Here is a 115343-nt window from a genome sequence, read left to right as displayed (position 1 = left end):
TGGGTGATGGCCGTTGCTGAACGTTTTGCGCTGCCAACGCCTGCGGCTGACGCATGGCCAGGCCTGATTCGCGAAGCGGTGCGCTATACCGGTGACCAGGAAACGCTCCCCCTTTGCCCGCTCTGGATCGGCAAACAGCTGCGTGAAGTGGGCACGATCAGCGGTAACGGTGCGTTCACCGGAGAGCAGCTCACCCAGATGCTGGCACAGCGAGAGTGGCGAGAAGGCTATCTTGCTGACCGTATGCAGGATGAAATTCTGCTGGACCAAATCCTGGTGGAAACCGAAGGCGAACGCGTCGGGCAGATCAACGCTCTGTCGGTGATTGAATTCCCTGGCCATCCGCGCGCGTTCGGGGAGCCGTCCCGTATCAGCTGCGTTGTGCACATTGGCGATGGCGAATTTACAGATATCGAACGCAAAGCCGAGCTGGGCGGAAACATTCACGCGAAAGGCATGATGATCATGCAGGCGTTTTTGATGTCTGAACTGCAGCTTGAGCAACAGATCCCCTTCTCCGCCTCGCTGACGTTTGAGCAGTCCTACAGCGAAGTGGATGGCGATAGCGCCTCTATGGCTGAACTGTGTGCCTTAATCAGCGCCCTGGCGGAAGTGCCCATCAATCAGAACATCGCGATCACCGGTTCGGTGGATCAATTTGGCCGTGCGCAGCCTGTGGGTGGCCTCAACGAAAAAATTGAAGGCTTCTTCTCTATTTGTCAGCAGCGCGGTTTAAACGGCAAGCAGGGTGTGATTATTCCGGCTCCCAACGCACGCCATTTAAGCCTCAGCCAGGAAATTCTGGATGCGGTTGAACAAGAGCAGTTCGCTATCTGGGCCATCGAAGGGATTGAGGATGCACTACCCTTACTGACAAACCTGGTATGGGATGGCGAAGGGCAAACCACCCTGATGCAGACTATCCAGGAGCGCATTGCTCAGGCAACACAGCAGGATGCTCGTCACCGTTATCCATGGCCGTTACGCTGGCTGGGCTGGTTTAGTTCGAACTGATCGGACTTGTTCAGCGTACACGTGTTAGCTATCCTGCGTCCTTCACTAAAATAAGGCTTACTGAGAACATGGTAGATAAACGCGAATCCTATACAAAAGAAGATCTTCTTGCCTCTGGTCGCGGTGAACTGTTTGGCGCGAAAGGCCCACAGTTACCGGCCCCGAACATGCTGATGATGGACCGTGTCGTGAAAATGACCGAAACCGGCGGCAACTTCGATAAGGGTTACGTAGAAGCAGAACTCGATATCAACCCGGACCTGTGGTTCTTCGGCTGCCACTTTATTGGCGATCCGGTAATGCCTGGCTGTCTGGGTCTGGATGCCATGTGGCAGCTGGTTGGCTTCTATCTGGGCTGGCTGGGTGGTGAAGGTAAAGGCCGCGCGCTGGGCGTAGGCGAAGTAAAATTCACCGGCCAGGTTCTGCCTACGGCGAAGAAAGTGACCTATCGTATTCACTTCAAGCGCATCGTTAACCGCCGCCTGATTATGGGCCTGGCAGATGGCGAAGTGCTGGTAGACGGTCGTCTGATCTATAGCGCAAGCGACCTGAAGGTTGGCCTGTTCCAGGACACGTCCGCGTTCTGATCGTGCTTTCGCACCTCCAGAAAGGCGAAACCTCCGCATTGCGGAGGTTTCTTTTTTGAAAGAGACGTTATCAGGCTATGAGTGCCCTGTCGCCGATGGCTTCTCGCCAGCCTCCAAGCCATTGTGACCTTTGATTTATCGTCTGATAAGGACACATTTCTTTAGAACGTCCAGCGATGCCGGCCTGATAACCACGTTGATGAGCCCGTTCCAGGCGATCTCGTTTCTGTCTCTTCATGCCTCGTTTCCCTCATTCTTTTGTCTGGTGGAAAGAAAACAGTGTCTGCACTATCTGCACAGGCACAGATAACGAATACCCCGAATTAGTCGCATCGTCAATGTTCAAAATTCATACGGGTGTCATATTTGTGAGCTAGCTGGAAGTTCATTTGTACAAAAATTGTGACGTGGCACAAGTAACAACCTGAGTTGAAAACGAAAAAAAACCGCAATCAGCGACAGACCGATTGCGGTTTCTGATGATGAATTTTACTTATGGCATCCGGGAAATCTCTCTCGCGATACTGGCCGACTCCTGCGCCCATCCCTGAGCCAGGACTTTCACCATTTCGTCATAGCCATCTTTCTGCTGCTTCAGCTCCAGATGGAAAGGACGCTTAATCAGCTGCCCCTGATGGTTCAGCAACCACTCCCCGCTGATGACCACCGCACCGTCATAACGGCCGTGGAAGCCCGTTACGGTGACGTTCAGCGTATCCTGATCGTTACCCAGCGGCTGCGATGCGACTACCCACCCCGGAAGCTGGCTGCCCAGATTGGCCACCAGCGTGTTGCGCAGCTGCTGATCCAGCGGGCTGGCCCACAGGTTGTTGGTTGCAATCACGTATTTCACGTCGCTGGTCTGATAGACCACGCCGTTTCCTGCCAGATAATCCGGCACGGCGACCTGCTCAACCCACAGCTGGCGGTTTCCCTGACTGGCCGTGCTTTGCCCACCGCTGTGGGTTGCCACAGGCAGCTGATAATAGCTTTTATTATCTCCCCCTGAACTGCATGCCGTTAACAGCAGAGCGCCAACCATCAATAGCCATTTTTTCATTCTTTTGCCCTCTTCGGCTCAGGATCCTTTTTATCTTTCGCTTCGAACACCAGCGCATTGCTCTTCTCGTTGAGCGTTTTCAGCACCGGCTGCAGTTCACGCAGGACCTGATCAAGACGCTGCATATCTGCCACCATCTTGTTATAGGCCGCTGATCCCGGCTGGAAGCCCTGCATACTGCGGTTCAGCTCACGCAGCGTTTTCTGCATGTCCTGCGGCAGCTGCTGCATGCTCTGGCTCGCCGTAATCTTGTTGATGTTATCCAGCGTGGTTTGCAGACGGCGCATCGTTGCCTGGCTTTCGCTCAGCGAGTTTGTTGCCGCTTCAATCATCGGATTCAGTGGCAGATTGTTGATCTTATCCAGCGTCTCCATCAGACGCTGCTGGATCTGCGCCAGACCGCTGCTCACCGTTGGGATGATCTTGTAGCCACCGAATTCACGGATACCGGTAATCGGCGGTGCTTTCGGGTAGAAGTCCATATCCACATACAGCGCACCGGTGACCAGGTTGCCGGTTTTCAGCGACCCGCGCAGACCGCGTTCCATCAGCTGGGTGATATGAGTCGCGATATCCTGATTTTCACCAATCTGATTAAGCAGACGCTCTGGTTCAATGCGGATCAGTACCGGAATGCGGTAATCATCATCCAGCACCTGCTGAAGGCCCGGAACGAAGAACGGCACTTGCCCAACCGTACCGAGACGAATGCCGCGGAACTCAACAGGCGCCCCCGGCTGCAGGCCGCGAACGGAGTCTTTAAAGAACATCAGGAAGTCAACGTGATCGGTATAGAGCGCATCCTGAATGCTTTTTTGATCGTCAAAGAGACGGAAAGCGGTGTTCTCTGCGACCGGCTGCCCTAAATCCAGGCCCTCCGGCACGTCAAAGCTCACGCCGCCACCAAACAGCGTGGTCAGCGAACCCATTTCAACGCGCATGCCTGCCGAAGTCAGATCTACCGCGATCCCGCTGTCTTTCCAGAAGCGGACGTTGCTGGTGACCAGGCGATCGTTTGGCGCATTAATGAAGAGCTGATAGCTGATCGCGCGTTTCTGTGGATCAAACGTGCTTTTCTCAACCGACCCGACGCGGTAGCCGCGGAACAGAACCGGGTCGCCCGCCGTGAGCTGACCCGCTTTTTTACTGTCGAGGATCACGCGGATGCCCTTGGCATCAGGCGGTGCAAGCGGCGGTGAATCCAGAAGCTGGTACTGGGCCGGCTGGTTACCCTTAGCGCCCGGCTGCAGCTCAATGTAGGCACCCGAGAGCAGCGTCCCCAGGCCGCTGATCCCTTCACGCCCCACCTGCGGCTTAACGACCCAGAAAACGGAATCGCCGTGCAGCAGTTTTTCCATGCCGGCATTCAGGCGCGCCTTAATCTCCACATGGGTTAAATCGTCGGTCAGGGTTGCGCTTTCCACCACGCCCACATCCACGCTACGGCTTTTGATGGTCGTTTTACCGCCCTCAATCCCCTCGGCATTGGTGGTTATCAGCGTCACTTCCGGCCCCTGATGGCTGTAATGATAAAACAGGATCCAGGCACCGATCAGCGCAGTCACGATGGGAAAAATCCACACCGGAGACCAGTTTTTGACCTTCTGCACTTTCGCCTCTCCACTCTTATTTTCCATGCTCTTACTCTTCCTCATGGCTTGATTCAGGCTCACGATCCCACGATAAACGAGGGTCGAAGGTCATGGCCGCAAACATGGTCATGATCACGACCAGTGCAAACATTAAAGCCCCCATCGCAGGATAAATACTCATCAAACCGCCCATCCGCACCAGCGCAGAGAGAACGGCGATGACAAACACGTCAATCATTGACCAGCGTCCGACAAACTCGACCACTTCATAAATCAGGTGCATGCGTTCGCTGTCGCGTTTCCCATGACCTTTCGCATCCCAACAGAGCCAGGCGATGGCGATCATTTTTAAGGTGGGCACCATAATACTGGCGATAAAGATGACGCCAGCGACCGGATAGGAACCTTCACCCCAGAGCAGTATCACCCCGGCCAGGATCGTCGAGGGCATTTTGTCGCCGAGCAAATCGGTGATCATGATTGGCAGAATATTGGCTGGCAGATACAGCATGACGGACGTGACCAGCAGCGCCATCGTCCACTGCAGGCTATTTTTACGGCGCACGTGCCCTTTCGTTTCGCAGCGCGGACAAACGTCGAGATCGGCGGGCAGCACGGCGGTGCAGCACGGGCACGAGCGAAGCCCCTGGCGAATGCCGGGCACGCCGACCTTCACCGTCTGCGCAAGCGTCGGTGCCGGGGCGATATCATCCCACGCCCAGCGTCTGTCCACGCACTGGAAAGCGCGCAGCTGCAGGACGCAGTACAGACACCAGGGAATAAAGCTGCTGCCAATCCCCACGTCGCCGTACGCCATCAGCTTCACGAAACTGACCAGGATCCCCGCCAGAAAGATCTCGGCCATCCCCCAGCTTTTGAGCTGAAACAGAATACGCGCAAGTCGGATTTTCAGCGGTGCCGGCATCCTGACGCGGTTCACCAGCAAAAGGATGACGACCAGGCAAAAAGCCGGGACTATCTGGACAAACAGGAGAAAGAAGGTCCCCAGGCTGGCGTAATCTTCCGAGAACATCACGCCCGGGATTTCAAGCAGATCCACCTGACTGGTGATCCCCCCCACCTTCATATAGATGAAGGGGAAGAGATTAGAGAGCAGCAGCATGAACAGTGCTGCCAGCGCGTAAGCAGTAGGACGCTGCCGCGGCGCGTCCCACTCGGTTGTCAACGTCGCGCCACAGCGTGGACACAAGGCTTTATGTCCGTGACCAAGCTCTGGCAACGCCACGAGCATATCGCATTGCGAGCATAAAATATGCCTGTCGGCATGGTGCTGGTCACACATATGTTATCCCTGTTTATGCGCCGTTTTTCAGAGACTCAAGGTACTCCCAGCGCTCAAAGGCATCTTCCAGGGCTTTTTCAGCCGCGGACATTTCAGCCAATACTTTCTGAGTATAGTCATGCGATTGGGTAAAGAATGACGCATCAGCAACCTGTTTTTGCAGATCCTCAAGCGCAGCCTCCAGCTCTTCAAGACGCTGCGGTAGCCCCTCCAGTTCGCGCTGCAGGTTATAGCTTAGTTTAGCCGAGGTTTTCTTGACAGTTTCTGCTTTTGTTACAGCAGGTTCAGAACTTATTTTGGACTTTGACTGCTTCGTCGCCAGCGACTGTGCCTGCTGCCCTTTTGCATCGTGATAACCGCCGACATATTGACCAATTCGCCCTTCACCTTCGAAGATCCAGCACTCGGTCACGGTGTTGTCAACGAACTGACGATCGTGGCTGACCAGCATCACGGTGCCCTGATAACCGTCAATCAGCTCTTCCAGCAGTTCCAGCGTTTCGACATCCAGATCGTTGGTCGGTTCATCGAGGATCAGCAGGTTGCTTGGCTTCAGGAACAGGCGCGCCAGCAGAAGACGGTTGCGCTCACCGCCTGACAGCGCGCGCACCGGCGTCATGGCGCGCTTCGGATGGAACAGAAAGTCCTGCAGGTAGCCCAGCACGTGGCGCGGCTTGCCGTTCACCATCACTTCCTGCTTGCCTTCGGCGAGGTTGTCCATCACCGTACGGTCCGGATCCAGCTCCGCGCGGTGCTGGTCGAAGTAGGCGACCTCCAGCTTGGTCCCGCAGTGAATGCGGCCGCTGTCGGCCTGCAGCTGGCCGAGCATCAGTTTCAGCAGCGTGGTTTTACCGCAGCCGTTCGGGCCAATCAGGGCGATTTTGTCGCCGCGCTGAACCTGTGCCGAGAAGTCTTTCACCAGCACTTTACCGTCAACCTGATAGTTAACGTTTTCCATTTCAAAGACAATCTTGCCGGAACGGGACGCCTCTTCCACCTGCATTTTGGCGCTGCCCATCACTTCACGGCGTTCGCTGCGCTCGCGACGCATCGCCTTCAGGGCGCGCACGCGCCCTTCGTTACGGGTACGGCGGGCTTTGATGCCCTGGCGGATCCAGACTTCTTCCTGCGCCAGCTTGCGGTCAAACTCCGCATTCTGCAGCTCTTCCACGCGCAGGTTTTCTTCTTTCTCCAGCAGATAGGTGTCGTAATCGCCAGGATAGGTCACCAGCTTGCCGCGGTCGAGATCGACAATACGCGTCGCCATATTGCGAATAAACGAACGGTCGTGCGAGATAAAGATGATGGTGCCGCTGAAGGTTTTCAGGAAGCCTTCCAGCCAGTCGATCGCCTCGATATCCAGGTGGTTCGTCGGTTCGTCCAGCAGCAGCACCTTCGGCCCGCTGACCAGCGCACGACCCAGGGCCGCTTTACGCAGCCAGCCGCCGGAGAGCGCCGACAGCTCCATGTCGGGTTCCAGCCCGAGCTGCGCCAGCACTTCATTAATGCGGTTTTCAAGCTGCCACAGACCGTGGTGATCGAGCATCTCCTGCACTTTTGCCAGCTCGTTGAGGTTTTTGTCGCTCGGATCGGTCATCACCAGATGCGAAATCTCGTGATAGCGCTTCAGGTATTCAGCCTGCTCGGAGATCCCTTCCGCCACGAAATCGTACACGCTGCCGGTCACGTGACGCGGTGGATCCTGCTGCAGGCGGGAGACAATCAGATCCTGCTCGTAAACAATGCGCCCGTCATCCAGGCCCTGTTCGCGGTTAAGGATTTTCATCAGCGTGGATTTACCCGCGCCGTTACGGCCCACCAGACAGACGCGCTCGTTATCTTCGATGTGCAGCTCTGCATTGTCGAGAAGCGGTGAGTCGCTGAAAGAGAGCCACGCGCCGTGCATACTAATTAAAGACATTTATTTTTCCTTTCAGACCGCGGTAATCAACCAGCAGTTATGGATTTGACGGTTACGGGCAAAGTCCTGAGACAGCGTTTTTTGGCTGATTTCTTGTGCTTTCAGTCCCAGGGCTGCTAAGCCGTCATGATCCATACGGAAGCCGCGTTTGTTGTTCGAGAACATAATGGTGCCGCCTTTACGCAGCAGGCGCTTCAGGTCGGTCATCAGGCGCAGGTGATCGCGTTGAACGTCAAAGCTATCTTCCATACGCTTGGAGTTGGAGAAGGTCGGCGGATCGATAAAGATCAGGTCGAACTGCTCGTCGGTGTCGCGCAGCCAGCCCAGCACGTCAGCCTGCATCAGGCGATGCTGACGCCCGGTTAAGCCGTTAAGACGCAGGTTGCGCTCCGCCCACTCCAGATAGGTGCGGGACATGTCCACCGTGGTGGTGCTGCGCGCGCCGCCCAGACCCGCATGCACGCTGGCGCTGCCGGTATAGGAGAAGAGATTCAGGAAGTCCTTGCCCTTGCTCATCTGGCCCAGCATGCGGCGGGCGATACGGTGGTCGAGGAACAGGCCGGTATCCAGATAGTCGGTCAGGTTGACCCACAGGCGGGCGTTATATTCGCCCACTTCGATAAAGTCGCCCTTCTCGCCCATCTTCTGGTACTGATTTTTGCCTTTCTGACGTTCACGGGTTTTCAGCACCAGCTTGTTTGGCGCAATACCCAGCACGGCGATGGTGGCGGCAATAACGTCCAGCATGCGCTGACGCGCTTTTTGCGCATCAATGGTTTTCGGCGGCGCATATTCCTGAATCACCACCCAGTCCGCGTAGCGGTCAACCGCCACGTTGTACTCCGGCAGGTCGGCATCATACAGGCGGTAGCATTCAATGCCCTCCTGCTTCGCCCACTTCTCAAATTTCTTCAGGTTCTTGCGCAGACGGTTAGCGTAATCTTCCGCCACGCCGGACGGCTTGCTGTCGGCCGCCTTCTCCGCCAGATGGTAGTTTTTCTGCACGCAGTCCAGCGGGCCGTTTTTCGCCTTAAACTGGCGGTCGGCACGCAGCTGCAGGCAGCTCAGCAGTTCCGGCGAGGCGCTGAACAGAGACAGGTTCCAGCCGCCGAAGTGGTCCTTCATGTTGCGGCCCAGCAGGCTGTGCAGGGCAATCAGCGCCGGTTCGCTGTCGAGACGTTCGCCGTATGGCGGGTTGCTGATCACGGTACCGTACGGGCCTTTTGGCAGCGGGTTGGTCAGGTTTGCCACGTCTTTTACTTCGAAGGTGACCAGCTCGCCAATACCGGCACGGCGGGCGTTGCTGCGCGCGCGCTCAATGACGCGAGGGTCGCTATCGGAGCCGTAGAAGTGGGAGGTGTACTCCGCCAGACCTTTACGCGCGCGGGTCTGCGCATCGTCTTTGACCTCTTTCCAGAGTGCTTCATCGTGCTGCGCCCAGCCTTTGAAGCCCCAGTGACCGCGATGCAGCCCCGGCGCGCGGTCGGTGGCCAGCATGGCCGCTTCAATCAGCAGGGTACCGGAACCGCACATCGGGTCGAGCAGCGGCGTGCCCGGCTGCCAGCCGGAGCGCATCACAATGGCGGCCGCCAGGGTCTCTTTGATGGGTGCCATGCCGGTACGATCGCGGTAGCCGCGCAGGTGCAGGCCCGCGCCGCTCAGATCGAGAGAGATACTCGCCGTGTCGCCGTTCAGCCAGACGTTAATACGCAGATCCGGGTTTTCACGATCGACGTTTGGACGTTCCTTATTTTTACGCGTAAAGCAGTCCACAATGGCGTCTTTTACGCGCAGGGCACCGTACTGGCTGTTGCGGATCTCGTCGTTCACGCCGTTGAAATGCACCGCAAAGGTGGCATTCGGGGTGAAGATCTCTGTCCAGTCGATCATCTGTACGCCGGTGTAGAGGTCAAGGTCGCTATAAACCTTGCACTCCTTCATCGGCAGCATGATGCGCGACGCCAGGCGGCTCCACATCAGGCTCTGGTAAATAAGCCGCGTGTCGCCCTCAAAATGGACACCACCCTGAACCACCTGACACTCTTGTGCGCCCAGGTTTTCCAGTTCAGTTTTTAACAGCTCTTCCAGCCCACGGGCCGTACTGGCAAACAGAGAATTCATATCGTCACTTTTACTCTTAGAAAATTGTCGCGCATTATAGCTAATATGGCGTGTATGTCATAAAGTTGAAGGCTTATTTTCATTCGAGGGAGTGTGCAGTGGCGACGTTATCCAGGCTTTTTATTCATCCGGTGAAATCCATGCGCGGCATCGGCGTCTCTCACGCGCTGGCCGACATGAGCGGATTCGCCTTCGATCGAATTTTTATGGTCACCGAGCCTGACGGTACGTTTATTACCGCACGCCAGTTCCCTCAGATGGTTCGCTTTACCCCTTCCCCGCTTCACGACGGTTTGCACCTTACCGCGCCGGACGGTTCCAGCGCGGTGATTCGCTTTGCTGATTTTGCGCCCGTCGATGCGCCAACGGAAGTGTGGGGGAACCACTTTACCGCGCGCATCGCCCCGGATGAAATTAACCGCTGGTTAAGCGGCTTCTTCTCCCGCGACGTGCAGCTGCGGTGGGTTGGACCTGAACTGACGCGTCGCGTGAAGCGACACGACGCCGTTCCCCTCTCCTTCGCCGATGGCTTCCCGTTCCTGCTGACGAACGAAGCCTCGCTGCGTGATTTACAAGGCCGCTGCAAAGCCAGCGTTCAAATGGAGCAGTTCCGTCCGAACCTGGTGGTGACGGGTGCCGAGGCCTGGGAAGAAGATACCTGGAAAGTGATCCGCATTGGCAGCGTCATTTTTGACGTGGTGAAGCCCTGCAGCCGCTGCATTTTCACCACGGTGAGCCCGGAGAAAGGCCAGAAGCATCCTTCCGGCGAACCGTTGAAAACCCTGCAATCATTCCGCACCGCGCAGGATAATGGCGATGTCGATTTCGGCCAGAACCTGATCCCACGCTCCAGCGGCGCGATCCGCGTCGGCGATGAGGTCGAAATTCTTGCTCGTGGGCCAGCGAGAGTGTACGGCTCGGGTCAGGAGGATGAGCTTGTCGACGTTGAGACGAACGTCGCCTCTGCGGTAGATATTCACTGGCAGGGCAACGTCATCCGGGGTAACAACCAGCAGGTACTGCTTGAGCAGCTGGAACAAGCGGGGATCCGCATACCCTATTCCTGCCGCGCGGGCATTTGCGGATGCTGTCGTATCAGACTGGTGGATGGCGAAGTGAGTGCGTTGAAAAAGTCGGCAATTGGAAATGACGGCACAATTCTGTGCTGTAGCTGCGTCCCGAAAACGTCCGTACAGCTGGAAGCTTAAACCGCCTGCTCGAGGCTGAAGGCATCCACGCGAAGCTGGGGCTTCAGCCTGTCGTTCATGACCTTAATGGCATCCCCGAGCTGCATCGTCCGCCCGGCAATCGTCACGCCAGGCTGGGCCAGCAGGCAGAGCGCGGCATTATCGCCTGGCTCCACCACCAGCAGGCTCACCTCTTCTGCGGTATCGCTCAGGTTGACGCTGGCCGCATCGCCCGTTGCCGGGGTCCAGTTCATGCCGTGCGGCAGGAAATGCCAGCTCTTTGGCATTTGCGGCTTCAGGAAACGGATAGCCACCAGCGCATTTAATACCAGCTCGGCGCGCTGCTCTTTCGAGAGCATCAGATCGCGACATTTTTCCTCAAAGGAGAAATAAAGCGCAGCGTCATCAACGCAAAAGCCTGACGGGGAAAAAGCGTCCGGGGTTAACATTCGGCGGGCAAAACGAGAGCGAAACAACATGCCATTGGCTAAGTCGAGCATCATTCGGTCATGCTCGTCGCAAAAATACCAGCGCCAGTTATCGTCAGGTTTAATTCGCATGTTTCTCTCCCGTCCCCGAAACGTCCTGTACTAAAAATGTCCTGTTTGCCGCTTCGTTTATAACATCATTAATAAAAGCCTATAATGTCTAAATAAGCAACAGTGACGGAATATAAAACAACCAGGGCTGGAAATAAAGCCCCGGTTGTCTGATTACGAGAAAAGATTAGATATGCGTAACGATTTCTTTAATCAGCGGCGGTCCTTTAAAAATAAAGCCGGAATAGATTTGCACCAGTGACGCACCCGCCGCCATCTTCTCACGCGCAGCAATCACGGAGTCAATGCCGCCGACGCCAATAATCGGCAGGCGGCCATTTAATTCCGCAGACAGGGCGCGAATAATTTCGGTGCTTTTTAATTGCACCGGACGGCCACTTAACCCACCCGCTTCGTCACAGTTTTTCATTCCCTGCACGAGGGAACGATCGAGTGTGGTATTGGTCGCAATTACACCATCAATATTATGGCGAACCAAACTGTCGGCAACCTGGATCAATTCTTCGGCAGAAAGATCCGGGGCGATCTTAACCGCGACCGGAACATATTTGTGGTGGATCGCCTGGAGTTCATTTTGCTTATTTTTAATGGCACTCAGAAGATCGTCCAGCGCTTCACCATATTGTAAGGATCGCAGGCCCGGGGTATTGGGTGAGGAAATATTCACCGCAATATAACCGGCATAGGCGTAGACTTTTTCCATACAAATCAGATAGTCATCTTTACCCTGCTCGACCGGCGTGTCTTTATTTTTGCCGATATTGATGCCCAGTATTCCGTCAAAGTGGGCTTTTTTTACGTTCTCGACCAGGTGATCAACACCGTGGTTGTTGAAGCCCATGCGGTTGATCAGCCCTTCGGCTTCCACCAGTCGGAACAGGCGCGGTTTGTCATTTCCCGGCTGCGGGCGCGGGGTGACGGTACCGATTTCAATGGAGCCAAAGCCCATCGCGCCGAGGGCATCAATGCACTCGCCATTTTTGTCCAGACCGGCCGCCAGACCCAGCGGATTTTTAAAAGTCAGCCCCATGCACTGCACAGGTTTTACCGGCACATGCTGGCGCACCAGCGCGGCCAGAGGCGTGCCGGTAATACGACGTAATTGCTGGAATGTAAATTCATGAGCGCGCTCAGGGTCGAGCTGGAAAAGGGCTTTACGAACGAAGGGGTAGTACATGAACTCTCCTGGATTCCCGGTGTGCAAACCGGGAGGGGATTATGGGCGATCCCATCGCGAAAGGGAATTGACCTGCGGCAAAAAACCCGCGTAAAACGCAATCGTTTACCTCCCCGTCTATTTCTTATGCACTTTTTCGCATTTTAATTGCAGATAAATCATTTAGTGGAATAAACGCGCGGTGTCACACTCCTTAAAATTGTTATGAATGTTAGATAAAAGCAAACAATTAGTTATAAGGAGGAAGTATGCGCGTCATTACCCTGGCCGGAAGTCCACGATTCCCGTCGCGCTCCAGCGCCCTGCTGGAATATGCCCGTGAAAAACTGAATGCTCTGGATGTGGAAGTGTGCCACTGGAACCTGCATAACTTCGAACCTGAAGATTTGCTCTACGCCCGTTTCGACAGCCCCGCGCTGAAAACCCTCATTGAGCAACTTAACGGCGCGGACGGCCTGATCGTAGCAACGCCCATCTATAAGGCCTCCTTTTCCGGGGCACTGAAAACCCTGCTCGATCTGCTTCCGGAACGTGCGCTGGACGGCAAGGTGGTGCTGCCGCTGGCAACGGGCGGTACGGTTGCCCATTTACTGGCCGTGGATTATGCCCTGAAGCCGGTGCTGAACGCGTTGAAAGCGCAGGAGATCCTCCACGGCGTTTTCGCCGATGACTCGCAGGTCATCGACTATCAACACAAACCCCACTTTACGCCTAACCTGCAAACCCGCCTCGATAACGCTCTGGAAACGTTCTGGCATGCCCTGCATCGCCGGGATATCCAGGCCCCGGCGTTTAGTCAGCCTCAAGGAGTCGCACATGTTTAAAACGTTAACCCGCATCGGACTGGCCGGTTTGATGGCATTTACCTCGCTGGCCCATGCCGTAGAAACGGCTCCGGAAAGCTTACGTATCGGCTATCAGAAAGGCAGCGTCAGCATGGTGCTGGCAAAAAGCCACCAGCTTCTGGAAAAACGCTTCCCGGACACCAAATTCTCCTGGGTGGAGTTCCCTGCCGGCCCGCAGATGCTGGAGGCCCTGAACGTGGGCAGTATCGATCTCGGCAGCACGGGCGATATCCCACCTATATTCGCCCAGGCCGCGGGAGCGGACCTCGTCTACGTTGGCGTTGAGCCGCCTAAGCCTAAGGCCGAAGTCATTCTGGTGCCTGAAAACAGCGACATTAAAAGCGTCGCCGATCTTAAAGGCCATAAGGTCGCTTTCCAGAAAGGTTCCAGCTCGCACAACCTTTTGCTGCGCGCTCTGCAAGAAGCCGGACTCAAGTTCACCGACATTCAGCCCGTCTACCTGACTCCCGCTGACGCGCGCGCCGCGTTCCAGCAGAAGAACGTTGATGCCTGGGCCATCTGGGACCCGTACTACTCCGCCGCATTGCTGCAGGGTGGCGTTCGCGTGCTGAAAGACGGTACCACGCTGAAGCAGACCGGCTCGTTCTATCTGGCCGCGCGCCCTTATGCGGAAAAGAACGGCGCATTTATTCAGGGCGTGCTGGATACCTTTACCCAGGCCGATGCCCTGACTCAGAGCCAGCGTCAGGAGAGCATTGCCCTGCTGGCGAAAACCATGGGCTTACCTGAGCCGGTGATCGCGAGCTATCTCAACCACCGTCCGCCGACCACCATTACGCCGGTGGACGCACACGTCGCCGCACTTCAGCAACAAACGGCTGACCTCTTCTATCAAAACCGCCTGGTTCCAAAACAGGTCACTATTCGCGAACGCATCTGGCAACCCGCAGGCAAAGAAGGAGCTAAATCATGAGTCTGAATCTTTTCTGGTTTTTACCCACCCACGGTGATGGACACTATCTTGGTACAGAAGAGGGTTCACGCCCGGTTGACCATGGCTACCTGCAGCAGATTGCACAGGCGGCGGACCGAATCGGTTTCACCGGGGTGCTGATCCCAACCGGAAGATCATGTGAAGATGCCTGGCTGGTCGCCGCGTCGATGATCCCGGTCACCCAGCGTCTGAAGTTCCTTGTCGCGTTACGCCCGAGCGTCGTCTCCCCTACCGTGGCGGCACGTCAGGCGGCCACGCTGGACAGGCTGTCCAACGGCCGCGCCCTGTTTAACCTGGTGACGGGCAGCGATCCGCAGGAGCTGGCGGGCGACGGCGTGTTCCTCGACCATACCGAACGCTATGAGGCCTCCGCCGAGTTCACCCGCGTCTGGCGACGCCTGCTGGAAGGGGAAACCGTCACCTTTGAAGGCAAGCATATTCACGTTCGCGACGCGAAGCTCTACTTCCCGCCGGTGCAGCAGCCGCGCCCGCCGCTCTATTTTGGCGGGTCGTCGGATGTAGCCCAGGATCTGGCGGCGGAGCAGGTCGACCTCTATCTGACCTGGGGCGAACCGCCTGAGCTGGTGAAAGAAAAAATTGCTCAGGTCCGCGCCAAAGCGGCCGCCCATGGCCGCAAGGTGCGCTTCGGTATCCGCCTGCACGTGATTGTGCGCGAAACCAATGAAGAAGCCTGGCAGGCCGCTGACCGCCTGATTTCCCATCTGGACGACGAGACCATCGCAAAGGCGCAGGCCGCGTTTGCCAAAACCGACTCCGTCGGGCAGCACCGGATGGCGTCCCTGCACAACGGCAAGCGCGAGAATCTGGAGATCAGCCCGAACCTGTGGGCGGGCGTCGGCCTGGTGCGCGGCGGTGCGGGTACGGCGCTGGTCGGCGACGGCCCGACCGTGGCCGCGCGCATCAATGAATACGCCGAACTGGGTATCGACAGCTTTATTCTCTCCGGTTATCCGCACCTGGAAGAGGCGTACAAGGTCGGCGAGCTGTTGTTCCCGCATCTTGATGTCGCCATTCCGGAGGTTCCGCAGCCGCAGCCGCTCCAGCTGCAGGGCGAAGCCGTGGCAAACGAATTTATTCCACGCAAAGCCGCACAGAGCTAAGGAGGGACCATGTCTGCCACCTCACAAAAATGGCTGCTGCGCGCCGCGCCGTGGTTTTTACCCGTCGGCATTGTGGCGTTCTGGCAGCTCGCATCGTCCACCGGCTGGCTGTCGAGCCGCATTCTGCCCTCTCCGGAGGGCGTTGTAGAAGCGTTCTGGTCGCTGAGCGTCAGCGGAGAGCTGTGGCAGCATCTGGCGATCAGCTCCTGGCGCGCCGCGATCGGGTTTTCCATCGGCGGCAGTATCGGGCTGGTTCTGGGTCTGGTGAGCGGCCTTTCACGCTGGGGCGAGCGGCTGCTGGATACCTCCATCCAGATGCTGCGCAACGTGCCGCATCTGGCGCTGATCCCGCTGGTCATTCTGTGGTTTGGGATTGATGAGAGCGCCAAGATCTTCCTCGTGGCGCTGGGCACGCTGTTCCCGATTTACATCAACACCTGGCACGGCATCCGTAATATCGATCGTGGTCTGGTGGAGATGGCGCGCAGCTACGGCTTATCGGGTTTTTCCCTCTTTGTTCACGTGATTCTGCCGGGCGCCCTGCCCTCCATTATGGTCGGGGTGCGTTTCGCGCTCGGCCTGATGTGGCTGACGCTGATTGTGGCGGAAACCATCTCAGCCAACTCCGGGATTGGTTATCTGGCAATGAACGCCCGCGAATTCCTGCAAACGGACGTGGTGGTAGTTGCCATCATTCTGTATGCCCTGCTCGGCAAACTCGCCGACGTCAGCGCACAGTGGCTGGAGCGCAGCTGGCTGCGCTGGAATCCGGCCTATACCCTTCAGGAGGCTAAAGCATGAATACTGCACGACTGAATCAGGGGACCCCGTTACTGCTGAACGGTGTCACCAAACGTTACGGCGATAACACCATTCTTAACGGGCTGGATCTGCATATTCCCGCCGGACAGTTTGTGGCCGTAGTCGGGCGCAGCGGCGGCGGTAAGAGTACGCTGCTACGGCTGCTGGCCGGACTGGAAGCCCCCAACGGCGGCGACATTCTGGCAGGAACGACGCCGCTTTCGAATATTCAGGGCGATACCCGCATGATGTTCCAGGATGCGCGCCTGCTGCCGTGGAAATCGGTTATCGACAATGTCGGGCTCGGTCTTAAGGGTAACTGGCGGGATGAAGCCCGCCAGGCGCTGGCCGCCGTTGGGCTGGAAAATCGCGCCGATGAATGGCCTGCCACACTCTCGGGTGGGCAGAAGCAGCGCGTGGCGCTGGCGCGGGCGTTGATTCACCGTCCGGGCCTGCTCTTGCTCGATGAACCACTGGGCGCGCTCGACGCCCTGACGCGAATCGAAATGCAGGATTTGATTGGTTCCCTCTGGCAGACGCACGGCTTTACGGTACTGCTGGTGACGCATGACGTGAGTGAAGCCGTCGCAATGGCCGACCGGGTGCTGTTAATAGAGGAAGGAAAAATCGGTCTGGATCTGACGGTGGATCTTCCACGGCCTCGTCGCGTGGGCTCGGCAAGACTGGCGGAGCTGGAGGCAGAAGTGCTGGATCGGGTGATGAAACGCGGGGGCACGGAGTTACAGCGAGCTAAGGCTAATGCCTGATGCCCTCACCCCCGGCCCTCTCCCACAGGGAGAGGGAGGGTAAACTTTTATTACGCTAACGCTTTAGCAATCTTCTCGTACAGATCGCCAGACAGGTTTTCCAGCCCTTTCAGTTGCTCAAGCGCGGCACGCATCTTCGCCTGACGCTTCTCATCGTAGCGTTTCAGACGGATTAGCGGCTCTATCAGACGCGACGCCACCTGCGGGTTACGGCTGTTCAGCTCGGTCAGCATTTCCACCATGAACTGATAACCGCTGCCGTCTTCGGCGTGGAACGCGGCGGGGTTGCTGCTGGCAAACGCGCCAATCAGCGAGCGTACGCGGTTTGGGTTGCTCAGGGTAAAGGAACGATGCTTCAGCAGGCTGCGCACCTTGCTGAGCGCATCGGCCGCCGGGCTGGTCGCCTGCAGGATGAACCACTTATCCATTACCAGACCATCCTGATGCCACTTGTCGTCATACTCCTGCATCAGCGCATCGCGGCACGGCAGTTCGGCGGCAACGCTTGCGCCCAGCGCGGCCAGCGCGTCGGTCATGTTATCCGCCTCGTGATACTGCTTGCTCACCAGGGTGTTCGCCAGCTCGGTTTCACCAAACGCCAGATAGCGCAGGCAGGTGTTACGCAGAGAACGTTTACCAATGTCCGCGTGCTCAACGCGATAAGCGTCAAGCTTGTTGGCGTTATAAATGGCAAGGAACTCGTCAGCCAGTTCAGCAGCCAGCGTACGGGTCAGCGCTTCACGCACCGCCACGATCGCGATCGGATCGATAATCTCGAACAACTCCGCGATTTCCGTTGCTGACGGCAGGGTCAGAATTTCAGCGGCCAGCGCCGGGTCAATCTTCTCATCCAGCAGGATCGCGCGGAACGCGTCAGCCACGTGAACAGGCAGCGACAGCGGTTGACCCTGCTGGTGGCGGTTTACGTTGATCTTGATGTAGGTCGCCAGCAGGCTTTGCGCCGCATCCCAGCGGGAGAAGTCGTTGCGGGCGTGACGCATCAGGAACGTCAGCTGCTGATCGCTCCACTTGTACTCCAGCTTCACCGGCGCGGAGAATTCACACAGCAGCGCAGGCACCGGCTGGAAGTAGACGTTATCGAAGATAAAGGTCTGCTCGGCCTGGGTCACGTTCAGCACGTGGTGTACCGGGTGGCCGCCCTTCTGCAATGGAATGACTTTGCCCTCGTTATCGTACAGCTCAATGCTGAACGGAATATGCAGCGGGTATTTCTCTTCCTGCTCTGCCGTCGGCGGCGTGCGCTGGCTGATGGTCAGGGTGTACTGCTCGGTTTCTGGATTGTAATCGTCTTTGACGGTAACAATCGGCGTACCGGCCTGGCTGTACCAGCGGCGGAAGTGGGAAAGATCGACATTAGAAGCATCTTCCATTGCCTGCACAAAATCGTCGCAGGTGGCCGCGCTGCCGTCATGACGCTCGAAGTAGAGCTGCATCCCTTTCTGGAAGTTCTCTTCACCCAGCAGGGTGTGGATCATGCGGATAATTTCAGCGCCTTTCTCATACACCGTCAGGGTGTAGAAGTTGTTCATTTCGATGACTTTATCCGGACGGATCGGGTGCGCCATTGGGCTGGCATCTTCCGCAAACTGCAGGCCGCGCATGGTACGCACATTATTGATGCGGTTCACCGCGCGTGACCCCAGATCTGAGCTGAACTCCTGGTCACGGAAGACGGTCAGGCCCTCTTTCAGGCTCAGCTGGAACCAGTCGCGGCAGGTGACGCGGTTACCGGTCCAGTTGTGGAAATATTCGTGGCCGATGACGCGTTCGATATCGAGATAATCTTTATCGGTGGCGGTATCGGTGCGCGCCAGCACGTATTTGGAGTTAAAGACGTTCAGGCCTTTGTTCTCCATTGCGCCCATATTGAAGAAATCAACGGCAACGATCATATAGATGTCGAGGTCATATTCGAGGCCAAAGCGCTCTTCGTCCCACTTCATGGAGTTGATGAGCGAGGTCATCGCCCACGGCGCGCGGTCCAGGTTACCACGGTCAACATACAGCTCCAGCGCCACTTCGCGGCCTGAGCGCGTTATGAAGGTATCGCGCAGCACGTCGAAGTCCCCCGCCACCAGCGCAAACAGGTAGCACGGTTTCGGGAACGGATCCTGCCACTGAACCCAGTGACGGCCATTCTCCAGCTCGCCTTCGCCTACGCGGTTGCCGTTGGAAAGCAGGAAGGGATACAGGGTTTTATCGGCGATGATTTTGGTGGTGAAGCGCGCGAGGACGTCCGGGCGGTCGAGATACCAGGTAATGTGGCGGAACCCTTCCGCTTCACACTGGGTACACAGCGCCACGCCTGACTGGTAAAGCCCTTCCAGCGCGGTGTTGGCGGCCGGGCTGATTTCATTCACGATGCGCAGCGTAAACTGTTCCGGCAGGTTGTCGATGACCAGCTGGTTGTTTTCTTCTTTATAGTCTGACCAGGCTTCATCATTAATATGCAGGGAGACCAGCGTCAGGTCTTCGCCATCCAGACGCAGCGGCACAGCAGTTGCGCTGTGGCGCGTCACCTGACTCACCGCCGTGACAACGGTTTTAGTGGCATCCAGGTCAAAAGTCAGATCGATTTCGCTAATCAGATAATCCGGCGCACGGTAGTCGTGGCGGTATTTGGCTTGTGGCTGTTGTGTCATAGAAAACCTTATGCATCGTTTGTCGAGTAACGTTTCAATATATTCCTGTTGCGCAAAACGCGCTATGCAGAATGTTCATCTTTTCAGGGTCAACACCTTTTTTTGCTACATTTGTATAACACGGGGCACAAAATGCCCTCGACCATAAAACGCGCTTATGTTGTGATCGGGGTTCAATAAATCACTAAACAAGGTATACTCCGGAGTTGTTTATTGTACTAAACGCTCCTGTGAGAGGATGCTACTGCGCACCTATGACTCAATTCGCTTCTCCAGTTCTGCATACGTTGCTGGATACCGACGCGTATAAACTGCACATGCAGCAAGCCGTTTTCCACCATTACTATGACGTTCATGTCGCGGCGGAATTCCGCTGCCGTGGCGACGACTTGCTCGGTATCTACGCAGACGCCATTCGTGAACAGGTCAATGCTATGCAGCATCTGACGCTGCAGGACGAGGAATATCAGTGGCTTTCTGGCCTGCCTTTCTTCAAAGCCGACTACCTGAACTGGCTGCGCGACTTCCGCTATAAGCCGGAGCAGGTCACCGTGGTTAACGATAACGGCAAGCTGGATATTCGCCTTGCAGGTCCGTGGCGGGAAGTGATCATGTGGGAAGTGCCGCTTCTGGCGGTAATCAGTGAACTGGCTCACCGCTACCGTTCCCCGGAAACGGGCGTAGCGCAGGCGGTGGCCTCGCTGGAAAAGAAACTCGCTGACTTCTCCACGCTGACCGCAGGGCTGGACATGTCCCGCTTCCGCCTGATGGACTTTGGCACCCGCCGCCGTTTTTCGCGCGACGTACAGGAGGCCATCGTTAAACGTCTGCAGCAGGAGCCGTGGTTCGTGGGCACCAGTAACTACGATCTGGCCCGTCGCCTCAATCTGACGCCAATGGGTACCCAGGCGCACGAGTGGTTCCAGGCGCATCAGCAAATTAGCCCTGACCTCGCCAACAGCCAGCGGGCAGCGCTGGCCGCATGGCTTGAGGAGTACCCGAGTCAACTCGGAATTGCCCTCACGGACTGTATTACGATGGATGCCTTCCTGCGCGACTTTGGACCTGAATTTGCGGAGCGTTATCAGGGGTTGCGCCACGATTCCGGAGATCCGGTTGAGTGGGGTGAGAAGGCGATTGCCCATTACGAGAAACTGGGCATTGACCCGATGAGCAAGGTGCTGGTCTTCTCCGATAATCTCGATCTGGCGAAAGCCGTCGAACTCTATCGCCATTTCAACGCCAGAGTGAACCTGAGCTTCGGGATCGGTACCCGGTTAACCTGCGACATTCCTCAGGTAAAACCTCTGAATATCGTGATAAAGCTGGTGGAATGTAACGGCAAACCGGTGGCGAAACTCTCCGACAGCCCGGGCAAAACCATCTGCCATGACAAGGCGTTTGTCCGCGCGTTGCGCAAAGCCTTCGATCTTCCCCAGATCAAAAAAGCCAGTTAAGCGCTTAAGGGAGCCTTCATGGCTCCCCTCTTCTTATTTATTTCTCAATTCTTCCCTTTTGACCGCGAAATTTACTTGTCTGATAGCGGATGGCAGGTAACATAGATATCCCCCCATAAGGGTGGACAAGTGTTTATTTTTTCCGACTATTAACAGAGAGAATATTATGAGCGTTGTGCCTGTAGCCGACGTACTCCAGGGCCGTGTCGCCGTTGACTCAGAAGTCACCGTGCGCGGATGGGTGCGTACCCGCCGAGATTCTAAAGCTGGCATCTCCTTCCTTGCCGTCTATGACGGTTCCTGCTTTGATCCTGTACAGGCCGTCATTAATAATTCTCTGCCCAATTACAATGATGACGTTCTGCACCTGACGACGGGCTGTTCCGTTATTGTCACCGGCGTGGTCGTGGCATCCCCGGGCCAGGGTCAGAGTTTCGAAATTCAGGCTTCTGCCATTGAAGTCACCGGCTGGGTTGAAGATCCGGATACCTATCCGATGGCGGCTAAACGTCACAGCATTGAGTATCTGCGTGAAGTGGCGCACCTTCGTCCACGTACCAACCTGATTGGTGCGGTTGCTCGCGTACGTCATACGCTGGCGCAGGCGCTGCATCGTTTCTTCGATGAGCAGGGTTATTTCTGGGTGTCTACCCCGCTGATCACCGCGTCCGATACGGAAGGCGCCGGTGAGATGTTCCGCGTCTCAACGCTGGATCTCGAAAACCTGCCGCGCACCCCGGAAGGTAAAGTGGACTATGACAAAGACTTCTTTGGTAAAGAGGCCTTCCTGACCGTATCCGGTCAGCTCAACGGCGAAACGTACGCCTGCGCGCTGTCTAAAATCTACACCTTTGGCCCTACCTTCCGTGCCGAAAACTCCAACACCAGCCGTCACCTGGCGGAATTCTGGATGCTGGAGCCTGAAGTGGCGTTCGCCAACCTGGACGATGTCGCGGGTCTGGCGGAAGCGATGCTGAAATATGTCTTCAAAGCGGTGCTGGAAGAGCGTCCGGACGACATGAAATTCTTCGCCGAGCGCGTAGACAGCGACGCGGTAGCCCGTCTGGAGCGCTTCGTCTCTGCCGATTTTGCGCAGGTGGACTACACCGACGCGGTGGCGATCCTCGAGAAATGCGGTGAGAAGTTCGAGAACCCGGTTTACTGGGGCGTAGACCTGGCGTCTGAGCACGAGCGCTATCTGGCCGAGAAGCATTTCAAAGCGCCGGTTGTCGTTAAAAACTACCCGAAAGACATTAAGGCCTTCTATATGCGCCTTAACGAAGACGGTAAAACCGTGGCAGCGATGGACGTCCTGGCGCCGGGCATCGGTGAAATCATCGGTGGCTCTCAGCGTGAAGAGCGTCTGGACGTGCTGGACGCGCGTATGGAAGAGATGGGTCTTAACCCTGCGGACTACAGCTGGTACCGCGATCTGCGTCGTTACGGTACCGTACCGCACGCCGGTTTTGGTCTGGGCTTTGAGCGTCTGATTGCCTACGTGACCGGTGTGCAGAACGTTCGTGACGTGATTCCGTTCCCACGTACGCCACGTAATGCCAGCTTCTAATCGGTAAAAGACTAAAATGGCCAGCCTGTGCTGGCCATTATTTTATTCTGCATTGTCAGTTTTCGTCAGCGTAAAGTCAGCATCTTCAAACCTTCACCCCGTCACAACCACTACCTGTTACGTTTTGTTTCCGCGAAATATCCAGCCACAAAAAATAAACCCCATTCTTATTGCGCTTATCACATCCTCAAGCAATAGCACAAATTTCAACCAATTTTACAGCCATCCAGAAGGCTTTTCGGCGTCATAAGAAAAAACGAGTCGTTTATCGTCTGTTTATATGAATTGCCTTTATCCAAATTAATCATAAGGAATTCATATATATAGGATAGATACTGTCGCTTAATTCACCAGGGCGTTCTGAAGTTTGAGGTGGTTCACAAAGTTCCCAAAAATACACATTTAGTTACATATATTTTCTTTTGGTTACTCAATCTTGAGAATTGTAGCACTTTCAGGCTAGCGAAACGCTTCGGCGAATGGAAAGATGCCTGTCAGATACATAAAGACACCAAACTCTCATCAATAGTTCCGGAAATATTTATTGACAGAATTTATTGACGGCAGTGGCGAGTGTCATAAAAAAACCAATGAGGGTAATAAATAATGATGAAGCGCAATATTCTGGCAGTGGTAATCCCTGCCCTGCTGGTAGCCGGTGCAGCCAACGCTGCAGAAATCTATAACAAAGACTCTAATAAACTGGATCTTTACGGGAAAGCGGTTGGTCTGCATTACTTCTCTGACTATGCTGGCAACGATGGCGACCAGACTTACGCTCGTCTGGGCTTCAAAGGCGAAACGAAAATCAACGACCAGCTGACCGGTTATGGCCAGTGGGAATACAACTTCCAGGGTAACAACTCCGAAGGCGCCGATGCTCAGAGCGGTAATAAAACCCGTCTGGCGTTCGCAGGTCTGAAATTCGGTGATGCAGGCTCCTTCGACTACGGTCGTAACTATGGCCTGGTGTATGATGCAATCGGCATCACCGATATGCTGCCAGAATGGGGTGGCGACACTGGCAAGAGCGATAACTTCTTCTCCAGCCGTAATGGTGGTCTGGCGACTTACCGTAACAGCGGCTTCTTCGGCCTGGTTGACGGTCTGAACTTTGGCGTTCAGTACCTGGGCAAAAATGACCGTGATGATGCAGTACGTTCTAACGGTGACGGTTGGGCAACCTCAGTTAGCTATGATTTCGAAGGCTTTGGCATTGTGGGTGCATACGGCGCAGCTGACCGTACCAACAGCCAGCAAAAGCTGGTCTGGGGTAAAGGCGATAAAGCTGAGCAGTGGGCAACTGGCCTGAAGTATGACGCAAACAACATTTACCTGGCAGCGCTGTACGGCGAAATGCACAACGCCGCGCGTTTGAGCAGCAGCGGTTTCGCTAACAAATCTCAGGACTTCTCTGTTGTCGCTCAGTATCAGTTCGACTTCGGTCTGCGTCCATCCATCGCTTACTACAAATCTAAAGCGAAAGACGTAGAAGGCATTGGTGATGAAGATTTCATCAACTACATCGAAGTTGGCGCGACTTACTACTTCAACAAAAACATGTCCACCTATGTTGACTACCAGATCAACCAGCTGAAAGATGACAACAAACTGGGCATCAACAACGATGACACTGTAGCACTGGGTCTCGTCTACCAGTTCTAATCAGTACACCACTTTGTTATATGCTTAATGAACAGGGCTTCGGCCCTGTTTTTTTATGCCTGACAGAAAATAATGGCGACTTTTGAAAAGCCGCACGCTTTTCGTCGCAAACGGTTGGCATTTTGTAAATCTACCGTTAACCTGATAGCGGATTTCACTTCTGTAATCACAATGGAACTTCGTCATGTTTGAGAACATTACCGCCGCTCCTGCCGACCCGATTCTGGGCCTGGCCGATCTGTTTCGTGCCGACGACCGCCCTGGCAAAATCAACCTGGGTATTGGTGTATATAAAGATGAAACCGGCAAAACTCCGGTACTGACCAGCGTTAAGAAAGCTGAGCAGTATCTGCTGGAAAACGAAACCACCAAAAACTACCTCGGTATTGATGGTATCCCTGAATTTGGTCGCTGCACCCAGGAGCTGCTGTTCGGTAAAGGCAGTGCAATTGTGAGTGACAAACGTGCCCGTACGGCACAGACCCCGGGCGGTACCGGCGCGCTGCGCGTGGCGGCGGATTTCCTTGCGAAAAACACCTCTGTGAAGCGTGTCTGGGTAAGCAATCCAAGCTGGCCGAACCACAAGAGCGTATTTAATTCTGCGGGTCTGGAAGTGCGTGAATACGCCTACTACGACGCAGCAAACCACTCTCTGGACTTTGACGGCCTGCTGGCAAGCCTGAGCGAAGCGCAGGCGGGTGACGTGGTGCTGTTCCACGGCTGCTGCCACAACCCAACCGGTATCGATCCAACGCTTGAGCAGTGGGAACACCTGGCGAAGCTGTCCGTAGAAAAAGGCTGGCTGCCGCTGTTTGACTTTGCCTACCAGGGCTTCGCCCGTGGCCTGGAAGAAGATGCCGAAGGCCTGCGCGCGTTCGCCGCCGTGCATCAGGAGCTGATTGTCGCTAGCTCGTACTCCAAGAACTTTGGTCTGTACAATGAGCGCGTGGGTGCCTGTACGCTGGTTGCGGCTAACGATGAGACCGTCGATCGCGCGTTCAGCCAGATGAAGTCCGTTATCCGCGCTAACTACTCTAACCCGCCGGCACACGGTGCATCTGTCGTTGCGACTATCCTGAGCAACGATGCGCTGCGCGCCATCTGGGAACAAGAGCTGAACGATATGCGCCAGCGTATTCAGCGCATGCGCCTGCTGTTTGTGAACACCCTGGCGGAGAAAGGCGCGGACCGCGACTTCAGCTTTATCATCAAACAGAACGGCATGTTCTCGTTCAGCGGCCTGACCAAAGAGCAGGTTCTGCGTCTGCGTGAAGAGTTCGGCGTGTACGCCGTAGCGTCTGGCCGCGTGAACGTTGCAGGCATGACGCCTGACAACATGGCGCCGCTGTGCGAAGCGATTGTCGCCGTACTGTAATTTGCGCCCATAAAAAAGCCTGCATGATGCAGGCTTTTTTTATGCGGGTTACCAGACAGGCATTTCATCCTGAAGGAACGGATTATGGAGCCGTTCATAGCCCAGCGTCGACATCGGACCGTGCCCAGGGATAAACGTCACATCATCACCCAGCGGCAATAACTTCTGTTTAATCGACTGAATCAGCTGCCCGTGATCGCCGCGCGGAAAATCGCTGCGTCCTACGCCACCTTTGAAAATCACATCGCCGGAAATCAGCAGACGAGACTGGTCATCAAAGAAGACGATATGGCCTGGCGTATGCCCAGGACAATGCAACACCTGTAAAGTCACATTCCCTATGCTAACGCGCTCTCCTTCGTTCAGCCAGCGATCGGGCGTCAGGGGCTGACACTCATCCAGGCCAAACATGCGGCTTTGGGCGGGTAACCCCTGTAGCCAGAACTCATCTTCTTTTTCCGGACCGACAATCGGCACGCCGTAGTGTTCAGCCAGTTCAGCCGCTGCGCCCACATGGTCGAGGTGACCATGCGTCAGTAAAATCTGCATAAGCGTCACGCCGCTGTCGGCGACTTCCTGCTTGATCTTCTCAGCGTCACCGCCGGGATCGACAAGCGCGGCCAGTTTAGTCTGTTCGCACCAGATGAGTGAACAATTCTGGGAGAACGCGGTAACCGGAATAATACGATAGTTCATACTGCTCCTGTGTTTCGTTATTACCAGTGCCGAACCGGACCGGTATCAATATGCACAAAGTTGCTGCTGGGGTAATATCCTACACCACCTGCGCGCATAGATAACGCAGCTTTGCGAATATTGGCTAACGAAACGCCCTCAATATGGAAATCCATTGCCTGTCCCTTCGTGTGATAGCTTTTTTTCGCTACCCCGCGACTGTGGGCGCGCAGTTCATTATTGGTATCAACTGAGCGATAACCAGAAATAAGCTGCACCGGCTTGCTGGTGCCCAGCAGGCCCTGAAGGCGGTAAAGCTGATCAAACAGTCCTGGATCGATGGCTTTTATTTTATTCGCGCGGAAATCACGGAAAAAATGGTTTAGTCTTGCTAATTCATCCTGAATATAGCCTCTGCCATCGAAGAACTCCGCTTTTAGCGACTCACCGGTATGAAGATTGTTGAGCGTTAAAACTCGCGGACGAGGTGTCGAGAGGGTGGCAAATGCTGGCGTCGGCAAGATGGCCGCTGCGCCAAGCGCAACACCACCTAACGCCAGCAGTTTGCGGCGATTAGCGTCAAATTTGTCCATGATAATCAGGTCTACAGGTAAAAGAAATCGTAATATGCATAGCGCACGAAGGGCACCTTAACTGGCAAAACCGGGTACGTCAAGGCGCCCAACCCCAGTGAATACGCGGCTTGCAGCGATTTAGCCCCTTATTCACCCTAACTTACGACAATCATTTTTCCCGAACTGCTTCATTTACCTGATTAATTGTTCCGCTTTTGGCAAAATTTGTGCGCCGGATCGCGCGGTGAGATCATAATTGTAAATATCTGTACGGTACTGAGTCCGCCCGTCTTCGCCCACAAACGCCGTCAGATAGTAAAGATTGACCGGAATATTGTGCCGAATATTAACGTAACGCGTATCCCCTTGTTTCAGGGCATCCGAAATGCGCGTATCGTTCCAGCCCGCATCCTGCAGCAGCATATTGGCCAGCTCCGAGGCTTTGTTCACACGCACGCAGCCAGAACTCAGCGCGCGCGTATCTTTCTGGAACAGGTTGTGGTTCGGCGTATCGTGCAGATAGATAGCGTCTGAACTCGGCATATTGAATTTGTAACGCCCTAAAGAGTTATGCGCCCCGGGTGCCTGCTGGAAACGGAACGGCAGATTAGAAGCCGTGATTGTCGACCAGTCGACCATATAAGGATCGATAGCCTCTTTACTGTTCCATCCACGCATCACCGTATAGCCATGGCGTTCCAGATAACCCGGATCGTTCCAGACCTTCGGCAGAATGTCTTTACGCGCCAGCGTCGGCGGCACGTTCCACGGCGGGTTAACGACTACGTTATTGAGCGCGCTGCTCATCATCGGTGTTTTGCGATCCGGACGCCCGACAATCACGCGCGACGCCAGTTTTTCGCTACCGTCCTGGTAATAGACCAGGGAATACGCCGGAATGTTAACCATAATGCCGGTAGAAAGGATTCCCGGCAGCAGGCGCAAACGCTGGATATTGAGCGCCAGCACCCCTGCCCGCTGCGCAGGCGATACGTTCAGCCAGTCTCGCGTCGTCTGGCCAATGACGCCATCGGCTCCCAGTCCCTGAGCGGCCTGGAATTGCTTCACTGCCGCAACCAGCTCGCGATCGTATGCTGCGGGTTTATTGCTGACGGCAATCGCTTTTTTCTCTTTCACGGGCGCTGACGGGCTGACCGCCGCGTTTTGCGGATCGTCGCCTGGCAGGGCGATATGTGGCCCGCCTTCAAGAAGACCCGAGCGCGTCAGGATCTCGCGCAGAGCAGGCACATCGCTGCTCCACTGCCCCGGACGCAGCGTCGCGGCGCCGCGCATCTGCGGCCATGGGCGCGAGTCGCCCACCAGCGCGAGGAGCGACTGGTGAAGCGTGGCGTATTGTGGATGCGCCGGTGCGAGGCTGGCAATAAAGCGCGGCAGTTCGCCATTATCGAGGGCTAACTGCCACTGGTTAATCACCGACAGCGCTGGCGTCGCGAGCTTGTACGGCTTATCGCTGTACAGCCAGCGGTTGCCATTGACCGGAATACCCGCCACGAACTGCAGGTAACCCATCATGGCATCGGAAAGCACCACATCTCTAGCCTGCCCTGTTACGGCAGGATCGGTTAACAGCTCAACCCACTTTGTAAACTGCGGCTGAAACCCTGCAATTGCGACCTCCGCCAGCTGTTGCTGAAAGGCACGCACTGCATCGCGGTTTTCCCACATCGGTTTCATATCGCGGGCGGCATAAAGCAGCGTGAGCTGATTGAGATAGACAGGCGTGTAGCCTGACGGCAGCCCCGACTGCAGCTGCTGGCTGAGCGATTCGGCGTCGATGCCTTCCGGCAGCGGCTTAATACCGGCCATTATCGCCGTCGCCGGAGATTGCTCCAGCGGCTGGGACAACGACGTAGGCTGCGCGCCCGTCGTTGCCGAGCTGTCAGTCGGCACAATTTCAGGCTCATCGGCCTGGGCGGTTAACAGTGGAGCAAACATCACTGCCAGACATAAACTTAGCGCCGACAGCTGACGACCACATTTTTTCTTAAGCAACATCCCTTGCCCCCTGTTTTCACGACATGCCCATCACGTTGGGGCTTTCTTTCATTATAGGTAGACGGCTAAGCTGTTGCCTTACCTTATGTAAAGAAGTTTAAAGATAACGCAGCCCTAAGCACAAGTTAAGTTTAAAAAAAAAAGCGGCGCCAGAGCGCCGCTTCGGGTCAGAAGACACTTCAGGAAGCGTCCGCCGTGGTTTCCGGCAGTGACTCCGGCGGCTGCGGCGCAAAGCCGCGCAGCCCGACAACGTGAACGTGCTCGCTGTTCTGGAACACTTTACGCACCAGCTTGTAGGTTGTCCCTTTTTCAGGGCTAATGTTCTCCGGTGCGGCAATGATGAGCTGCATATCGAGACGTTCGCAAAGCTCAAACAGCGTGGCAATGGAGCGCGCATCAAGACGCGCCGCCTCATCCAGGAACAGCAGTCGGCATGGGGAGATGTCTTTGCCGCGCAGGCGGCGCGCTTCGTCTTCCCAGCTCTGTACCACCATCACCAGAATCGACATCCCGGTACCGATCGCTTCACCGGTAGAGAGCGCCCCGGATTCCGCGCGCAGCCAGCCGTCGGAGCCACGGTTTACCTCTACCTCCATTTCCAGGTAGTTACGGTAATCCAGCAGCTCTTCCCCGATGGTTTGCGGCGTACGCTGTCCCATATCAATCTGCGGATTCAGGCGCTGATACAGCTTCGCCAGCGCTTCGGAGAAGGTCAGACGGTTGCTGTTGAACAGATCCTGGTGCTGCTCGTGCTGCTCAGACAGCACTTCCAGCAGCGTCGCGTGGGCTTCACGCACGTTGACGTTGAGGCGTACGCTGTTCACCTGTCCAAACGACACGCTCTGCAGACCCTGGTTCAGCTGGCGAATGCGGTTCTGCTCGCGCTGAATGGTTTTGCGGATGATATTCGCCACGCTGCGGGAGCTGATCGCCAGCTTCTGCTCGCGAGAGGTCAGCTCTTCCGTCAGACGCCCCAGCTCGATTTCCATCTGCTCAATGGCTTCGACCGGATCGTCGGTACGGATAATGTCCTGACGAATACGCTCGCGCAGGTGCTGGTAAACCGCCACGAAGAACTGGATTTTACGTTCAGGGCGTTTCGGATCTTCTGACATACGCAGGACATCGCGCAGGTGTTCGTTATCCGCCACCGCCAGACGCAGCGCACCCAGCGCCTTATCCGACATGGAACGCAGCTCATCGGCAGAGAGATACGCCAGCTCGCGACGGTGCAGACGACGCTCAACGTTATTGTCTTTCACCATGCGCATTACCGCGCACCAGCCTGCCTTGGCGGTCACGACCTGCTCGCGCATTTCATGGTAGTCGCGCTCCAGCTTGCGCAGGCGACGGGTCAGGTTATCCATTTCTGCTTCGCAGAAGGTGAGCGCTTTTTCCAGCTGATTGCGACGCGCGCGGTTGTTGCTGAGCTGAGCATGCAGCTCGTCACGACGAATGCGCGCGCGCTCTTCCGCCCCGCTGTCGGCACGGACGCCGATGTCCTGAAGCTCTTTCTGCAGGTCGTTTAACAGCTCTTTCTTGGTATCGAAGGAGCTTTTCAGCGAGGCCAGCACCTGGTTGTACTGGTTCAACTGAGCGGAGTGGCTGCGCATCGCTTCGCGGGCGCGGGTACGCTCCGCTTCCGCCTGCTCAAGGCGCTGACGCAGCTTTTCATTCAGATCGCTGTTACCGCTCAGCATTTCCGCCGAATCGGAGTAGCCGAAATGGGCGCGACGCTGCACCACTTCCGTCAGGGCAAACGCCTGCTGACGCGCTTCGCGCTGCACCTGCTGTGACCAGGCATAATCTTCTTTTAACTGCTCGAACTGTTCCGGGTCGCTCTGCAGGACAGAGACAACCGGCTCCAGCTTCGCCAGCTGATTGCCGTGCTGCTGCACGAAGCGCGCGGCTTCCTGCGCTTCATCCAGACGCTCCTGGATCTCATCCACGCGGTCGGCCAGCGTGTCGTCTGCCAGCAGATTCAGGCGCGGCAGAATACGGTTAAGGGCCGCGACGCCCTCTTTCGCCTGCTCGAACTGGACGCGACTCTGCTGGTTGTCGCTTTCATGACTGGCAATCGCCCGTTCCAGTTCGCCACGGCGGGTATTGAGTTTGCGAATTTCCGCTTCCGGGTCGGCTTCGAAGGCCACGGCCAGATGGCTGCCGATAAAGCGGCTAAACGCCTGATGCAGGCGCTGGGTTTTCTGCACGTCAAACGACAGCGTCGCAAAACGTTCAGACAGCGTCTCACGCTCGGCGTGCAGGCTTTCGATGCGGCTTTCACGCGCGGCGCGGCCAAACAGCGGCAGTTCCGGGAAGCGGGAATAGCGCCACTGACGGTCGGCGATTTTCACCACCACCGCTTTTTCCAGCTCGTCGACGCTGAACACGCTGTCATCGAACGACTGCGGATCCCCTTCGATCAGGTAGAGATCTTCCGGGCAATCTTCCAGACCGGCAAGCTGCTCAGAAATCAGCGACAGATCCGGCACCACGATCGCGTTACGCGACGGGCCATACAGTGCCGAGAAGTATGGCGCATCGTCCAGGCCGACATCGTCGTAAATCTCAGACAGCAGTACGCCGCCAAAACGCTCTGCCAGGGCATTGAGGCGCGGGTCTTCCGCACCGCCCGGCTGGCTTAAGCGCTCAATTTCTTCGTCGACGTCACGCTTGCGCGCGCCCACTTCATCACGCTCAACAATCGCCTCGCGCTCGCGCTCCAGCAGCTGCTGCAGGTATTCAGTGACTTCCTGGCTGGATTCGAACTGCTCGCCGCACTGCTCACTGAGCTGGTTAAGGCTGCTCTGGGCCGCCAGCCAGACCGGGGCACGCTGCAGAAGCGCTTGCGAACGGGACTGAAGCTGTTCCAGCTCCTGACGCAGGGTCATACGCTGTTCGCTGGCGCTGGAGACCGTGTCTGAAAGCGCAGCGATACGCGCCTCGAGTTCCTGATGCAGGGCCTCAAGCTCGTCAAAATCGTAATGTTTGCCCTGACGCTTGCAGAATTCGGCCAGCAGACGCTCGGCCTCCTGCTGCTCGCGCAGGCGCTGTTCCAGCTCGTTCAGACGCATACGCAGCGGCTGAACCTGCTCGGCCAGATGGCGCTGGTTCACGCCATCGCGCAGCAGCTCGCGGGCAACGTCCCAGGCTTCGTTACGCGCCAGCGGGCCGTTAATCGCCACAACCAGCTGATAGGCCTGCTCAAACTGGCTGTGCGCCGTTTGGGCGACGCTCATTTTCTGTTCGAGGGACAGCAGTTTCTCAGTGGCTTCCTGCTCTTTGGCCTGGAAGGTATCCAGCCACTCGTCGGCGCTTTCCGGCGTCAGGTCTGGCAGATGGCACAGCTCTTTCGCGCGCTGTAATGCCTGCAGTGCCTGGGTGTACTGGATCGCGCGCGTCTGCTGCACGTCCAGCGCCTGCTGATAATCGGCAAGCTGGCTTTTCAGCTCATCCACTTCCAGCTCGGCCGCTTCGGCGCGGGCTTCGTTCTCTTCCTGCATCTCGGCGGCTTCGGCCACCACTTCATTTTGCTCTTCAAGACGAATTTGCAGCTCGTCGAGGTCCGCTTCATAGCGCTCGATTTTCTCCTGCTGACGCAGCGCGGTCTGCACCAGGTTCAGGTGATCGCTGGCGGCCTGGTAATCGGCTTCCAGGTCACCTTCAGCACCGTTGTGCTCACCGAGCTCGCGCGCCATTTCGACGTGCTTGTACTGCTCGGCCACCAGCTGTTTGCGGGAGGTAAACAGCTCGCGGCGGTATTCTAATGCCTGATCGAGGTGGACGCGGCGCTCGTTGGCGTGGCGCATGTAGTCCGCCGCCACGTAGTTAGTGGCTTCGCTGATCAGGTGTTTAAACAGATCGCGGTCAGACTGGGTCACGCGAATCGCTTCCAGCGTCATGCGGTTTTCACGCAGCGCCGCCTCCATGTCCTGGAAGGCCTTACGCACCCCACTGTTTTCCGGCAGCAGGTAGTCGCGCAGGGAGCGGGTAATGGCGCTGGAGATACCGCCGTACAGGGACGCTTCGATCAGGCGGTAGTATTTGCTACGGTCTGATGCGGTACGCAGACGACGCGCCACCACGCCGAGATCGAACATCAGCGAGTGGTAGTCTGTAATCGAGTTGAACTGTTTGAACTGCACGCCTTCGATCGCTTCGAGCTTATCTTTCAGCTCCTGCAGCGTCAGCACGCGCGCCTGGCGCTCGTTCAGGGTTTCCGTCAGCAGCGCCGTCGGCTGTACAGACGTTGGCAGCCCCTGGATGGCGAACGGTTTAATGTCGACTTTACGGTCGCGACCGGCAACCTGCTGCAGGCGCACGCCCACCACCACGCGCTGATGGCGGGAGTTAATGACGTCCAGAACCGAATAACAGACGCCCGCTTTCAACTTACCGTGCAGACCTTTATCACGGGAACCGCTTGTGGCCCCCGCTTCGGTGGTGTTACGGAAGTGAAGCAGCGTCAGGTCAGGGATCAGCGCCGTGACAAAGGCCGCCATGGTGGTGGATTTACCCGCCCCGTTACCGCCGGAGAGCGTCGTGACCAGCTCATCCAGATCGAACGTTCGGGCAAAGAAGCCGTTCCAGTTAATCAGCGTCAGTGAGCGAAATTTACCGCGTTCAATCATTACTCTTCCTCCCCGCTATCCGGCAGATTCTCTTCATGCTCATCATTGAGCTGCAAATGGTTTTCCACCGGCATCGCTTCACCGTCGCGGATCATGCGAAGCTGCGCTTCACGCGCGTCATCGCCCGCACGCACGTCGGCGCCGAAGCGGAAGACAGATTCCGTAATGCGGAATTTGCTGCTGTCGTGCCCCATAAACCAGACCATCCCCAGACGACGCAGACGGTTCAGGGAAGAGCGGACTTTTTCCTGTAATTTCTGACGATCGAGATCCGACCCCGTGGAGCGGTTGTTCACCAGCTTGAGCAGCTTGCTCTCATCTGCCAGCGTCAACAGCTCGTCGTAAAGTTCCTGCTGGGTGAAGATCCCTTCATTCGCCAGACGTTCCGGGCTGAGGTAGAGGTAGCAGAGAATTTTGCCGACCATCATGTCCAGCTCGGAGAGCACGGAACGCGGAATCAGCGTCGTGGAGCGCGGGCGCAGGTAGAAAAACCCTTCCGGCGCGCGGATAAGCTCCACGTTGTAGCGGGCGTAAAACTCTTCCAGGTACTCCTGGAAGTCCATCAAAAAGGCGTGATTATCCAGCTCGTCTAAGCCAATGTGACGACCGGCACGCAGCTGGCTGTCCAGCGCCGGAAATAACGGATTCGCCAGCGCCTGTGCCAGCTTAACCGGCATCACTTGTTCAATATTTGTCAATGACATGCGCCTGTACCTTGGCTCCGTAATCGTTAATTGGCTGCCACTTCGGCGGCAGTCCGGTGAAATCGGCTTGCGCGATACCCAGGCGAACCGCCTGGTCTACCACAATGCGGGCTACGTCGAAGTGGCGCGCGCGCGGATATTGCGCCAGATAGTCGCGCACCACGAGCCCCAGATCCAGCGGAGCTTGTCTGGTTTTGTAGACCGCGAGCTGTTCTTCGATCATCGCCGCAAGCTGTTCGCGAATTTCGTTAAATTCTTCGTATTCCAGATCCGGCGGCAGTTCACCGGTTACCTCTTCATCACGCAATGCCATCTCTTCGTCGCGCATATCCAGCAGACGATCGGCATTGGCGTAGGTCAGCGCCCACGGCGCATCGAAATAGGTCTGCACCGACTGGCGCAGACGCTGGGCAAAGACGCGGTTTTTATCCATATCGATCGCGGTACGGATAAATTTATGCACGTGTCGGTCGTAGCCGATCCACAGGTCGATCGACTGCTGGCCCCAGCTGATGATGCGGTCCAGTTTACTCTGCAGGTCGAACACCAGACGGTCGATAAAGTGCAGATCGTCGTGTGCCAGCGTCGCGTCCTGGATGCGCAGCAGGTTCGCCTGCAGCTTATCCCCTGCGGCTTCCAGCGTATCCTGCAGCTCACGCAGCGTACCGGAGGTTTCTGACAGCAGAAGTTCACAGCTGGAGATGGCTGCACGCCAGTCTTTATTCAGCAGCTGTGCGATATCGTCTTTCACCTGCTGCTGCTGTTCGTCCATCAGGCGCTGGGTCAGATCGATACTGTCGAAGATTTCCGCCACCGAATATTTCAGCGGTGCATAGACGTTTCGGTGCCAGTGGAATTCGTCACCGTCTTCATCTGCCGCATCGGCGGCGCGCTTAAGCTCACCGGCCACGATCGACAGCTGCATGGACAGACGCAGCGTGGAAAATTCGCGCTGGCGAATGTAGTAATCGGTGATGCCGATGCCCAGTGGCGTCAGGCGATAGATGGCGTTTCCTTCCGCCTGCTCGCTGGTAAAGCGGTTCAGCAGACGTTGACGCACCATATCGTTAATTGCGTTGTTGGCACGCACGCTAATGGTTTCGCTGGTTTGCTCAAACGCATCACTGACGTGGCGGAACGCATCCACCAGTTCACCCTCGCTCATTTCCCCATCCAGCCGCTCGCCGTTCAGCGTGGCGACCGCCAGCAGGAAAGAGAGTCTGTCTACCGGCAGCGAGATGGAGAAATCGTTTTTCCTGGCCCAGGCAACCAGTTCGGGGACTGTCTGGGAAAATTCACTCATAGGTTATCCTTGCATCTGCGGCTTGTGCGCGGTGACGTGAATATAGCGGCCAAGGCTGACAAAAGGCTCCTGGCGGCAATACCGCGTTTCCAATTCTGTTAAGGTGTCAAAACAGTCACGCTGTTTGTGTTTTTCACGCAGATAATCATGAAACACCCTGACGCCCGTCTTCCCGACAATCTGCCAGCCAATCGCTTCCAGCCAGCCATAGACCTGCTGTGGATCGCGCGGATAGTCCGGGGAAAGCGTGCGTTTTTTCTTTTTGGGCATCCCGACCTGAACATAGTCGAAGTTTCCCGCAACCATGTTGTGCATCAGGAAGCCGTTAGCATTGTAGAACATCAGCGACAGCGTGCCGCCCGGGCGCAACATCGACCACAGGGTTTGTAACACGCTTAGCGGATCGGCAACCCACTCCAGCACCGCATGAAACAATATCAGATCAACCTGGGTTTCCAAATGCTGTGCGATGTCCTGAGCGGCGCATTGTATAAAATGCATGTTGTCGCTCACACCTTTCTCTTCTGCCGCACGCGTCGCGCGTGCGATCATTTCAGCAGAAAGATCGCAAAGCGTGACGTGATGACCGCGTTCCGCCATTTTTATGGCCGTCTGCCCTTCACCGCCACCGGCGTCCAGCACGCGCAACGTTTGACCACCAAAGGTAGCCAGAATGGTGTCCAGATCCTGCCAGAGGATCGTCTGACGGAGCTGCCCTTTCGTGGTGCCATAAATGTTGCGCGAAAACTTTTCCGCGATGTCATCAAAATTGCGATCCCGCATTGGGAGAGTTCCACTCGCTAACTGCAAAACCGCTATTTTGTCACACCCGCGCGGAGAATGAACCTCTCTGGTGTAATATCACCGTCAATCACCTGCTATATGGTCAAAAAAGGAACCAAAAAGGATGCTTTTTACCCTTAAGAAATACATTGGAGGGATGATGCTTCCCCTTCCGCTGCTGCTCATCATCATCGCGCTGGGGCTGGCGCTGGTGTGGTTCAGTCGCTTTCAGAAGAGTGGCAAAACGCTGATCACGTTCGGCTGGTTGGTCCTGCTGCTGCTGAGCCTGCAGCCGGTGGCTGATGGTCTGTTACGCCCCATCGAAAACAGGTACCCGACATGGCAGGGAAATCAGAAAGCGGCGTACATCGTGGTGCTGGGCGGCGGATATACCTGGGATCCTGACTGGGCCCCTAGCTCAAACCTGATCAACAACAGCCTGCCACGGCTAAACGAAGGCATTCGCCTCTGGCTGGCGAATCCGGGATCAAAAATGATCTTTACCGGCGCGGCGGCCAAAACGAACCCGGTGAGTACGGCGGAAGCGGGCGCCCGGGTCGCGGAATCACTCGGCGTACCGCGCTCCTCCATTATCACTCTGGACAGCCCGAAAGATACCGAGGAAGAGGCCGCCGCAGTCAAGCAGGCGATTGGCGATGCCCCGTTCTTACTGGTGACCTCCGCCTCGCACCTGCCACGCGCGATGATTTTCTTTGAAAAACAGGGCCTGCACCCGCTTCCCGCACCGGCGAACCAGATGGCCATCGACGCGCCGCTTAATCCGTGGGAGCGGGCGATACCGTCCCCGGCGTGGCTAATGCATAGCGATCGCGTCGGTTATGAGACGCTCGGACGCCTCTGGCAGTGGCTGAAAGGTTCCTCAGGCGAGCCAGGGCAAGAGTGATTTAGTCGCCAGATCGAAGTTTGCGCGATTAAAGCGTCCGGTGTTAACCAGCTGCGCAACTTCGTCCCAGAGCAGGTAGAGCCAGCGCCGCCAGAGAAACGCTTCCGCAACGGGGGCGCGTTGAAGGTAATGCCACAGTAAACCTTCCGCCGCCCCGCTGTCGCTGAGCCTGAACAGCTCATATTCGCGCGGAGCCCAGAGCATGATCCCCGGCCCCACCATCGCCAGAAGCTGATCGCTGCGGGGGTCTTTCAGCATACTGCGCAGGGTGAAGTTACCGTGGATCAGCACGCAGTTATCGTTAAAACCTTCGAACAGCGCCGGTAAACACTCCCGGGTGCGAAAGAGAATACGTTTGTCCTGCATGGTTAAACCGGTATTGTTGAACTGGTTAAGCGTTCCCCACAGCACTTCAACCCGCTGGCGATACCACAGCGGCCAGAGATTTTCCTGAGTGCTGTCGACCGGCCCGACAAGTCCGCGGCTATCCTGACGGTGCCACGCCAGCAGCGCCTCGACAATCTGGTCTTTTAGCTGTTCCCAGCGTTCCGGCGTTCGCGCGGGCGCTTCAACGGGTACACCACGTAAACGTTCAATCAGCAGTACGTCCGGGCCGGGGTGTTCCTCATGGGTCATCACGCCGTACACCGTTGGCATACGCACGGTTCCCTCCCGCGCCAGCATCGACATTTTCCATGCAAGCTGCCTGGCAACGCCGGGTGACGTGAAACTCCGTGCCATCAGCGGCATTGGGTTACCCTCACTGTCGTACAACGACCAGAGCGCGGTATCGGCTTTTTCACTCACGCATTCGACCCGGCTTAACTTTTCACCCAGCAGATGGCTAAGTTCGGCACGCAGCTGTTCCATATGAGATTACCCCCATTAAGACTACTGCTTTTATAATGAGCGTCCTTAATGAAGATGTCACCCGGAAGAGATCAATCAGGAAAAAGAAAGTGAAAAATAAACCGGAGAGTGCATCTCTCCCAACGGAGAGATGCCGGTAAGATTAACGCAATTCAGCGCGAACGCGCTCAAGATCTTCAGGGGTGTCTACGCCCGTGCCGGGGACTTCCTCAGCAACGGCAACGTGAATTTTCTCGCCGTACCAGAGCACGCGGAGCTGCTCCAGCATTTCGATATGCTCCAGCGGACTCGGGGCCCAGGCCACATAGCGGCGAATAAAGCCGGCGCGATAGCCGTAGATCCCAATATGACGCAGGAAGGTATCACCGATGGTCTCTTTAGAAAGCGCAAAGCGATCGCGATCCCACGGGATCGTGGCACGGGAGAAATAGAGCGCATAGCCTTCCGCATCCATGACGACCTTCACCGCATTCGGGTTGAAAGCTTCTTCTGCATGATGAATGGGTACCGCCAGCGTGGCCATTCCGACCTGACGCTGCGCCAGGTTTTCGGCCACCTGACGGATAATGACAGCGGGGATCATCGGCTCGTCACCCTGCACGTTTACGATAACCGTATCATCACTGAAACCGCATTTCTCAACCACTTCTGCCAGACGCTCGGTGCCGGACTGGTGATCGGCGCGGGTCATGCATACCTCACCGCCTGCCGCCTCAACCGCACGAGCGACATCCGGATGATCGGTGGCAACAATCACGCGGTCAGCACCGGATTCACGCGCACGCTCAAGGACATGCACAATCATCGGCTTGCCGTTGATATCCACCAGCGGCTTACCCGGCAGACGCGTTGAGGCATAACGCGCAGGAATAATGACAACAAAACTCATGGTTTGCTCTCTTCTGCCACCAGGGAACGGGCTTCGTTTTCCAGCAATACAGGAATACCGTCGCGCAGCGGGAAAGCCAGGCTGTCCAGCTTGCAAATGAGCTCTTGTTTGTCCTGGCTGTAGTAGAGTTTGCCGTTGCATACCGGGCAGGCAATAATTTCAAGTAAACGGTGATCCATAGTTCCTCCGTATGGGTAATCGCTAAAGCTTAACACATTCCTTTTTCAGGGCGTGCCTGTTTCCCAGCCACTTCGACAGGATGTAAACAATCCGTCAGGTACCCGGCCCAGCGTCACGTCGTCGGCCCCCTGCCAGCGCGCGAATTCGCTAATGGCGGACGTTAACCCTTTTTCCAGGCTCGCCGTCACCCTGACGCCCTCTTGCAAATAAAGCGCAATGATTTCAAGCGTGCCGGTCTTGCGGTGCATTTTGGCATCCATGCGCCCGACCAGCTGCCCCTTATGCAGGAGCGGTAAAACAAAGTAGCCATACTGGCGCTTTGGGGCCGGGGTATAACATTCCAGCCGGTAGCTGAAATCAAAGAGCTGCTCGGCGCGTTTTCTGTCCCAGACGACCGGGTCGAAAGGCGACAATACCGCGCTGTGGGTCGCCTGCAGTTTCCCCTCCAGGGCCTGAGGCAATAGCGGGAGGAGATCCGCATGTAGCCACATTTCGCCCAGCGTTTCCACGGTAACGGGAATGACGCGCTGTTCGCGTTGCCACGTGTCCAGCAGCGGTTTCAGCGCGGGCTGGCGCAGGCGATAGTAATCTGCCAGCCATTGCGTGCGAAAAATCCCCAGACTACGGGCGCTGTTCTCCAGCATAATGGCCTCGGCCGCCTCCTGGGTAAGCAGGTCGCGCTCGTCGTCCCAGTGGGGCATCACGCGATGCGTGAGGTCGTAGACGCGCTGAAAATTACGCCGCTCAATCACCATGACTTTGCCTGAGGTAAACAGGCCTTCGAGATGACGCTTGTGCGGCTTCCACTCCCACCAGCCGCTTGTACCTTTGCGCGGGTGTTCAAAATCGGCGGAGCGTACAGGACCGTTTTCCTGAATATGCGCGATGAGCTGCTCTATTTCAGCCGCATGTTCCTGCATCCACGCCTGCCGGTATTTCCAGCCCATCTTTTCCGGCGCAAGCATACGGTGACGCACAAGGGCAAAATCGCTGCGGGGAAGGAAGCAGGCTTCGTGCGCCCAGTACTCCATCAACTCCCCCTTGCTGAGCGCCTCATCCAGCCACTGAGAAGGATAGCTCCCCAGGCGGCTGAACAGCACCAGGTAAGGGCTACGTGCCACAATATTAATGGTGTCGATCTGGAGTAGCGACATGCGCTGTACGGTAGAGAGAATATCGGCAGGCTGCGCGCGGCGGCGGGGCTTTTTGAGCAGCCCCTGCGCGGCAAGGTGGAGATTACGTGCGGCTGAGAGCGAGAGTTGCGGTAAAGACATGCGTTTTCCTGTCAGTCAAAGCGCCACCAGAACCGCGTAAGCCTTTAGTGCACCAACGCAATCAGTTCCTTGAGCAAATGTTCCGGCTGCTCACCGCTGAGTTCGGCGTCAACCGGCAGATACCACCAGTTATCTTTCGCAAAGGCGCGGCATTTCACCGCATCTTTTTCGGTCATGATCAGAGACTGCCCGGGTACGGTCAGGGCGTCTACCTGCCCTTCCACCAGCGCCTGGTGGTCGGCCAGCGGAACGCGTTTTTCAAGCCGGGCACCACACTGTTCCAGCGTCGCGAAGAAGCGCGGCGGATGACCAATGCCCGCCATCGCTACCAGTGAAGGCAACTCTGAAACCGACCGGCGTTCACCCGTCACCAGGTTGATTGCCAGACCCGGCTGCAGGTGCATCGGGATTTCACCCGTTTTCGCCTCACCACCGTTCAGGATCACCGCATCAACGGACTTCAGACGCGAAGCGCGTTCGCGCATGGGTCCGGCAGGTAACCACCAGCCGTTCCCAAAACGGCGAACCCCGTCGATGACCACAATCTCTTTATCTCGCGCCAGGGCATAATGCTGCAGGCCATCGTCAGTGATAATGATCTGTACCGCATGTTCGGCAAGCAGTGCCTGAACGGCATCGCTGCGCACCGGGGAGACCGCGACCGGTACGCCAGTACGCTGGAAAATCAATACCGGTTCATCACCCGCTTCAGCCGTCGTGGTTTCCGCCGTCAGCACCAGCGGGTAATGCGCCGCTTTACCACCATATCCCCGCGATACCACGCCCGGGCGTATACCGCGCTTTTGCAACTGCTCCACCAGCCAGATCACCACCGGCGTTTTGCCGTTGCCGCCCGCCGTAAGATTACCGACAACCACAACGGGCACCGGCGCGCGCCAGGCCCGCTTCACCCCAAGACGATAAAGCAGACGGATAATGCCGCTCACCAGGCCGTAGAGCCAGGAGAGCGGCAAAAGCAGCAGCCACAGCGGGGATTCACCGGACCAGATGCGTGCAATCATTCGCCGAACTGCATCTTATGAAGCTGAGCGTAAACACCGCGGTGTTCCAGCAGATCAGCATGGCTTCCGCGTTCAACAATGACCCCATCCTCAACCACGACGATTTCATCAGCCTGCTCGATAGTCGACAGACGGTGCGCAATCACCAGCGAGGTGCGGTTCTTTTGTAGCTCATCCAGCGCCGACTGAATCGCGCGTTCAGATTCCGTATCCAGCGCAGAGGTCGCTTCGTCCAGGATCAGTATCGGGCTGTCGCGCAGCAGCGCTCGGGCAATGGCGATACGCTGACGCTGCCCACCGGAGAGCAGTACACCGTTCTCGCCAATGATGGTATCCAGACCGTTATCCATCTTGTTGATAAAGTCCATCGCGTAGGCCATACGTGCGGCGTTCTCAATCTGCTCGCGGCTGTACTCTTCAGTGCGTGCATAAGCAATATTGTTTGCCACGGTATCGTTGAACAGGTGCACGTTCTGGGAGACCAGCGCCACCTGGTTACGGAGCGACTGCAGGGTATACTCCCGCAGATCGTGACCGTCTAACAGAATTTCACCTTCGTCAATGTCGTAGAAACGGGTGATCAGGCTGGCAATGGTCGATTTACCCGAGCCGGAACGGCCTACCAGCGCAACGGTTTTCCCCGCCGGAATGGTCAGGTTGATATTGCGCAGAGCCGGTGTTTCGCGGCCAGGATAGGTAAAGGTCACATTGCGGAACTCAACGTCGCCGTTCGCGCGCTCAATGACGCGTTTGCCTTCGTCTTTTTCCTGTTCGGAATCCAGAATGCTGAACAGGGTCTGACAGGCCGCCATCCCACGCTGGAACTGGGCGTTGACGTTTGTCAGTGATTTCAGCGGACGCATCAGGGCGATCATTGAGGAGAAGACCACGGTGATGGTACCCGCCGTCAGCGTCTCCATGACGCTCGGGAAGCTTGCCGCATAAAGAACGAACGCCAGCGCCAGTGAGGCGATCAGCTGAATAATCGGGTCGGAGATAGAAGAGGCCGAGACCATTTTCATCCCCTGCAGACGCATTTTGTTGCTCACTTTATCAAAGCGTTTCGTTTCAACGTCCTGACCACCAAAAATCAGCACTTCTTTATGCCCTTTCAGCATCTGCTCTGCGCTGGTAGTCACCTGCCCCATCGTATTCTGCATATTCTTGCTGATATTACGGAAGCGTTTTGAGACGACGCGGATAGCAATAGAAACCACAGGTGCCAGAACGATAAGGATGAGCGACAGCTGCCAGCTGTAGTAGAACATCATCACGAACAGGCCGATAATCGACGCGCCCTCGCGCACAACGGTAATCAGCGCGCTGGAAGAGGAAGAGGCAACCTGCTCGGAGTCGTAGGTGATCCGCGACAGCAGCGTCCCGGTTGACTGCTTGTCAAAGAACGCAACCGGCATGCCCATCATGTGACTGAACAGCCGACGGCGCATGGTCATCACCACTTTCCCGGATACCCAGGAAATGCAGTAGCTGGAGATATAGCTGGTGATACCGCGTAAGATCATCAGTCCGATAACCACCAGAGGCATCCATAGCAGCACTGAGCGATCCGTTTTACCAAAACCGTCGTCCAGTAACGGTTTGAGAAGCGATAGCATAAAGGTATCGCTGGCTGCGTTGAGGATTAACGCTACACCCGCCACGATCAAGCCTGCTTTAAAAGGGGCAATCATCGGCCAGAGTCGGCGGAACGTTTGCCACGTGGAGAGATCTTTGTCGTTATGCATTCAAAAAACCAGCATTGTTGAAATAGCCGCATATTCTACCCGTTATCGACGGGCGCGCCAAACCACTGATGATACCAACGTGGTAAAATTTGCTCTCGCAAGCGCCGGATTTGCCAGTGATGTTGCGAGAATGTCACCGATATTTGTCCTGAATGAGGGGTATCGTGCCAGATATACCCCTCTTTTCGATAACGTCGAACGACTTTTGCCGACGGGAAATGCCATGCGTTATAGCGGGCCGCAGAATCCAGGGCGATTTGTCCTTCCACCCGCTGTACCAGCGGCAATGAAGACGAGGTATTGCTGCCATGATGGGGGACCTGTATGAGCGTGGCCCTCAGATGACGCCAGTAATGGCTAAGCATAGCCTGTTCCGCCTGCACTTCAATGTCCCCTGTTAGCAGAACGCTTTGCTCCCCATCGTCCACCTTTACCACACAGGAATGGTTATTCCCCTGGGCCGGGTAATTTTCAGGAGGCCAGTGGACGGTGAAGGTTAATCCCTGCCATTCCCATTTTTGCCCACGAAAACAAGGGCGGTGCCCCGTCCTGCGTAACGGACTTCTTACCCATATATCCGGCCATGCTTTTTGCAACGACGCGAGGCCTCCTGCATGGTCGAGGTGTTCATGACTGAGAATGACTCCTTCTGGCCGTAGGTGATGCCAGCGAAGCCAGGGAATAATTAACCGCTGCGCGCTGTCTCCGCCCGGCCAGGCGAGCCCGGTATCAAAGAGAATGGCTTTTCCCTGCCTTTCAATCACCATGGACAGCCCCTGCCCCACGTCCAGCATATGCAGCGTCCAGCTCTCGCTTTTTTCCGCTCGCCAAAGGGGAAATGTCAGCAGGACACTGCCTGCAAGACAAACGGCAGGAACGGTTTTCCAGGCACGAAAACGCCAGGCAATAATACTCAACCACGGCAGTAATGCCAGGGCTTGCCAGCGCTGGTCGACAGTCTGCCAGCCATCAGGCAGGCGCATCAGTAGCCAGAAGAGTCCCGCAAGCGACTTATCGGCGGCAAACCAGATGGCACTTTCTACCGCAGCCAGCGGTAGCAAATGGAGCAGCATACCGAGCAGGATCAGCGGGACGGAGACAAACGTTACCAGGGGCACGGCAAAGAGATTCGCGACCAGGGATGAGAGGCTGAAGCCATGGAAAATCAGAACCTGTAACGGCATGAGCAGCAGCAACATCCCGACCTGCAGATAAATCAGGTTCAGTAGCGGCCGCATCCGTCGTGTCCAATTCCAGTCGGGAAGAGGCAGCCACTGAAACCAGAAAATCAGCGCGGCGACGGCAAAGGCTGACAGAGCCAGACTCTGCGAAAGTACGGCCAGGGGATCGTTAATCAGTATCGCCGCGATGCAGCAGCTCCAAACCTGCCAGGGAGACCATTGACGGCCAGTAATCCGCAACAGAGCAAGCACCGCAAGGGCGATGATCGTCCTCAGCGCAGGCGGTTGCAGACCGGTAAGCCAGGCGTAGAAAGCAGCAAAGAACAACCCGGCAAGGAGAGGCATTTGCCAGTGGACGCGGTGGCTGGGTAATAAGAACTGGAGTCCACGTGCAAGTAACCAGACGAGAGAGGCTGCCAGCGCGATATGCAGACCCGAAATCGCCATCAGATGCAGCGTGCCGGTTTCCCGCATCAGGTCTTTTATTTCACGGGGTACTTCCAGGCGTTCTCCCATCCCAAGCCCCAGGATAACCGCTCCCCATCGGTAAGCTGAAAGTCGGTTTTGCAGCGACATCAGATATTGCGCTCGCAGGCTGCAGCGCCCGTCGACGATCTCCGCACGGGTGAAGCGCCCGCTCAGCGTTTGATGTCGGGCAAAAGCGCTGCGCTGAGCATCATAACCGCCGTCGTTGAGTTCGCCGTGTGCAGGCCTGAGCCTGAGCGTCACGCTCCAGCGCTGCCCTGCACACGCCTTTTGCGGCAGATAATTGCCATACAGCGTTACGCCGGTAGAGGCCCACCAGCGCTTGCCATTGACGCTTAGAATGCTTCCCTGATGTTGAGTGGCGCCGTCGGTCGCGGTGAGCTCTATCTCAGCCTGCACGGCCCCCGTTGTTAAATGCTGCATCGGCCAGACGCTCTCCTGCGCGGCCAAAATGCCCCAGGCACAAAATAACAGCGTCATACCCGCATACTTCAGTCGACTGTTTTGCCATGCAGCAAGCGCTAGCCCGCCAGCCATCATTACCCACACGGTGTTGGGGGAAGGCAGTTCAGGTAGCCAGAGTAACGGAACTATCGCCAGAATGGCGCAGATGCTAAGCGCGGGAATTCCCATTGCTACCTCCCTGTTTCAGGGTGGCAGTATGCAAGCAGGCTGAGCGGTCGTCAGGCGTGAAGAATACGATTTACGGCAAGCGCAGCAAGGTATTTAACGGGTTGCAGAAAACGAAACGGAAAATGCGGGGCACCTTCAGAAAGAAAGCGACAGCGACAAAAAAAGCACCCGCAGGTGCTTTCTTTCGAACCCAGTTTAACCGGCTGGCTAAACTCAGTTGCCGTAAATATTGGCGCGATCGCGCAGTTCTTTACCCGGCTTAAAGTGTGGAACGTACTTACCTTCCAGCTCGACTTTATCGCCAGTTTTCGGGTTACGCCCGGTACGTGGAGCACGATAGTGCAGAGAAAAACTACCGAAACCGCGGATTTCAATGCGCTCGCCCTGGGCAAGAGTGGAGGCCATATGCTCCAGCATCTCTTTTACGGCATCTTCCACTGCCTTGGCAGGGATATGCGGTTGCTGACTGGCAAGTCTTTCAATCAATTCTGACTTGGTCATGATTCCTCCGGTTCCTTTCAAACCAATTAGCTGAACAGCTCATTAAACAAGGGCGGCCGTAGCCGCCCTTTGTTATTGATTACAGGACGAATCCTGTAATCTGTCAAGTTTGCTCCTCATCCTTCGCGCTGTAAATGCGTTACAGCGCAAATGATGCTGAGAACCTGATATTACTCGCCTTTAGCTGCTTTGAAAGCTTCAGCCATTGCGTTGTTAGAGAAGTTTGCATCTTCCTGTTTGTTAACAGTTGCGATTGCATCTTTCTCATCAGCTTCGTCTTTAGCACGAACAGACAGGCTGATTGCACGGTTCTTACGGTCAACACCGGTGAACTTAGCTTCAACGTCGTCGCCTACGTTCAGAACCAGAGTGGCATCTTCAACGCGGTCACGGGAAGCTTCAGAAGCGCGCAGGTAACCTTCAACGCCGTCAGCCAGTTCTACGGTTGCGCCTTTCGCGTCAACTGCAGTGACTTTACCGTTTACGATTGCGCCTTTCTTGTTCAGTGCAACCCAGTTGTTGAACGGATCTTCTGCGAGCTGTTTAACGCCCAGGGAGATACGCTCACGCTCTGCGTCAACCTGCAGAACAACTGCAGCGATTTCGTCGCCTTTTTTGTATTCACGAACTGCTTCTTCGCCTGCAACGTTCCAGGAGATGTCAGACAGGTGAACCAGGCCATCGATGCCGCCGTCCAGGCCGATGAAGATACCGAAGTCAGTGATAGACTTGATTTTACCTTCAACACGGTCGCCCTTGTTGTGGGTTTCCGCGAACTGCTGCCATGGGTTGTTTTTGCACTGCTTCAGGCCCAGGGAGATACGACGACGTTCTTCGTCGATATCCAGAACCATCACTTCCACTACATCACCAACGTTAACAACTTTGGATGGGTGGATGTTTTTGTTGGTCCAGTCCATTTCGGAAACGTGCACCAGACCTTCAACGCCTTCTTCGATTTCAACGAAGCAGCCGTAGTCAGTCAGGTTGGTTACGCGACCAGTCAGTTTAGTCCCTTCTGGGTAACGCTTAGCGATAGCTACCCATGGATCTTCGCCCAGCTGTTTCAGGCCGAGGGATACACGAGTACGCTCGCGGTCGAACTTCAGCACTTTAACAGTGATTTCGTCGCCCACGTTCACGATTTCGCTTGGGTGCTTAACGCGTTTCCACGCCATGTCGGTGATGTGCAGCAGGCCATCAACGCCGCCCAGGTCAACGAATGCGCCGTAGTCAGTGAGGTTCTTAACGATACCTTTGACTTCCATGCCTTCCTGCAGGTTTTCCAGCAGCTGATCGCGTTCTGCGCTGTTTTCGGATTCGATAACGGCACGACGGGAAACAACAACGTTGTTACGCTTCTGGTCCAGCTTGATTACTTTGAACTCAAGCTCTTTGCCTTCCAGGTGCAGGGTGTCACGAACTGGACGAACGTCTACCAGAGAACCTGGCAGGAACGCACGAATACCATTCAGCTCAACAGTGAAGCCACCTTTAACTTTGCCGTTGATAACACCGACCACAGTTTCAGCTTCTTCGTAAGCTTTTTCCAGCGTGATCCATGCTTCGTGACGTTTCGCTTTCTCACGAGAAAGCAGGGTTTCACCGAAGCCGTCTTCTACTGCGTCCAGAGCAACGTCAACTTCGTCGCCAACCTGGATTTCCAGCTCGCCCTGGGCGTTTTTGAACTGCTCTGCCGGAATGGCGGACTCAGATTTCAGACCGGCGTCAACCAGTACTACGTCTTTGTCGATAGCAACAACAACACCGCGAACGATGGAACCCGGGCGGGTTTCGATTTCTTTTAAGGATTCTTCAAACAGTTGAGCAAAAGATTCAGTCATGTTTAATCTTCAGGTTAATATTAACGTCCACCTGGCTCCATGCCGGATGGGGTTGTTTCACATACCCGCCGTCAATCCCTTGCAGCGGGGGTACTGCTAAATCGGTCGCGATTACGCGAGTGCCAGTTTTTGGCGCGCATATTGTAGCGCTTTTTCAATCACTTGCTCAATAGTTAAACTGGTTGAATCCAGAACTAATGCATCTTCTGCTGGAACAAGTGGGGCGACGGCGCGGTTACGATCGCGGTCATCGCGCTCTTTTATCTCGGATAAAAGGCGATCAAAGTTAACACTAAACCCCTTTTCCTGCAACTGAAGCATGCGGCGTTGAGCGCGTTCTTCCGAAGAGGCGTCAAGGAAAATTTTCACAGGTGCATCAGGGAATACCACGGTTCCCATATCGCGTCCGTCCGCGATCAAACCCGGTGCTTCACGGAACGCGCGCTGACGACGTAACAGCGCCTCACGAACGCGCGGGAAGGCCGCTACCTGAGAGGCCGCATTCGCCACTTCCTGAGTACGGATTTCCCCGCTCACGTCTTCCCCTTCAAGGATGACTTCCAGGTTGCCATTGGTCGACACGAAACGCACATCAAGATGCGCAGCCAGCGGAACCAGCGCTTCTTCTGACGCCACGTCCACATGATGATGCAGCGCAGCCAGGGCCAGCACGCGATAGATTGCTCCCGAATCTAAAAGATGCCATTGCAATGCTTCCGCCATCGCTTTGCACAGAGTCCCTTTCCCTGCGCCACTCGGCCCGTCAATGGTGATTACCGGGGCAATTGCCGTCATCTTTTTCTCCTTAAATAAGGCATACCGTTTACATGAACGCCGCGCATTATACGCGTCAACGTGCGCAACTGTTACCTTTGCGTGCAAATTACGGATTGATTGAAGCAGAGTGTAGAAGAAATGAACGGAAGTGTTCGTCAGGAAGCGTAAGGAAATGCCGCATCAGGTGATGCGGCAAAAGTCATCAGGCCGGCGTGCTAATGCGTGCCAGCTGTTCAAAGTAGTCCGGGAACGTTTTCGCCGTACATTTCGGATCGAGAATGGTCACAGGCGTGTCGGACAGTGCCACCAGCGAGAAGCACATCGCCATACGGTGATCGTTGTAGGTGCCGATCTCGGCAACCTGCAGTTTTGCAGGAGGCGTGACGCGAATGTAGTCTTCGCCCTCTTCCACCTCAGCACCGACCTTACGCAGTTCGGTCGCCATCGCAAACAGACGGTCAGTCTCTTTTACGCGCCAGTTGTAGATGTTACGCAGCGTGGTGGTGCCTTTTGCAAACAGCGCCGCCGTGGCAATGGTCATCGCCGCGTCCGGAATATGGTTCATGTCCATGTCGATGGCCTTCAGCTCGCCGTGGGTACAGGAAATGAAGTCATCACCCCAGGTCACAACCGCGCCCATTTTTTCCAGCACGTCCGCAAAACGAATGTCACCCTGCACGCTGTTGCGGCCAATACCGGTCACCTTCACGGTACCGCCTTTGATCGCGCCTGCAGCCAGGAAGTAAGATGCCGACGAGGCGTCGCCTTCAACAAGATAGCTGCCCGGAGACTGGTACTGCTGCGCCCCACGCACGACAAAACGCTGATAAGACTGGTTTTCCACCTCAACGCCGAAGGTTTTCATCAGGTGCAGCGTGATATCAATATACGGTTTGGAGACCAGCTCGCCTTTAATCGTGATAACCGTATCCTGCGGCGCCAGCGGCGCGGTCATCAGCAGTGCGGTCAGGAACTGGCTGGAGACGCTGCCGTCAACCTCGACGTGACCGCCGGTAAAGCCCCCGCGCAGACGCAGTGGCGGATAGTTTTCCTGCTCCAGATACTCGATCTGCGCGCCGCCCTGACGCAGGGCATCCACCAGATGGCCAATCGGACGCTCTTTCATGCGCGGCTCGCCGGTCAGCACAATGTTGTTGCGCCCCAGACACAGGGCCGCCGCCAGCGGACGCATCGCGGTACCCGCGTTGCCCAGAAACAGCTCAAGCTCTTCACACGTCTGCAGCGAGCCGCCGTTGCCGGTCACTTCGCAGCGGGTACGATCGTCGGAGAGAGTGTAATGAACGCCCAACGCTTTCAGCGCATTGAGCATATGGCGCACGTCATCGCTGTCCAGCAGGTTTGTAAGGACGGTGGTGCCGTTTGCCAGTGCTGCCAGCAGCAGAGCGCGGTTCGAGACACTTTTTGAACCAGGCAGATTAATGGTGCCATCTACCCGCGCGATAGGTTGTAACGTCAGGGATTCCATGAAAACTTAACTCTCAACTCAACATAATAAAAACCCCGCAGCAGGGCTACGGGGGTGAAAACAGCGCGATTAACCGTGGCGACGTTCGAAGTCGATCATGAAATCGGTCAGCGCTTTAACGCCTTCCAGCGGCATCGCGTTATAGATGGAGGCACGCATGCCGCCCACGACACGGTGACCTTTCAGCGCGTGCAGGCCGGCCGCGAAGGACTCTTCCAGGAACACTTTATCCAGGTTGCTGTCCGCCAGCTGGAACGGCACGTTCATGCGGGAACGGTTAGCTTTCGCCACGTCGTTGCGGTAGAAATCGCTCTTGTCGATCACGCCATACAGCAGTTCGGCTTTCTGTTGATTCACTTTGTCCATCTGCGCCACGCCGCCGTTTTGCTTCAGCCATTTGAAGACCAGGCCGGAGAGGTACCAGGCAAACGTCGGTGGGGTGTTGAACATAGAATCGTTGTCGTTCAGCACGGTGTAATCAAGAATGGACGGGCACGATGTATGCGCTTTACCCAGCAGGTCTTCACGCACGATAACAATCGTCAGGCCTGCAGGGCCGATATTTTTCTGCGCGCCCGCGTAGATCACGCCATAACGGCTGACGTCAATTGGTGCAGAAAGAATGGTGGAGGAGAAGTCAGCGGCAACCACGACGTCTTTACCGAAGTTCGGCGTCTCGTCGATGGCAATCCCATCAATGGTTTCGTTCGGGCAATAGTGCAGATACGCTGCGTTATCAGAAAGCTGCCATTCGCTCATTGGCTTCACGGCGCGCAGGCCGTCAACGGTCACTTTGGCGTCAATCACATTCGGCGTGCAGTATTTGTGCGCTTCTTTCACCGCACTGGCCGCCCAGTAGCCTGCGTCAACGTAGTCTGCCGTCGTTTTATCGCCCAGGATGTTTAGCGGTACGCCTGCAAACTGGCCGCGCCCGCCGCCGTGACAGAACAATACTTTGTAGTTCGAGGGAATATTCAGCAGATCGCGAAAATCCTTTTCTGCCTCTTCCGCCACCTGAATAAACTCTTTACCCCGGTGGCTGATTTCCATCACCGACGTTCCCAGACCGTTCCAGTCACAAAGTTCCTGTTGAGCCTGTTTAAGCACGTCTGCCGGTAACATTGCCGGACCTGAACTGAAATTAAAGACTTGAGCCATTTCCCCTCACCACGCTAAAAGCCATAAGTTATAACTGTGGATATCGGTTTTATCATTCAGTGACACGCGCCGCAATGTCTAAAACTTATGACCCGTGAAATGTGCCCCGCGTCACACAAAACAATCTGCCGCCTCGCCAGGACAAAACCGACAAAATGGCTGTCAGGTGTTGCGTTTAGCCCGGCTAACCTTCGTCCATTCCGGATTTGCACAGCGGGGGCATAATCGACGATCCCCCGGCTGCATCGCGACGACATGGCTACATCTCACGCAGGCATACTCGCCTGACTCAGGTACGGTTCTGAAACGCTCGACCAGCATATCCGGCAGGATGCACAGTCCCGGCCTCACCTCATCGTCAGAATAGTAATAGACGCTGATCTGCCCGTTGGTCTCCATGATCGCCAGACGCACCTGCCCGAGCTGTTCCACGCTGTTGAGGCGTAGCTCCATAAAAAACTCAAACTCGGTCATATTGGCACTTTGCACATTTTCCCAGGCCAGCTGACCGTCCTCGACGATAACGACCGGCTTCCCTTCAAGCAGATCTTCCAGCTTTTCACTTTTCGACATCAGCCACATGACAAGGCGGTAAAGCAGCGCCAGGGAGACAAAAACGATAAATACCGGCACCATCGGCACATCATCATAGAAGGCGACATCCCCCGCCGCGGAACCCAGCGTCAGGATGATCAACACTTCAAAAAGCGACATCTGCCGCACGCCGCGACGACCGGTGATTTTAAGAAACAGGAAGACCAGAACGAAGGTATACAGACTACGCAGCGCCACTTCGCCTAAAAATTCAGGAGGGACTTTATCAAACGCCATCCGCTGGAGATCGAATGCTTTCATTTTTCTATGCCTTAACAGTGAGTTACTGACAATAAGCATAGCCCAGTCTTTTATTTTCGCCGGAGATAGCACCCGTCACGCAAAACCCGTATCATTGCGCGCTTTACGTACGATAAAAGTGAACGCCATGACTCAAACGTTTATCCCCGGCAAAGACGCCGCTCTGGAAGATTCCATCGCTCGCTTCCAGCAGAAACTGACCGACCTGGGTTTTAACATCGAAGAAGCCTCCTGGCTCAATCCGGTGCCGCATGTCTGGTCTGTGCATATTCGCGATAAAGACTGTGCCCTGTGCTTTACCAACGGTAAAGGCGCGACAAAAAAAGCGGCACTGGCCTCCGCGCTGGGTGAGTATTTTGAGCGTCTGTCCACCAACTATTTCTTTGCTGACTTCTGGCTGGGCGAAACCATCGCCAACGGCCCGTTCGTTCACTATCCGAACGAAAAATGGTTCCCGCTGACCGAAGACGATGAACTGCCGGAAGGAATTCTCGACGCGCGCCTGCGTGCCTTCTACGATCCGGAAAACGAACTGACCGCCAGCATGCTGATCGATCTGCAGTCCGGTAACGACGATCGCGGTATTTGCGCCCTGCCGTTTACCCGTCAGTCTGACGAGCAGACCGTCTATATCCCGATGAACATCGTCGGCAACCTGTATGTGTCTAACGGCATGTCCGCCGGTAACACCCGCAATGAAGCGCGCGTGCAGGGGCTGTCTGAAGTCTTCGAGCGTCATATCAAAAACCGCATTATTGCCGAAGCCATCAGCCTGCCTGAAATTCCGGCAGAGGTGCTGGCGCGCTACCCGGGCGTGGTGGAATCCATCGCCAAGCTGGAAGCAGAAGGTTTCCCGATCTTTGCGTATGACGGCTCGCTGGGCGGCAAGTATCCAGTGATCTGCGTCGTGCTGTTTAACCCGACCAACGGCACCTGCTTCGCCTCCTTCGGCGCGCACCCGGACTTCGGCGTGGCGCTGGAGCGTACCGTTACCGAACTGCTTCAGGGCCGTAGCCTGAAAGATCTCGACGTGTTTACGCCGCCAACGTTTGACGATGAAGAAGTGGCCGAGCATACCAACCTCGAAACCCACTTCATCGATTCCAGCGGCTTAATTTCCTGGGATATGTTCAAGCAGGACGCGGACTATCCGTTCGTGGACTGGAGCTTTGCCGGTACCACGGAAGAAGAGTTCGCGACGCTGATGGCGATCTTTAACGCGGAAGACCAGGAAGTGTACATTGCCGACTACGAGCATCTTGGCGTTTACGCGTGCCGCATCATCGTGCCTGGCATGTCTGATATCTATCCGGCGGAGGACCTGTGGCTGGCAAACAACAGCATGGGCGCGCATCTGCGAGAAACGCTGCTGGCTCTGCCGGGCAGCGAATGGGAGAAAGAAGATTATCTGAACCTGATCGCCCAGCTGGACGAAGAAGGCCATGATGATTTCACCCGCATACGCGAACTCCTGGGCTTGGCGACCGGTAAAGACAACGGCTGGTACACCCTGCGCATCGGTGAGTTGAAAGCGATGCTGGCCCTGGCGGGCGGCGATCTGGATCAGGCCCTGGCCTGGACCGAGTGGACCATGGAGTTCAACCAGTCGGTCTTCTCTGCCGAGCGCACCAACTATTACCGCTGCCTGCAAACCCTGCTGCTGCTTGCACAGGAAGAGGATCGCGAACCGCTGCAATATCTGAATGCTTTCGTGCGTATGTACGGCGCTGAGGCCGTTGAAGCAGCCAGCGCAGCCCTGAGCGGCGAAGCGCCGTTCTATGGCCTGCAGGCTGTTGATAGCGATCTGAAAGCCTTCCCGGCGCATCAGTCGCTGCTGAAGGCCTACGAAAAGCTGCAGAAAGCAAAAGCCGCTTACTGGTCAAAATAAGCGCACATAACATTACCAGCAGTAGGCCTATTCAATCGTCTGGGCTATATTACGGGGCAATTTCATTGCCCCTTTTTTTATTTCCTTCGGCAATGATTGTTGATTGTAATAATAAAGTTAAACACGGGTAAATATAATAATATTGATCTGGGCTTTACTGTTACTTTTTATGGTTAATACTCCATATTAATTAACTGATAAAGAGGTGGCCGAACGAAAAAATTCAACTCTTTTCATAACTTTTAAAATTTATTTTTATACGGATAATCAAATACTTACTCCGCATTCGCTGTAAATCCATACACATTGCGGGCCTATAAGCCAGGCGAGATATGATCTATATCAATTTCTCTTCTATAATGCTTTGTTAGTATCTCGTCGCCGACTTAATAAAGAGAGAGTTAGTGTGAAAGCTGACAACCCTTTTGATCTTTTACTCCCTGCTGCGATGGCCAAAGTTGCCGAAGAAGCAGGTGTCTATAAAGCAACGAAACACCCGATGAAGACGTTCTATCTGGCGATCACGGCTGGTGTGTTCATCTCTATCGCTTTCGTCTTCTACATCACCGCCACTACCGGTACTGCCGGAATGCCTTTCGGCATGGCCAAACTGATTGGCGGCATTTGTTTCTCACTGGGTCTGATTCTTTGCGTTATTTGCGGCGCCGACCTCTTCACCTCAACGGTGCTGATTGTCGTGGCAAAGGCGAGCGGAAGAATTACCTGGGGTCAGCTGGCACGTAACTGGCTTAATGTTTACGTGGGTAACCTGGTTGGCTGTCTGCTCTTTGTTTTGTTGATGTGGCTTTCTGGCGAGTACATGACCGCCAACGGTGGTTGGGGCCTTAACGTCCTGCAAACTGCCGACCACAAAATGCACCACACATTTATCGAAGCCGTTGCTCTCGGCATCCTCGCGAACCTGATGGTCTGCCTGGCTGTATGGATGAGCTACTCGGGTCGTAGCCTGATGGACAAAGCCTTAATTATGGTTCTGCCGGTTGCGATGTTCGTTGCCAGCGGCTTTGAGCACAGTATCGCGAATATGTTCATGATCCCAATGGGCATTGTTATCCGCGACTTTGCGAGCCCGGAGTTCTGGACCGCAGTTGGTTCATCCCCGGAAAGTTTCTCTCACCTGACTATTATGAATTTCATTACTGATAACCTGATCCCTGTCACTATCGGGAACATTATCGGTGGGGGTCTGTTAGTTGGGTTGACATACTGGGTCATTTACCTGCGTGGCGACGATCATCATTGATGGTTTTCTCAGGCAGTAAATAAAAAATCCACTTAAGAAGGTAGGTGTTACATGTCCGAGCTTAATGAAAAGTTAGCCACAGCCTGGGAAGGTTTTGCGAAAGGTGACTGGCAGAATGAAGTAAACGTACGTGACTTCATTCAGAAAAACTATACCCCGTATGAAGGTGACGAATCCTTCCTGGCTGGCGCAACTGACGCGACCACCAAGCTGTGGGACAGCGTAATGGAAGGCGTTAAACTGGAAAACCGCACTCACGCGCCAGTTGATTTTGACACCTCCGTTGCTTCCACCATCACTTCTCACGATGCTGGCTATATCAACAAAGCCCTTGAGAAAATCGTTGGTCTGCAGACTGAAGCACCACTGAAACGCGCAATCATCCCGTTCGGTGGTATTAAAATGGTTGAAGGTTCCTGCAAAGCGTATAACCGCGAGCTGGACCCAATGCTGAAAAAAATCTTCACCGAATACCGCAAAACCCACAACCAGGGCGTATTCGATGTTTACACCAAAGACATTCTGAACTGCCGTAAATCTGGCGTTCTGACTGGTCTGCCAGATGCATATGGCCGTGGCCGTATCATCGGTGACTACCGTCGCGTTGCGCTGTACGGTATCGACTTCCTGATGAAAGACAAGTACGCGCAGTTTGTTTCCCTGCAGTCCGATCTGGAAAACGGCGTAAACCTGGAAGCGACTATCCGTCTGCGTGAAGAAATCGCTGAACAGCACCGCGCGCTGGGTCAGATCAAAGAGATGGCGGCTAAATACGGCTGCGATATCTCTGGTCCTGCTACCAACGCTCAGGAAGCTATCCAGTGGACCTACTTCGGCTACCTGGCCGCAGTTAAATCTCAGAACGGCGCAGCAATGTCCTTCGGTCGTGTATCCACCTTCCTGGATGCCTATATCGAACGTGACCTGAAAGCAGGCAAAATCACCGAGCAAGACGCTCAGGAAATGATTGACCACCTGGTCATGAAACTGCGTATGGTTCGCTTCCTGCGTACCCCTGAATACGATGAGCTGTTCTCCGGTGACCCAATCTGGGCAACTGAATCCATCGGCGGTATGGGCGTTGACGGCCGTACTCTGGTGACCAAAAACAGCTTCCGCTTCCTGAACACCCTGTACACCATGGGTCCTTCTCCGGAGCCGAACATCACCGTTCTGTGGTCTGAAAAACTGCCTCTGAACTTCAAGAAATTCGCCGCTAAAGTGTCCATCGACACCTCTTCTCTGCAGTACGAGAACGATGACCTGATGCGTCCGGACTTCAACAACGACGATTACGCTATCGCTTGCTGCGTAAGCCCAATGGTTGTTGGTAAGCAAATGCAGTTCTTCGGTGCGCGTGCAAACCTGGCGAAAACCATGCTGTACGCAATCAACGGCGGCGTTGATGAAAAACTGAAAATGCAGGTTGGTCCTAAGTCTGAGCCGATCAAAGGCGATGTGCTGAACTATGACGAAGTCATGGAACGCATGGACCACTTCATGGACTGGCTGGCGAAACAGTACGTCACTGCGCTGAACGTTATCCACTACATGCACGACAAGTACAGCTACGAAGCCTCTCTGATGGCGCTGCACGACCGTGACGTTATCCGCACCATGGCGTGTGGTATCGCAGGTCTGTCCGTTGCTGCTGACTCCCTGTCTGCAATCAAATATGCGAAAGTTAAACCAATTCGTGACGAAGACGGTCTGGCTATCGACTTCGAAATCGAAGGCGAATATCCGCAGTTTGGTAACAACGATTCTCGCGTTGATGACATGGCGGTTGACCTGGTAGAACGTTTCATGAAGAAAATTCAGAAACTGACTACCTACCGTAACGCTATCCCGACTCAGTCTGTTCTGACCATCACCTCTAACGTTGTGTATGGTAAGAAAACCGGTAACACCCCAGACGGTCGTCGTGCTGGCGCGCCATTCGGCCCAGGTGCAAACCCAATGCACGGTCGTGACCAGAAAGGTGCGGTTGCCTCTCTGACTTCTGTCGCTAAACTGCCGTTTGCTTACGCGAAAGATGGTATCTCTTACACCTTCTCTATCGTGCCAAATGCGCTGGGTAAAGACGACGAAGTGCGTAAAACTAACCTCGCGGGTCTGATGGATGGTTACTTCCACCACGAAGCGTCCATCGAAGGTGGTCAGCACCTGAACGTGAACGTCATGAACCGTGAAATGCTGCTCGACGCGATGGAACATCCTGAGAAATATCCTCAGCTGACCATCCGCGTATCTGGCTACGCAGTACGTTTTAACTCCCTGACGAAAGAACAGCAGCAGGACGTTATCACCCGTACTTTCACTCAGTCCATGTAAGTGGAATTGACTGAAATCACGCGTTAACAAGCGTACAATAAAGGCTCCACGTCAGTGGGGCCTTTTTAGCACCCTCTCCACCTCAGTCTCTTTTGTCCGCTATCTATACTGAATGGATAACAGCCAAAACAGACTTAACACAGCCGGCTTTGAGCTGTGCATACACAGGCCCCGGACGGGCCGATGATGGAGATATCACCGCAATGTCAACTATTGGTCGTATTCACTCCTTTGAATCCTGTGGCACCGTCGATGGCCCGGGTATCCGCTTTATCACCTTTTTCCAGGGCTGCCTGATGCGCTGCCTGTACTGCCATAACCGTGACACCTGGGACACGCACGGCGGTAAAGAAGTCACCGTCGACGATCTGATGAAAGAGGTGGTGACCTATCGCCACTTTATGAACGCCTCCGGCGGCGGTGTGACCGCGTCCGGCGGTGAAGCCATTCTTCAGGCTGAGTTTGTCCGCGACTGGTTCCGCGCCTGCCATAAAGAAGGCATTCATACCTGCCTCGACACCAACGGCTTTGTACGTCGCTACGATCCGGTGATTGATGAACTGCTCGAAGTGACCGATCTGGTGATGCTCGATCTCAAACAGATGAATGATGAGATCCACCAGAATCTGGTGGGCGTCTCCAACCACCGCACGCTGGAGTTTGCCAAATACATTGCCGACAAGGGCATCAAAACCTGGATCCGCTACGTGGTTGTTCCTGGCTGGTCAGATGACGACGACTCCGCGCACCGCCTGGGAGAATTTACCCGCGACATGGGCAACGTCGAGAAAATCGAGCTTCTGCCCTATCATGAGCTGGGTAAACATAAATGGGTGGCCATGGGTGAAGAGTACAAGCTTGATGGCGTGAAGCCGCCGAAAAAAGAGACGATGGAACGCGTCAAAGGTATTCTTGAACAGTACGGTCACAAAGTGATGTATTAAAGAAAAGGCCCGGTGAGAACCGGGCCTTTTTTATTCTATTTAAAGACGCCGTTAATAACGGAAGTCACAATCGCAGTACTCAGCGCAATTAAGACCAGGTCGTCACCCACTACGCGCCATTCGTAGCCGGGATAGGAAGGAAGCTGGTCCAGCATTGAGGCCGGAACGGCCTTCTTCGCAATACCCGGAGGCAGTGGTTTACCGCGCGCCAGGTTTTTTGCGATCCCCGGGGGCAGTGACTTATAGCCCGTTAAGCCGTAATTCACGGCCAGATGACGGACATGATCGAAGCTCACGCGAGCATCAACGTCATTACCGACATCTTTGCTGTTTTTGAAGTTCTTATCCGATTTTCCAGGGTTATCCTGTCCGCTATTTTGCTTATTACCATGGTTACCGGAGTTACCAGAATTCCCGTTACCATGATTGCCGCCATTACCTTGTCCGCCACCGTTTCCGTGACCACCGCCGTTCCCGTTGCCAGGATTAGCCATGACCGGAGCCGTTGCAAACGTTAAAGACAACACTACGGCAAGTGCGGTAGTGGAAAAACGACGTATAGACATGATTGTTGCCTTTTAGTGGTAGAACTCATTTGAATTATCGCCAGGCGGGAAAAACAAACAATACGTAAAAGTCTTATATGTGACAGGGACAAAAAAGCCTGTCGATGACAGGCTTTTATTTAATCAGGCGTGTGCCACAGGCGTTGGATGTTCGCCCGCTTTACGCAGCAGCATTAAGAGATAAATAAACGACACGCTGGCGATCATGATAAACAGTAAATTGTCGGAATAATTTTGCATCAGCATCGCGGTAAACGTCGGCCCTAATAAGCTGCCGATGGTATAGCTCAGTAACAGCGCCTGGTTCATTGCCACGAGCTGGTGATGTTCAACTTTCTCACAGGCCCACGCCATCGCGACCGGATAAAGCGTGAAACCTGCCGCCCCAAGAATAAACAGCGCAGGTGCCATCGCGGCATTGCTGAGCATGGCGAGGCATCCCATGATCACCACGAAGACCTGAACGCGCAGCACCAGCAGACGGCCAAAGCGATCAGCCAGACGGCCTATTGGCCATTGTCCAACAATACCTGCACTCACCATCACCGCCATCCAGAAGCCAATTCCGGAGTCGCTGACGCCCTGATGGTTCAGATAAAGCGGCATCAGGCCATAGAGCGAGCCCAGTACAATCCCCGAGATAATGCAGCCGTTAACGCCCAGACGCGCCTGACGCAGTCTCAGCATGGGCCAGACGTGGGTTGCTTCCTGGTGTTCACTGTTCTGGTTCACAATGCGCGTAAAGAGCAGCGGCAGGATTGCGGCCAGCACCATGCTCGTTACCCACGGCAGAACGCTCATCAGGTCGGTTGGCAGCTTGCTCACCATCAGTTGTCCCAGCACGGTGCCGACATAGTAAACCATCATGTAGGCAGCCAGCAGGCGTCCGCGGTTGCGGGAGGTGCCGCTGCACATCAGCGCACTTTCAACGACCACCCAAATCATCGCGCAGCCAACGCCGGCGATAAAGCGCCATGCCATCCAGCTCCAGAAGCCGACCATCAGGCCCAGCCCCGCACATCCGGCGGCGAAAATCAGCGAGGCCAGATAATAGCTGCGGTTAAAGCCAAAGCGCTTGATCAGGCTCCCGGTCACCAGCGTACCCAGCAGGTTCCCGGTAAAAAAGGATGAGCTGACCATACCCACCTGCCAGGTCGGTAATTTTTCATGGGCGAGCCACAGCGGGACGAGCGTATTTAACACTGCGATCGCCAGGGTCAACAAAAGCAGGCCACAGAGCAACAGCAGCACTGGCCGGGTATAGGTGGTCATGGATTAAAAACCGCGAGGAAGTTCAGATTTCGTGCGCATCATGCCACTGGCAAAAACAAAGTCAATCCACTGATTTAGCCGCCTCGCACAATATGTTCCCTGTCGATTTAAAAAACTTATCCTGCTAATGCCACGCCTGCTATAGATATTAATTATGTCTCTGTTTTCATTTATTAATGAGGAAAATTAAAACAAAACGACAGTCGAAAAATTTCATGATCGAAAAAAGAAAAAGCCGGGCACTCTGGCCCGGCTTGATATAACCAAATGCAACGTTAACTGGCGACAGCCATACCAACGGTCATATGCAACCCGTAGAACACGCCGCGACCAATCAGTTCACCCGCCAGTACCAGCACAAAAGCCAGTGACAGCAGCGGCAGCGCCGGCTGATAACCTTTGAGCTGAGGGGCAATCCAGAATACCAGCGCGGCGACCAGCAGAACGATACGCCAGGCCATCAGCGCACCGTAGTCCGGCACCAGGGCAGAGGCCTGCTGAATAGAGCTGTGAAGGGTTGCCAGTTCAGAACCCTGCATCAGGGCGACCATCGCACTCACTACCAGCGCCAGCAGCGAAACAGCGGGCAGCAGACGCATTGCCCATCCGTCGACACCCGCCACGCGCAGCAGCAGGTAGCCCAGCAGCGGCCCGCCAATAAACATCGTCAGGAAGAAGCTCATTGGCGTCCAGACGCTGTACCAGGTGGGGACGGTATCGATGGTGTTATAGACACGTATCATCATCCACACGAACACCACGCCCAGCACCATGGTCACAATCAGCCACAGGCTGCGCAGACCCGCAGGCAACTTCTTCATAGCGGCCAGCAGCCAGCCCAGCCCACCGACGGCAAAGAAAATTGCGCCACTGGCGATCTCGTTACTGAGGGATGAGGCCCCCACGCGGTTCAGGGAGTTAAACGCGCGCATCGGCGAGCCCAGGTGCAGCGTTGAGGCGATAAAGCCGATCCCCATCAGCACCCACAGGCCAAACATACTCAACACCAGGCGCTGCTGCTGTTCAGCATTGAGACGACCTTTCAACAACGCCAGCGCGAGCACAATGAAGCCGCCCGCTACGCACTGACCAAAGACCGTGAAGATCATCAGCGGCCATTCATGCCATCCACTTCCCATCTCACACCTCCTTCGGATTTGCCAGGTAGCCGGTGGTGTCACCTGTAGGACGGCTGTTGGCGTTAGGTTTAATCACAATACTCGGCTTCGTGAAGTGCGCAGACGGCAGCGGTGCCACGGCGGCAAGCTGACCGTGTTTTTGACGCAGCTCTTCAATAGGGCCGAAGTCCAGCGCGCGCAGCGGACAGGACTCAACGCAAATCGGCTTTTTGCCATCCGCTACGCGGGTGTGGCAGCCGTCGCATTTGGTCATGTGGCCTTTAGCGGCGTTGTACTGCGGCGCGCCGTACGGACAGGCCATATGGCAGTAGCGACAGCCAATGCAGACATCTTCATCCACCACCACAAAACCGTCTTCTCGCTTGTGCATCGCCCCGCTCGGGCAGACTTTTGTACAAGCGGGATCTTCACAGTGGTTACAGGCAATTGACAGGTAATACGCAAAGACGTTCTGATGCCAGACGCCGTTATCTTCCTGCCAGTCGCCCCCGGCGTATTCGTAGATGCGACGGAAGCTCACGTCCGGCGTCAGGTCTTTGTAATCTTTGCAGGCCAGCTCGCAGGTTTTGCACCCGGTACAACGGCTGGAATCAATAAAAAATCCATACTGAGTTGTCATCGGTTACTCCTTAAACCTTTTCAACCTGGACAAGGTTAGTGTGGGATGGGTTACCCTTCGCCAGCGGCGACGGACGCTGTGTGGTCAGTACGTTAATACTACCTGCCTGGTCGATGCGGTTGGCATCCGGGCTGTACCAGGCCCCTTCCCCTAACGCCACCACGCCGGGCATCATGCGCGGGGTGACTTTGGCTTCAATATGCACCTCGCCGCGACCGTTGAAGATGCGCACGCGATCGCCATTGCTGATGCCGCGCGCTTTCGCGTCCATCGGGTTAATCCACATCTCCTGGCGGCAGGCGGCCTTCAGCACGTCGACGTTACCGTAGGTAGAGTGAACACGCGCTTTATAGTGGAAGCCGGTCAGCTGCAGCGGGAATTTCGCCGTCAGCGGATCGTTATAGTTTTCAAAGCCCGGCGTGTAGATCGGCAGCGGATCGATAACATCCCCTTCCGGCAGCTCCCAGGTGGAGGCGATTTTTGCCAGCGCTTCGGAATAGATTTCGATTTTGCCCGACGGCGTGGTCAGCGGGTTCGCCTGCGGATCTTCACGGAACGCTTTGTACGCCACGTGGTGTCCTTCCGGATCGCGCTGTTTGTACATCCCCTGCTTGCGGAAGGTATCAAAGTCAGGGAGGTCAGGAATTGCCTTACGGGAGAGTTCATGCAGATGGCGCATCCACCCTTCCTGAGTACGCCCCTCGGTGAACTGCTGCTCAACGCCTAGACGTTTCGCCAGCTCAGAGGTCATCTCATAAATGGTTTTGCACTCGAAGCGCGGTTTAATCGCCTGGTCGGTAAAGATCACGTAGGACATGTTGCCGCAGGAGGCGTCCAGCGCGAAATCCATCTGCTCAGAGGCGGTGCAGTCCGGCAGCAGGATATCGGCATATTTTGCCGAGGAGGTCATGTGGCAGTCGATCACCACAATCATCTCGCACTTCTTGTCGTCCTGCAGGATTTCATGGGTGCGGTTGATTTCAGAGTGCTGGTTGATGAGACAGTTGCCGGCGTAGTTCCAGATCATCTTGATCGGCACGTCCAGCTTGTCCTTACCGCGCACGCCGTCGCGCAGGGCGGTCATTTCCGGGCCACGTTCAATCGCATCGGTCCACATAAACATGGAGATGCTGGTCTGAACCGGGTTATCCAGCGTTGGCATACGTTCAAACGGCACTTCATATGAGCCTTCACGCGCGCCGGTGTTACCGCCGTGAATACCGACGTTGCCGGTCAGAATGGAGAGCATGGAAATGGCACGGGTCGCAATTTCACCGTTCGCATGACGCTGCGGACCCCAGCCCTGGCTAATGTAGGCTGGTTTGGCTGAGCCAATCTCACGCGCCAGCTGAACGATACGCTCTGCCGGGATGCCGGTGATGGTGGACGCCCACTCCGGCGTTTTTGCCACGCCATCGCTACCCTGACCGAGAATGTAAGCTTTGTAATGTCCGTTTGCCGGCGCGCTGGCTGGCAGGGTTTTCTCGTCATAGCCGACGCAGTATTTATCCAGGAAAGGCTGATCGACGAGGTTTTCGGTGATCATCACCCACGCCAGCGCTGAGACCAGGGCCGCATCGGTCCCGGGACGGATGGGGATCCACTCGTCTTCACGTCCGGCACCGGTGTCGGTATAGCGCGGATCGATGATGATCATGCGGGCATTGGATTTGGCGCGCGCCTGTTCGAGGTAGTAGGTTACCCCGCCACCGCTCATGCGGGTTTCCCCCGGGTTGTTACCAAACAGCACGACCAGCTTGCTGTTTTCGATATCGGACGGACTGTTGCCGTCCGCCCAACCGCCATAGGTGTAGTTCAGGCCAGCCGCGATCTGCGCTGAGGAGTAGTCACCATAGTGATTGAGATAACCGCCGCAGCAGTTCATCAGGCGCGCCACCAGCGTTTTTCCCGGCGGCCAGGAACGGGTCAGCGTGCCGCCGAGCGTCCCGGTACCGTAGTTCAGGTAGATGGATTCGTTGCCGTACTCTTTAATAAGGCGCTGCATATTGGTGGCGATGATGTCGTAGGCCTCATCCCAGCTAATCCGCTCGAACTTCCCTTCCCCACGCTTACCGACACGCTTCATCGGATATTTCAGGCGGTCCGGATTATAGACGCGGCGACGCATGGAGCGACCACGCAAACACGCACGCACCTGATGTAACCCTTCGTAGTTATCGTCCCCGGTATTGTCGGTTTCGACATATTTAATTTCGCCATCCACCACATGCATACGCAGCGGACAACGGCTACCGCAGTTAACGGTACAGGCACTCCACACCACTTTTTCCGGCGAAGTGGCCGGAGACAGAGCATCTGCCGCCGACGCCAGTCGGGTAAAAGGGAGCGTGAAGGCACTACTGGCTACCGCCAGGCCGCCTATTGCCGTGGTTTTCATCAACCCACGGCGAGTGACCTCGGCAGCCATTAATGCTTCAGGCGCGTTGATTTTCATAGAGACTCACTTTGGTTGCTCACAAAAAAAAGAGAGGCGGCGCAAACCGCTATGTAGTTTTATATATAACGAATATTATCGTTATCAGCTTTTTATGCTGGCTTTCATTCGAAGGAGTATTACTACTTTAGAGGGAGAGGTTATTGCGTCGTATCAAACCAAAGGCATAAAAAAAGCGCCCTGAGGCGCTTTTTTGTTTTAAGACAAATTATTAGCCGATGTACTGCTGGCCTTTCATGTATGGACGCAGCACTTCAGGGATCTCGATACGACCGTCTGCCTGCTGATAGTTTTCCAGCACGGCAACCAGGGTACGGCCCACAGCCAGGCCAGAACCGTTCAGGGTATGCACCAGACGGGTTTTCTTATCAGATTTGCTGCGGCAACGTGCCTGCATGCGGCGCGCCTGGAAATCCCAGACGTTAGAGCAGGAGGAGATCTCACGGTAGGTGTTCTGCGCAGGTACCCACACTTCCAGATCGAAGGTTTTGCAGGCACCAAAGCCCATATCACCGGTGCACAGCGCCATACGACGGTATGGCAGACCCAGCAGCTCCAGCACTTTTTCAGCGTGGCCGGTCATCTCTTCCAGCGCGTCCATGGATTCTTCAGGACGGACGATCTGCACCATCTCAACTTTGTCGAACTGGTGCATACGGATCAGACCGCGCGTGTCGCGACCGTAAGATCCTGCTTCAGAACGGAAGCACGGAGAGTGCGCCGTCAGTTTGATTGGCAGGTCATCTTCGTCAATGATCTCATCACGCACGAGGTTAGTCAGCGGCACTTCCGCGGTTGGGATCAGCGCGTAGTTGCTGCTGTCTGCTTCCTCGTCCAGCGGACGGGTATGGAACAGGTCGCCGGCAAATTTCGGCAGCTGGCCCGTACCGTACAGCGTATCGTGGTTGACCAGATACGGCACATAGGTTTCGCTGTAGCCATGCTGCTCGGTGTGCAGATCCAGCATGAACTGCGCCAGCGCACGGTGCAGATGGGCAATCTGGCCTTTCATTACCACGAAGCGAGAGCCGGTCAGCTTAACCGCTGCCGCAAAATCCAGGCCCGCGTGCATTTCGCCCAGCGTCACGTGGTCGCGCACCTCGAAGTCAAACTCACGAGGCGTACCCCAGCGTTTCACTTCAACGTTGTCGTTTTCATCTTTGCCGACAGGCACGCTGTCGTCAGGAATATTCGGGATAGCCAGGGCAATATCACGAATTTCGGCCTGAAGAACATCCAGTTCAGCTTTCGCCTGATCCAGTTCTTCACCCAGCTTGTTCACTTCCAGGCGTAATGGCTCAATATCTTCCCCGCGCGCTTTCGCCTGGCCGATGGATTTCGATCGAGAGTTACGCTCTGCCTGCAGATTTTCAGTTTGTACCTGCAGTACTTTACGACGCTCTTCAAGAGCGCGCAGCTTATCTACATCCAGCTTAAAGCCCCGGCGTGCCAGTTTTTCAGCGACTGCGTCTGGCTCATTACGCAGCAGATTGGGATCGAGCATGCTTATCCTGTGCTTATCGAATTAAAATAGGAAATGTGACCACAGCCTGCGGCCACAAGGATACAATTGCCAACATTACCGCAACGATTGAACTAACGGTAGCGTTTTATAGGGCTATTTTGATCCTGTCCGGCGAGCCAGGTGAGCTTTTCACCAATCTTGCCTTCAAGACCTCTGTTTGTGGGGTGATAATAGCGCGTTTGTGCCATCTCCTGCGGGAAATATTCCTCCCCGGCAGCGTAGGCATTGGGTTCATCATGAGCGTAGCGGTATTCCTGCCCATACCCCATCTCTTTCATCAGTTTGGTCGGCGCATTACGCAGATGAACCGGCACATCGTAGTCCGGGCGTTCGCGTGCGTCAGACATCGCTGCCTTGAAGGCGGTATAAACCGCATTGCTTTTCGGCGCACAGGCCAGATAGACTATCGCCTGCGCAATGGCGCGCTCACCTTCTGCGGGTCCAACCCGGGTGAAACAGTCCCAGGCCGACAGTGCGACCTGCATGGCGCGAGGATCGGCATTGCCGACATCTTCTGAGGCAATCGCCAGACAGCGGCGCGCGACGTATAGCGGATCGCCACCCGCAGTAATAATACGCGCATACCAGTACAGCGCCGCATCCGGCGCGCTGCCGCGCACGGACTTATGCAGCGCCGAAATCAAATCGTAAAAACGGTCACCTTTATTATCGAAACGCGCGCTGCGTTCCCCGGCAATTTCGGTGAGCAGTTCCGGTTTTAGCACCCGCTTGCCGGCATCGTCGACCTCGGCCATGTCGGCCATCATTTCCAGCGTGTTCAGCGCCCGACGCGCATCGCCGTTAACCAGCTCGGCAATCGCACGACGCGTCTCGTCAGGCAGAACGATATCCTGTCCGCCGTAGCCGCGCGATTTGTCGTCCATCGCCTGAGTGAGAACCTTTTCGATATCCTCGGTCGTCAGCGATTTGAGCAGATAAACGCGCGCACGGGAAAGCAGCGCCGAGTTCAGCTCAAACGACGGGTTTTCGGTGGTCGCCCCAATGAAGAAGATCGTGCCGTCTTCAATATGCGGCAGGAAGGCATCCTGCTGGCTCTTGTTGAAGCGATGGACTTCGTCGACAAAAAGAATGGTGCGGCGTCCGGCGTTGCGGTTCTGACGCGCACGCTCGATAGCCTCACGGATCTCCTTCACGCCGGACGTCACCGCTGAGATACGCTCAACGTCCGCGTTGGCATAACGGGCAATCACTTCTGCAAGCGTAGTCTTGCCGGTGCCTGGGGGGCCCCAGAGGATCATGGAGTGCAAATGCCCCGCCTCAATGGCGCGCGGCAAGGGCTTCCCGGCAGCCAGCAGGTGCTGCTGACCGATGTACTGCGCTAAATTTTCTGGCCGCATACGGGCGGCCAGAGGTTGAAACGCGTTATCTGAAAAATCGAGCGACAGATTGCCCACTCACGCCTCTTACTTATTGCGTTGGTCGTCCACCGTTACGCCCTTCGGCGGGGTAAAGGTGAACTTCGATGCATCAACGGCGCCGTTCTGCTGAGATTTGAGCTGATAGCTGCTGCGCTGATCGTCCTGCTCAACCGCGCCGAACTGATTAATGGTACCGTTGGTGCTGACATTGATGGTGAACTGCTTCAGGTTGCCGTTGCTGCCTTTCGGCGTCAGGACAAACTCGTCACCCGTCTGTTTAATATTGTACTGCTGCCAGTCGCTGGCCTGGTTACGGGCAATCAGCATAAATGGCGTATTGCTGGTGGCATCTTTCAGCCAGGTCGCAGTAGCCTGCTCAACGAACGGGTTGTAGAACCATAAGGTTTTACCGTCAGACACCAGGATGCTTTCATCCGGCTGGGTCATGTGCCAGTTAAACAGATTTGGCCGTTTTACCCACAAGTCCCCCTGACCTTCCTGCACCGCGTTGCCGCTGCCGTCCGTCACTTTCTGCGTGAAGCTGGCGTGGAAGCTGCTTACTTTATCCAGTCGGCTTTTAAGGTCGCTGGCTGCATCAGCCCAGACGCTGCTGGCGACAAAACTGGTGAGTAATGCACAGGCGATGGCGATTTTTTTCATTGTTATTCCTTAAAATACGTCTTCCCGATATGGGGTTTCCGACTTCTATTCTGGACCTGCCCGGAGGCAGGCGACAGAAGAAAATGCTTAATTTTGGCTGATTTACCCTTCTTTGCAATCGCAGAAGGTTAATCAAACGGTGGCGGAGCCAGCACCTCGCGGTTACCGTTATGCCCCTGCTCGCTCACAATGCCCTGCGCTTCCATCTGCTCGATAATGCGCGCAGCGCGGTTATAGCCGATGCGGAACTGACGCTGTACGCCAGAGATAGACGCTTTGCGTTTTTCGGTAACGAAATTCACCGCCTGATCGAATAACGGATCCAGCTCTTCACCGCCGTCAAAGCCACCGCCGCCGCCTTCGCTTTCCGTATCGCTGGTGATGCCATCGACGTATTGCGGACGACCGCGCGCTTTCCAGTCCTGCACGACCGCGTGCACTTCCTGGTCGCGCACGAACGCACCGTGAACACGCACCGGAGAGGTGGAGTTCGGCCCGGAATAGAGCATGTCACCCATTCCCAGCAGCGACTCTGCACCGCCCTGGTCAAGAATGGTACGGGAGTCAATTTTACTGGATACGGTAAAGGCGATACGCGTCGGAATGTTCGCTTTAATCAGACCGGTGATAACGTCCACGGAAGGACGCTGGGTCGCCAGCACAAGGTGAATACCGGCCGCACGCGCTTTCTGCGCCAGACGGGCAATCAGCTCTTCCACTTTCTTACCGACGGTCATCATCAGGTCAGCGAATTCGTCGACCAGCACCACGATATAAGGCAGTTTTTCCAGCACCGGATGCTGGGCATCCATGCTGTCACCCGGCTTCCAGTACGGATCCGGAATCGGACGGCCCATGCGCGCCGCTTCGGCGATTTTCTCGTTATAGCCGGCCAGGTTACGCACGCCCAGCGCAGACATCAGCTTGTAGCGGCGTTCCATCTCATTCACGCTCCAGCGCAGGGCGTTGGCGGCGTCTTTCATGTCGGTGACCACTTCAGTCAGCAGATGTGGAATACCTTCATAGACCGACAATTCGAGCATTTTCGGGTCGATCATGATGAAACGCACATCTTCCGGCTGCGCTTTATAGAGCATGCTGAGGATCATGGCGTTCACACCGACGGACTTGCCGGAACCGGTGGTACCCGCGACCAGCAGGTGAGGCATTTTTGCGAGGTCTGCCACCACCGGATCGCCAGCGATATCTTTACCCAGCACCACGGTCAGTGGAGATGGGTTATCACGGAACTTGGTGTTATCCAGCACTTCACGCAGGTAGACGGTCTGACGTTTCTTGTTCGGCAGCTCAAGACCAACGTACGGTTTGCCCGGTATCACTTCCACCACGCGCACCGCCACGGTTGACAGCGAACGCGCCAGGTCGCGGGACAGGTTGGAAATACGCGCGGCTTTTACGCCCGGCGCCAGGTTCAGTTCAAAACGGGTGATCACCGGACCCGGCGAGTAGTTCACGACGTCCGCCTTGATACGGAAGTCAGCCAGACGGGCTTCAACCAGACGGGCCATCTGCTCCAGCGCAAATGTATCAACCGGCTCGACTTCAGCTGGCGGCGGCGTCAGCAGGTCCAGCGACGGCAGCGGCGTGCTTGGACGCTGCAGCGGACGGCTGTCACCGTTACGCATCAGCAGCGGGTGAATCAGGCTCTCCTGCGGCTGTGGCGCAGGCTGCTGGAACTGCTGTTGCTGCGGCTGCTGTGGTTGCACATACGGCTGTTGAACAGGTTGCTGTGCGTAGGTCGATGGTGACGGCTGGCGCACAGGCTCAGCTTCCGGCATCACGCTCGGGGTAAATAAAGGCTCGCTTGGGCCATCATCCACCAGATCTTTCATCGGCGAGAATTCAAAGTCCGACAGCGAGAACGGATTTGCCCCTGCCGGCTGTTCACCGGAGTAACGCTGCTGCTGCGTTGCCGCAAACTGGCGCGCTAATTCGGCTTCTGCCGCATCATCTTCGTCTTCCAGCGCAGGTTCGTCGTGCTGATAGTCTTGACCGTAGCGCTGATTCTGCTGCGCAGCGAACTGGCGGGCCAGCTCGTCCTGCTGCATTTCATCAGCATCATCGTCGTACTCAGACTCGCGCGCTTTTTCTTCAGCCATGCGCTGGGAAGGCAGCTTGATGCCATAAGAAGCAAGCTGACGGCGGGTTGGCACGCGGACGCGGTTAGGACGAGGCAGTTGCGGACCAATCCCCTCTTTCACCTGAGGACGCGGTGCGCCCCCTGTTGCCAGGCTAAAGACCGGTGCCGCCGCTGCTGCGGCCGCAGTAGCCTGCTTAACGCCTTCCGCTACGGGTGCTACAGCAGGCGTCGGGTCGACCGGCGGAACAGAAACAGAAGGCGCCTTCGTAACCGGCTCCTGCACCGGTTCAGGCACAGGCTGATACCAGGCGGCCAGCTGTTCGCGTTCACGCGCACGGCGCTCTTCGACTTCTTCGAAATAGTACAGCGGTGGACGCGCAGGCTTCACCTCTTCCACGATTTCAGGCTCAGGTTCAGGCTGCGGTGCCACGTAAGGCTGCACAGGTTCAACGGGTTCAGGCACGTACTCCTGATAAGGCTGGGACACTGGCTGCTGATATTGCTGCGGTGCATACTCAGGCTGCGGCGGCTGATAAGGCTGCTGCCACTGTTCCTGCTGCACGGGGATGTAGCTTTCAGGTTCAGGCGCAATAACGGGCTCCGGCGTGTGAACACCCGGCGCAGTCTGCCAGTCAACCTGAGGTTGCTGAATAACGGATTCCGGCGGCGGGACCGGCGCGGATGGCATCACGGCGTCGACAGGCGCGGCATACGCCTGCGCAGCGGTCGTCGCGGCGGCGGCAGCCGCAACCGGCTCGGTAACCGAGTGGCCGTTCAACAGTGGATCGTATTCGTCGAAGTCACCCGGCGTGGCACGGCTACCGGAAAAAAGCACATCATCAGGATCGACGGCGGTACCTGCTGCACGATACTCAACCTGCTCGTCTTCATCCATGCGTTTACCGGAGAAGAGCGCCGCATCGGTTTTACGGCCCAGCGGGTTGGCAAATTTCTCAGCAACACGCTGGCGACGCGCCAGCGCACCGCGCAGAATTCGGGCACGACGAGACTCGCGACGCTGCACAGGCGCATCGTCTTCCTCTTCATCTTCGTATTCGTCTTCATCCACCCACGTATCGTCACGACGGGTACGGTTACTGGCGAAGGTCAGAATGGTGAGGATAAAGCTGCCAATTTTCTCGGCAATGCTCACCCAGGACCAGCCGGTAAACAGCGTCAGCCCGGCGGCCCAGATGCACAGCAGCGCCAGCGTGCCGCCGCTGCTGTGCAGCATCGGCTGAAGCGCGGAACTTAATAAGCTGCCGATTACCCCGCCAGAGGCGAAGTACCAGATATCATCCGCATTGATCGCTGCCAGCCCGCAGGAGGTGAGGATCAGCGCCAGCGCGCCAATCAGGCGCAGCGAGACGGCGAAATAGTCGATGTAATCATCGTTCTGACGATGACGCCACGCAAACCAGCATCCGCCAATGATAATGACGGGAAGGGTGTAGGCCATCACACCGAAAATGAAAAACAGCGTGTCCGCAAGCCAGGCACCGGGGACACCGCCTAAATTATGGATAGGCTCATGCCATGCAGTTTGTGACCAGCTGGGATCAGAGGGGTTGAAACTGAGTAAGGCTGCCATCAGCCAGACGGCAAAAAGGGCAATAACAATCAGCAAAGCCTCGAGGAGACGACGTCCGCTGCTTAGCTTCGATAGTGTGACTTCTTTGTCTTCAGTGTATTCCTGGCTCAAGAAAGGCTCTCCAGGTATCAGGCATATCCTGCCTGTTTGCTAAAACGGACAACAGCGCCGGGACTCCCCGGCACTGTTGCTGTATGGATTAACAGGAGTGTAATCAAACTACGCTGATTTTGCACCTGTTCCGTGTTAGCGCGTCTTAATAACCAGACGATTGCTCTGTTTGACCTCTTCCATTACCACATAAGTACGGGTGTCGTTCACGCCCGGCAGACGCAACAGGGTTTCCCCCAGCAGCTTACGGTAGGCGGACATATCAGGCACACGGGTTTTCAACAGGTAGTCGAAATCACCGGACACCAGATGACACTCTTGAATTTCTTCAAGTTTTTGTACAGCGGCGTTAAATTGCTCAAACACATCCGGCGCACCACGATTCAGAGTAATCTCAACAAATACCAGAAGTGAGGCATCCAGATAATGCGGGTTCAGCAGAGCCGTATAGCCCTGAATAAAACCCTGTCTTTCCAGTCGGCGCACACGCTCAAGGCACGGCGTCGGGGAAAGTCCCACACGTTTTGAAAGCTCGACGTTGGAAATACGCCCATCCTTTTGCAATTCATTCAGAATGTTACGATCGATACGGTCGAGATCTTTGCCAGGGCGCTTCTTGCTATCTACCATTATTATTGTCTCTCTGTATTCCTTCCCTACTCCTGCCTGGACCCTGTGCACATCACTGTTCAGAGCCTGTACCCGTTAGTCATCACATCGCCTGGTTTTGTATTAGACGCGATGCGGATTCGGGTTCTGTTGGTAAGAAGACCGTTGCCCGAAGGCTGTCACCGACATCACGTATGGCGTCTGTCCACGCCATGCGTAGATTTCACTGACCCGGTAAAAATGGCATTTACGTGCATGCCTATGCGGCATACGGTTAACGCGGTTTTTTTTCTTCCTTGAATGTTTTCGCAAAAGCGCAGGGGATTGTCAAAGCAAAACATCGTTTTTTAGTACAACATGCCGGATATTCATTACGACAGGGTATTAATCCTCATTTTATTGCCTTATAAACGACCGGTTTTCTTAAGAAAGCGTGATGTTATCGCGCGCGATTCATCGTCCACGGCTATTACACAGATTGATATCAAAATTGCTGCGCTCTTTTTTTACGGCAACAAATTCCCTACAATCCAGCCAAATGTCTGCCAACAACAATGGGGATCTCATGGGCACGGCCAAACACAGTAAGCTGCTAATCCTTGGTTCTGGACCTGCGGGATATACCGCGGCGGTCTACGCTGCACGCGCTAACCTGCACCCGGTACTCATCACCGGTATGGAAAAAGGCGGTCAGCTGACCACCACCACCGAAGTGGAAAACTGGCCAGGGGACCCGAACGACCTGACCGGGCCGCTGCTGATGGAGCGCATGCACGAGCATGCCGCTAAATTCGAAACCGAAATTCTGTTCGATCACATCAATAAGGTCGACCTGCAGAACCGTCCGTTCCGCCTGACGGGTGACAGCGGTGAATACACCTGTGACGCGCTGATCATTGCAACCGGCGCCTCTGCCCGTTACCTCGGCCTGCCATCCGAAGAAGCGTTTAAAGGCCGCGGGGTTTCTGCCTGCGCCACCTGCGACGGTTTCTTCTATCGCAATCAGAAGGTCGCGGTCATCGGCGGCGGCAACACTGCCGTGGAAGAGGCGCTGTATCTGGCCAACATTGCCTCTGAAGTGCACCTGATCCACCGCCGCGAGACCTTCCGCGCGGAGAAGATCCTGATCAAACGTCTGATGGATAAAGTGGCAAGCGGCAACATCGTGCTGCACACCAACCGCACCCTGGAAGAGGTGACGGGCGACCAGATGGGCGTTGCCGGTCTGCGTATCCGTGATACCCAGAACACCGATAACGTCGAAACGCTGGAAGTGGCGGGTCTGTTCGTGGCTATCGGCCACAGCCCGAACACCGCAATCTTCGAAGGCCAGCTGGAGCTGGAAAACGGCTACATCAAAGTGCAGTCCGGCATTCACGGTAATGCGACTCAAACCAGCATCCCGGGCGTATTCGCGGCCGGCGACGTGATGGACCATATTTACCGTCAGGCGATCACCTCTGCGGGCACCGGCTGTATGGCCGCGCTGGACGCTGAACGCTATCTCGATGGACTGGCTGAACAAGGTAAATAATCTTTACAAGTCAGTAACAAACGTAAATAAAGGCGGCGATAAGTCGCCTTTATTGTCTCCCCGTTGTAACATTGCGCTGCCCAACTTCTAATAACGTCACCTGCAAAGTACGCAATGGAAAAAACCCGTCAACAAGAGTTAACACGCTGGCTGAAACAGCAAAGCGTTCTTTCCCGCCGCTGGCTTACGATTTCCCGTATTTTGGGTTTCATCAGCGGTCTGTTGATTGTTGCCCAGGCATGGCTGCTGGCCCGCATTCTTAATCACATGATCATGGAGAACATTCCCCGCGAAGCGCTCCTGCTGCCCTTTATTGTCCTGATCCTGATTTTTATCCTGCGCGCCTGGGTGGTGTGGCTGCGTGAGCGCGTCGGCTTCCACGCCGGGCAGCACATCCGCTACGAGATCCGCCGTCAGGTGCTCGACAGGCTTCAGGAAGCCGGGCCCGCGTGGATCCAGGGTAAACCGGCCGGTAGCTGGGCGACGCTGATCCTTGAGCAGATTGACGATATGCATGACTACTACGCGCGCTATCTGCCGCAGATGGCCCTTGCCGTCTTCGTTCCGCTGCTGATCGTGATCGCCATTTTCCCGGTGAACTGGATGGCAGCGCTGATTCTTATGGGCACCGCCCCGCTGATCCCTCTTTTTATGGCGCTGGTCGGGATGGGGGCAGCGGATGCCAACCGCCGAAACTTCCTGGCATTGGGTCGCTTGAGCGGTCATTTTCTCGATCGCCTTCGCGGCATGGAGACGTTACGCATTTTTGGCCGCGGTGAAGCGGAAACCGAAAATATTCGCCTGGCGTCGCAGGACTTCCGTCAGCGCACCATGGAAGTGTTACGCCTGGCCTTCCTGTCCTCCGGCGTACTGGAATTCTTCACCTCACTGTCGATTGCCCTCGTGGCGGTCTACTTCGGCTTCTCCTACCTCGGGGCGCTGGATTTCGGCCATTACGGCACGGCGGTGACCCTTTCCGCCGGGTTCCTGGCGCTGATCCTGGCGCCGGAGTTTTTCCAGCCGCTTCGCGATCTGGGGACCTTCTATCACGCCAAAGCCCAGGCGGTTGGCGCCGCCGATAGCCTGAAAACGTTCCTGGAAACGCCGCTGGCCCACCCGGAGCGCGGTGACGTAACGCTGAATGCAAAAGACCCCGTGACCATTGAAGCGCAGGACTTTTCCATTCTGTCGCCCGAAGGCAAAGTGCTCGCCGGTCCGCTGAACTTTACCTTACCTGCCGGACAACGCGTGGTGCTTGTCGGCATCAGCGGTTCCGGGAAAAGTTCTCTGCTGAACGCGCTATCCGGTTTTATGGCCTACACGGGTTCACTGCGAATCAACAAAACCGAACTGCGCAACCTCGATCCTGACGCCTGGCGTAAACAGCTCAGCTGGGTAGGCCAAAACCCGCAGCTTCCCGCCCCGACGCTGCGCGAAAACGTGCTTCTGGCGCGCCCGGACGCGCGTGAAGATGAGCTGCAATCGGTTCTCGACCGCGCCTGGGTCAGCGAATTTCTGCCGCTGCTGCCGCAAGGGGTGGATACCGTAGTCGGCGACCAGTCCGCCGGGCTGTCGGTCGGGCAGGCGCAGCGTGTGGCCGTTGCCCGCGCGCTGCTTAACCCATGCCAGCTAATGCTCCTGGACGAGCCCGCAGCCAGCCTTGACGCACACAGCGAGCAGCGCGTCATGGAAGCGCTTAACGCCGCCTCCCTGCAGCAAACCACCCTGATGGTCACCCACCAGCTGGAAGGGATTGCCGACTGGGACCAGATCTGGGTCATGGAAAACGGCCGTATTGTTGAGCAAGGCGATTACGCCTCTCTCGTTGCCGCCCAGGGGCCATTTGCGACCCTGCTGGCGAACCGTCAGGAGGATATCTGATGCGCGCTCTGCTGCCTTATCTTGCGCTCTATAAACGCCACAAATGGATGCTGACGCTGGGGATTGTGCTGGCGATTGTTACGCTGCTCGCCAGCATCGGCCTGCTCACGCTTTCCGGCTGGTTCCTGTCGGCCTCGGCCGTCGCGGGGTTCGCCGGATTATACAGCTTCAACTATATGCTTCCGGCCGCCGGGGTTCGCGGTACCGCTATCACCCGTACTGCCGGACGCTATTTCGAACGGCTGGTCAGCCACGACGCCACTTTCCGCGTGCTGCAGCACCTGCGTATCTATACCTTCAGCAAACTGCTGCCCCTCTCCCCTGCCGGGCTGGCGCGTTTTCGTCAGGGCGAGTTGCTTAACCGCGTGGTGGCGGACGTTGACACGCTGGATCACCTTTACCTGCGCGTGATTTCCCCTATCGTGGGCGCGTTTGTGGTGATTGTGGTGGTCACGCTGGGGCTGTCTGTTCTGGATGTTCCCGTTGCGCTGACCCTGGGTGGGATCATGCTCCTGACGCTTATCGTTCTGCCGCCGCTGTTTTACCGCGCCGGGAAATCCACCGGGGAAAACCTGACGCGCCTGCGCGGGGACTACCGCCAGCAGCTGACCGCCTGGCTTCAGGGGCAGGCAGAGCTGACCATTTTTGGTGCCAGCAAGCGCTACCGCGCGCGGATGGAAAGTACGGAGCTGAACTGGCATGAGGCCCAGCGCCGTCAGTCGGAGCTGACGGCCTTCTCTCAGGCGCTGATGATGCTGATCGGCGGCGTGGCGGTGATTGCCATGCTGTGGCTGGCTTCCGGCGATATCGGGGGAAATACACAGCCGGGTCCGCTTATTGCCCTTTTCGTTTTCTGTGCGCTGGCCGCGTTTGAAGCGCTGGCTCCGGTGACGGGCGCCTTCCAGCATCTGGGGCAGGTCATCGCCTCTGCCCTGCGCATTACCCAGATTGCCGAGCAGAAGCCTGAAGTCACGTTCAGTGCCGGGCAGACCGCTGTCCCTGAGCAGGTTGCGCTGACGCTTGAAGATGTTACCTTCAGCTATGACAAACAGGCGCAGAACGCGCTGGACGGTATCACCCTTTCTGTGAATGCCGGCCAGCGGATTGCGATCCTCGGCCGTACCGGCTGCGGTAAATCGACGCTGCTGCAGCTGTTGACCCGCGCCTGGGACCCGCAGCGCGGTCAGATTTGTTTTAATAATACGTTGCTGACCGATTTCAGCGAGCAGGCCCTGCGCAAAACCGTCAGCGTCGTTCCGCAGCGGGTGCATCTGTTTAGCGCCACCCTGCGCGATAACCTGCTGCTGGCTGCGCCAGAGGCCTCTGATGATGCGCTTCGCGCCGTGCTGGAACAGGTCGGTCTGCATAAGCTGCTTGAGGGCGATGGACTGAACAGCTGGCTCGGTGAAGGCGGTCGTCAGCTTTCCGGCGGAGAGCTGCGCCGTCTGGCGATTGCGCGCGCGCTGCTGCACGATGCGCCGCTGATGCTGCTTGACGAACCTACCGAAGGGCTGGATGCCACGACCGAGAGCCAAATCCTTGATTTGCTGGCCAATGTCATGACCGGTAAAACCGTCCTGATGGTTACGCACCGCCTGCGCGGACTGGCGAGTTTTGATCGGATAATTGTGATGGACAACGGACACATTATTGAGCAAGGTAGTCACGCAGAGCTGTTGGCGAAACAGGGTCGCTACTTCCAGTTTAAACAGCGTCTGTAGACTATATTTGTAGCGTCCTCACTCGCGTACTGGAGTTTTGCTGTCATGCGCCTGGTCCAGCTTTCTCGTCATAACATCGCGTTCCCTTCTCCAGAAGGGGCGCTGCGTGAACCCAATGGGCTGCTGGCCCTTGGTGGTGACCTCAGCCCTGCGCGGCTGTTGATGGCGTACCAGCGCGGCATCTTCCCCTGGTTTTCTCCCGGCGACCCGATTTTATGGTGGTCTCCCGATCCGCGTGCCGTGCTGTGGCCAGAGCAGTTTCACCTGAGCCGCAGCATGAAGCGTTTCCATGCAAAATCACCGTACCGCGTCACCCTGAACCACGCCTTTGGTCAGGTCATTGAAGGCTGTGCCGAAGACCGGTTTGAGGGAACATGGATAACCCGCGATATCATTACCGCTTACCACCAGCTTCACGAGCTTGGCTACGCGCACTCCATTGAGGTGTGGGACGGCGGAGCACTGGTCGGCGGCATGTATGGCGTGGCGCAGGGGACGCTGTTTTGTGGTGAGTCGATGTTCTCCCGCGCGGTTAACGCCTCGAAAACGGCGCTGCTGGTCTTCTGCCAGGCGTTTGCCCAGCGCGGCGGACGCCTGATCGATTGTCAGGTGCTCAATGAGCACACGGCTTCCCTCGGCGCCGTTGAGATACCGCGACGCCAGTACATCGAGCATCTGGATGCCAGTCGTCAGGAAAAGCTCCCGCGCGACTTCTGGATACCGAGAACGCTCTTTATGCCCAATGCCTAAATGTTTTCCGCATATTTTTTGTGAGGGTGTTATAATTATGCCGCAGAGTAGCTTCTGCCTGTTGCCCCGCCGCCGTTTGGGACCTTCGCTTCAGATAACGTCCTGACGTTTATCCTGTTGTCTCCCCTTTACGAATGCGCTTCCTGTTCGGTTGTACCGTGACGCTTGGGCAATGCGCCGAAACTGTTTTGCTGCGTTTCAAACGCGCAATTCTTTACTTAATTGATGAATTTCGGCATTATCTTGCCGGTTCAAAACTTGGTAGTGATACCCCAGAGGATTAGATGGCCAAAGAAGACAATATTGAAATGCAGGGTACCGTACTTGATACGTTACCTAATACCATGTTTCGCGTAGAGCTGGAAAACGGTCACGTGGTAACTGCGCACATCTCCGGTAAAATGCGCAAAAACTACATCCGCATTTTGACGGGCGACAAAGTGACTGTTGAACTGACCCCGTACGACCTGAGCAAAGGCCGCATTGTCTTCCGTAGTCGCTAATTGTTTTCGCCTGTAATGGCAGATGAATATTAAATAAGGCCGGGATATTCCCGGCCTTATTTTTTTGTGTCGCAGTTGATTATTTGAACAATTATTTAGCCGTTCGTTCCAGCTTCAGGGCTGTCTGTTCGACAGTGCACGGTGCGACGACTGTTAGGCCTTATTTTCTATTTTGCTGAGCTGCGTGTGCGGCAGTGCATCCTTATACTCACTCCATCACTTTGATTCCAGCTTTCTAAGCTGCCTGTACGGCAGTGCACTTCGACCAGTGCGTTAAACACTGCGACCGGGTTTTTCTAAGCTGCCTGTACGGCAGTGCACGGCTTTACCCGGGCGGGTGAGAATAATAACGATTTCTAAGCTGCCTGTACGGCAGAGCACATTCGCGCCGCGATCACGAACGACGACGCCACTTTCTAAGCTGCCTGTACGGCAGAGCACCCCACGCGCGTGCGCTGGTCTGGTTTCGCGCATTTCTAAGCTGCCTGTACGGCAGAGCACGGCAACCAGGCGGCGGCATCCATTGCGCAGCATTTCTAAGCTGCCTGTACGGCAGAGCACTTTGTCATTTTTTTCTCAGAAAACCGGGTCCATTTCTAAGCTGCCTGTACGGCAGTGCACTCACCACATCAGTGATATTCGCTGCGGTCGTTTTTCTAAGCTGCCTGTACGGCAGTGCACTCTTCCGAGGTGTCACACCTGATCGCCACGATTTTCTAAGCTGCCTGTACGGCAGTGCACTCATCGAAGCCGGACTCACGCAGCAGCTTGTCTTTCTAAGCTGCCTGTACGGCAGTGCACGGAGAGATCCTCCAGAAGTCCGGCAGGCTTGCTTTCTAAGCTGCCTGTACGGCAGTGCACTTCCCCCTGGATTAACTTTGCTGCGTCGTGGATTTCTAAGCTGCCTGTACGGCAGTGCACATCCATCGTTTTCAAAAATATCTCGTGAGATGTTTCTAAGCTGCCTGTACGGCAGTGCACTAAAAAAATCGGTAAGATGTTTGCGTACAAGATTTCTAAGCTGCCTGTACGGCAGTGCACGCTGCTGAGTCGTGAAGACAGTAGCGTCACCATTTCTAAGCTGCCTGTACGGCAGTGCACTGTAATAATATCCCCACACCCTTCTGATTTGCATACAAAAAAAGCTAAAAAACCTTCTCTGACCCTCTTTTTTACCCACCAAGAATACTCATTTAAAATCAATAAATTACACAAACGCTAAAAATTAGGGTCAAAACACCTTCTTCGCATCAATCCCCCTCACAAAAACACCCATTCCACCCACCCTGACAAATGGCTATACTTACCCATGACAAATGACATTACTCAGGAGGTGACATGAGAACATGGATCCCCGCACAGAAACCTGCTGATAACGCACTTTGGCGTTACGCCGGTTTACCCGCCAACCGAGGTATGCGGTTGATTGAATTTCTCAATCAGGGATTACCCGTCAGTGTGCTCGACAACATCCACGAGTGGACGTCCATGTCGAAAGCGGACATTTTGCGTGTCACGGGTATCAACGAACGTAACGTGGCCCGCCGCAAAAGCGCGGGACGGACGTTAACGCCCGGCGAGAGCGAACGCGTGGCCCGTTTCGTTCGGGTGCTGGATGCTGCCGTTGACTATTTTGGCAGTAAAGAAGAAGCATGGACCTGGCTGCAGGCACCGGTGCGCGGACTGGGGAACGTGGCGCCCGTCGACTTAATAGCGACGGAAACCGGTGCGCTGGAAGTCACCGATTTGATTGGTCGCCTGGAACACGGCGTGTTCGCATGATTTTTTATCGTCTGGTGACAGGACGCTATGCCAGCGAGGCGTGGAGTGGGAGTGGTGCAAACCAGTATGGCGGACGGTGGAATCATAAAGGCCATCCAGCTGTGTATGTCTCCACCTCCATCTCGCTGGCCTCACTGGAGATTTTGGTACATGTCAGAAAAGATACCGTGCTGAATCAGTACCAGCTTTTCAGCATTGATATCCCGGATGACCAGATAGATTACCTGGATAAAGCGTGGCTCCCCGAGGACTGGCAGGAAAATCCGGCGCCGGTATCGACAATGGATCTGGGAACCGGTTGGTTGCAGGCTAACAGTGCCCTCGCGCTTATCTTACCTTCCTGTATCATTCCTTATGAAAACAATGCCATCCTTAACCCCTTACATCCGGCGTTCCACTCGGCGCTCAATTCAGTTCAGCAACTCCCCTTTATTTTTGATACCCGCCTGGCTGAAAAAACCGCACCCTGAACGCGGATGCGGTTATACGTATTAGAACCAGGGAACCGTCGCCGTCGCGCTGAGTCCGTAGGTCGTAAACATCCCGGAGACAGGCGTAGAGAGCAAATCACCATGGCGAATGAAGAGCTTAAAAGACTGGCCGGTAGAGAGACTGCGCAGGTTAAGCCAGGGTAAATCCGTCCTCGCTTCCTGCATCGTCAGAAGACGTTGTTGCGCCTCCTCCTTTGTTAACCATCCTTTTTTCACCGAGCGTCGCATGAGCCTCTGCGCACTGCTTTTCACCTGGACGCGGCTCACGCAGCGCCACTGGTTGACGACAGGCACGGGCTGGATGTCTGAGGACATGCAGTAGTCACTCAACCCTTTCCGCCAGGACAATGCTTCAAGTTCGCTTAGTGCCTGATGATGACCGTGCACGCGTAAGACGGGGCCAGGCTTAAGGCCATATGCCGGGAAGCTGATCCCTATATCCCCCTGCCCTCGTTGTCCCAGCGCGCGGTGCAGCTTGGCCACCAGCGCAGCCATCAGCATCTCCTCGCTGAACTCCGGATCGGGCAGAACGCGGATCTCAAGATAGTGATCCATAGCCACTCCTTAATCGCCCTTTTCACCGAAAACGCCACCGCGGATCAGCACAGCCATGACGTAATGCTGCTGCTCAACCTCGGGTTTCAGTCCTTTCGTCACCCAGTTATCAAGCAAGGTGTAGAAGTCCATTTTCTCTTTCGGCTGACGACAGGCCACACCGCGACTGGTGACTGAGCCGTACGGCTCAACGGCGATAGCGCCCAGCGCATCTACCTGAGGGTGCCAGGTATCGATAGTTCGAATGGCATTCCCGATTTTCTGCGAGTGCATGCCCGCAACGCTGTCTACCTGATACAACAGGCGGCTCTTGCTGCTGTTGCTGTCCAGGACCAGCTCCTGCGACGGAAAAATCTCCTGTCCGGCACCGAGGAGCACCTGCGCTTCGACGTTCAGGAGAACAAACCCTCCACCGCTGAGCCCTTTTTCGATTTCCTGCGCCAGTGCGTTTAGGCTCTCGTCGCTGGCTGTAAAATCTCGCAGCGCATAATTGTATGCATCAAACGTCCACGACTTACTGCCCGTCACGTTCACGATGATTTTTTCAGCACCGACGCGGTTGCGCCATAAAAAACGCCCGTTCGCCAGGTTAGTTGCGTAGCGGCGCGCCAGTTCGGCAAAACCGTGTTCAGTGATATAGCCATCGATAACCTGCTGAAGTTCATCCTGATACGCGCGGTCATTACACACAGAAGGCGTCGACAGGTTTCCCAGCACGCGCAGGGTAAATTTCACCTTCAGGGTGTCTGCATCGGCAGGTAGCGACGCCACATCCACACGCTGCAGGTTCGCTTTCTGGATCTCGGCATCCAGTTTAGCCGGATCGTTGGTGAGCGCATTTTTCAGACGGTTAGAGATGGTGCCACGCACCGCTTTTTCCTGGATGCGGATCGGTTGCCACTGATTGCCCTGCCAGCTTCCGGAATACATCACTGCATCCGAGGTTGCCAGCTTACGTTCAAATGCCAGTACAGATGCCGTTTTAACGGCCGTTGGAGCCTTTGCCATAGATAAGTCCTTTTTAATTAATAAATTCTGATGTCACCGGCGCGCCCGCGCCCTGACAGTAGTAGCCTGTTTCCGTTGTCCGATAACGCCAGAAAATCTCGTCCAGTGACCGAATCCGGTGCAGACCGCACCACTCGCCCACGCCATACACCGCTTCGGTAAACGCAAAGGGCGTTTCTGCATCACGCGCGTTTGCCACGACGCCCGGTGCGTAGAGTTCAGAGATGCGCTGATAACCCGTCATCAACGGCACCAGATAACCGGGGTTGGGTTTCGGAACAACGTGCCAGTTGGCCGGGTCGCCTTCCTGGATATCGCTATCCTCTGGCGTTTCTGCCTGTATTTTTAGCGCGGCAAAATCCAGCCAGGCGTCGAGAAGCGTTGCATCCGGGTTATGTTCAAGCAGAGTCGTATGATGCTCGCCCAGCCAGCCGCTGCGATCCCGCAAGGCAAAGCCCGGCATCAGTTGCCACGTTAATCGCCCCATCTCCTGAGCGCTGGCAGGCATCGCCATAACCGAAATGTCCTGGATATCGACGATGATTCCTCCCGCAAGTCGGAGCGTCGGACACACCTGCCTGAGATGCTCGGCAAGATCGCGCTGACCGTATTCGCCATTTGGAATTTCCCCGTGACACTCCAGCAGCAGCGAAACCATCATGTGCATGCGCCCCTCTTCGTTAAAGGAGGCCGTTTTCGCGTCCCGTGTAAGCGGATTGCGGGTCAGGGCAAACTGATAATCGCGGCCAGAGGTGTGCGCGTGGATCTGGTGCTCGTGGCTGATCACGGCACAGCCATCAATGCGCAGCTCGTGCGTTTCGGCCAGACGGCGAGACAGCGCATGGGAAAATCCCAGGAAATGGGTAATGGCGGGAAAACCGTAAGTCATACCAGCAATCGCGTTGGCGTTTTCAACTCTCACACGGCGAAGCAGGATCAGTGAGCTCATTTCAGCGCCTCCCGGATAATTTTTTCCATCTCACGCAGGTTGCTGCGTAAACGCTCACGGGTTTGCCATTCACGCTGTTCCACATACCCCACATCCTTTAATGCCTTGCTCAGGCGCGCGTTAAGCCACAGGGCAAAATCTGTTGCGACGCTTACCTGCCAGTCGTCTTTATCCCGCTCGAGACGAAAAGCCTCATCGGTTTTGGTGCGCCAGGGATCGAGCCAGAGTTGTTGATGAGTGACTAATCGTTCGCACGAGAGCGTCCAGTTTTGCCATGTATCACGCTGTAGTTCCGACGCAACCACAAACAGCAGGTCGATAAGCGCATCAATGTATTCATCACGCGCTTCGCGAATACGGACATTGGTGTAATCACCGGTTCTGGCCAATAAAGACACAAGCAGTTGAACAGTGCTGTTTGCACGTCGATCAAACTGACCACCTAAAGTGAAAATAGAACGTAACGTCGTCGGCGGCTTGTCTGCTTTTTTCCACTGCGGCGGCTGACAGGATAGAAGCCAGCTACGCCCGCCGCGGACGCTGTTGAGATAGGAAATGTTTTGCGGTTTGGTGCCACCAAAGTGTATTTCCGCTGAATCCGGGAAAAGCGTCAGCGGAGTGGGATGCCAGGTTTTTTCCCGGCGTGCTTTCCAGATAGCTTTAACATCGTCGCCAAAACGGAAGGCAATCATTTTCTGATGCATGGCGTGAACAAGCGAGGTGGCAAATAACGGGCTCAGCAGATGGTAATTTTCACCTACCGGGAAATAGCCCTGCTTAGCCAATTTGTGCGAAGCGGGTTCTCCGGACGTTAACGCACGGGAAAATCCCGCAATCCATTCACCTAGTTGGTTCGCATCATCGGTAAAAGCGGCCAGCGCAGCGCGATCTCCGCGTTTCAGGCTTGCCAGTAGAGAATCACCACCGTTAACCCGTGTTTGCAGCAATTTCGCGACGTCCAGCGCCGCGGCGTTTCCCACGGCATCCGGTTCCAGACCTGACAACGCAGCGGTGCTGAGATACCCTTCCTGCGCCACTGCCTCGCTGTAAATACTGCTACTTTTTGAATCCCCGTGGGTAAATTTCGCCGCATGGGTCACGAGGTTAATTTGTCCGGCTCGCTTCGCGGCATCCGTCAGCCAGGCTTTCGGTTCATAGCGAAGCTCCAGTTCCCGACGTTCTGCCGCAAGCGTCGCGCTCTCTTCAGCGCTGCGTTTTGCGGCCTCTTTATCAAATGCTTCCAGCTTTGTTTGCCGTCGTCCGGCAATGTACTCAGCGATGAAAGCGCTTAGTGCTTCAACTGACATACTCGCTCCTGGCTCCTTATCGATATTCTCTGAACACACCCAACGCTGGGTGATACAGCCATTGCTCTGTCTCCTCCTCCCTGCTGATTCTCAATGTGATTTCGCCATACCGTCGCGATACCGCGCCCAGCTCCATCTGCTTAGTCTCGGCCAGCGCCTGTAATACCTCGCCATAATCAATCGCCATCCACGGCTCTACACCCTCGGCCATCGATAAGGACTTCTCGCAAAACCGTCCCGCAGGTTTTAACACCCCGTTCTCCTGCATCAGGCAAAACTCAGGTTGATCACCTTCCTCTTCCATACTCAAAAAGAAAGTGTCCTGCGGCGACGAGCGGCGAAACGGTGTACGTCTCTGAAGCTCGCCGTTCCACGTCAGCGGCAGCCGCCACCACGACGCGGCTACAGCATCTGATTTATCGCCGCCGTCCAATAGCGCGGCGCGCAAACGGGCATGCTCCAGCGCCGCCAGCGCATTGCCGGGCAGGTTTTCCACGATGCGCGGGATCGCATTCAGCGTGCGATAGCCCTCTTCGCTGAGCAGTTCATGGAGATCGTGGTGAGGCAGCAGATGATGCTCGGTTTCAAAACCGGGCCGACAGTAGGCAATCTCTTCTCCGCGAAGCGCACGCACGTTGCGTTCCAGAATCACCAGGTTTTCATTTTCAGGCACGATCTGACGATGGCGCTGAATACGGCCCGCAAACTGAATAAGTGAACGCATCGAGCTCGGCTCGATAATCCCCCAGTCGGCATCAAAATCGCGCCCGACTTCGAGAACGGATGTGCCAAGCACGACAAAGAGATGATGCTGTTCCGGTGACGTCAACGCCTGCTTAACGTCAGGCAACTGCCAGACCCGCTCCGGTTCGTGCCGCGTGAACGCGGCGTCGAGCCGTTTTTCAATCGCCGCACGCACAGCCAGCGGGTGCTGGCTGTGGTACACGCAATAATGAATGCGGTAATTGTCCGGAGAAGGTAATGCCATCAGCACCTGCGCGACGGCAACCAGCGGGTTGATGTTCGCCATCCGCACCAGACCAAACGACACGGTTTTGCCGCTTTTATGGGTGCTACGGTGATGACCGTGCAGCGCGAACATTTGCTGGTGCAGCGTCTGCGCCAGCGCAGAGACAACATCAGCATTCCGGGAAGCGTGCGCCTCCACGGCGGCCAGTTTACCCAGGCGAAGCCGGGGCTGGTCTGGCAGACGTTTAATCCGCTGCGTGACAAAATCGCCATGCGCCTGACGAAATTGAGCATCGTCGGCCACATCCTGCGACTGCGCGCCATACTCATCAAACCAGGCGCAGCAGATACTCATCGGTCTGTCCGACTGACCGCACGCGGCCTGCCAGGCTCTGCGCCCTTCCCGATAGGCTTCAAACAGCGCTTCCGTTAACGCGGGGGGGAGCGTTGCCGAGGAAAGTAGCACGCGAGAACCGAGCATTCCCGCCCAGTTCACCAGCCGACACAGGGTGTGCAAATCATCAACGTCAAAATCGTCAGGTTCATCAAGCACCAGATCGCTGGTCATCAGGCGCAGCATGGCGGGGATCTGCCTGCCGCCGCGTACGCCTTCCGTTGCCGGCATCAGGTGATCGATAGTTGTCACCAGCACCGGGGCACTGACCAGGCGATTGAGCGCCGGTTCTTTCGCCAGCCACTGCTGCGCGATGCCGCTACTGGTCGCCCCTTCGTAATGCACGTAATGGTGGCTGGCGAAAAACGTTTCGTCGCTGGCGCTACTGGTGTCTTCAGCATCGTTGCCCTGATACAGTTCCTTCACTGCCGCAGCACCGGTAACGACGGCCAGCGTGTCGTCATCCAGCCCCAGGCGCGACTGCAGAGCCTGCCCCGTTTGCAGCGTCAGCGTGCGTAACCCCAGCGCCACGCTGAAGCGGCACCCCTCCTGCTCATCCGAAAGAGCATACATAATCCGGGCATTAGCATAGGTTTTCCCGCATCCGGTCGAGGCCATATTGATGCCGAAGAAGCCCTGCCCGGCACTCTTCTCGCGCAGAGAAGACGCTACGTCCCACGCCTTGTTTTGCCAGTGAAAACGCGATTCTTTCGCCCTTTCCCGGAACGTTTTATGCCGGGCGATGGCGGGCAATGAACGGCGCAACGCAGGAAGAGAACGTCCCATCAACAGCGCCTGATGTGCGACACCGACATTGTGCTCATCCAGTTTTTGCTTAAGCTGTCCGGACTGGCGGTCGCTGTTGGCCCAGCACGGGACGGCAACATCCTGCCAGGCTAAATACGCGGGTTGTGAGGAGTAAACGTGATCGGCCAGCATCAGCGACAGGCGGGCGAGATGGAGGGTGAAAAGATTATCCAGCGATCCCGCCTGAAGTAGTGCAGGCAGGTTCCGGATGCGTTTACCAATCTGTCGGGCCTTCTCGCGCCAGGTTTGACTTTTTAGCGGCGTGCCGTGCGGAAATGTCCAGACATTTTTAAAATCACGCGTTTTCCATGGATGTTTATCGGTAGATTTATGGTTGAGCGAGTTCCAGTCTGCATTCAGCTGTTTCTCAATCCAGCCTTCGCTGTACAGTAATGAGGTCTTTGCCGGATGCGGTTGAGGTAAACGGTGGTGCGATAGCATTAGCCACGCCACCACCCTCGCTACCGGGGGCAATTTTTCGAGCGGGCTATTGCTCCACTCTGCCCTGTCCATCTTCAGCGCTTTCAGCATGGCTTTTTCGTCAGCGGCCTTAAGCTGCGTTAACGATGCCAGCCACTGTTCATCACTACGCTCTCCTACAAACGCCTCGAACAGACGCACCGAGATCCACTCATGCCGATACGGCTGACAAACGTGCTGACTTTCCCCCTTAAGCGTCTGCTGGAAGCACATCCCCGCTTTGCCAAAATCATGAAACAGCCCGGCAATCGCCGCCAGCAGGGCGATGCTTTCCGCACTTTGCCAGCGGTGTTCCCCGTCGTTGCGGATAATTTGCAGCGTCGTGCGATTCGTAGGCACGCGCCCTTGCGCATTAAAGCGACGCAAATTCCCGACTATCCACAACAGCTCGGTTTGACCGTTTTTTTTCAGCCAGTGACAGGCCACGGCGGTGTTACGGCGTGCCGTTTTACGCAGCAGCTTGCGCAGCGTGTTAACGCCTTCCATCGTCATCGTCGTCTGCCACGCGGCATCACCGGTACGCTCAGCAAACTGATCGATAATCTGGCAGCTTTGCTCACGCGCGCGTTTGGTACACCGGGAGATAATCAGCACATTCATTGTGCCACTCCCGCCAGCGATTGAGAGGTGTCCTGCAACGTGGTGATCATCACATCCAGCGCATCAGACTGTTGAAATGCGTTGATGCAGCGCTGACGAAACTGTTGACTATCCTCACCCTCCATAGCCGCAACAAACGCCTGCGGCATAACGAGGGCGTCTTTGATTAAATCGGCAATATCAAAAACCAGCCCGCCGCGTCGGGTTTTACCGTGCATGACCGCCAGACCGTGAGGAATGCCCGTTACCCAGGCCGCGACAGCCGCCAGCCCGTAGGCCAGATAGTTGCCCTGATCGAGGAAACGGTTCGCCATATCCGCCCCACCACCGCGTTTGGCACGGGTAAAGCTGCCATAGCCCACCGTCTGACTGGTCAGTTTGTAGAGCGATTTCGTGAGCTGCGCTTCCTGGAGCATCAGCGAGGTGTGGTCCTGTGCGTTTTCCATGCCCGTTCTGGCCCGATCCAGAATAGTCTCCAGCGCGACCTTATCAGGCTGAAAAGGCGTTTCCCGATGCATCCGCAGCCTCTCCCACTGTTTTTCAATTTGCAGTAAACGGACAAGCTGAAAATGCTTTGCCGCCTGCAGACGTTTTTCTTCATCAAACCAGAATGAGACCCAGTTTTGTAAATATGCGGTCGGACGGTATTCGCTTTGCGGGCTGAGCCATGAGACGTCAATGTCCACCTCGTTCGCTGAATAAAGCGGCGTACCATCCGTTCCACAGAAACCGACCATCACGCCCGCCCGGGCAAACTCCCGCATTGCCATTTGTGTAACGGATGTTCCCATTCCCAGCATCACTGCCGTGGTATTCGCGATGGGAATATTCCAGTAAAAAGATTCTTTTCCTTCCTGGGTGACATATTCAACACGCCCGCCATTCACCTGGATGCGACATTTTTCCAGGTAATAAATATTGGCGCGCTTTGAATGCAGGATAGTTTTCAAATCTGTAGGGGTGATGCTATTTGCAGGCATGGCAACGGCTTTTATTTCAAGGTGTTGAATGCGGGTATGTTATCGGACATAAGACAAATGCAAATGTGATAGATATCAAATGAATGGAAATTTCGGTGATAATTAAACAAAAAATCATTTTTTCCTTTGATGTATCATTCTTACAAATAATATATCAATAGCAATATAATTAACTCCTGAATGGGATTTTTATTTAATCAGAAAATGGAGAGCGTGGGTATGATGGTATTGCGTTTTTAAATCGACGCGGTGAATATTTGTGAGAGATTGTTACGTGTGCTGTCCGTGTGGCAGTAACGCCATTTCCATGACATCAAAGCCTGGCGGCCTTTTTCCAAGCTGCCTGCACGGCAGTGAACAGCAGCGTCGTATCAAGACCGCGCCCGTCGTTTTTCTAAGCTGCCTGCACGGCAGTGAACTCCCCGTGGTCGTGGTGTCAATTCCCGCCGTATTTCTAAGCTGCCTGCACGGCAGTGAACGATGCCAGGCTGGCACCACTTTACTCATCTCCTTTCTAAGCTGCCTGCACGGCAGTGAACTCGCGCCAGGCGTGGCGTGCTTATCCCAGTCATTTCTAAGCTGCCTGCACGGCAGTGAACATCCTGGCTCTCATTGAGCGCTTCATGTCTTCTTTCTAAGCTGCCTGCACGGCAGTGAACGGGCGATGGGCTGACAAGTCATAGCCCCGCGATTTCTAAGCTGCCTGCACGGCAGTGAACCATCACCGCCACGACGACAAGACTTGCGATAATTTCTAAGCTGCCTGCACGGCAGTGAACATGAAGCAGGTGCAATGTGGCCACGCTGGTCTTTTCTAAGCTGCCTGCACGGCAGTGAACAATCATAGCGAGTCTGGCGCGAGAACATCCGATTTCTAAGCTGCCTGCACGGCAGTGAACTTGTTTGTGTACGAACCATCATGAATATAGCGTTTCTAAGCTGCCTGCACGGCAGTGAACTGGGGGGAGGTGTGCGTGTGGCGTCAGTCAATTTTCTAAGCTGCCTGCACGGCAGTGAACACCGCAGCGGAGCGATTCATGAGCGCGACGGGTTTCTAAGCTGCCTGCACGGCAGTGAACCCGTGGTGCTGAACATTGTTTTGCCAGTTCCGGTTTCTAAGCTGCCTGCACGGCAGTGAACCATACCAGCGGTCTATAGCCCGCTTATGATAATTTCTAAGCTGCCTGCACGGCAGTGAACGCTTTAGAGATGGCTGCGGCCAGCTTGCCACTTTTCTAAGCTGCCTGCACGGCAGTGAACATCGGAGCGAAAGAGCTTATGTCTCACTATACTTTCTAAGCTGCCTGCACGGCAGTGAACTTGAGAGTTTGCGATCTTACTCAATTCCCCCTTTTCTAAGCTGCCTGCACGGCAGTGAACGGTGTCTTTCCCTTCCCTTTCTTGAATTTTTTTTTCTAAGCTGCCTGCACGGCAGTGAACTGAAAAGAAACCACGCCATCTTATTGTTAGAAAAGAAAATAATCAAATTTCGCTCATAAAACCCTTTTTTCTAACTCGTAAATTAGAATCCTCTAAATCAATAAGTTACGTAATCATCAAAAAAAAGGTCAAGCCAGTGGCGTCCAGGGATTATCCCCGACGCCACAAACTAAATTCAGGAAATAATGTGAACTACCGTTTCTGCACGTTGAGGCGCAACGACATCTGCAGCTATCGAATGCGCAATATCATGGAGTAGCCCTGTAAGGTGCGGCAGCATATCGGGATCAAAATGCGACACCAGCAGCACATGATTCAACGCCCGACAGTAATCACATTTCGTTTCGGTGTCTTCCAGCAGCCACTCTTTTTGTCGCGGTTGTTCTGCTTCGTCCGCAAATTCCACCACCTGAAAATCACGCATAGATTCTGTGAGTCCGGATTTTACCTCTTCCAGATAAGCCCCGAGGCAACGACATACGGGCTGCGTTTGTGGGAGTAATTCGCAATCCAGCAGGATTTCGGTGAGCAGTTTGCAGCGTTCGGCCAGGGTGGGGAGATCGGGGTTGAGGGAGAGTTCGCTGTAAAGTTGGGCGAAATTATTAATATCAGTCATATGTAATCCTTTATGCACGTAAGATTGTTTGTGCACACTTTCAGGACGCCAATCCCAGCACCTGATTTTGCAGGTGCGCCGCCATTTTATTACTGTGGATTTATCCAGCAACCAACGTAGTACGAAACTGGGAAGCTCCTCGCAAAATTCCTCTGCGGTCTGTTGCCCTCACCCCAACCTTCTCCCTGTACGGTCCGGGGACATGGTAGACAGGTGTTCGGGGACATGGTGAACACTTTTTAACATCCTTTACCCATGGTGATCGACTTTTTCTTCAGGTCGATCACCCCCACTTTCGTGCTGTACCACCACACTTCGTAGCGGCCGTCCTCCTGCATCTCCTTCAGCCCGACCCGTTCTCCCCTGAACGCATTGCCTGCCTTCAGACTTACCCCTTTCACGCTCAGCTTTCCGCTGATATCCACCTTCCTGACCATCACGCCCTCGTCGTATTCCGGGGGCGTTGTGTTGCCGCTGTACCGCCGCGCAGACGGCTGATACCGCGAGCCCGGTACCGCCATGTCCAGCGCCTCATGCGGGCGTTCAAGGTTATAGACCGTCCGCCAGTGGTCGAAGGCGCGCTGCAGTTCGCCCTCGTTCGCGAACCACTTGCCCTGCAGCACTTCCGCCTTCAGGCTGCGGTGAAAACGCTCCAGCTTGCCCTGCGTCTGCGGATGATACGGCCGGGAGTGCCCCACCCGGATACCATGGCGCATCAGCCACAACTCCAGCGCCGTCCAGGTGCCGGTGGTGTCTCCCCACGGGGCGCCGTTGTCCATTGTCATCCGGTCCGGCAGGCCGTAGCGTTCAAACACGCTGACTAGCCGCTGCTGCACGGTCTCACGCCGTTCATCGGTACAGTGCGCCAGGCACAGGGAAAAACGGGAGTGGTCATCCAGCAGGGTGAGCGGATGGCAGCGGCCACCGCCAAAGGGAAAGTTGCCCTTAAAATCCATCTGCCAGAGCCGGTTCGGCGCGTCATGTTCGAACCGTCCCGTGACGGGAATGGCCGGTGAAGCGCCCGGCAGCAGGCCGTGACGGGCCATCAGGTTATGAACGGTGCTGAAGGCGGGCATACGGTGCCCCTGGTCTTCCAGCCAGCGCTTTATCTTGCGTGCGCCCCAGCGTTCATGGCGGTCATGGGCCATACGCAGCAGGGCAGTGATGTCGTCAGATGAGCGGTTCGGGGAATGGTGCGGTATGCGCGGGTGGTCCTGAAGGCCGGCGGCACCTTCCTCAGCCCAGCGACGAAGCCACTTGTAGCCGGTGGCAGGGGAAATGCCGTAGTGACGACAGAGGGAACGGATGTTCGCCCCGTCCTGCGAGGCGAACAAAACAAACTCGGTACGTAATGACATGGTATCTCTCGCATCCCAGGGCATAAGCGACTCCATAAACGGGTTCTTATGCCTTAGTTGTAAGTGTCTACCATGTCCCCGAACAAGTGTTCACTATGTCCCCGGACCGTACACTCCCACAGGGAGAGGGAGAAAAGCAGGCATAAAAAAACCGGGCATTCGCCCGGTTTTTAACATTAACGTTCAACTCACTCAGTGAGCCGCTTCCGGCTTGTGCTTCGCTGCACTCTGGAAATCGTACGTCAGTTCGTTCTTCGCCTGGTCCAGCGCCACGGTCACCTGGCCGCCGTCCACCAGCGAGCCAAACAGCAGCTCGTTCGCCAGCGGTTTCTTCAGGTTGTCCTGAATCACGCGCGCCATCGGACGGGCCCCCATCGCACGGTCGTAGCCTTTCTCAGCCAGCCAGTTGCGGGCCTCCTGGCTTACTTCCAGCGACACGCCTTTCTGATCCAGCTGAACCTGCAGCTCGACGATGAACTTGTCCACGACCTGATGGATCACCTCGGTAGAGAGGTGATCGAACCAGATAATGTTGTCCAGACGGTTACGGAACTCCGGCGTGAAGATCTTCTTGATCTCCTCCATCGCATCGGTGCTGTTGTCCTGGTGGATCAGGCCGATGGATTTACGCTCGGTTTCACGTACCCCGGCGTTGGTGGTCATCACCAGCACCACGTTACGGAAGTCCGCTTTGCGCCCGTTGTTGTCGGTCAGCGTCCCGTTGTCCATCACCTGCAGCAGGATGTTGAACACGTCCGGGTGCGCTTTCTCGATTTCATCGAGCAGCAGTACCGCGTGCGGATGCTTGATCACCGCGTCGGTGAGCAGGCCGCCCTGGTCAAAGCCCACGTAGCCCGGAGGCGCACCAATCAAACGGCTGACGGTGTGACGCTCCATATACTCGGACATATCAAAGCGCAGCAGCTCAATGCCCAGCGCTTTGGAGAGCTGAACCGTTACCTCAGTTTTCCCCACGCCGGTCGGGCCGGCAAACAGGAAGGAACCGACAGGCTTGTGCTCATGCCCCAGTCCTGCGCGGGCCATCTTGATCGCTTCGGTTAAGGCCTCAATGGCTTTATCCTGACCAAAGACCAGCATTTTCAGGCGGTTGCCGAGGGTGCGCAGCGTGTCGCGGTCGCTCTGAGAAACGCTCTTCTCAGGGATACGCGCGATGCGGGCCACCACGGACTCAATATCCGCCACGTTAACGGTTTTCTTACGCTTGCTGGCCGGCATCAGGCGCGCACGCGCCCCTGCCTCATCAATCACGTCAATCGCCTTATCCGGCAGATGACGGTCGTTGATGTATTTCACCGCCAGCTCCACCGCCGCACGCACCGCTTTCGCGGTGTAACGCACGTCGTGGTGCGCTTCATACTTCGGCTTCAGGCCGTTGATGATCTGCACCGTTTCCTCGACGGACGGTTCGGTCACGTCGATCTTCTGGAAGCGGCGCGCCAGCGCACGGTCTTTCTCAAAGATGTTGCTGAACTCCTGGTAGGTGGTGGAGCCAATCACGCGGATCTTGCCGCTGGAGAGCAGCGGTTTGATCAGGTTAGCCGCATCCACCTGGCCACCGGAGGCCGCCCCTGCGCCGATGATGGTGTGGATTTCATCGATAAACAGGATGCTGTTGGTGTCCTGCTCCAGCTGCTTTAACAGCGCCTTGAAGCGTTTTTCAAAATCACCACGGTATTTGGTGCCCGCCAGCAGCGAGCCGATGTCCAGCGAGTAGATTGTGCAGTCGGCAATCACTTCCGGTACGTCGCCCTGCACAATGCGCCAGGCAAGGCCTTCGGCAATCGCGGTTTTACCCACGCCAGATTCCCCCACCAGCAGCGGGTTGTTCTTGCGGCGACGGCACAGCACCTGGATCGCGCGCTCCAGCTCTTTATCGCGACCAATCAGCGGGTCGATACCGCCAACGCGAGCAAGCTGGTTAAGGTTGGTGGTGAAGTTTTCCATACGATCCTCCCCGCCTGCTTGCTCTTCATTGTTATTGACCTGATTGCTGGAATCCGAGGCCTGGTTAGGCTCGTCTTTGCGCGTTCCGTGAGAGATAAAGTTAACCACGTCGAGGCGGCTGACTTCGTGTTTGCGCAGCAGATAGGCAGCCTGTGACTCCTGCTCGCTGAAGATGGCGACTAAGACGTTTGCGCCAGTCACTTCACTACGTCCGGAAGACTGGACGTGGAATACCGCGCGCTGCAGCACGCGCTGGAAGCTGAGCGTCGGCTGCGTGTCGCGCTCCTCTTCACTGGCTGGCAGCACCGGTGTGGTTTGTTCAATGAAGGCTTCGAGTTCCTGACGTAGCGCCACCAGATCCACGGAGCAGGCTTCCAGCGCTTCGCGGGCAGATGGGTTGCTAAGCAGTGCGAGCAGTAAATGCTCGACGGTCATAAACTCATGTCGGTGCTCACGCGCTCTGGCGAAAGCCATGTTTAAACTGAGTTCCAGTTCTTGATTGAGCATAGGCACCTCCCCCAATTTTATGCCTTATCAGGCCTTTTCCAGCGTACACAGCAACGGATGCTCGTTCTCCCTCGCATAGTCGTTCACCATCGCCACTTTGGTTTCCGCCACTTCGGCTGTGAAGATGCCGCAGATAGCTTTGCCACGATAATGAACGGTAAGCATCAGTTGCGTTGCACGTTCTACATCATAAGAAAAGAACTTTTGTAGCACGTCAATAACAAATTCCATCGGCGTGTAATCATCGTTCATTAACATAACTTTATACATAGATGGCGGTTTTAGCGCGTCACGCACTTTGTCTTCCGCCAGCTGGTCAAAATCCAGCCAGTCGTTGGTCTTACCCATTTTGCATAACCACTTTGAATCTACCTCAGATGTTAGATAACAATCATCTATTACTGTCATCCGCGATGTCTGTCACAAACTGTTGCAATAGCGTTAACTGCTTCAAACTTTGGTTGATTATTGTCCCATCTCCAGCGCCAAACGCTTGACGACGTCTTTCGTTTCTCTAAATTGTACAAGCGTGAGATGGCGAGGTTTTGAACAGCCCCCACTCCACCACCGGTTCATTCCATCTTAACTTATAAGATTTACGAAGGATGTCGAAGCATGGAAATGGGTACTGTTAAGTGGTTCAACAACGCCAAAGGGTTTGGCTTCATCTGCCCCGAAGGCGGCGGCGAGGATATCTTCGCTCACTATTCCACCATTCAGATGGATGGTTACAGAACGCTCAAAGCCGGGCAGTCCGTCCGGTTCGATGTCCACCAGGGACCAAAAGGCAATCATGCAAGCCTTATCGTCCCCATTGAAGCAGAGACGGTTGCATAGCTCTCTGTTTTATTGTGTACATCCCGCAGTCAAAATGCCAGCCCGATCGGCTGGCATTTTTATTTTCGGGTTATTCCCGAGCCAGCGCATCCACCGGATCCAGCCGCGCCGCGTTGCGGGCGGGCAACCAGCCAAACAAAATGCCGGTAAAGGTTGAACACAAGAATGCGGTAATAATGGCCACCGGCGAGAAGCCAATCTCCCAGCCGGGTAAAAAGAGCTGGAGCGCGAAGGCGATCATCATCGAGAGCGCAATCCCCATCGCACCGCCGACCAGACACACCAGCACGGCTTCAATCAAAAACTGCTGCAGCACGTCGCTGGCTCTGGCCCCGACCGCCATGCGGATGCCAATCTCCCGGGTACGCTCGGTTACCGACACCAGCATGATGTTCATCACCCCGATACCGCCGACGACCAGCGAAATCACCGCCACCAGCGTGAGGAACAGCTGAAGAGTACGTGTGGTCTTTTCCGCCGTTTTCAAGAGGCCGTCCATATTCCAGGTGAAGAAATCTTTCTTTCCGTGGCGCAGGGTGAGCAGCCGCTCAAGCTGCTGTTCGGCCATGGCGCTGTCGTAGCCCTCCTTCACGCGCACGGTGATGGAGTTGAGCCAGGACTGGCCCATAATCCGCCCGGAGATGGTGGTATAGGGAAGCCAGACGCGCAGGATCTTGCTGCTGCCAAACATCGACTGCTTCTCTTCCGCCACGCCGATGACCGTGGCAGGCATGTTGCCGACCAGGATCACTTCGCCCACCACGTTAGCTTTATTGGGGAAGAGCTGTCTGCGCGAGTTCGCGTCCAGCACCACCACCTGCGCCCTGCCCGCCAGCTGTTCGGCGTTAAAGGTGGCGCCTTCGCTGAAGGTCATACCGTAGACGTTGAAATAATCCCCGCTGACGCCGTTCGCGCTGGCCGCCACGTCAACATTGCCCACGCGCAGGCGCAGGTTTTGCGACACCGCAGGCGTGGCGGAGTTGACCCACGGCTGCTTCTGAATGGCCGCCAGATCGTCGTATTTCAGCGCCTGCTGATACTGCGGCTCGTCGTCCCCGAAGTCTTTGCCGGGATAGACGTCAATGGTATTGGTGCCAATAGCGCGGATATCTGCCAGCACCAGCTGCTTGGCCGCATCGCCCACCACCACAATCGACACCACCGAGGCAATACCGATGATGATGCCGAGCATCGTCAGCAGGGTACGCATTTTATTGGCCGCCATCGCCAGCCAGGCCATGGTCAGCGCTTCACGAAAGCCGCTGGAAAATTGTCCCCAGCCGGTTGATGCCGGAAGCACTTCTTTCGGCGCCGCAGCCCTGGAGTCACGCGGCGGCGGGTTGCTGACCAGCTCGCCGTCGTGGATCTCAATGATTCGCTCCGCCTGCGCCGCCACCTGCGGATCGTGGGTCACGATAATGACCGTATGCCCCTGATCGCGAAGCTGGTGCAGGATCGCCATCACCTCTTCGCCGGAATGGCTGTCGAGCGCGCCGGTTGGCTCATCCGCGAGGATCACCTGCCCACCGTTCATCAGGGCTCGGGCAATACTCACGCGCTGCTGCTGGCCGCCGGACAGCTGCGAGGGCTGATACTCCACCCGCTCCGCCAGCCCCAGGCGCGTCAGCAGCATCTGCGCGCGCTCGAGGCGTTTTTTCCGCTCGACGCCCGCATAGACCGCCGGTACTTCTACGTTCTGCGCGGCATTGAGGTGAGAAAGCAAATGGTAACGCTGGAAGATAAAGCCGAAGTGCTCCCGACGCAGCTTCGCCAGCGCGTCGCCGTCCAGCGTTGAGACGTCCGTCCCGGCCACGCGGTACGTGCCGCTGGTTGGTTTATCCAGGCAGCCGAGAATGTTCATCAGCGTCGATTTACCGGAGCCAGATGCCCCGACAATCGCCACCATCTCGCCCGCCTCCACGCGCAGGGAGATGCCTTTTAGCACCTCCACCGGGCCATCACCCGACGGATAGCTGCGGCGAATGTCTTTCAGCTCAAGCAATGCCGTCATTTCGCGGCTCCGGGCAGGCTTTCGCTGATGACAACCTCCTCACCCTCTTCCAGCCCTTTCACCACCACCACGTCGGTGTCGTTGCGCGCGCCAATCACCACTTCGCGCTCGCGCGTTTCGCCGTTGCGCAGCACTTTCACTTTATAGCGGCTATCACCGGCGGACTCACCCAGCGCGGAGAGGGGAATGGTCAGCACGTTCTTCACGCCGGTCAGCTGGATATGCACCTGCGCGGTCATGTCGAGACGCAGCACGCCCTGCGGGTTCGGCACTTCAAAACGGGCATAGTAGAAGATGGCGTCGTTAACCTTTTCCGGCGTCGGCAGAATGTCTTTCAGCACGCCTTCGTAGCGCGTCTGCGGATCGCCCAGCACCGTAAACCAGGCATTCTGCCCCGGCTTAAGATGGATCACGTCCGCCTCGGAGACCTGGGCTTTGACCAGCATGGTGCTCATGTCCGCCAGCGTCAGAATGTTGGGCGCCTGCTGCGCGGCAATCACCGTCTGCCCCTGCAGCGTGGTAATTTGCGTCACTTCCCCGGCCATCGGCGCAACGATTTTGGTGTAGTCGAGGTTGGTTTTCGCCGTATCCAGCGAGGCCTGGTTGCGTTTGATTTGCGCGTCAATCGTGCCAATCTGCGCCTGCTTCACCGCCAGTTCCGTGGTGGCCGTATCTAAATCCTGCTTCGAGATCGCCTGGGTTTTGGCCAGCGCCTGCTGACGGGTCAGCGTCACCTGGGCCAGGTTACGCTCTGCCTGCGCCTGCGCGCGCTGCGCGCGCAGCTCCATCAGCGTGGCTTCCACCTCGCGGATCTGGTTCTCGGCCTGTTCAGGATCGATCACGCCGAGCAGCTGGCCTTTTTTTACCTTATCGCCAATCTCAACCGACAGCGTTTTCAGCTGACCGCTGACCTGTGCGCCAACGTCAACCTTGCGCAGGGCATCAAGTTTGCCCGTCGCGAGGACGTTTTGTTGCAGTTCGCCCGGACGAACAATCAGCGTCTGATACTGCGGCACCGGCGCATTCAGCACCTGCCATAGCCAGTACCCACCGGCTAACACCACGACCGCCAGCAGCAGAAACAGCGTTCTGCGTTTTCCCTTGAGGTTCATAAATATTCCAAATAAATGTTCTGGCAATGATAAATGCTGATTCTATCTAAACGACTCCTCAACGAAACCCCTGTTCTCCGAAATCGTCACAATTTGTTTACGAGACGTTGAAAGTCCGCCTGCTGAAATGGAGATCTTCATCAAGAAGCAGGATCTAACATGTCTTCCATCGTCGATACACCTTTTTCAAACCTGCCACAGCCTGCATCGGGTTGGCAGCTCTTCAGTCATCTGGCTTCCGGTAAGCTCACGCCAGGGCTGGCGTGGCAAAACCCCGCCTATCGACGTAAATTCATGCTACGTTCGCTGGCGACGCCTGTAAGTACCGCTCGCCTGTTGACGAGCCTTGCAAAACAGCCGAGCCTGATGCAAATGCTGCAGGTGCAGCCAGGACTGCCGTGCCGTCTGCATCGCCCCTGGCTGACGGTGAATATGGATCGCCAGCAGGCCCTTGAGTCCCTTAACTGGCACTATCAAACGATGAGCCGCCATATGCCGGCATCGCTGCTCTCGGGTTATCTGTCGAAAAAGGGCTTCACGCTGCTCACCTTAACCGGTAAAGATGAAGAGCAATTTACCGTCCGCCTGTGCGCCGATGCGTTTCTGGATAAAGAAGGGGAAGCCACCCTCGCCTTCTGCGACCACCAGAATACGGTGCTGGCCGAGATGACCTTCACCCTGTGCCAGTTTGAGGGAAAATCGACGCTGTTTATCGGCGGCCTGCAGGGCGCAAAAGCCCACGTTCCCCATGAGCTGATCCAGGGTGCGACGAAGGCCTGCCATGGTCTGTTCCCGAAACGCCTGCTGGTCGAAGCCGCCATGACCCTCGGCACCGCCTTCCAGGTAGAACAGATTGTCGCCGTCAGTAATGACACCCATATTTATCGCAGCTGGCGCTACCGCAAGAAAAAAGAGGGGAAACTGTTGGCCGATTACGACAGTTTCTGGATCTCCATCGGCGGCGAAAAGCAGGATAGCGGCAACTTCATGCTGCCACTCGTCATGCCGCGTAAACCGATGGAAGAGATTGCGAGCAAAAAACGCTCCGAATATCGCCGCCGCTACGCGCTGCTGGACAGCCTGATTCAGCAGGTGAACCAGGCGACTCAACGTTAATCCGCTCTCCCGCGTGCCAGCCACAGCACGCGGGAAAACATCTTCCGCAGCAGGGTCGGCACCGCCTCCACGCCCCGTCTCCCCGCTTCCGTCGCCACTTCAATGGCTAAATCCGGTTTTGAAGAACGACGAATAGCTTTGGCGATCACGCGCCGCATGTTCATCGGGACATCGACCGGCACCATGGCAATTCGGTGGAATACGTCGTCGAACCCCTGACGATACATAAAGTGTTCCATGTCCATCGCGGGCAGCATGGTTAAATGGTCGCGCTCTTCCTCGCGCTCGTTATTCAGCAGGCTACGCACGGTCGAGGCATATTTTTTGCCCGCCTCATCACCGTCGACCAGAACGTGCCACTCGATCCCCATCCGGCGGGCAAATTTTATCAGCGGCTTGAGTCCCGACTGGGCGAATTCAATCACCTTGATGCCTTCCGCATCAAAATGGTGGCCGCACTGGCGCGCCAGTTCGTTGATGACCCAGGTTTCCGTCTCTCCTTCCACCAGCAGCCAGCAGCGGGCAAAGAGCGACGACGCGCGGTTAAAGCGAATATGAAACGCGATGCGCCGCCCGTCTTCCGCGTTCAATCCACCCGGACCTAACCGGTAGGCGGAGACGCGGGAAGATTCACGCACCAGACGACAGACGTGCTCGACCGGCGTCAGCGATAATAATTCGCCGGAATTGGTGGTCGTAACGCGCTGGAGCGGCAGCAGGTTCAGCAGATGCCATGCCACGGAGAGCATGATGGGATGCAGGCGCGTTTCCGGGTCTTCCACCAGCAGCAGCGGCCGGGCGTCCCGGTCAAGACGCACGGTGCCCTTCGCCTGCAGAAGCGTTGAAAACAGCCCCAGCAAAATCACCCGATGGGTACGACCACCGGGCCGGTCGATCATCCGGTTAATGATATCGAGGTAGCGCCAGCTGCGCTGTTCGTCATGAGAGCGGCGGCGCATCAGGCGATGGCGCGACTCCGACGTTCCCTGCTCGGAAAAATAGTGCTCCAGCAGCTGTACCATTGCGGACAACCCCTGACGAATTTGACCGTCGGTCAGATTCTGCGGACGCGACACCAGCTCTCTCGCCAGAAAATCCAGCTCGCGGGCGGTGACTTCCACTTCCGGCATATTCGGTACGGTACCGTTACGGATGCGCCGCATAAAACGCGCGTCGCGCAGGCGCAGCACCGGCGTCAGGCGGATCAGGTGGCGGGCCAGATCGTCGATATTGTCCAGCGGGATCGGGCTGGCCTTCTCATCAAGAAAATCACGCAGGGTCAACACGCCCTCGTTTTCCGCCATCTCCCCTTCCAGCCGGTAGAATATGCGGTGGAAACCGTCATCGCACGGTACCCAGCAGGGTGACAGCGGGCGGAAGCGACGCACGCGATGACGTCCGGGCTCGGACTCGCGGAACGTCAGGATAATATGCAGGTGCTTCTCGCGCCCCGTCACGTCGCCGGGGGGGAACCAGAAATCGTCGCGAACGAAGTGATACAGATCGTCTTCGGGCGAAAGCAGTAACGTCAGCGCATCCAGCAGGCTGGACTTACCCCAGGCGTTCTCGCCGATCAGGACGTTGTTCTGTTCCAGCTGCAGCGACAGGCGGTTAATACCGCGAAACCCGACAATTTCCACACGTTCGAGAAGCATAAATCCCCCGCGCAATGTTCACTTTTTCCTTTAAGTTATCAGCAGTATAGCGGGAGGCGCCCTGTCACGACAGCACAACATTCACCCTGACGAGAATTGGTCTATGCTCTATTTACCGCTGATTTGAACAAGGATTGACATCACATTGCCTTAAATCAAATTAATCGAATTTATTTAAGTGGCGAAGGGGTGTTATTGGTTTCTAAAATACGGACTCTTTGAGTCGTCATCCCTTTATGGCGATATATCCCGCGCGCGGGAAAGCGTGCGGAAAATTATTTGAGGTGGTTATGTTTAGAAAATTGGCAGCAGAATGCTTTGGTACATTCTGGCTGGTATTTGGTGGCTGCGGTAGCGCCGTTCTGGCAGCAGCATTCCCGGAATTAGGTATCGGTTTTGTCGGCGTCGCGCTGGCATTTGGTTTAACCGTATTAACCATGGCCTTTGCCGTGGGGCATATTTCCGGCGGTCATTTTAACCCGGCAGTGACATTAGGTTTATGGGCCGGCGGTCGTTTTCCGGCGAAAGAGGTAATTGGTTATATTGTCGCTCAGGTGGTGGGCGGTATTATCGCAGCGGGCGTTCTGTACGTCATTGCCAGCGGTAAAGCTGGCTTCGACGCGGCGGCCAGCGGCTTCGCCTCTAACGGCTTCGGCGAGCATTCTCCGGGCGGTTATTCCATGCTGTCTGCCATCGTGATTGAAATTGTGCTGACCGCAGGTTTCCTGCTGGTGATCCACGGCGCAACCGACAAACACGCGCCAGCCGGTTTCGCGCCGATTGCCATTGGTCTGGCACTGACGCTTATCCACCTGATCTCCATTCCGGTTACCAACACCTCCGTTAACCCGGCACGCAGCACCGCCGTCGCCATCTTCCAGGGCGGCTGGGCGCTTGAGCAGCTCTGGCTGTTCTGGGTGATGCCGATTATCGGCGGTATCCTGGGTGGCGTGCTGTACCGCACCCTGCTGGAAAAACGCGATTAATTGCGCGCGGTGTCGGGTGGCGCTAACGCTTACCCGACCTACGTGAGTGTGCACTTGTAGGCCGGGTAAGGCGCAGCCGCCACCCGGCTTTTTTATTGCCGCTTTACTGAACAGCCTTTATTGGGTAGTGTCTCTGGCGCTCAACAGATACTCAAAAGGACCGGCTGTTCATGTTTTCAGGACTCCTCATTATTCTGCTGCCCCTGATTGTGGGCTATCTCATCCCGCTGCACAGAGAATCCGCATTACGGCTTATCAACCGTTTTCTCAGCTGGATTGTTTACGTCATTCTTTTCTTTATGGGGATCAGCCTGGCCTTCCTGGATAATCTGGCGACGAATCTGCTTTCCATCCTGCATTATTCTGTGGTCACCGTGGTGGTTATTTTGCTGTGTAATATCGCCGCATTATTCTGGCTTGAGCGCACCGTTCCGTGGAAAAACCATCATCATCAGGAAAAACTGCCTTCCCGAATTGCGATGGCGCTGGAATCATTAAAACTGTGCGGCGTCGTGGTGATCGGTTTTCTTCTTGGGTTGACCGGCTGGGCATTTTTACAGCACGCGACAGAGGCCAGTGAATATACGCTAATTTTCCTGCTGTTCCTGATCGGTATCCAGCTGCGAAATAATGGCATGACGCTGAAGCAAATTGTTTTAAACCGTCGGGGAATGATGGTTGCGGTCATTGTGGTCGCCAGTTCCATGGTGGCGGGCGTGATTAACGCTTTTATTCTCGACCTGCCGCTGAAAACCGGTCTGGCGATGGCGTCAGGCTTTGGCTGGTATTCCCTCTCCGGTATCCTGCTGACCGAATCCTTTGGCCCGGTCATCGGCAGTGCCGCCTTCTTTAACGATCTGGCGCGCGAGCTGCTCGCCATTATGCTGATCCCGGGGCTGGTTCGCCGCAGCCGCTCTACCGCGCTGGGCCTGTGCGGCGCGACGTCGATGGACTTTACCCTGCCAGTGTTACAACGCTCTGGCGGGCTGGAGATGGTGCCCGCCGCCATCGTTCACGGCTTTATTTTAAGCCTGCTGGTTCCGGTTCTGATGGCCGTCTTCTCGGCCTGATACCTCTTTGGCGGTAGGGTGCCTGCCGCCAAAATTGCGCTAAATCAATCTCCCTCTATTTTGTAGCAGAAAGCCCTTTTCTCCGTTCTGGCACAGGCATAACCTTAAACATGTATATCAAATATAACTTTAACAGGTGTGATTATGTTTTGTGTGCAATGTGAACAAACCATCCGTACCCCGGCAGGCAATGGCTGCTCTTACGCACAGGGTATGTGCGGCAAAACCGCAGAAACATCTGACCTGCAGGACCTGCTGATTGCCGCCCTGCAAGGCCTTTCCGCATGGGCGTTCAAAGCCCGCGAATATGGCATCATCGACCACTACGTCGACAGCTTCGCCCCGCGCGCCTTCTTCTCCACGCTGACCAACGTTAACTTCGACTCTCCGCGCATTGTCGGCTATGCCCGCGAAGCCATTGCCCTGCGTGAAGCGCTAAAAGCGCAGTGCCTGAAGGCGGATGCTAACGCCCGCGTGGAAAACCCGATGTCTGAACTCCAGCTGGTGAGCGACGATCTCGGCGATCTGCAGCGTCAGGCGGCCGAATTCACCCCAAACAAAGACAAAGCAGCGATTGGCGAGAACATTCTCGGCCTGCGCCTGCTGTGCCTGTACGGCCTGAAAGGCGCTGCGGCCTATATGGAACACGCGCACGTGCTCGGCCAGTACGATAACGACATCTACGCCCAGTACCATAAAATCATGGCGTGGCTGGGCACCTGGCCTGCCGATATGAACGCGCTGCTGGAATGCTCAATGGAAATCGGCCAGATGAACTTCCGCGTGATGAGCATTCTGGACGCGGGTGAAACCGGCACCTACGGCCACCCGACGCCGACGCAGGTCAACGTCAAAGCGACCGAGGGCAAATGCATCCTGATCTCCGGTCATGACCTGAAAGATCTCTACAACCTGCTGAAGCAAACCGAAGGCACCGGCGTTAACGTCTATACCCACGGTGAAATGCTGCCAGCGCACGGCTATCCGGAGCTGCGTAAATTCAAGCACCTGATCGGTAACTACGGCAGCGGCTGGCAGAACCAGCAGGTGGAATTTGCCCGCTTCCCCGGTCCTATCGTGATGACCTCTAACTGCATCATCGACCCGACCGTGGGCGCGTATGACGACCGCATCTGGACCCGCAGCATCGTCGGCTGGCCGGGCGTGAGCCATCTTGAAGGTGACGATTTCGGACCGGTGATAGCGCAAGCGCAGCAGATGGCAGGCTTCCCGTACAGTGAGATCCCGCATCTGATCACCGTCGGCTTCGGTCGTGAAACCCTGCTCGGTGCCGCCGATTCGCTGATCGATCTCGTCAGCCGCGAAAAGCTGCGCCACATATTCCTCGTCGGCGGCTGCGACGGCGCGCGCGGCGAGCGTAACTACTTCACCGATTTCGCCACCCGCGTGCCGGAAGACTGCCTGATCCTGACCCTGGCGTGCGGTAAATACCGTTTCAACAAGCTGGACTTCGGCAACATCGAAGGCCTGCCGCGCCTGATCGATGCGGGCCAGTGTAACGATGCTTACTCGGCCATTATTCTTGCCGTTACCCTGGCGGAAAAACTGGGCTGCGGCGTGAACGATCTGCCGCTCTCGCTGGTGCTCTCCTGGTTTGAGCAGAAAGCGATTGTCATCCTGCTGACCCTGCTCTCTCTGGGCGTGACCAACATCGTGACCGGCCCGACAGCGCCAGGCTTCCTGACGCCGGACCTGCTGGCCGTGCTGAACGAGAAATTCGGCCTGCGTTCCGTGACCAACGTTGAAGATGATATGAAGCAGCTGTTGAGCGCGTAAGGAGTAATTTATGACCATGCCAACCTCACAATGCCCGTGGCGGATGCAGGTGCATCACATCCATCAGGAGACGCCGGATGTGTGGACGCTGTCGCTGCTGTGCCACGACTACTATCCGTACCGAGCAGGTCAGTATGCGCTGGTTAGCGTTCGCCATTCGGCGGACACCCTGCGCGCCTACACCCTCTCCTCCACGCCGGGCGTCAGCGAATACATCACGCTCACCGTCCGCCGCATTGATGACGGCGCGGGCTCGCAGTGGCTGACCCGTGACGTGAAGCGCGGGGATTATATCTGGCTCTCCGACGCGCAGGGGGATTTCATCTGTGACGACAAAGCGGACGATAAATTCCTGCTGCTGGCGGCAGGCTGTGGCGTAACGCCGATTATGTCGATGCGCCGCTGGCTGGCAAAAAACCGCCCGCAGGCCGACGTGCAGGCGATCTTCAGCGTGCGCTCTCCGGACGATGTCATTTTTGCCGAGGAGTGGCGTGATTATCCGGTGACGCTGGTGGCTGAGCACAACGCGACGCACGGTTTTGTGCCCGGTCGCCTGAGCCGCGAGCTGCTGCAAAGCGTGCCGGATATCGCGAACCGCACCGTGATGACCTGCGGCCCGGCGCCGTACATGGCTATCGTGGAAGAAGACGTGAAAGCGCTCGGCGTGACCCGTTTCTTCAAAGAGCAGTTCTTCACGCCGGTGGCGGAAGCGGCAACCAGCGGGATTCAGTTCACCAAACTGCAGCCTGCGCAGACCTTCTTTGGCCGCGTGGGCACGTCTCTGCTGGAGGCGCTGGAAAGCAACAACGTGCCGGTGGCGGCGGCCTGCCGTGCCGGGGTGTGCGGCTGCTGTAAAACAAAGGTGGTTTCCGGGGAGTACACCGTCACCAGCACCATGACGCTGTCCGACGCGGAAATTGCCGAGGGTTACGTGCTGGCATGCTCGTGCCATCCGCAGGGCGATCTGGTCCTCGCATAAACAATAAACGCTCGTTCGTAGGCCCGGTAAGCGTCAGCGCCACCGGGCTTTTTTGCCGGGTGGCACTGCGTTTACCCGGCCTACGTTGTGCCTACTGCCTGTTCGGCATTGGACCCTAACCACCGACGCTTAACCGGCTGAAGTGCTTTCTAAGCTGCCTGTACGGCAGTGAACCGTAGCTCTCAATCTTGCTTTTCTCGCTCTCATTTCTAAGCTGCCTGTACGGCAGTGAACCGTTGATATCCCTTCGCTGCTGCTGGGCAACCTTTCTAAGCTGCCTGTACGGCAGTGAACGGTTGTCAGCCCTGCCTATTGATATGGATATCTTTCTAAGCTGCCTGTACGGCAGTGAACACTGGAGCATAAACGGACACGGGACGGGCTTATTTCTAAGCTGCCTGTACGGCAGTGAACGCGCTGAAAGGTAAAACGGAAAGACCCCGGCATTTCTAAGCTGCCTGTACGGCAGTGAACAACATCACTGCCCAGCAGGTGAAGGAGCAGGATTTCTAAGCTGCCTGTACGGCAGTGAACGTGCAGCGTAACTAACATCCAGCAAGTCAAATTTTCTAAGCTGCCTGTACGGCAGTGAACCAGAGGTCAAAGGCGTTTCCCCTCGCAAACTGTTTCTAAGCTGCCTGTACGGCAGTGAACTTTACGGTTGCAGGTGTTACGCCGCTGGTTTTTTTCTAAGCTGCCTGTACGGCAGTGAACGTGATTTGCTCATGACTGCACTCCTTTGCGAATTTCTAAGCTGCCTGTACGGCAGTGAACTCTTTTGTCATTTTCTGGCCCGATGCCAGGGTTTTCTAAGCTGCCTGTACGGCAGTGAACATTATTACCCATGCTTAGCTGGTGATGAATATTTTCTAAGCTGCCTGTACGGCAGTGAACTCCATCATCGTCAGAACGACGGCGACGTCGGCGTTTCTAAGCTGCCTGTACGGCAGTGAACATTTCCTTGTCGGGCAGAGTAATATCTGCCGAGTTTCTAAGCTGCCTGTACGGCAGTGAACCGTTAGAAGGGTTGGGGGCGGCGCGTGATAAGTTTCTAAGCTGCCTGTACGGCAGTGAACTATGGGATATCCGCTGGCTGCGTGACCGTGCGTTTCTAAGCTGCCTGTACGGCAGTGAACAGGTGTGATTTTGATGTCTAGCTGTTGTTGCTTTTCTAAGCTGCCTGTACGGCAGTGAACAACCAGCTCCAACAGTTCGCCGCAGCTCACCATTTCTAAGCTGCCTGTACGGCAGTGAACACCCTGACGGATGCCCTGGGCCAGACCGTCAATTTCTAAGCTGCCTGTACGGCAGTGAACCACCGCTGTGAGTGATGGTGTCAGTGGGCACATTTCTAAGCTGCCTGTACGGCAGTGAACTGGAACAATCTACACCTATCTTCTTGTGATATAAAGAAATCCCCCTAAAATTCTCCGTAAACCCTTTTTTCCCCACCAACAATTCACCGTTGTGAAATCAACAACTTAAAACTCACCAATAAAAAAGGGTCCGTAGACCCCTTCCCTCGGAACAGATTCCAACCCCTACCGCCACGCAGGTGTTTTCCCCAGCGCAAACCGCCCTGCCCCTAAAAACGCCACCGCCAGCGAGCCGATAAAGAAGTACACCAGGCTTTCAATCGCCCATGCCCCGACCTTGTCGAGCGCGAATGTCTCATCCAATCCCACCATCAGCCACGCCACGATCATCGTTAACGCCAGCACCAGCGCGGCCGGGCGCGTAAAGAGCCCGACAATAATCAGGATCGGCGCCACCACTTCGCCAATCAACACGCCGTAGGCAATAAACCCCGGCAGCCCTTTCTCCACCAGCATGCCGCTGATAAAGCCCACCCCGCCAAACAGCTTATGCAAACCGTGAAAGAGCATCAGCCCACCGACGGCAAGTCGTAACAAGAGTTTGCCAAGATCGTCGCACGATAGCTTTTCATTAACAGCAATTAACAATGATTTAACCATTTGAAATGATTCCTGTTTTCACTGAGGTATCATCAGATTATGCCGAAGCGTTGCCCGTGAAAAGCACCTTTTAATTGGGGGATGTGACGGGCAATACGGAGACTTTCTTCTAAGCTTGTAAGCGTTATCACAAAAAGGAGACGGACAACCATGAAACAAACCGTGGCTGCATATATAGCGAAAACGCTCGAACAGGCTGGCGTAAAACGTATCTGGGGCGTCACTGGCGATTCCCTCAACGGACTCAGCGACAGCCTCAACAAGATGAAGACCATTGAATGGATGCCGACCCGCCATGAAGAGGTTGCCGCGTTTGCCGCAGGCGCTGAAGCACAGCTTACGGGTGAGCTGGCCGTCTGCGCCGGATCCTGCGGGCCGGGTAACCTGCACCTGATCAACGGCCTTTTCGACTGCCACCGCAATCACGTTCCGGTGCTGGCGATTGCCGCCCACATCCCCTCGTCCGAAATCGGCAGCGGCTATTTTCAGGAGACGCATCCGCAGGAGCTGTTCCGTGAATGCAGCCACTATTGCGAACTGGTTTCATCCCCGGAGCAGATCCCGCAGGTTCTGGCGATCGCCATGCGCAAGGCCGTGCTGAATCGCGGCGTGTCCGTGGTCGTCATCCCGGGCGACGTGGCGCTCAAGGCCGCGCCGGAAGGAGCCAGCACCCACTGGTATCACGCGCCGCAGCCGGTGGTAACGCCAGCCGAGGAGGAGCTGAAAAAACTGGCGCAGCTGCTGCGTTACGCCAGCAATATCGCCCTGATGTGCGGCAGCGGCTGCGCGGGCGCGCACAAGGAGCTGCTGGAATTTGCCGGAAAGCTGAAAGCCCCGATTGTCCACGCCCTGCGCGGCAAAGAGCACGTCGAATACGATAACCCCTACGATGTAGGCATGACCGGGCTGATCGGTTTTTCCAGTGGCTTCCACACCATGATGAACGCCGACACGCTGATCCTGCTCGGCACCCAGTTCCCGTACCGCGCGTTTTACCCGACGGATGCCAAAATCATTCAGATTGATATCAACCCGGCCAGCATCGGCGCGCACAGCAAGGTCGATATGGCGCTGGTGGGCGACATCAAATCCACCCTTGCCGCCCTGCTGCCGCTGCTGGAAGAGAAAACCGATCGCAAGTTCCTCGATAAAGCGCTAAGCGACTATCGCGATGCCCGCAAGGGTCTGGACGACCTCGCCAAACCGAGCGACAAAGCCATTCACCCGCAGTATCTGGCGCAGCAGATCAGCCATTTCGCGGACGACGATGCCATTTTTACCTGCGACGTCGGCACGCCAACCGTCTGGGCGGCACGCTACCTGAAAATGAACGGCAAACGCCGACTGCTCGGCTCGTTCAACCACGGCTCGATGGCTAACGCCATGCCGCAGGCGCTGGGCGCAAAAGCGACGGCGCCGGAGCGTCAGGTGGTGGCGATGTGCGGCGACGGCGGGTTCAGCATGCTGATGGGTGATTTCCTGTCGGTGGTGCAGATGAAGCTTCCGCTGAAAATCGTGGTCTTCAACAACAGCGTGCTGGGCTTCGTGGCGATGGAGATGAAGGCAGGCGGCTATCTGACGGACGGCACCGAGCTGCACGACACCAACTTTGCCCGCATCGCCGAGGCCTGCGGCATTACCGGCATTCGCGTGGAGAAAGCCTCTGAGGTGGATGAAGCCCTGCAGCGCGCCTTCTCCATCGACGGCCCGGTACTGGTGGATGTGGTCGTCGCCAAAGAGGAGCTGGCCATCCCGCCACAGATCAAGCTGGAGCAGGCCAAAGGCTTTAGCCTGTACATGCTGCGCGCCATCATCAGCGGGCGTGGTGACGAGGTGATCGAACTGGCAAAAACCAACTGGCTCAGGTAAAACATCTGGCATCGCCTTTTTAAATATAAGGACATGCCATGATTGATTTACGCAGTGATACCGTTACCCGCCCGAGTCGCGCCATGCTCGAAGAGATGATGGCCGCCCCGGTCGGGGACGACGTCTACGGCGATGACCCGACGGTCAACGAACTGCAGCGTTATGCCGCAGCGCTGAGCGGAAAAGAGGCCGCCCTGTTCCTGCCCACCGGCACGCAGGCCAACCTGGTGGCGCTGCTCAGCCACTGCGAGCGCGGTGAAGAGTATATCGTCGGCCAGGGCGCGCATAACTATCTCTACGAAGCGGGCGGTGCCGCGGTGCTCGGCAGCATTCAGCCGCAGCCGATTGACGCTGCGCCGGACGGCAGCCTGCCCCTTGATAAAGTCGCGGCGAAAATCAAAGCCGATGATATTCATTTTGCCCGCACCCGGCTGCTCAGCCTCGAAAACACCCACAACGGCAAGGTCCTGCCGCGCGAATACCTGAAGACGGCGTGGGAGTTTACCCGCGAGCGCGGGCTCGGCCTGCACGTGGACGGCGCGCGCATCTTCAACGCCGTGGTGGCGTACGGCTGCGCGCTGAAAGAGATTACGCAATATTGCGACTCGTTCACCATCTGCCTCTCTAAAGGGCTGGGCACCCCAGTGGGTTCCCTGCTGGTGGGCAATGCGGACTACATCAAGCGCGCCAACCGCTGGCGTAAAATGACCGGCGGCGGCATGCGCCAGGCGGGTATTCTGGCGGCTGCCGGGCTGTATGCCCTGAAAAACAACGTGGCGCGCCTGAAGGACGATCACGACAACGCCGCGTGGATGGCGGCGCAGCTGCGTGAAATTGGCGCCGACGTGATGCGCCACGACACCAACATGCTGTTCGTCCGCGTGGGCGATGACCACGCCGCTGCGCTTGGCGAGTTCATGAAAGCACGTGGCGTGCTGATCAACGCCTCACCTGTGGTGCGTCTGGTCATGCATCTCGACGTCAACCGCGAGCAGCTGGCCGACGTGGTAAAACACTGGCAGGCGTTTTTACAGCGATAAGGAGCATCACGTGCCGCAACGCATTCTGGTGCTCGGCGCCAGCGGGTATATTGGTCAGCATCTCACCGCGGCGTTAAGCCAGCAGGGGCACCAGGTGCTGGCTGCGGCACGCAATACCGAACGCCTGCAAAAACTCGGTTTGCCGGGCATTACCTGTCATAACGTTGACCTCAACTGGCCAAAGGCGCTTCCCGCGCTGCTGGAAGGGGTCGACACGCTTTACTACCTGGTACACAGCATGGGCGAAGGCGGAGATTTTATCGCCCACGAGCGTCAGGTAGCGATGAACGTCCGCGATGCCCTGCTGCAAAGCCCGGTGAAGCAGGTGATTTTTCTCAGTTCACTTCAGGCACCTGAACGCGAGCAGTCCGATCACCTGCGCGCCCGCCAGCTGACGGCGGACATCCTGCGGGGGGCCAATATCCCCGTCACCGAACTGCGCGCCGGGATCATCGTCGGCGCGGGGTCTGCCGCCTTCGAAGTGATGCGCGATATGGTCTACAACCTGCCGGTACTCACGCCGCCGCGCTGGGTCCGTTCGCGCACCACGCCGATTGCGCTGGAGAACCTCCTGCATTATCTGGTGGCCCTGCTGGATCACCCGGCGGAGAAACATCGCGTGCTGGAAGCGGCAGGCCCGGAAGTGCTGAGCTATCAGGCGCAGTTCGAACATTTCATGCGCGTCAGCGGCCGCCGCCGCTGGCTGATCCCCATTCCCTTCCCGACGCGCTGGATTTCGGTGTGGTTTTTGAATGTCATCACCTCGGTGCCGCCGACGACCGCCAAAGCGCTGATCCAGGGGCTGAAGCACGATCTGCTGGCCGACGATCGCGCGCTGCGCGCCTTAATTCCTCAGGATCTGATCCGCTTTGACGATGCCGTGCGCAATACGCTGAAGGAAGAAGAACAGCTGGTGAACTCCAGCGACTGGGGCTACGACGCCCAGGCCTTTGCCCGCTGGCGGCCAGAGTATGGTTATTACCCGAAACAGGCGGGCTGCACGGTGAAAACCTCCGCGAGCCTGGCCGCGCTCTGGGAGGTGGTGAACCAGATTGGCGGCAAAGAACGGTATTTCTTCGGTAATCTCCTCTGGCAAACGCGCGGGGCGATGGACCTGCTGGTGGGCCACCGGCTGGCGAAAGGCCGCCCGGCACGCCCGTATCTTGAGGTGGGCGACGCAGTCGACAGCTGGAAGGTGATCATCGTCGAACCGGAAAAACAGCTGGCGCTGTTGTTCGGCATGAAAGCCCCGGGGCTGGGCCGACTCTGCTTTACCCTGAAAGACAAAGGCGATCATCGTGAACTGGACGTGCGCGCCTGGTGGCATCCGCACGGAATGCCGGGTCTGTTCTACTGGCTGTTGATGATCCCTGCCCACCTGTTTATCTTCCGGGGAATGGCGAAACGCATTGCGCAACGGGCAGAACAAAAGACGGAAAAGATCTAAATAAAACTCTCTTTCTTTCACCTTTCCCATTGCATAGCGCCGTAATTCACGAAAGAATGCGCACGAAATTCTTTTCAACACAGTGGATAGCTATGAAGGTACTGGTTACCGGGGCGACCAGCGGCTTAGGCCGAAATGCGGTCGAATTTCTGCGCAACAAGGGCATTAGCGTCAGGGCTACCGGTCGCAACGAAGCGATGGGTAAGCTGCTGCAAAAAATGGGCGCAGAGTTCGTCCATGCCGACCTGACGGAGCTGGTCTCCTCGCAGGCGAAGGTGATGCTCGCCGGTATCGACACGCTATGGCACTGCTCCAGTTTTACCTCCCCGTGGGGGACCCAGGAAGCCTTCGATCTCGCCAACGTGCGGGCCACCCGTCGTCTGGGGGAATGGGCCGTTGCCTGGGGCGTGCGTAACTTTATTCATATCTCCTCCCCGTCACTCTATTTCGACTATCACCACCATCGTGACGTGCAGGAAGATTTCCGCCCTGCTCGCTTTGCCTGCGAGTTTGCCCGCAGCAAGGCGGCCAGCGAAGAGGTCATCGACCTGCTGGCGCAGTCAAACCCGCACACCCGCTTTACGGTCCTGCGTCCGCAGAGCCTGTTCGGGCCGCACGATAAGGTATTTATTCCGCGTCTGGCGCAGATGATGCACCATTACGGCAGCGTGCTGCTGCCGCGCGGTGGCGATGCTCTTGTGGATATGACCTACTACGAAAACGCCGTTCACGCCATGTGGCTGGCCAGCCAGCCGGACTGCGATAAGCTGATCTCCGGTCGCGCCTACAACATCACTAACGGCGAACCCTGCACGTTGCGCAGCATTGTGCAGCGGCTGATCGACGAGCTGCAGATCAACTGCCGTATCCGTTCCGTGCCCTACCCAATGCTGGATATGATTGCCCGCAGCATGGAGCGCTTTGGCAGTAAAACAGCCAAAGAGCCTGCGCTGACGCATTACGGCGTCTCTAAACTCAACTTTGACTTCACGCTAGATATTTCGCGGGCGGAGAATGAGCTGGGGTATAAACCGGTTGTGACGCTGGATGAAGGGATTATGCGCACGGCGGCGTGGCTGCGGGATCACGGGAAGCTGCATCGCTAGCCTTTTTGCCCGGTGGCGGCTTCGCCTTACCGGGCCTACAACGGCTCCGTACTGACCCCTCGCCCCTTAGCCTCATGTAGGCCGGGTAAGCGCAGCGCCACCCGGTAAAAGACAGAGGGTGCAAATACGAAAACGGCAACCCGAAGGTTGCCGTTTGCTTTTACAGAGCCGTCCAGGCATCAGCCCACGCCAGGCCAGCGCCGGGTTCGTAGTATGCCGGGGCATTGTTACACCAGCCGCTGTACGGGAACGGTTTGCACTGGAACAGTTTACCGTGGTTGTTCACGATATCACCTGCGTTGTACTTGCTGTTCGCGCTCCACGCGGCGTAAGAGCCGGAAGTGCCTTCGTCCTTAGACTCGGCTTTCGCTTTCACATTCAGCAGGTAGGACGTGGTGCTGGTCAGTTCACCATCGCTGACGGTCAGGCCGATTTCGTACTGCTGAGCCGTTGCAGACTCTGGTGCCTTGAAGGTCACCACCGCTTTGTCCTGACCGGTCACGGTCTGGCCATCCTGGGAACGCCAGGTGTAGGTCAACTTGTTACCGTCGGCGTCAGTGGAGCCTTCCGCGCTCAGGGAAACCTGCGCACCCGCTTCAACCGCCCCGATTGGGCCCGCAATTTGCGCCACAGGGGCGTGATTCACGGTAGCCGGTTCAACAGGGGTGGTATCTTCCGCTGGCGTCGTATCCGCTGGCGGCGTGGTGTCAGCAGGGGTTTTGTCTTCCCCTGGGGTCACGGCTGAGCCGTCGTCGTTAATGATGTTCACGTTATAGAACTTCTTAACGCAGTTGGTGTAGTCACCCTCTTTGAACGCGCTGAACGGCGTCTGGTACCCCACCAGCTGGCAGGAGTAGGTCTTACCATCCGGCGTATCCGGGCTCCACCCCCAGTCCTGCTCCCAGTAGATCTTCAGCGCGCCGGCGCCGCCTTCATCGAACTGCTTCATGTTGGCGCAGCCCAGCACTTCATTCGCCGGAACAGGCACTTTCAGGTAGTTTGCGAACTCTTTGTAGTACTTGATGCGGTTTTCAGACTGGGCAATCTCGGTTGGGCCG

At 56.1% G+C, this 115343-nt stretch carries 88 protein-coding genes and 3 CRISPR repeat arrays (2 of these 91 cut by a window edge); of the genes, 34 read left to right on the top strand and 54 right to left on the bottom strand.

All coding sequences use genetic code 11. From position 1 onward, the window contains the following. On the top strand, positions 1-1014 hold the 3' portion of the coding sequence (locus BFV67_RS07385; protein WP_069598086.1) for an AAA family ATPase. The gene continues 747 nt to the left of window position 1, outside the view; only the last 1014 of its 1761 coding nucleotides appear in the window; the start codon falls outside the window, past its left edge; its stop codon occupies positions 1012-1014. Between the two features lie 68 nt (positions 1015-1082). Further along, entirely contained in the window at positions 1083-1601 is a 519-nt protein-coding gene (fabA, locus tag BFV67_RS07380) for a 3-hydroxyacyl-[acyl-carrier-protein] dehydratase FabA (protein ID WP_008499931.1), read from the top strand. Between the two features lie 70 nt (positions 1602-1671). Here the strand turns inward: fabA and rmf are convergent, their stop codons facing one another. The 6 genes from rmf to rlmKL all read right to left on the bottom strand — a co-directional run bounded on the left by rmf (position 1672) and on the right by rlmKL (position 9598). Beyond that, positions 1672-1839 carry a ribosome modulation factor gene (gene rmf / locus BFV67_RS07375; protein WP_013097261.1) on the bottom strand — a complete coding sequence of 56 codons (168 nt, stop codon included), beginning with the start codon at positions 1837-1839 and terminating at the stop codon, positions 1672-1674. 255 nt (positions 1840-2094) lie between these two features. Beyond that, positions 2095-2661, bottom strand: coding sequence for a membrane integrity-associated transporter subunit PqiC (gene pqiC / locus BFV67_RS07370; protein ID WP_069598085.1), 567 nt, complete (start codon positions 2659-2661; stop codon positions 2095-2097). Further along, on the bottom strand, positions 2658-4298 hold the full coding sequence (gene pqiB, locus BFV67_RS07365) for an intermembrane transport protein PqiB (protein ID WP_008499933.1): 1641 nt from the start codon (positions 4296-4298) through the stop codon (positions 2658-2660). The genes pqiC and pqiB overlap by 4 nt, the downstream gene beginning before the upstream one ends. A gap of 4 nt (positions 4299-4302) precedes the next feature. After that, positions 4303-5556: a membrane integrity-associated transporter subunit PqiA gene (pqiA, locus tag BFV67_RS07360; RefSeq protein WP_008499934.1), complete on the bottom strand. Its 1254-nt coding sequence runs from the start codon at positions 5554-5556 to the stop codon at positions 4303-4305. 13 nt (positions 5557-5569) lie between these two features. Then, complete coding sequence (locus tag BFV67_RS07355) at positions 5570-7477, bottom strand: ABC transporter ATP-binding protein (protein WP_008499935.1); 1908 nt, start codon at positions 7475-7477, stop codon at positions 5570-5572. A gap of 12 nt (positions 7478-7489) precedes the next feature. After that, a complete protein-coding gene (gene rlmKL, locus BFV67_RS07350) occupies positions 7490-9598 on the bottom strand; it encodes a bifunctional 23S rRNA (guanine(2069)-N(7))-methyltransferase RlmK/23S rRNA (guanine(2445)-N(2))-methyltransferase RlmL (protein WP_069598084.1) in 2109 nt (702 codons plus the stop codon). Positions 9599-9696: 98 nt separating this feature from the next. On the opposite strand from rlmKL, the gene BFV67_RS07345 reads away from it, so the two are divergent. Continuing rightward, entirely contained in the window at positions 9697-10806 is a 1110-nt protein-coding gene (locus BFV67_RS07345; protein ID WP_063436154.1) for a YcbX family protein, read from the top strand. On the opposite strand, the gene zapC is transcribed toward BFV67_RS07345, so the two are convergent. Both zapC and pyrD read right to left on the bottom strand, forming a co-directional pair. Further along, complete coding sequence (zapC, locus tag BFV67_RS07340; protein ID WP_023292867.1) at positions 10803-11345, bottom strand: cell division protein ZapC; 543 nt, start codon at positions 11343-11345, stop codon at positions 10803-10805. The genes BFV67_RS07345 and zapC overlap by 4 nt on opposite strands. A 166-nt stretch (positions 11346-11511) precedes the next feature. Then, positions 11512-12522 carry a quinone-dependent dihydroorotate dehydrogenase gene (gene pyrD / locus BFV67_RS07335; protein WP_008499939.1) on the bottom strand — a complete coding sequence of 337 codons (1011 nt, stop codon included), beginning with the start codon at positions 12520-12522 and terminating at the stop codon, positions 11512-11514. A 248-nt stretch (positions 12523-12770) separates the two neighbouring features. Here pyrD and ssuE point away from each other — a divergent pair, with 248 nt between their 5' ends. The 5 genes from ssuE to ssuB are packed head-to-tail and all read left to right on the top strand — an operon-like array spanning position 12771 to position 17011. Continuing rightward, positions 12771-13346, top strand: a complete 576-nt coding sequence (gene ssuE, locus BFV67_RS07330; RefSeq protein ID WP_045352017.1) for an NADPH-dependent FMN reductase — start codon at positions 12771-12773, stop codon at positions 13344-13346. Beyond that, a complete protein-coding gene (locus BFV67_RS07325; RefSeq protein WP_069598083.1) occupies positions 13339-14301 on the top strand; it encodes a sulfonate ABC transporter substrate-binding protein in 963 nt (320 codons plus the stop codon). The genes ssuE and BFV67_RS07325 overlap by 8 nt, the downstream gene beginning before the upstream one ends. Next, a complete protein-coding gene (gene ssuD / locus BFV67_RS07320; protein WP_021240864.1) occupies positions 14298-15443 on the top strand; it encodes an FMNH2-dependent alkanesulfonate monooxygenase in 1146 nt (381 codons plus the stop codon). Before BFV67_RS07325 ends, ssuD begins: the two co-directional genes overlap by 4 nt. Before the next feature lie 9 nt (positions 15444-15452). Then, on the top strand, positions 15453-16244 hold the full coding sequence (gene ssuC, locus BFV67_RS07315; RefSeq protein WP_025912947.1) for an aliphatic sulfonate ABC transporter permease SsuC: 792 nt from the start codon (positions 15453-15455) through the stop codon (positions 16242-16244). Beyond that, positions 16241-17011, top strand: a complete 771-nt coding sequence (gene ssuB / locus BFV67_RS07310) for an aliphatic sulfonates ABC transporter ATP-binding protein (RefSeq protein WP_069598082.1) — start codon at positions 16241-16243, stop codon at positions 17009-17011. The genes ssuC and ssuB overlap by 4 nt, the downstream gene beginning before the upstream one ends. 50 nt (positions 17012-17061) lie before the next feature. Here the strand turns inward: ssuB and pepN are convergent, their stop codons facing one another. Then, on the bottom strand, positions 17062-19674 hold the full coding sequence (gene pepN / locus BFV67_RS07305) for an aminopeptidase N (protein WP_069598081.1): 2613 nt from the start codon (positions 19672-19674) through the stop codon (positions 17062-17064). Positions 19675-19928: 254 nt separating this feature from the next. On the opposite strand from pepN, the gene pncB reads away from it, so the two are divergent. The 4 genes from pncB to aspC all read left to right on the top strand — a co-directional run bounded on the left by pncB (position 19929) and on the right by aspC (position 25738). Beyond that, positions 19929-21131 (top strand): nicotinate phosphoribosyltransferase, encoded by a 1203-nt coding sequence (gene pncB, locus BFV67_RS07300; protein ID WP_023343692.1) that lies wholly within the window; start codon positions 19929-19931, stop codon positions 21129-21131. 166 nt (positions 21132-21297) lie between these two features. Next, complete coding sequence (gene asnS, locus BFV67_RS07295; protein WP_021240867.1) at positions 21298-22698, top strand: asparagine--tRNA ligase; 1401 nt, start codon at positions 21298-21300, stop codon at positions 22696-22698. 606 nt (positions 22699-23304) lie between these two features. Beyond that, positions 23305-24363, top strand: a complete 1059-nt coding sequence (gene ompF, locus BFV67_RS07290) for a porin OmpF (protein ID WP_063436156.1) — start codon at positions 23305-23307, stop codon at positions 24361-24363. Between the two features lie 184 nt (positions 24364-24547). Then, positions 24548-25738 (top strand): aspartate transaminase, encoded by a 1191-nt coding sequence (gene aspC, locus BFV67_RS07285; RefSeq protein WP_008499949.1) that lies wholly within the window; start codon positions 24548-24550, stop codon positions 25736-25738. A gap of 48 nt (positions 25739-25786) precedes the next feature. Here aspC and BFV67_RS07280 read toward each other — a convergent pair whose 3' ends face one another. The 7 genes from BFV67_RS07280 to cmoM form a co-directional block, all read right to left on the bottom strand. After that, on the bottom strand, positions 25787-26434 hold the full coding sequence (locus BFV67_RS07280; RefSeq protein WP_008499950.1) for an MBL fold metallo-hydrolase: 648 nt from the start codon (positions 26432-26434) through the stop codon (positions 25787-25789). A 20-nt stretch (positions 26435-26454) separates the two neighbouring features. After that, the gene (locus BFV67_RS07275; protein WP_008499951.1) at positions 26455-27006 is read right to left on the bottom strand and encodes a peptidoglycan L,D-endopeptidase MepK; all 552 of its coding nucleotides are present in this window, start codon (positions 27004-27006) and stop codon (positions 26455-26457) included. 174 nt (positions 27007-27180) lie between these two features. Next, complete coding sequence (ldtD, locus tag BFV67_RS07270; RefSeq protein ID WP_069598080.1) at positions 27181-29004, bottom strand: L,D-transpeptidase; 1824 nt, start codon at positions 29002-29004, stop codon at positions 27181-27183. A gap of 179 nt (positions 29005-29183) precedes the next feature. Then, positions 29184-33635 (bottom strand): chromosome partition protein MukB, encoded by a 4452-nt coding sequence (mukB, locus tag BFV67_RS07265; protein WP_032656443.1) that lies wholly within the window; start codon positions 33633-33635, stop codon positions 29184-29186. After that, the gene (gene mukE / locus BFV67_RS07260) at positions 33635-34339 is read right to left on the bottom strand and encodes a chromosome partition protein MukE (RefSeq protein ID WP_008499954.1); all 705 of its coding nucleotides are present in this window, start codon (positions 34337-34339) and stop codon (positions 33635-33637) included. The genes mukB and mukE overlap by 1 nt, the downstream gene beginning before the upstream one ends. Then, the gene (mukF, locus tag BFV67_RS07255) at positions 34320-35642 is read right to left on the bottom strand and encodes a chromosome partition protein MukF (RefSeq protein WP_008499955.1); all 1323 of its coding nucleotides are present in this window, start codon (positions 35640-35642) and stop codon (positions 34320-34322) included. The genes mukE and mukF overlap by 20 nt, the downstream gene beginning before the upstream one ends. A 3-nt stretch (positions 35643-35645) precedes the next feature. Next, positions 35646-36425: a tRNA uridine 5-oxyacetic acid(34) methyltransferase CmoM gene (gene cmoM, locus BFV67_RS07250; protein WP_069598079.1), complete on the bottom strand. Its 780-nt coding sequence runs from the start codon at positions 36423-36425 to the stop codon at positions 35646-35648. A 124-nt stretch (positions 36426-36549) separates the two neighbouring features. On the opposite strand from cmoM, the gene elyC reads away from it, so the two are divergent. Next, positions 36550-37329 (top strand): envelope biogenesis factor ElyC, encoded by a 780-nt coding sequence (gene elyC, locus BFV67_RS07245; protein WP_069598078.1) that lies wholly within the window; start codon positions 36550-36552, stop codon positions 37327-37329. Here elyC and BFV67_RS07240 read toward each other — a convergent pair. From BFV67_RS07240 to BFV67_RS07180, 13 genes are all read right to left on the bottom strand, one after another. Continuing rightward, positions 37306-38199 (bottom strand): YcbJ family phosphotransferase, encoded by an 894-nt coding sequence (locus BFV67_RS07240; protein ID WP_008499958.1) that lies wholly within the window; start codon positions 38197-38199, stop codon positions 37306-37308. The two genes, elyC and BFV67_RS07240, sit on opposite strands and share 24 nt — an antisense overlap. A 142-nt stretch (positions 38200-38341) precedes the next feature. Continuing rightward, complete coding sequence (gene kdsB / locus BFV67_RS07235; protein WP_008499959.1) at positions 38342-39088, bottom strand: 3-deoxy-manno-octulosonate cytidylyltransferase; 747 nt, start codon at positions 39086-39088, stop codon at positions 38342-38344. Continuing rightward, a complete protein-coding gene (ycaR, locus tag BFV67_RS07230) occupies positions 39085-39267 on the bottom strand; it encodes a protein YcaR (RefSeq protein WP_006174474.1) in 183 nt (60 codons plus the stop codon). The genes kdsB and ycaR overlap by 4 nt, the downstream gene beginning before the upstream one ends. A 45-nt stretch (positions 39268-39312) precedes the next feature. Then, positions 39313-40542, bottom strand: a complete 1230-nt coding sequence (locus BFV67_RS07225) for a winged helix-turn-helix domain-containing protein (RefSeq protein WP_069598077.1) — start codon at positions 40540-40542, stop codon at positions 39313-39315. A gap of 44 nt (positions 40543-40586) precedes the next feature. Continuing rightward, positions 40587-41564 (bottom strand): tetraacyldisaccharide 4'-kinase, encoded by a 978-nt coding sequence (gene lpxK, locus BFV67_RS07220; protein WP_069598076.1) that lies wholly within the window; start codon positions 41562-41564, stop codon positions 40587-40589. Then, complete coding sequence (msbA, locus tag BFV67_RS07215) at positions 41561-43309, bottom strand: lipid A ABC transporter ATP-binding protein/permease MsbA (RefSeq protein ID WP_008499963.1); 1749 nt, start codon at positions 43307-43309, stop codon at positions 41561-41563. The genes lpxK and msbA overlap by 4 nt, the downstream gene beginning before the upstream one ends. Before the next feature lie 35 nt (positions 43310-43344). Beyond that, on the bottom strand, positions 43345-45609 hold the full coding sequence (locus BFV67_RS07210; RefSeq protein ID WP_069598075.1) for a ComEC family protein: 2265 nt from the start codon (positions 45607-45609) through the stop codon (positions 43345-43347). A gap of 213 nt (positions 45610-45822) precedes the next feature. Continuing rightward, positions 45823-46110, bottom strand: coding sequence for an integration host factor subunit beta (ihfB, locus tag BFV67_RS07205; protein WP_008499965.1), 288 nt, complete (start codon positions 46108-46110; stop codon positions 45823-45825). Between the two features lie 170 nt (positions 46111-46280). Beyond that, positions 46281-47954 (bottom strand): 30S ribosomal protein S1, encoded by a 1674-nt coding sequence (rpsA, locus tag BFV67_RS07200; protein ID WP_008499966.1) that lies wholly within the window; start codon positions 47952-47954, stop codon positions 46281-46283. 111 nt (positions 47955-48065) lie between these two features. Further along, positions 48066-48749: a (d)CMP kinase gene (cmk, locus tag BFV67_RS07195; RefSeq protein WP_008499967.1), complete on the bottom strand. Its 684-nt coding sequence runs from the start codon at positions 48747-48749 to the stop codon at positions 48066-48068. Positions 48750-48933: 184 nt separating this feature from the next. After that, complete coding sequence (aroA, locus tag BFV67_RS07190) at positions 48934-50217, bottom strand: 3-phosphoshikimate 1-carboxyvinyltransferase (protein ID WP_069598074.1); 1284 nt, start codon at positions 50215-50217, stop codon at positions 48934-48936. Between the two features lie 69 nt (positions 50218-50286). Continuing rightward, a complete protein-coding gene (serC, locus tag BFV67_RS07185; RefSeq protein WP_021240877.1) occupies positions 50287-51375 on the bottom strand; it encodes a 3-phosphoserine/phosphohydroxythreonine transaminase in 1089 nt (362 codons plus the stop codon). A gap of 162 nt (positions 51376-51537) precedes the next feature. Then, positions 51538-52230, bottom strand: coding sequence for a DUF421 domain-containing protein (locus tag BFV67_RS07180; RefSeq protein WP_069598073.1), 693 nt, complete (start codon positions 52228-52230; stop codon positions 51538-51540). A gap of 127 nt (positions 52231-52357) precedes the next feature. On the opposite strand from BFV67_RS07180, the gene ycaO reads away from it, so the two are divergent. From ycaO to pflA, 4 genes are all read left to right on the top strand, one after another. After that, positions 52358-54118, top strand: a complete 1761-nt coding sequence (gene ycaO, locus BFV67_RS07175) for a 30S ribosomal protein S12 methylthiotransferase accessory factor YcaO (RefSeq protein ID WP_162274158.1) — start codon at positions 52358-52360, stop codon at positions 54116-54118. Between the two features lie 406 nt (positions 54119-54524). Then, complete coding sequence (gene focA, locus BFV67_RS24145; protein ID WP_008499974.1) at positions 54525-55382, top strand: formate transporter FocA; 858 nt, start codon at positions 54525-54527, stop codon at positions 55380-55382. Between the two features lie 51 nt (positions 55383-55433). After that, positions 55434-57716 (top strand): formate C-acetyltransferase, encoded by a 2283-nt coding sequence (pflB, locus tag BFV67_RS07165; protein WP_008499975.1) that lies wholly within the window; start codon positions 55434-55436, stop codon positions 57714-57716. Positions 57717-57919: 203 nt separating this feature from the next. Beyond that, a complete protein-coding gene (pflA, locus tag BFV67_RS07160) occupies positions 57920-58660 on the top strand; it encodes a pyruvate formate lyase 1-activating protein (RefSeq protein ID WP_008499976.1) in 741 nt (246 codons plus the stop codon). Between the two features lie 35 nt (positions 58661-58695). Here pflA and BFV67_RS07155 read toward each other — a convergent pair whose 3' ends face one another. From BFV67_RS07155 to lrp, 10 genes are all read right to left on the bottom strand, one after another. Beyond that, a complete protein-coding gene (locus tag BFV67_RS07155; RefSeq protein ID WP_023292887.1) occupies positions 58696-59226 on the bottom strand; it encodes an anti-virulence regulator CigR family protein in 531 nt (176 codons plus the stop codon). A 123-nt stretch (positions 59227-59349) separates the two neighbouring features. Continuing rightward, entirely contained in the window at positions 59350-60498 is a 1149-nt protein-coding gene (locus BFV67_RS07150) for an MFS transporter (protein ID WP_069598071.1), read from the bottom strand. Positions 60499-60773: 275 nt separating this feature from the next. Next, on the bottom strand, positions 60774-61637 hold the full coding sequence (locus BFV67_RS07145; RefSeq protein ID WP_069598070.1) for a dimethyl sulfoxide reductase anchor subunit family protein: 864 nt from the start codon (positions 61635-61637) through the stop codon (positions 60774-60776). 1 nt (position 61638) lies between these two features. Next, complete coding sequence (locus tag BFV67_RS07140) at positions 61639-62256, bottom strand: DMSO/selenate family reductase complex B subunit (protein WP_021240882.1); 618 nt, start codon at positions 62254-62256, stop codon at positions 61639-61641. Between the two features lie 10 nt (positions 62257-62266). Then, a complete protein-coding gene (gene dmsA / locus BFV67_RS07135; RefSeq protein ID WP_025912931.1) occupies positions 62267-64711 on the bottom strand; it encodes a dimethylsulfoxide reductase subunit A in 2445 nt (814 codons plus the stop codon). 211 nt (positions 64712-64922) lie between these two features. Further along, the gene (serS, locus tag BFV67_RS07130; RefSeq protein ID WP_008499983.1) at positions 64923-66215 is read right to left on the bottom strand and encodes a serine--tRNA ligase; all 1293 of its coding nucleotides are present in this window, start codon (positions 66213-66215) and stop codon (positions 64923-64925) included. Positions 66216-66307: 92 nt separating this feature from the next. Next, complete coding sequence (gene rarA, locus BFV67_RS07125; protein WP_008499984.1) at positions 66308-67651, bottom strand: replication-associated recombination protein RarA; 1344 nt, start codon at positions 67649-67651, stop codon at positions 66308-66310. 9 nt (positions 67652-67660) lie between these two features. Next, the gene (lolA, locus tag BFV67_RS07120) at positions 67661-68275 is read right to left on the bottom strand and encodes an outer membrane lipoprotein periplasmic chaperone LolA (RefSeq protein WP_021240884.1); all 615 of its coding nucleotides are present in this window, start codon (positions 68273-68275) and stop codon (positions 67661-67663) included. Between the two features lie 128 nt (positions 68276-68403). After that, on the bottom strand, positions 68404-72078 hold the full coding sequence (locus BFV67_RS07115) for a DNA translocase FtsK 4TM domain-containing protein (protein ID WP_069598069.1): 3675 nt from the start codon (positions 72076-72078) through the stop codon (positions 68404-68406). A gap of 135 nt (positions 72079-72213) precedes the next feature. Further along, the gene (gene lrp / locus BFV67_RS07110) at positions 72214-72708 is read right to left on the bottom strand and encodes a leucine-responsive transcriptional regulator Lrp (RefSeq protein ID WP_000228469.1); all 495 of its coding nucleotides are present in this window, start codon (positions 72706-72708) and stop codon (positions 72214-72216) included. A 544-nt stretch (positions 72709-73252) separates the two neighbouring features. Here lrp and trxB point away from each other — a divergent pair. The 7 genes from trxB to BFV67_RS07075 all read left to right on the top strand — a co-directional run bounded on the left by trxB (position 73253) and on the right by BFV67_RS07075 (position 81328). After that, entirely contained in the window at positions 73253-74221 is a 969-nt protein-coding gene (gene trxB, locus BFV67_RS07105; RefSeq protein WP_021240886.1) for a thioredoxin-disulfide reductase, read from the top strand. 114 nt (positions 74222-74335) lie between these two features. Then, on the top strand, positions 74336-76102 hold the full coding sequence (cydD, locus tag BFV67_RS07100; RefSeq protein WP_069598068.1) for a heme ABC transporter permease/ATP-binding protein CydD: 1767 nt from the start codon (positions 74336-74338) through the stop codon (positions 76100-76102). Next, positions 76102-77823: a heme ABC transporter ATP-binding protein/permease CydC gene (gene cydC, locus BFV67_RS07095; protein ID WP_069598067.1), complete on the top strand. Its 1722-nt coding sequence runs from the start codon at positions 76102-76104 to the stop codon at positions 77821-77823. Before cydD ends, cydC begins: the two co-directional genes overlap by 1 nt. A 45-nt stretch (positions 77824-77868) precedes the next feature. Beyond that, complete coding sequence (gene aat / locus BFV67_RS07090; protein WP_008499991.1) at positions 77869-78573, top strand: leucyl/phenylalanyl-tRNA--protein transferase; 705 nt, start codon at positions 77869-77871, stop codon at positions 78571-78573. 284 nt (positions 78574-78857) lie between these two features. Next, on the top strand, positions 78858-79076 hold the full coding sequence (gene infA, locus BFV67_RS07085) for a translation initiation factor IF-1 (RefSeq protein ID WP_002211347.1): 219 nt from the start codon (positions 78858-78860) through the stop codon (positions 79074-79076). Positions 79077-79248: 172 nt separating this feature from the next. Then, a CRISPR array of direct repeats spans positions 79249-80177; the repeat unit is 28 nt; unit sequence TTTCTAAGCTGCCTGTACGGCAGTGCAC. A gap of 237 nt (positions 80178-80414) precedes the next feature. Then, positions 80415-80858 carry a type II RES/Xre toxin-antitoxin system antitoxin gene (gene parS, locus BFV67_RS07080; RefSeq protein ID WP_069598066.1) on the top strand — a complete coding sequence of 148 codons (444 nt, stop codon included), beginning with the start codon at positions 80415-80417 and terminating at the stop codon, positions 80856-80858. Further along, positions 80855-81328, top strand: coding sequence for an RES family NAD+ phosphorylase (locus tag BFV67_RS07075; protein WP_045334129.1), 474 nt, complete (start codon positions 80855-80857; stop codon positions 81326-81328). The genes parS and BFV67_RS07075 overlap by 4 nt, the downstream gene beginning before the upstream one ends. A 21-nt stretch (positions 81329-81349) precedes the next feature. Here BFV67_RS07075 and cas6f read toward each other — a convergent pair whose 3' ends face one another. The 10 genes from cas6f to clpS form a co-directional block, all read right to left on the bottom strand. Beyond that, positions 81350-81904, bottom strand: a complete 555-nt coding sequence (gene cas6f / locus BFV67_RS07070; protein WP_069598065.1) for a type I-F CRISPR-associated endoribonuclease Cas6/Csy4 — start codon at positions 81902-81904, stop codon at positions 81350-81352. Positions 81905-81913: 9 nt separating this feature from the next. Further along, on the bottom strand, positions 81914-82912 hold the full coding sequence (gene csy3, locus BFV67_RS07065; RefSeq protein WP_023327014.1) for a type I-F CRISPR-associated protein Csy3: 999 nt from the start codon (positions 82910-82912) through the stop codon (positions 81914-81916). A gap of 13 nt (positions 82913-82925) precedes the next feature. Next, complete coding sequence (gene csy2, locus BFV67_RS07060) at positions 82926-83861, bottom strand: type I-F CRISPR-associated protein Csy2 (protein WP_069598064.1); 936 nt, start codon at positions 83859-83861, stop codon at positions 82926-82928. Beyond that, a complete protein-coding gene (csy1, locus tag BFV67_RS07055; RefSeq protein ID WP_069598063.1) occupies positions 83858-85168 on the bottom strand; it encodes a type I-F CRISPR-associated protein Csy1 in 1311 nt (436 codons plus the stop codon). The genes csy2 and csy1 overlap by 4 nt, the downstream gene beginning before the upstream one ends. A gap of 16 nt (positions 85169-85184) precedes the next feature. Next, entirely contained in the window at positions 85185-88418 is a 3234-nt protein-coding gene (gene cas3f / locus BFV67_RS07050; RefSeq protein ID WP_069598062.1) for a type I-F CRISPR-associated helicase Cas3f, read from the bottom strand. After that, entirely contained in the window at positions 88415-89398 is a 984-nt protein-coding gene (gene cas1f, locus BFV67_RS07045) for a type I-F CRISPR-associated endonuclease Cas1f (protein ID WP_069598061.1), read from the bottom strand. Before cas1f ends, cas3f begins: the two co-directional genes overlap by 4 nt. Positions 89399-89729: 331 nt before the next feature. After that, positions 89730-90838: direct repeats of the CRISPR family, unit length 28 nt; unit sequence TTTCTAAGCTGCCTGCACGGCAGTGAAC. A gap of 175 nt (positions 90839-91013) precedes the next feature. After that, complete coding sequence (locus tag BFV67_RS07040; protein WP_069598060.1) at positions 91014-91454, bottom strand: hypothetical protein; 441 nt, start codon at positions 91452-91454, stop codon at positions 91014-91016. Positions 91455-91693: 239 nt separating this feature from the next. Then, the gene (locus BFV67_RS07035) at positions 91694-92836 is read right to left on the bottom strand and encodes an IS481 family transposase (protein ID WP_069598059.1); all 1143 of its coding nucleotides are present in this window, start codon (positions 92834-92836) and stop codon (positions 91694-91696) included. A 168-nt stretch (positions 92837-93004) separates the two neighbouring features. Continuing rightward, the gene (gene clpA, locus BFV67_RS07030) at positions 93005-95284 is read right to left on the bottom strand and encodes an ATP-dependent Clp protease ATP-binding subunit ClpA (protein ID WP_014831269.1); all 2280 of its coding nucleotides are present in this window, start codon (positions 95282-95284) and stop codon (positions 93005-93007) included. Positions 95285-95311: 27 nt separating this feature from the next. Beyond that, complete coding sequence (gene clpS, locus BFV67_RS07025) at positions 95312-95632, bottom strand: ATP-dependent Clp protease adapter ClpS (protein WP_006174393.1); 321 nt, start codon at positions 95630-95632, stop codon at positions 95312-95314. A gap of 267 nt (positions 95633-95899) precedes the next feature. Between clpS and cspD the strand changes: the two genes are divergently transcribed. Then, positions 95900-96121 (top strand): cold shock-like protein CspD, encoded by a 222-nt coding sequence (gene cspD, locus BFV67_RS07020; RefSeq protein ID WP_008499993.1) that lies wholly within the window; start codon positions 95900-95902, stop codon positions 96119-96121. A 70-nt stretch (positions 96122-96191) separates the two neighbouring features. Here cspD and macB read toward each other — a convergent pair whose 3' ends face one another. Both macB and macA read right to left on the bottom strand, forming a co-directional pair. Continuing rightward, on the bottom strand, positions 96192-98132 hold the full coding sequence (gene macB / locus BFV67_RS07015; RefSeq protein WP_069598058.1) for a macrolide ABC transporter ATP-binding protein/permease MacB: 1941 nt from the start codon (positions 98130-98132) through the stop codon (positions 96192-96194). Further along, positions 98129-99244 (bottom strand): macrolide transporter subunit MacA, encoded by a 1116-nt coding sequence (gene macA, locus BFV67_RS07010; RefSeq protein ID WP_023618360.1) that lies wholly within the window; start codon positions 99242-99244, stop codon positions 98129-98131. The genes macB and macA overlap by 4 nt, the downstream gene beginning before the upstream one ends. A gap of 159 nt (positions 99245-99403) precedes the next feature. Between macA and BFV67_RS07005 the strand changes: the two genes are divergently transcribed. Beyond that, the gene (locus BFV67_RS07005) at positions 99404-100360 is read left to right on the top strand and encodes a VirK/YbjX family protein (RefSeq protein WP_069598057.1); all 957 of its coding nucleotides are present in this window, start codon (positions 99404-99406) and stop codon (positions 100358-100360) included. Here BFV67_RS07005 and BFV67_RS07000 read toward each other — a convergent pair. Beyond that, positions 100357-102015, bottom strand: coding sequence for an ATP-dependent endonuclease (locus BFV67_RS07000; RefSeq protein WP_069598056.1), 1659 nt, complete (start codon positions 102013-102015; stop codon positions 100357-100359). The two genes, BFV67_RS07005 and BFV67_RS07000, sit on opposite strands and share 4 nt — an antisense overlap. Positions 102016-102305: 290 nt before the next feature. Here BFV67_RS07000 and aqpZ point away from each other — a divergent pair, with 290 nt between their 5' ends. From aqpZ to hcr, 4 genes are all read left to right on the top strand, one after another. Then, the gene (gene aqpZ, locus BFV67_RS06995; protein WP_008499998.1) at positions 102306-103001 is read left to right on the top strand and encodes an aquaporin Z; all 696 of its coding nucleotides are present in this window, start codon (positions 102306-102308) and stop codon (positions 102999-103001) included. A gap of 170 nt (positions 103002-103171) precedes the next feature. Then, complete coding sequence (locus BFV67_RS06990; RefSeq protein WP_045405999.1) at positions 103172-104071, top strand: LysO family transporter; 900 nt, start codon at positions 103172-103174, stop codon at positions 104069-104071. Between the two features lie 144 nt (positions 104072-104215). Then, positions 104216-105868 carry a hydroxylamine reductase gene (hcp, locus tag BFV67_RS06985; protein ID WP_045334111.1) on the top strand — a complete coding sequence of 551 codons (1653 nt, stop codon included), beginning with the start codon at positions 104216-104218 and terminating at the stop codon, positions 105866-105868. A 10-nt stretch (positions 105869-105878) separates the two neighbouring features. Further along, complete coding sequence (gene hcr / locus BFV67_RS06980) at positions 105879-106847, top strand: NADH oxidoreductase (protein ID WP_069598055.1); 969 nt, start codon at positions 105879-105881, stop codon at positions 106845-106847. A 146-nt stretch (positions 106848-106993) separates the two neighbouring features. Next, a CRISPR array of direct repeats spans positions 106994-108223; the repeat unit is 28 nt; unit sequence TTTCTAAGCTGCCTGTACGGCAGTGAAC. A 165-nt stretch (positions 108224-108388) separates the two neighbouring features. Here hcr and BFV67_RS06975 read toward each other — a convergent pair. After that, positions 108389-108823, bottom strand: coding sequence for a DoxX family protein (locus BFV67_RS06975; protein WP_069598054.1), 435 nt, complete (start codon positions 108821-108823; stop codon positions 108389-108391). A gap of 150 nt (positions 108824-108973) precedes the next feature. Between BFV67_RS06975 and poxB the strand changes: the two genes are divergently transcribed. From poxB to BFV67_RS06955, 4 genes are all read left to right on the top strand, one after another. Further along, positions 108974-110692, top strand: coding sequence for a ubiquinone-dependent pyruvate dehydrogenase (poxB, locus tag BFV67_RS06970; protein WP_023343670.1), 1719 nt, complete (start codon positions 108974-108976; stop codon positions 110690-110692). Positions 110693-110730: 38 nt separating this feature from the next. After that, positions 110731-111732 (top strand): low-specificity L-threonine aldolase, encoded by a 1002-nt coding sequence (gene ltaE, locus BFV67_RS06965; RefSeq protein WP_069598053.1) that lies wholly within the window; start codon positions 110731-110733, stop codon positions 111730-111732. Between the two features lie 10 nt (positions 111733-111742). Continuing rightward, positions 111743-113179, top strand: a complete 1437-nt coding sequence (locus BFV67_RS06960) for an SDR family oxidoreductase (RefSeq protein ID WP_069598052.1) — start codon at positions 111743-111745, stop codon at positions 113177-113179. Between the two features lie 92 nt (positions 113180-113271). Then, the gene (locus tag BFV67_RS06955) at positions 113272-114285 is read left to right on the top strand and encodes an NAD-dependent epimerase/dehydratase family protein (RefSeq protein ID WP_008500006.1); all 1014 of its coding nucleotides are present in this window, start codon (positions 113272-113274) and stop codon (positions 114283-114285) included. Positions 114286-114445: 160 nt separating this feature from the next. Here BFV67_RS06955 and BFV67_RS06950 read toward each other — a convergent pair whose 3' ends face one another. Further along, on the bottom strand, positions 114446-115343 hold the final stretch of the coding sequence (locus BFV67_RS06950; protein ID WP_008500007.1) for a chitinase. The gene runs 914 nt beyond the window's last position; only the last 898 of its 1812 coding nucleotides appear in the window; its start codon lies off the right edge, out of view — the gene reads right to left on this strand; the stop codon is at positions 114446-114448.

This window comes from Enterobacter roggenkampii (genome assembly GCF_001729805.1).
Lineage (GTDB): Bacteria > Pseudomonadota > Gammaproteobacteria > Enterobacterales > Enterobacteriaceae > Enterobacter > Enterobacter roggenkampii.
Note: the sequence above shows the minus strand (reverse complement) of the source record. Positions and strands in the feature narration are given on the sequence as shown.

Coding starts and splice junctions, on each gene's coding strand:
- asnS (WP_021240867.1), top strand. CDS start 21,298: ATGAGCGTTGTGCCTGTAGCCGACGTACTCCAGGGCCGTGTCGCCGTT.
- pqiC (WP_069598085.1), bottom strand. CDS start 2,661: ATGAAAAAATGGCTATTGATGGTTGGCGCTCTGCTGTTAACGGCATGC.
- elyC (WP_069598078.1), top strand. CDS start 36,550: ATGCTTTTTACCCTTAAGAAATACATTGGAGGGATGATGCTTCCCCTT.
- aroA (WP_069598074.1), bottom strand. CDS start 50,217: ATGGAATCCCTGACGTTACAACCTATCGCGCGGGTAGATGGCACCATT.
- ldtD (WP_069598080.1), bottom strand. CDS start 29,004: ATGTTGCTTAAGAAAAAATGTGGTCGTCAGCTGTCGGCGCTAAGTTTA.
- rpsA (WP_008499966.1), bottom strand. CDS start 47,954: ATGACTGAATCTTTTGCTCAACTGTTTGAAGAATCCTTAAAAGAAATC.
- csy1 (WP_069598063.1), bottom strand. CDS start 85,168: ATGTCAGTTGAAGCACTAAGCGCTTTCATCGCTGAGTACATTGCCGGA.
- BFV67_RS07035 (WP_069598059.1), bottom strand. CDS start 92,836: ATGCCCTGGGATGCGAGAGATACCATGTCATTACGTACCGAGTTTGTT.
- BFV67_RS07005 (WP_069598057.1), top strand. CDS start 99,404: ATGTCTTCCATCGTCGATACACCTTTTTCAAACCTGCCACAGCCTGCA.
- ssuC (WP_025912947.1), top strand. CDS start 15,453: ATGTCTGCCACCTCACAAAAATGGCTGCTGCGCGCCGCGCCGTGGTTT.
- ssuE (WP_045352017.1), top strand. CDS start 12,771: ATGCGCGTCATTACCCTGGCCGGAAGTCCACGATTCCCGTCGCGCTCC.
- ssuB (WP_069598082.1), top strand. CDS start 16,241: ATGAATACTGCACGACTGAATCAGGGGACCCCGTTACTGCTGAACGGT.
- cas1f (WP_069598061.1), bottom strand. CDS start 89,398: ATGCCTGCAAATAGCATCACCCCTACAGATTTGAAAACTATCCTGCAT.
- lrp (WP_000228469.1), bottom strand. CDS start 72,708: ATGGTAGATAGCAAGAAGCGCCCTGGCAAAGATCTCGACCGTATCGAT.
- ssuD (WP_021240864.1), top strand. CDS start 14,298: ATGAGTCTGAATCTTTTCTGGTTTTTACCCACCCACGGTGATGGACAC.
- cmoM (WP_069598079.1), bottom strand. CDS start 36,425: ATGCGGGATCGCAATTTTGATGACATCGCGGAAAAGTTTTCGCGCAAC.
- pyrD (WP_008499939.1), bottom strand. CDS start 12,522: ATGTACTACCCCTTCGTTCGTAAAGCCCTTTTCCAGCTCGACCCTGAG.
- trxB (WP_021240886.1), top strand. CDS start 73,253: ATGGGCACGGCCAAACACAGTAAGCTGCTAATCCTTGGTTCTGGACCT.
- BFV67_RS07075 (WP_045334129.1), top strand. CDS start 80,855: ATGATTTTTTATCGTCTGGTGACAGGACGCTATGCCAGCGAGGCGTGG.
- BFV67_RS07225 (WP_069598077.1), bottom strand. CDS start 40,542: ATGTCTTTACCGCAACTCTCGCTCTCAGCCGCACGTAATCTCCACCTT.
- pqiA (WP_008499934.1), bottom strand. CDS start 5,556: ATGTGTGACCAGCACCATGCCGACAGGCATATTTTATGCTCGCAATGC.
- BFV67_RS07280 (WP_008499950.1), bottom strand. CDS start 26,434: ATGAACTATCGTATTATTCCGGTTACCGCGTTCTCCCAGAATTGTTCA.
- poxB (WP_023343670.1), top strand. CDS start 108,974: ATGAAACAAACCGTGGCTGCATATATAGCGAAAACGCTCGAACAGGCT.
- BFV67_RS07000 (WP_069598056.1), bottom strand. CDS start 102,015: ATGCTTCTCGAACGTGTGGAAATTGTCGGGTTTCGCGGTATTAACCGC.
- parS (WP_069598066.1), top strand. CDS start 80,415: ATGAGAACATGGATCCCCGCACAGAAACCTGCTGATAACGCACTTTGG.
- aat (WP_008499991.1), top strand. CDS start 77,869: ATGCGCCTGGTCCAGCTTTCTCGTCATAACATCGCGTTCCCTTCTCCA.
- aspC (WP_008499949.1), top strand. CDS start 24,548: ATGTTTGAGAACATTACCGCCGCTCCTGCCGACCCGATTCTGGGCCTG.
- hcr (WP_069598055.1), top strand. CDS start 105,879: ATGACCATGCCAACCTCACAATGCCCGTGGCGGATGCAGGTGCATCAC.
- BFV67_RS07355 (WP_008499935.1), bottom strand. CDS start 7,477: ATGTCTTTAATTAGTATGCACGGCGCGTGGCTCTCTTTCAGCGACTCA.
- BFV67_RS06955 (WP_008500006.1), top strand. CDS start 113,272: ATGAAGGTACTGGTTACCGGGGCGACCAGCGGCTTAGGCCGAAATGCG.
- clpA (WP_014831269.1), bottom strand. CDS start 95,284: ATGCTCAATCAAGAACTGGAACTCAGTTTAAACATGGCTTTCGCCAGA.
- BFV67_RS07210 (WP_069598075.1), bottom strand. CDS start 45,609: ATGGGAATTCCCGCGCTTAGCATCTGCGCCATTCTGGCGATAGTTCCG.
- csy3 (WP_023327014.1), bottom strand. CDS start 82,912: ATGGCAAAGGCTCCAACGGCCGTTAAAACGGCATCTGTACTGGCATTT.
- BFV67_RS07275 (WP_008499951.1), bottom strand. CDS start 27,006: ATGGACAAATTTGACGCTAATCGCCGCAAACTGCTGGCGTTAGGTGGT.
- BFV67_RS07150 (WP_069598071.1), bottom strand. CDS start 60,498: ATGACCACCTATACCCGGCCAGTGCTGCTGTTGCTCTGTGGCCTGCTT.
- rmf (WP_013097261.1), bottom strand. CDS start 1,839: ATGAAGAGACAGAAACGAGATCGCCTGGAACGGGCTCATCAACGTGGT.
- msbA (WP_008499963.1), bottom strand. CDS start 43,309: ATGCATAACGACAAAGATCTCTCCACGTGGCAAACGTTCCGCCGACTC.
- BFV67_RS07040 (WP_069598060.1), bottom strand. CDS start 91,454: ATGACTGATATTAATAATTTCGCCCAACTTTACAGCGAACTCTCCCTC.
- rlmKL (WP_069598084.1), bottom strand. CDS start 9,598: ATGAATTCTCTGTTTGCCAGTACGGCCCGTGGGCTGGAAGAGCTGTTA.
- BFV67_RS07145 (WP_069598070.1), bottom strand. CDS start 61,637: ATGGGAAGTGGATGGCATGAATGGCCGCTGATGATCTTCACGGTCTTT.
- dmsA (WP_025912931.1), bottom strand. CDS start 64,711: ATGAAAATCAACGCGCCTGAAGCATTAATGGCTGCCGAGGTCACTCGC.
- pflA (WP_008499976.1), top strand. CDS start 57,920: ATGTCAACTATTGGTCGTATTCACTCCTTTGAATCCTGTGGCACCGTC.
- pqiB (WP_008499933.1), bottom strand. CDS start 4,298: ATGGAAAATAAGAGTGGAGAGGCGAAAGTGCAGAAGGTCAAAAACTGG.
- macA (WP_023618360.1), bottom strand. CDS start 99,244: ATGAACCTCAAGGGAAAACGCAGAACGCTGTTTCTGCTGCTGGCGGTC.
- serC (WP_021240877.1), bottom strand. CDS start 51,375: ATGGCTCAAGTCTTTAATTTCAGTTCAGGTCCGGCAATGTTACCGGCA.
- mukE (WP_008499954.1), bottom strand. CDS start 34,339: ATGTCATTGACAAATATTGAACAAGTGATGCCGGTTAAGCTGGCACAG.
- cas3f (WP_069598062.1), bottom strand. CDS start 88,418: ATGAATGTGCTGATTATCTCCCGGTGTACCAAACGCGCGCGTGAGCAA.
- lolA (WP_021240884.1), bottom strand. CDS start 68,275: ATGAAAAAAATCGCCATCGCCTGTGCATTACTCACCAGTTTTGTCGCC.
- BFV67_RS07155 (WP_023292887.1), bottom strand. CDS start 59,226: ATGTCTATACGTCGTTTTTCCACTACCGCACTTGCCGTAGTGTTGTCT.
- ycaO (WP_162274158.1), top strand. CDS start 52,358: ATGACTCAAACGTTTATCCCCGGCAAAGACGCCGCTCTGGAAGATTCC.
- csy2 (WP_069598064.1), bottom strand. CDS start 83,861: ATGAGCTCACTGATCCTGCTTCGCCGTGTGAGAGTTGAAAACGCCAAC.
- macB (WP_069598058.1), bottom strand. CDS start 98,132: ATGACGGCATTGCTTGAGCTGAAAGACATTCGCCGCAGCTATCCGTCG.
- cmk (WP_008499967.1), bottom strand. CDS start 48,749: ATGACGGCAATTGCCCCGGTAATCACCATTGACGGGCCGAGTGGCGCA.
- mukF (WP_008499955.1), bottom strand. CDS start 35,642: ATGAGTGAATTTTCCCAGACAGTCCCCGAACTGGTTGCCTGGGCCAGG.
- cydC (WP_069598067.1), top strand. CDS start 76,102: ATGCGCGCTCTGCTGCCTTATCTTGCGCTCTATAAACGCCACAAATGG.
- kdsB (WP_008499959.1), bottom strand. CDS start 39,088: ATGAGTTTTGTTGTCATTATTCCTGCGCGTTATGCCTCAACGCGTCTG.
- lpxK (WP_069598076.1), bottom strand. CDS start 41,564: ATGATTGCACGCATCTGGTCCGGTGAATCCCCGCTGTGGCTGCTGCTT.
- BFV67_RS07325 (WP_069598083.1), top strand. CDS start 13,339: ATGTTTAAAACGTTAACCCGCATCGGACTGGCCGGTTTGATGGCATTT.
- BFV67_RS06975 (WP_069598054.1), bottom strand. CDS start 108,823: ATGGTTAAATCATTGTTAATTGCTGTTAATGAAAAGCTATCGTGCGAC.
- BFV67_RS07140 (WP_021240882.1), bottom strand. CDS start 62,256: ATGACAACTCAGTATGGATTTTTTATTGATTCCAGCCGTTGTACCGGG.
- ltaE (WP_069598053.1), top strand. CDS start 110,731: ATGATTGATTTACGCAGTGATACCGTTACCCGCCCGAGTCGCGCCATG.
- cydD (WP_069598068.1), top strand. CDS start 74,336: ATGGAAAAAACCCGTCAACAAGAGTTAACACGCTGGCTGAAACAGCAA.
- pncB (WP_023343692.1), top strand. CDS start 19,929: ATGACTCAATTCGCTTCTCCAGTTCTGCATACGTTGCTGGATACCGAC.
- ihfB (WP_008499965.1), bottom strand. CDS start 46,110: ATGACCAAGTCAGAATTGATTGAAAGACTTGCCAGTCAGCAACCGCAT.
- hcp (WP_045334111.1), top strand. CDS start 104,216: ATGTTTTGTGTGCAATGTGAACAAACCATCCGTACCCCGGCAGGCAAT.
- BFV67_RS06990 (WP_045405999.1), top strand. CDS start 103,172: ATGTTTTCAGGACTCCTCATTATTCTGCTGCCCCTGATTGTGGGCTAT.
- mukB (WP_032656443.1), bottom strand. CDS start 33,635: ATGATTGAACGCGGTAAATTTCGCTCACTGACGCTGATTAACTGGAAC.
- aqpZ (WP_008499998.1), top strand. CDS start 102,306: ATGTTTAGAAAATTGGCAGCAGAATGCTTTGGTACATTCTGGCTGGTA.
- cas6f (WP_069598065.1), bottom strand. CDS start 81,904: ATGGATCACTATCTTGAGATCCGCGTTCTGCCCGATCCGGAGTTCAGC.
- zapC (WP_023292867.1), bottom strand. CDS start 11,345: ATGCGAATTAAACCTGACGATAACTGGCGCTGGTATTTTTGCGACGAG.
- ompF (WP_063436156.1), top strand. CDS start 23,305: ATGATGAAGCGCAATATTCTGGCAGTGGTAATCCCTGCCCTGCTGGTA.
- fabA (WP_008499931.1), top strand. CDS start 1,083: ATGGTAGATAAACGCGAATCCTATACAAAAGAAGATCTTCTTGCCTCT.
- BFV67_RS07240 (WP_008499958.1), bottom strand. CDS start 38,199: ATGGAACAGCTGCGTGCCGAACTTAGCCATCTGCTGGGTGAAAAGTTA.
- serS (WP_008499983.1), bottom strand. CDS start 66,215: ATGCTCGATCCCAATCTGCTGCGTAATGAGCCAGACGCAGTCGCTGAA.
- infA (WP_002211347.1), top strand. CDS start 78,858: ATGGCCAAAGAAGACAATATTGAAATGCAGGGTACCGTACTTGATACG.
- pepN (WP_069598081.1), bottom strand. CDS start 19,674: ATGACACAACAGCCACAAGCCAAATACCGCCACGACTACCGTGCGCCG.
- cspD (WP_008499993.1), top strand. CDS start 95,900: ATGGAAATGGGTACTGTTAAGTGGTTCAACAACGCCAAAGGGTTTGGC.
- pflB (WP_008499975.1), top strand. CDS start 55,434: ATGTCCGAGCTTAATGAAAAGTTAGCCACAGCCTGGGAAGGTTTTGCG.
- BFV67_RS07180 (WP_069598073.1), bottom strand. CDS start 52,230: ATGAAAGCATTCGATCTCCAGCGGATGGCGTTTGATAAAGTCCCTCCT.
- ycaR (WP_006174474.1), bottom strand. CDS start 39,267: ATGGATCACCGTTTACTTGAAATTATTGCCTGCCCGGTATGCAACGGC.
- clpS (WP_006174393.1), bottom strand. CDS start 95,632: ATGGGTAAGACCAACGACTGGCTGGATTTTGACCAGCTGGCGGAAGAC.